The following is a 93,692-nucleotide window of genomic DNA, read 5'->3' on the forward strand; positions in this document are numbered from 1 at the left end:
GCGGTTAGTGTTGGTTTTTTGTGTAGGAGCTTGAAATCATAACACTTTCAGCCGCTTCTTCCTTCCTTACGCTACCTTCTCATGAGAAATCCGGGTTAGCCATTTCCACCTTGCTGGATGGCACCCTCTGGGAGCTGAAACAGGCCTGGTCCGTTGCCGATCCCGGTGAGCCCCACGTAAACCGATTTGAGCAGTCAGAACTCTGGCACGATATCACCGGTGATGTTTTACCGGGTTCGGATTTCGTCACTGAAACCATCCGTTTGCCTTACGACTCGCCCATGGCACTGAATCGAGAATTGAAACTGTTAGGGGCTGGTTTCAAGGGTGATAGACGGAGAAAATCAATGACCTCTCCTGGTCGATATAAGACTATGTGCAGGGCTTATCCAGGATCTGAAATTGACGGTTATTTTGCTAGTTACGTGGCAGGTTGGGCCTACTGGCAACGCTAGGTTTTCAGGTCTGAATAACTGGTGATTTGGGCTGAGGGGGAAGAAGCGCTTTCCGGGACTGTTGAGGGCCATGGACGGCCCGAAACAAGCGCACATGGATGTGCTCGTAGCGTGTCCCGGAAAGCGCTTCTTCCTCCTCAGCTTGCACCGAAAGTAAAACTCTAAAGGTCTATCCCCAAAAATGGCCAAAAAAAGCTATTTCGTAACAGGTACCGACACCGGCGTCGGCAAAACCATGGTTTCCGCCGCCATACTCGAGGCCGCCAAAGCCCAGGGTAAACGCACCCTCGCCATGAAGCCGATTGCCTCCGGCTGCGACCAGACCCCCCAAGGCCTCCGCAACGAAGACGCCCTGATGCTCCAGCAGGCCATCACCGAAAAACTCTCCTACGACCAGATCAACCCCATCGCCCTCGAGCCCGCCATCGCCCCTCACGTGGCTGCCCAGCAAGCGGGCAAAACAGTTACCGCCCAGCGCCTTATCGGCTTCTGTCGTGGCCTCCAGATCCAGCCCGCCGACCTGCTTCTGGTAGAAGGCGCCGGCGGCTGGCGGGTCCCCCTGAACGACCGGGAAACCTACGCCGCCATGCCCCGGGAACTGGGCATGCCCGTCATCCTCGTTGTCGCCCTCAAACTAGGCTGCATCAACCACGCCTTATTGACCGCCGAAGCCATACGCTCGGATGGATTGAACGTTGCCGGCTGGGTTGCCAACCGGGTCGAAAGCGAGCCCATGGACTGCGAACAGGAAACTTTAAACTACCTGACCACCCATCTCGGCACCCCCTGCCTGGGCGTTCTGCCTTGGCTCGAACAGCCCGAGCCTGCCGCCCTGGCGCGCTACCTCAATATCAGCCCACTGTTCGACGCCTGAACCGATCTCTTCGTGTGCCGGCTGCCTCCAGAGCGGCCGGCACCTTCGTTCTCGCATCAGCCTGAAACACGCTCCGATACCCTCTCCCCGCCAACCGGGCAGGGTGATTTTCCTGTGCCCGAATGGCTGGCCACCCCACACAAATTTTCTATCCGGCTATTGACAATTCTGTGCCAGTAAACGTATGTTTCAAACAAGTGTTTAATTAAGGCCGCAGCGCGTGCCGTTGTGGTGTCTGAGCAAACCAAGGCCAAAGGCTGTTAACCCTGTTTCAGCTGAGACCGAGAACCGAGGTGGATTCCATGCCTGAATACAAAGCGCCCCTGCGTGACATCAAATTTGTTATGAACGAGCTGCTGGACAGCGAGCAGCACTACGCCAGTCTGGAAGGTGCCGAAGACGCCACTCCCGATATGGTGGACGCCATTATCCAGGAAGGTGCAAAGTTCTGTGAGCAGGTACTGTCTCCGCTGAACCAGGTGGGTGACCGGGAAGGATGCACCTGGAGCGAAGACGGTGTGAAGACACCGACCGGGTTCAAGGAAGCTTACCAGCAGTACGTCGAGGGTGGCTGGCCGTCCATGACCGCCGATCCTAACTACGGTGGCCAGGGCCTGCCGCATTCACTCGGCCTGGTCATGAGCGAAATGGTCGGTACCTCCAACTGGTCCTGGGGCATGTACCCGGGCCTGAGCCACGGCGCGACCAACACCATCGAAGCCCACGGCACCGAAGAACAGAAGCAGACCTATCTGACCAAGCTGATCAGCGGCGAGTGGACCGGCACCATGTGCCTGACCGAGCCGCACTGTGGTTCGGACCTGGGTACCCTGCGTAGTAAGGCCGAGCCCAACGCCGACGGCACCTACAGCATCACCGGTACCAAGATCTTCATCTCCGCCGGCGAGCACGACATGGCCGAGAACATCGTCCACATCGTTCTGGCCCGCCTGCCGGGTGCTCCGGAAGGTACCAAGGGTATCTCCCTGTTCATCGTGCCCAAGCAGCTGCCGAACGAAGACGGTTCTGCCGGTGAGCGTAACGCGGTTTCCTGTGGCTCCCTCGAGCACAAGATGGGTATCCACGGCAACGCCACCTGCGTCATGAACTTCGATGGCGCCAAGGGCTGGCTGATCGGGCCGGAGAACAAGGGCCTGAACTGCATGTTCACTTTCATGAACACTGCTCGTATCGGTACCGCCATCCAGGGCCTTGGAGCCGCCGAGCTGGGCTTCCAGGGTTCGCTGGCGTACGCCAAGGAACGTCTGGCCATGCGTTCACTGAGTGGCCCGAAGAATCCGGAAGGCATCGCCGATCCAATCATCGTGCATCCGGACGTACGCCGTATGCTGCTGACCCAGAAGGTCGTGGCCGAAGGTGCCCGCGCCCTGATTTACCTGGCCGGCCAGCAAGTGGACGTGGTCCACAGCGGCAAGACCGAGGAAGAGCGCAAGCAGGCGGACGCACTGCTGGGCTTCCTGACTCCGATCGCCAAGGCGTTCCTGACCGAGATCGGTTACGAGTCCGCCAACCTGGGTATGCAGGTATTCGGCGGCCACGGTTTCATCTCCGAGTGGGGCATGGAGCAGAACGTGCGTGACTCCCGCATCGGCATGATCTACGAAGGTACCACCGGTATCCAGGCGCTGGATCTGCTGGGCCGCAAGGTCTTGATGACCCAGGGCGAATCCCTCAAGGGCTTCACCAAGCTGGTACACGTGTTCTGCAAGGAGAACGCGGACAACGAGCAGCTGAAGGAATTCATCGAGCCGCTGGCAGCGATCAACAAGGAGTGGGGCGAGCTGACCACCAAGGTTGGCATGGCCGCCATGAAGAACCGCGAGGAAGTGGGTGCGGCCTCCGTGGACTACCTGATGTACTCCGGCTACGCCGTATTCGCCTACCTGTGGGCCCGTATGGCCAAGGTGGCCCTGGACAAGATGGTTGAGGGTACCACCGAGGAAATGTTCTACAACGCCAAGGTCCAGACCGCACGCTTCTACTTCAAGCGCATGCTGCCGCGGACCAAGGCGCACGCTGAAACCATGCTGGCCGGCGCGGATACGCTGCTGGACATGCCGGAAGAAGCTTTCGCCATCTGAGGCGGGCTCCGGTAGTGATCTGAAACAGAAAGCCCGTGCTCCCCGGAGGCGGGCTTTTTTCATGTGTTCTGACCGGGTTTCGGTTAAAATACCGGCCCATAACAAAATGACTTTCAGCGGACACATAGCCGAGCAGGCGTCGAGGTTCCGGGCAAGGCCCTCCTGCACCCTGCAAAGACTGACTAGAATTTTTGGAGAGTTTTAAATGGCTGATTATCAGGCACCGTTACGTGACATTCGCTTCGTGCTGAATGAAGTATTTGATGCGCCTGCTCTCTGGGCGTCCCTGCCCAAGGTGGCCGAAAACGTGGACCCGGAAACTGCAGATGCCATCCTCGAGGAGGCCGGCAAGATCGCCGGGGGTGTCCTGGCCCCCCTGAACCGCGAGGCGGACGAGCAGGGCAGCAAGTGGGATAACGGCGAAGTGACCGCGCCGGACGGCTTCAAGGAAGCTTACCAGACCATCGTGGAAGGTGGCTGGAACGGCCTGGGTGGCAACCCGGAATTCGGCGGCATGGGCATGCCCAAGACCCTGGTGGCCCAGTTCGAGGAAATGATGCAGGGCGCCAACATGGCGTTCGGTCTGGCCCCGATGCTGACCGCCGGTGCCTGCCTGGCCCTGGACGCCCACGGCAGCCAGGAGCTGAAAGAGAAATACCTGCCCAACATGTACTCGGGCGTCTGGTCCGGTGCCATGGACCTGACCGAGCCGCACGCCGGTACCGACCTGGGTATCATCCGTACCAAGGCCGAGCCGAACGACGACGGCTCTTTCAATGTCACCGGCACCAAGATCTTTATCACCTGGGGTGAGCACGACATGGCGGAGAATATCATCCACCTCGTGCTGGCCAAGCTCCCGGATGCGCCGAAGGGCCCGAAGGGAATTTCCCTGTTCCTGGTGCCCAAGTTCCTGGTGAACGAGGATGGTTCCCTGGGTGAGCGTAACAGCTTCAGCTGTGGTTCCATCGAGAAGAAGATGGGCATCAAGGGCTCTGCCACCTGCGTCATGAACTTTGACGGCGCCAAGGGCTGGCTCGTGGGTGAAGAGAACAAGGGCCTGGCCGCCATGTTCACCATGATGAACTACGAGCGTCTGGGCGTGGGCATCCAGGGCATCGGCGCCGCCGAAGCATCTCTGCAGAATGCCCGCGAGTACGCCCTGGACCGTATTCAGAGCCGTGCCCCGAGCGGTGCCCAGCAGCCTGAAAAAGCCGCTGACCCGATCATCGTGCATCCCGACGTGCGCCGCATGCTGCTGACCATGAAGGGCTATGTTGAAGGTGGCCGTGCCTTCTCCACCTACGTGGCCCAGTGGCTGGATATCTCCAAGTATGCGGACGACGACGAGCGTCGCAAGCATGCCGAAGGTATGGTGGCGCTGCTCACTCCGGTGGCCAAGGCATTCCTGACGGATCGGGGTCTCGAGGCCTGTATTCTGGGTCAGCAGGTATTTGGCGGCCACGGTTTCGTCCGTGAGTGGGGCCAGGAACAGCTGGTCCGGGACTGCCGGATTACCCAGATTTATGAAGGCACCAACGGCATTCAGGCACTGGATCTGATGGGCCGCAAGGTAGTTGGTAGCCAGGGCAAGCTGTACGAACTGTTCGCCCAGGACGTCGCCAATTTCCTGGAGGAAAATGCCGACAACGAGCACCTGCACCCGTTCATTGAACCGCTGGCCGCTGCGGTGGAGCGTCTGGATGACGTCACCGAGCATGTGCTTGGCCAGGCCGGTAACTCACCGGATGCCGTCGGTGCCGCCTCGGTGGATTACCTGGACCTGTTCGGTCTGACCGCCCTGGGCTTCATGTGGGCGAAAATCGTCAAGGCAGCTGCGCCACAGGCAGACAGTGATACGTCCGGCTTCTATTCTGGCAAGGTGAAGACGGCACGCTTCTACTTTGACCGTCTGTTGCCGAAGACCGTCTCCCTGGCGGAGAGCATCCGCAGTGGCAGCTATGCCATGATGGCATTGACCGCAGAAGAGTTCTGATCGCATATTTGGCGCATCTGAACGTGAAAAGGCAGGTCTTCGGACCTGCCTTTTCTTTTTCCGGTTCCAGGAGTTGGGGCGGCATCCCGGTCAGAGCTGTTCCATCTGCTCCGGATTGGCCACGAACGGATTTTCGTTGCCCTGGATTTCCGCGATCCGGCGATGGCGGGTCAGTTCGGTGTCATCCGGTGGGTCCGACCGGTTCCACCCCTTGAAAACCGAGGTGGCCCCCAGCCAGGGCAGATCATAGGTGGTAACCATGTAGGCCATGGTCCGGGCCACATCGCCCTTCACCCGCTCCGGTGGCTCGAAAAACTGGGCGCTGGCCAGGATGCCACACTCGTCGGGCTTGGCAACCTCGCCAATGTTATCGTAGCGGACGTTGCGCCGCTGCATCTCGATCCGGCTGCGAACCGGGACCATGTTGTGCAGGTCCGAGGCGATCTGGCGGTAGCGGTTGTCCTGGTTGCACTGTCGTGAGGTCCCGCAGGAAAGCGCGCTGCGGATATCCGCCAGGGGATACACATAGCCATCCGTCAGCAGGAAGCCCTTGCTGGAAAAGGGCGTATTGCAGAAAAAGGATTGCCCGCCATCGGCATAGAGCTTGCCCCAGAATTCGTCCTTGATGACTGTGTCCGGGTCACTGAACCGGGTGTTCTGGCCGATAACGGCGGTGGTGGCGATCAGCAGGAGGAAGGCGGCGGAAAGGATCGGAAATTTTTTCATACGCCATTTATACCTCGCAGTGTCTGGAAGCACCCTGTCCCTTCAGGCCTGTCACCGGGGACAGTCTGAGGTCTCAAAGTCTGACGCTTCGTTCACTTGTACCGTGAAGTATGGCACAAAGACCCTCATCGCGAGGGTCTTCGGGGCAGGAACCTGCGACCTTGTGGTGGGTCGCGCTCCTTTTACTTGAGCTTTTTGCGGATATTCTGGTAGCCGGTCTTCAGGTCTTCGCCGAGTTTTTGCGCAGTCTGACGGGCTTCCTGGCTGGCTTCCCCGGTATCGTGCAGGACCTGGTCAACCTTGTTGCGGAACCGGTCCCAGTCCTGCTCCAGGTCATCCCATTCGTCCTTGACGTCTTCGCGAGCCAGATGGAGCTGAACCCGGGCTTCGTCCCGGTACTGTTTCACTTTTTCCGACAGTTTCTTGAGTTCTTCTTGAACACTCATTTCAGGCACCTCCTTGGTTAGATGGTGGGATAACAATGCGCCTGAACCGGAAAAACTGTCAAGTACGGGAGTGGCCTGAATATGAACGGATTTCAGCGGGTTGACTCAGGTCACGATTTTGCGGCGAGAAGTGCGGACATATCCCGCAGGTAATGCCAGGGGGAGAGATCATCGAAGCCCTTGGCTGCGCGGTCGATCTGGCTGCACAGGCGGGTGGCCTGTTGTAGCTGGCCAGGGCTCAGGCGGCGGGCGGCACGCTCGAGCACCCGGGCGCGCTGGGGCTGGAATACGCCCCGCTTCTTCAGGAAGGCGGTGGGGTTTTCGCCCTGACCCGCGGCTGCCCGTAGCTCGGCTACCAGGTTCAGATCCCGGTTGAGCACGGCCAGCAGGCCCAGCGGATTCTCGCCTTCCTGTTGCAGCACCCCGATCATTTTTCCGGCATGGGGCGCTCTGCCTGCGAGCAGCTCCAGCACCAGTTCAAAACCGTTGAAGCGGGAGCTGTCCTGGACCGCCTGCTCGATAGTTTCCTCGTCGATGGTGTTGCCGTTGGTCAGCAGCGCCAGTCGGTCCAGCTCCTGGCTCGCGGCCAGCAGGTTGCCCTCCAGCCGTTCCGCAAGCATGGCCAGAGAACCCCGGGTCAGGTGCAGACCCTGACGGTTGGCACGCTGCTGTAGCCAGCCTTCGAACTTGTCGGCATCCACCGGCCAGACCGGGACGTGAACGCCCTTGCCCTGCAGCTCCTTGTACCATTTACGCCGGGTCTCGGCGGCATCGAGGCGGGTGCTGATCAGTAGCAGGATGATGTCTTCGGGAGGCTGCTGGAGCACCTGTTCCAGTACCGGGCGGCCATCGCCGAGTTTGCCCGTGGGCAGGTGGATCTCGATCCGTCGCTTCTCGGCGAACAGGGACATGGCATTGAACTCGTCCGCAACCGTACTCCAGTTCAGCTGATGGTCGGCGTGAAAGGTCAGGCGGTCATGGAAACCCGCTTCCCGCGCCGCCTTGCGGATCTGGTCGCAGCATTCCTGTACCAGCAGGGGCTCGTCACCGGAAACCAGGTATACCGGAGCCAGGCCTTTCTTGAGCAGTTGGGGGAGCTGGGCCGGTTGGGTCTTCATGGCTGATCGGCGTTGGGTTCTGCCGGTGGGTTGTTGGCCCGGTAGTCCTCGCGGATTGCCTGGATCCGCGTTTCGGTCATCGGTGCCAGGCGGAACAGGATCTGCTGGGCCAGCCGGTCGTTCATGCGCTGTTCCAGCTCGTCCTGTTCCCGTTGCTTGGCCAGGATATTGGTTTCATCGTACCGGTAGCTCTCCCGGACACTCAGCTCGGTGTCCGCAATCAGCGGAACCCGGTCGTCGGTGATCAGCTCGATGCGCACGGCTTGGGTCAGGGTATATTCGGCGGCAGCCGCCCGGACGGTGATGGCCGAGGCGCGACGATCCTGGGAGAAGGACTTCAGGTCCAGGACATAGGCTGCATTGTTTGCTTCTGTGGTCTCGATCCCGCCCAGTTCCAGTTGCTCTTTCAATGACAGACACAGGGTGTCCGGGATCTGTGAACCGCATTTCACGGCCAGCGGCTGCAGTGCCGCCGGCACCGGCGAGGTGCCCCGCAGCTGAAAACCGCACCCGGCCAGCACGGCGGCCAGCGCGAGTGCAGTAGCCCGAACAGCCGCGGTTTTCAGAGCAGGGCGGAATGCCATATCAGTTGGCCACCACATTCACCAGTTTGCCGGGGACCACGATGACCTTGCGGACGGTCTTGCCCTCGGTAAAGCGCATGACGTTCTCGTTCTCCAGCGCCAGCTTTTCCAGATCCGCCTTGGCAATATCCGCCGGAACGTCTTCCTTGGCCCGGACCTTGCCGTTGACCTGCAGCACCACCTGGATCTGACTGCGAACCATCGCCTTCTCATCCGCTTCCGGCCAGGACGCCTGGACCACCGGCTCCTCGTGACCGAGGCTCTGCCAGAGCTGGTGGCAGATGTGCGGAACGATCGGAGAGAGGACCAGAACCGCAGTGTCCAGGGCTTCCTGGCGAACCGCGCGGCTCTGGGGCTCGTCATCACCCAGTTTGCCGACTTCGTTCAGCAACTCCATCACGGCAGCGATGGCGGTGTTGAAGGTCAGACGGCGACTGATGTCGTCACTGACCTTGGAAATGGTTTCGTGGGTCTTGCGGCGCAGGTCTTTCTGGGCGTCGTTCAATGCTGCCACGTCCACAGCCGGAGCCGGGCCACCGGCGGTGTGCTCGTTCACCATCCGCCACAGGCGCTTCAGGAACCGGTGGGCACCCTCGACGCCGCTGTCGGACCACTCCAGGGACTGCTCCGGCGGGGCTGCGAACATCATGAACAGGCGCACGGTGTCGGCGCCAAATTCGTCGATGATGGCCTGTGGGTCGATGCCGTTGTTCTTGGACTTGGACATCTTGGTGACGCCACCGATCTCCACCGGCTCACCGTCGGAAGCCAGAACCGCCCGGACCACCTGGCCCTTGCTGTCCCGCTCGACCGTGACATCCGCCGGATTGAACCAGGTCTTGCCCCCGTTCTCGTCGTTACGATAGTAAGTCTCGGCCAGCACCATGCCCTGGGTCAGCAGTCGCTTGAACGGCTCGGAGCTGTTCACCAGGCCCACATCCCGCAGCAGCTTGTGGAAGAAGCGGGCATACAGAAGGTGCAGGATGGCGTGCTCGATACCACCGATGTACTGGTCCACCGGCAGCCAGTAGTTGGCGGCGGCCGGGTCCAGCATGCCCTTGTCGTAGTTGGGGCTGCAGAACCGGGCGTAATACCAGGACGACTCCATGAAAGTGTCGAAGGTGTCGGTTTCCAGGGTCGCCGGCTGACCGTTGTATTCAGTCTTGCACCATTCCGGATCGGCCTTGATCGGGGACTGGACACCGTCCATTTCCACGTCTTCCGGCAGGCGAACCGGCAGGCGGTCATCGGGCACCGGCATTTCGGTACCGTCTTCCAGGGTCATCATCGGAATCGGCGCGCCCCAGTAACGCTGACGGGAGACGCCCCAGTCACGCAGGCGGTAGTTGACGGTGCGCTTGCCGATGCCATTGTCTTCCAGGTACTTCGCGATCTCGTCGAAGGCTTCCTCGCTGGTCAGGCCGCTGTACTTGCCGGAAGAAACCAGAGTGCCCTTCTCGGTGAACGCCTTCTCCTGAACGTCGATTTCACGACCGTCCAGCGCGGCAATCACCTGCTTGATCGGCAGGCGGTATTTCAGGGCAAACTCGTGATCCCGCTCGTCATGACCCGGTACCGCCATCAGGGCGCCGGTGCCGTAATCCATCAGTACGAAGTTGGCGATCCAGACCGGGATCTCTTCCTGGGTCAGCGGGTGGATGGCTTTGAAGCCGGTATCGATGCCTTTCTTCTCCATGGTGGCCAGCTCGGCCTCGGCCACCTTGCTGTTGCGGCACTCATCCACGAACCCGGCGACATCACGGTGACGCTCCGCCGACTCTTTCGCCAGCGGATGCTCGGCGGCAACGGCCATGTAACTCACGCCCATCAGGGTGTCCGGGCGGGTGGTGTAGACGGTCAGGCCTTCATCACGATCCTTCAGAGGGAAGGTCAGCTCGGTACCCTCGGACTTGCCGATCCAGTTCCGCTGCATGGTCTTGACCTGCTCGGGCCAGCCTTCCATGTCTTCCAGATCGTTCAGCAGTTCCTCGGCATAATCGGTAATGCGGATGAACCACTGGGGAATCTTCTTCTGCTCCACCAGCGCACCGGAGCGCCAGCCCCGGCCGTCAACCACCTGCTCGTTGGCCAGCACGGTCTGGTCCACCGGGTCCCAGTTCACGGTGGACATCTTCTTGTACACCAGGCCCTTTTCATACAGACGGGCAAAGAACCACTGCTCCCAGCGGTAATAGTCGGGATCACAGGTGGCCAGCTCCCGGCTCCAGTCATACCCGAAGCCCAGCTGCTTGAGCTGCTTTTTCATGTAGTCAATATTGGAACGGGTCCACTTGGCCGGCGCGGTCTTGTTGGCAATGGCGGCGTTCTCGGCGGGCAGACCGAAAGCATCCCAGCCCATGGGCTGCATGACGTTCTTGCCCTGCATGCGCTGGTAGCGGGAAATCACGTCGCCGATGGTGTAGTTGCGGACGTGGCCCATGTGCAGCTTGCCGCTGGGGTAGGGAAACATGGAGAGGCAGTAGTACTTGGGTTTGCCCGGCTCTTCCGTCACCTTGAAGGTTTCGTTCTTCTCCCAGAATTCGCGGGCGGTCTGTTCTACTTCACGTGGGTTATATTGCTCGTCCATTCCTGCCATTACCAAAATTACCCTGTGTTCAGATAGAGGTTCGAAGGGGCCGAACATTCTAACGCACACGGGGCTTAACAGGTAGTCTGCCAATTTTCCTTTCCTGTGCCAGACTTGTAGTTATGGTGAAGGTCGCTGGGTGGTACGGCTTCCCAGGACACGCCGTGAATACGTCCCTGTAGGCTTGAGTGCAGCATCCATGCTGCACACAGTCCTGGGAAGCCGTACCACCCAGCGCCCCGGACCTCAGCAGTGAATTCATGGAGGCTTGAACGCACGCAGAGAGTTCGGGAGTCAGGGTATGGAGGGCCTCTGCGGGACTGTGCGCAGCAGGGAAGCTGCGCTCAAGCGTACATGGATGTATTTACAGCGTGTCCCGCAGAGGCCCTCCATACCCTGGCTCTTGCACCGAAACCCGAAAAAAGGAGCCGACATGACAGAACCAGAACGCAACCACCTATCAGGCAAGGCCCTCGAGGTCTACGACCGGATGCTCGAGCGGGTGCAGACCCGCATGAAGGAACTCCAGGAAACGTCTCTGGACACCCTGGAGGAGGAAATCCAGAAAGCCGTCGAATTCGAGTACGAGCTGGAAGAAATGACCCGGGAAGAAGCCGACCTGCTGGGCGCCTACCTGGAACGGGATCTGAAACACCTTATGCACTTCGTGGACGAGACCGGCGAAGGGCTCAAGGAGTGGTTGCAGCTGGACATCTCACTGCTGGAGCACCAGTTGGCAGACAGCCTGCTGTCAGTGGCCGACCAGACCCGAGTCGAAACCCTGGAGCTGAACCAGAAACTCGAGAACGATGACGCCGGCCACTACATCTCCGGCGAGGTGGCCACCGCGGGTATGTTCCGGTGCCTGAACTGTAACCACATGCGCTGCCTGACGGCGACCAGTCACCTGGAGCCTTGTGAGGCGTGTGGCTCGCATTACTATGAGCGGGTGACCAGCCGCTGGCCGCGCAAGACGGAGTAGGGGCGCCAGGACGGGATCAGAAGAACGTAACTCAGGGGTCTGATTAACTCAGGGGTCTGATGAAAACCTTCATCTGACCCCATCTTGATTTCCAACTCGGGGTCAGAAGAACAAGTTCTTCAGACCCCTGTGCCACGTCCAACTCAGGGGTCTGATGAAAACTTTCATCTGACCCCATGTTGATTTCCAACTCGGGGTCAGAAGAACAAGTTCTTCAGACCCCTGTGCCGCGGCGCCAACTTCAGGTCCAGCCCCACCTTCACCCGGCACTCCGGGGAATCACCCTTTCCCGCACAAACACAATCAGAATCGCCGCCAGCGTCAACACCGGCCAGGACCCCGTCTGCATATACGGCGTACTCCCGCTCGCAGTAAACGCCTCGCCGGTCAGCGTTGCCCGCTCAAACTGCGGGATCCGCTCGGTGATCTGGCCCTTCTCGTTGATGATCGCTGTCACCCCGTTGTTGGTGCCACGGAGCATGTAGCGGCCGGTTTCGAGGGCGCGCATACGGGCGATCTGCAGATGCTGCAGGGGGCCGATGGAATCGCCGAACCAGCCGTCGTTGCTGATGGTCAGCAGCAGGCCGGCGCTGCGGCTGTTGAAGGCTACGAAATCCGGGTAGGCCACTTCGTAGCAGATAAACGGCATCACGTTGATGCCGTTGGCCTTGAGCGGCTCCTGCCACTCCGGGCCCTTGCTGAAGCTGCTCATGGGCAGGTCGAAGAAGCCGATCAGGCCACGGAGCACACTCTGCAGCGGCACGTATTCGCCAAAGGGCACCAGCTTCTGCTTGTGGTACATGCCACCACCGTTGCCGATGGCCATGATGCTGTTGTGGTAGGTGAAGTCCTCGATCCGGTCGCTGAAGCCATACCAGGGAATGCCGGTGATCAGGGTGCTGTTTTCTCCGAGCTGTTCGTCAATATGCTCGATGATCTTGCCCGCCTGGTCCTGGGTGATCGGGATTGCGGTTTCCGGCCATAGAATCAGGTCGGTGTCCCAGTGGTCCTCGGTCAGGGTCAGGTAGGTGACAATCTGGTCCCGGAGGAAGTCCGGGTCCCACTTCACCTGTTGGGGAATATTGCCCTGCATGGCGGCGAAGGTGGTGGGCTGGTCGCTGATCTCGGTCCACTCGATCCGGTTCATGGCCGGAGCAACGATCCAGGGAATCAGGGCAAGGCCCAGTACCGCTCCGGATGCTATCCGACGCTGACGCAGGAACAGCCAGCCAGCGGCATAGGCGGCTACGCCGGTGACCGTCACCCAGAAGGTAACCCCGTGCACGCCGGTCAGAGGCGCCAGCCCGGCGAGGGGGCCATCGGTGTGGGCGGTGCCGAGGTACAGCCAGGGAAAACCGGTCAGCAGCCAGCCGCGCAGCCAGTCGCCGAGGATCCAGATAGCGGGGAACAGGATCAGCCGGCGTACCGCGCTCTCTTTGGCCAGCTTGCCCCAGAACCAGAACGCCAGGGCGTGGAACAGCGCCAGACCCATGACAAACAGCACGGTCAGCAGGATGGCGATCGGAATGGAGGTGTTACCGTGCTCACTGATGCTGATGTAAACCCAGCTGGCACCGGTGGCGAACAGCCCGAGACCGGTAAACCAGCCGGCCCGGAACAGTTGGCCGGGGGCGGCAGGAATAGTCACCAGGAGAATCAGGAATACCGACACCGGCCCCAACCACCACAGATTGAAGGGTGCGAAGGTCAGGGTCTGGAGGGCACCCGCAACAATGAGGGTGAGGGCGCCCAGCCAGGGAATGCCGTTCAGCGGGGTACTCAGGGTGGTGCGGGTGGTGTTACTGCTCACTTCGGGTTACCTGCAACAGACGAATGACACGGTTATCGGCGTTGGCAATAGTAAACTGCAAACCACCGAATTCAACCGTTTCACCGCGTCTGGGCAGGTGACCGAATTCTTTGAGAACCACGCCACCGATGGTATCGAACTCTTCCTCGTCCAGTTCGGTCTGGAAGAATTCGTTGAAATCGTCCACCGGCGTGACCGCCTTGACCGCAAAGGAGCCATCGCCCCGGGCCTTGATGTTGGTCTCCTCGTCGAAGTCGTGTTCGTCCTCGATTTCGCCAACAATCTGCTCCAGCACGTCCTCGATGGTGATCAGGCCGGCGGTGCCGCCGTACTCGTCCACCACGATGGCCATGTGGTTGCGGTTTTCCTTGAATTCCTTGAGCAGCTGGTTCAGGCGCTTGCTCTCGGGCACGAAATTGGGCGGGCGCAGGATCTCGCGGATGCGGTTCCAGTTCAGTTCGTTGTTCATGGCCAGAGGTAGCAGGTCCTTGGCCAACAGAATGCCGATCACATCATCCTGGCTGTCGCCGATGACCGGAAAACGGCTGTGGGCAGAAGAAATGATTTCCCCGAGGAATTCCTTTGGCTCCTGGGAGGCTTTCACGGTGACCATCTGGGAGCGGGGAATCATGATTTCATCGACCCGCATGTCGATCACCTGCATGGCACCTTCGATGATGCTCATGGCATCGACATCGATGATGTTCTGGGACTCCGCGTCCCGCAGGATTTCCAGCACGTCCTCGACGGACTCAGGCCCGCTGGAGAAGGCCTGTGATATACGCTCCAGCCAGGACTTGCTGCCCTGACTGCGACTCGACTGATCGTCGCTCATGAGTCTTGTTCCGTTTCCTCTGCTTCGTAGGGGTTATCGTATCCGAGCTGTTTCAGCAGCCGGATCTCGAGGCCTTCCATAACCTCGGCATCTTCATCTTCGATATGATCGTAGCCCTGCAGGTGCAACATGCCGTGCACCACCATATGGGCCCAGTGTGCTTCGATCGTTTTATGCTGTTCGCCGGCCTCTTTTTCAACAACCGGCGCACAAATAACGAGATCTCCCGCCAATGGGACCGTTATACCCGCTGGCGGCTCAAATGGGAAGGACAATACATTGGTCGGTTTGTCCTTGCCGCGGTACTCGTGATTGAGCTCCTGGCTCTCGAGAGCACCGACAATACGGATCGTCACCTCGGACGGATGCTCGCCCAGCCAGGCCGCCTGTGCCCATTTCTGGAACAGGGCTTCATCGGGCACGCCCTCGCCGTCATACACGTTCTGGAAATCAACCGTCAGCTCGCTCACTGGCCCGTGGCACTCCCGTCATCAAAGGAATCGTAAGCCTCGACAATCCGCTGCACCAGCGGGTGGCGGACCACATCTTTGGCATCAAAGCGGGTAAAGCCGATACCGGACACCTTGCTCAGCACATTGGCGGCATGGATCAGCCCGGAGTTCTGCCCGCGGGGCAGGTCCACCTGGGTAGTGTCGCCGGTGATTACTGCGGTTGAGCCGAATCCGATCCGGGTCAGGAACATCTTCATCTGCTCCCGGGTGGTGTTCTGGCTCTCGTCCAGGATGATGAAAGAATTGTTCAGGGTCCGGCCGCGCATGAAGGCCAGCGGCGCAATCTCGATCACGCTCTTCTCGATCAGCCGGGTGACCTGGTCAAAGCCGAGCATCTCGTAGAGGGCGTCGTACAGTGGACGCAGGTACGGATCCACCTTCTGAGCCAGGTCCCCGGGCAGGAAACCCAGCTTCTCGCCGGCCTCGACGGCCGGGCGGACCAGCAGGATGCGCTTCACCTGCTCATCCTTCAGCGCCTCCACCGCACAGGCCACCGCCAGCCAGGTCTTGCCGGTCCCGGCCGGACCGATGCCGAAGTTGATATCGTGGGTGCGGATATTATGCACATACTTCTGCTGGTTCCGGCCCCGGGGCTTGGCGGTCAGCTTGGGGGTCTTGATGACCGTGACCTGGCCTTCGTCATACGGCACGTCATCAGGGAGGCGCTCGATGCCGGTTTCCCGGATGAACAGGTGCACGGTATCCGGCGGGATATCGTCGGTGGCCTCGGTTTCCCGGTACAGATGGCGGATCACTTCCACCGCCGCGGCGACGTGTTCGGTCTCGCCCTCGACGCGGAAATGATGGCCCCGGCGACCGACTTTTACCTCAAGGCGTTTCTCGATCATCTTGAGGTTTTCATCGAACTGGCCGCACAGGGTGGTCAGACGGCGCTGGTCTACCGGGTGCAGGTCGAATTGTCTGGTGTCGTGTGTGTTCAATCTTGCTCCGTTTTTACTCCCCTGGGTTCCTGGGGAGTCAGCTGTTCAGAATTTTGGAGTAGGGCCCCGCTCCCCGGCCGATCTTATTATTTGCAGGCCCGTTGGTTTAAAAACAAGTGGCAGCCTTTTGGAGGCCGGTTTGAAGTTGGGGTCAGATGAAAGCTTTCATCTGACCCCTGTGCAATAACGGACCCCTGAAGAACTCAGCTCCGAATATGACTCGCATGCAGCTGTGCGGCCTGCGGAGAGTGGTGAGTACCCCCTCCCAAAAATGTTGAAGGCCATGGATGGCCTGAAACAAGCGCACATGGACGTGCTCGTAGCGGTTTTTGGGAGGGGGTACTCACCACTCGCCAAGCTACAATCCCGAGACGAATACGATCCCAGCTTTAATGCAACTCCGAGTTCAAGGGCACACCCCGCAGCGAATTGGGATAAGCCTCCACAATCTCCACGTCAATAAAATTCCCGACCACTTCCGGATTCTCATGCCGGAAGTTCACAATCCGGTTGTTTTCTGTGCGCCCCGCATACTCCCCGGGATCCTTCTTGGACAGGCCGGTCACCAGGATCCGCTGGGTGGTGCCCACCATCTTGCGGCTGATGTCCATCGCCTGCTGGTTGATCCGCTGCTGCAGGATCGCCAGGCGCTCTTTCTTCACTTCCATGGGCGTCTCATCCGGCAGGTCAGAGGCCGGGGTGCCCGGACGGGCGCTGTAGACGAAGCTGAAGGACACATCGAAGCCGATGTCGTTGATCAGTTTCATGGTGTCCTCGAAATCCTTGTCGGTCTCGCCCGGGAAGCCGACGATGAAGTCGGAGGAGAAACTGATGTCCGGGCGGATCTTGCGCAGGCGGCGGAGCTTGGATTTGTACTCCAGAGCCGTGTGGCCACGCTTCATGGCAGCCAGGATGCGGTCGGAGCCGCTCTGGACCGGCAGGTGCAGGTGGCTGACCAGCTCCGGGACTTTCTCGTAGACGTCGATCAGGGCATCCGAGAATTCCACCGGGTGTGAGGTGGTGTAACGGATGCGGTCGATGCCGTCGATGGTGGCGATCAGTTCGATCAGCTCGGCCAGGTCCATGACGTCGCCATCGTGGGTCTCGCCGCGGTAGGCATTGACGTTCTGGCCCAGCAGGTTCACTTCCCGCACGCCCTGGCCAGCCAGGTGTGCGACCTCGGCGATCACGTCATCCGCCGGACGGCTGACCTCTTCGCCGCGGGTGTAGGGCACGACGCAGAAGGTGCAGTACTTGCTACAGCCTTCCATGATGGATACGAAGGCGGACGGGCCGTCGGCCCCCGGCTCGGGCAGGTTGTCGAATTTCTCGATTTCCGGGAAGCTGACGTCCACCACGCCAACGCCGTTACCTTTCATGCGCACTTCGCTGATCATGTCTGGCAGGCGGTGCAGGGTCTGGGGACCGAACACCATGTCGACGTAGGGCGCGCGGTCGATGATGGCCTGGCCTTCCTGGCTGGCGACGCAGCCGCCGACGCCGATAATCAGTTCGGGCTTTTTGCTCTTGAGGCTTTTCCAGCGGCCAAGCTGGTGGAACACTTTCTCCTGGGCCTTCTCGCGGATGGAGCAGGTGTTCAGCAGCAGGATGTCGGCGTCGTCCGGGCTGTCGGTCACTTCGACCGCTTCGCCGGTTTTGAGCAGGTCTGCCATGCGGGCGGAGTCGTACTCGTTCATCTGGCAGCCGTGGGTTTTGATGTACAGCTTTTTGGCCATGGTTCTCACGTGATCTGGTGGATGTCGCGCCGGGACTGGTGGTTTTCGCGGGGCGCTAGCAAAAAGGAACTGCGTATTATAACGGGGTGATTATTCTTCAACCACCATTGTCTCGGCTTGTCGCTAGTTTTGGTGTGGTATTATTCCCGGCTTGCATAGCTTCGGTGGAGGGAGCGCTTGGGGGACGGCTTTCCAAAACACGCTCCTTCGGCACGTCCCTGTGACGCTTGAGCTCCGCCATCCATGGCTCCGCACAGTTTTGGAAAGCCGTCCCCCAAGCACTCCCCATGCCTCGGAGTTTTCCCGGCCGGATATCTTTGCGCGATCTCCGGCAAGCTGACTCAGACAAACTGAACAAACATGACTCCTGAACGCCTCGCCCGAATCAAACAAACCCTCGACACCCGCCAACCGGATCTCCGGGTACTGACCGATCAGGTCCACAAACCGCGGAACTTGTCGGCGATCATCCGTTCCTGTGACGCGTTTGGCCTGGCCAACATGCACGTGGTCTGGCCTAAGGAAGGCTTCCGGGCATTTCGGAAGACAGCCGGCGGTAGTTACAACTGGGTGACCACCCATACCCATCCGACCATGGACGATGCCGTGGCGGCCCTGAAAGCGCAGGGGCACAAGCTGTATGCGGCTCAGCTATCCGACCGGGCGGTGGATTTCCGGGAGGTGGATTACACGGTGCCGTGTACGGTGATCATGGGTAACGAGGTGGATGGGGTGAGTTCATCCGCCGCGGATCAGGCGGATGAGCATATTGTGATTCCGATGATGGGGATGGTGGAGTCCCTGAACGTGTCTTCGGCCTGCGCCATTATCCTCTCCGAGGCCCAGCGGCAGCGGAAGCTGGCGGGGATGTTCGAGCAGCGGCGGTTGCCGGATGAGGAGTACAACCGCCTGCTGTTCTGCTGGTGCCAGCCCACCGTGAAGCGCTACTGCGACGACCGGAAGCTGCCGTACCCGCCGATTGATCCGGAAACCGGGGAGCTGGTTGACGGGGTAGGGTGGATGAAGGAAGTGCGCAAGCAGCGGCACCCGCACCTGGCGTAACGTCGGGTCTGATGCGACTCAGGGGTCTGATGAAAGCCTTCATCTGACCCCATTTTCAAACCAGACCCCACCGCTAAAACCAGAGCCCGCCGCTAAAAAGGGGTCTGAAGAAAGCGTTCTTCAGACCCCGACCTAACTGCCAAAGCTGCGATACGACTCCGGGGTCTGATGAAAGCTTTCATCTGACCCCATTTTCAAGTTCATACTCCACCGCTAAAAAGGGGTCAGAAGAAAGTGTTCTTCAGACCCCATGTTCACGTTCACCGCCACCTTCACTCCTCCCGAGCCTCCAGATACCGCTGCAACTGCTCCCGCAACGCCTTCGGCAGCCGCGTAATGGTCAGCGCATCCTTGTCCCGGTCGTAATAGACCGCCTGGTTAACCAGGTCCGAGGAAAACGACACACTCATCCCACCACCAGACCCGGCAATACGCACCAGTTTCTTCACCTTACGATGGTCCGGATGCAACACCCCGGTTTCCGGCACTTCAGCATTCTGGCTGGCGAATTCCTTGAATCGCTGGGGCTCGTTCTCATCCAGATACCCGGACAGGGCCTCGATCTCCACCGGTTCGCCCAGGGCGTGCTGTTCCTTGCAGAATTCGTAGGCGCGGGAGCGGACTTCGCCCGCCTTCTCCGGCTCGGAGGTTTTGGCGAAGGCTTCCACGGCGTCGAGGAAGGTCATGGTTTCCTTTTCCACGTCCACGTTGTTGGTGAAGCCGCACAACCGGATGAACAGTTCTCCGGGCTCGCCGGTGCCGCGGCCGTGGACGAGGGTGAGGTAGTTTTCACTGCCGTTTTCGCCCAGCCAGTCATCCAGTTCGATGCGAACGGCCAGGTTCAGGCGTGACAGGCTGAGCACGTCGGTGGCGTCCAGAACCTGGTTGCCGTCAAAGCGCATGGCGCTGTCAGTCTCAAGGATCAGCAGGTAGACCACCTCGGCGTCGGCCAGGGCTTCGTGGACGATCATCAGGTGGCCGTCGAACTCTTCCTGGCAGCCGGTGAGCAGCTCCTGCCACTGGCCGAACAGGCGGTCGGTCATGGCGCCGAAGCTCTGTTTGTCTTCCCGGTAATCCTTGAGCCAGCTGCTGAACGGGCACTCGCCCAGGTCTTCGGAGAAGCGGCCGTACTTTTTACCCGGTTTGCTGTTGAACAGGCGCTTCATCTGTTTGTGCAGGGCCTCGTAATCGCCACCGGGTTCCTGCAGGGCCTCGCCGCTGTTGAGGCGCGCGGGCTGCCCCGGCTGGTACTGGCTGGCAAAGGCGGTGCGTAGGTGTTTGATGGCCATGCGTGTTGTTCCCCGGTTGATGAACGACAAAGCCCCGAGGGCGGTACGCGCTCGGGGCTCTGCATTGTAGCAACTTGATGGAGGAAGCGGTGAGGGTGGTGTGAACTTGGGGTCAGAAGAAGGTTTTCTTCAGACCCCTGAGGGGGCCAGACCCCCGGGACTGCCACCTGGAGCTTGCGGTGAAGTCGGGGTCAGATGAACGCTTTCATCTGACCCCTGTTTAGATCCGCTTACTCCGAACCAGGCCCTGTACCAACTCACTGACCGCCCCCGGAATCTCCTCCGCGGAGTCCGCGCTCACCGCCGCATTGGCAATATCAGTCCCCAGGTTCACGGCAATCGCAACCAGCCCGTGGGCGGTTAGCAACTGCGCCGTCCGGCGGCGCTCGTCGGTGTCTCCGGCATTCTCTTCGCTGAGTACCACGGCCGTCTTACCCTGGTCGAACAGGGCGCGCTCGACCGCCAGGGCCAGCGCCGGTGCCTGCTTGCCGTTGCAGGCAATAATGACAGGCTTCTGGGCCAGGCGACGCTCCCGTTCTTCCGCGGTCACCGGATCCAGGGATTCGGCACCGTCTGCGAGGCCGGCAATCATGCCCGCTCCGACAGTCACGTTGGTCAGGCGGTCGACAACGATGAAGCTGCCGGTGGCATGGTTGCGCTGGTAGGCATCGAAGGCAATCGGCTGGTTCAGGGTCAGTTCGCACAGACCGATCTCATTCAGCGCCAGCTGGCTCGGGCTGGCCTGTTGCTCCAGGGTGTTCACGTCGGTCTGGTGGTGGATCTTCTTGACCGTCCCGGAGGTGAACGTTGGGCCGAGCTTGATGTCATACAGGCGCCCGGTTTCCAGCGGCGCGTCGGTCATCCACACGATGTTGGCATTGAACCGATTGGCCACTTCCGGCTCGTATTCCACCTGCACCAGCATGTCGCCCCGGCTGACGTCGATCTCGTCTTCCAGGGTCAGGGTGACGGCCTGGTCGATATAGGCCTCCTCGAGCTTGCCATCGAAGGTCACAATCTCCTTTACCTTGCTCGTACGCCTGGACGGCAGGGCCATGACCTTGTCGCCCGGGCGGATAACGCCGGAGGCGATGGTGCCGCAGAAGCCCCGGAAATCGAGGTCTGGGCGGTTGACGTACTGGACCGGGAAGCGGAAATGCTCCAGGTTCTTGTCCCGGGAGACTTCGACGGTTTCCAGGATTTCCATCAGGGGCTGGCCGGTGAACCAGGGCGTGTTCTCGCTCTTGTTCACCACGTTGTCGCCTTCCAGGGCGGAAATCGGTACGAAACGGATGTCCTTCAGTCCCAGTTTGGCGGCAAAGGCCAGGTAGTTGTCCTTGATTTCGTTGAACCGCTCCTCACTGAAATCCACCAGGTCCATCTTGTTCACCGCCACGACGATGTGCCGGATGCCGAGCAGGGAGGCGATGTAGGAATGCCGACGGGTCTGGGTAAGTACCCCGTAGCGGGCGTCGATCATCAGGATCGCCAGTTGCGCGGTGGACGCACCGGTGGCCATGTTGCGGGTGTACTGCTCATGGCCCGGGGTGTCGGCGATGATGAACTTGCGCTTATCGGTGGAGAAATAGCGATAGGCGACATCAATGGTGATGCCCTGTTCCCGCTCGGCCTGCAGGCCGTCCACCAGCAGGGCAAGGTCCAGTTTTTCGCCGGTTGTGCCCATCTTCGCGCTGTCGCTCTTCAGGCTGGCCATGTGATCTTCGTAGATCATCTTGGTGTCGTGCAGCAGGCGCCCGATCAGGGTACTCTTGCCGTCATCGACGCTGCCGCAGGTGAGCAGGCGCAGCAGTTCCTTGTTTTCGTGCTGTTTCAGATAGGCCTGGATGTCTTCGGCGATAAGATCTGAGGTGTGAGACATGCTTGGAACCCTTTTGGGTAAAGTCGGGGTCAGATGAAAACGTTCATCTGACCCCATTTTCATTTCAACTCCGGGATCTGAAGAACTCGTTCTTCTGACCCCATCTTCATGGCTGCAACTCGGAGTCCGGCGCTAACTCGGGGTCAGAAGAACCAGTTCTTCAGACCCCTGGGGTCGGATCAGGCGCTAAGTCTGTGTCAGATGAAGGCTTTCATCTGACCCCATGTTCAACTCCTAGAAGTAGCCTTCCCGCTTCTTCTGCTCCATCGACCCGGCGGAGTCATGGTCGATGACCCGGCCCTGGCGCTCGGAACTGGTGGCCAGCAGCATCTCCTGGATGATCTCCGGCAGGGTGTCTGCTTCGGATTCAATGGCGCCGGTCAGCGGGTAGCAGCCGAGGGTGCGGAAGCGCACCGATTTCATCATCGGCTCTTCACCTTCCTTCAGGGGCATGCGGTCGTCGTCCACCATGATCAGCGTGCCGTCGCGTTCCACCACCGGCCGCTTGGCGGCGTAATACAGGGGTACGATCTCGATGTTCTCCAGGTAGATGTACTGCCAGATATCCAGCTCGGTCCAGTTGGAGAGCGGGAATACACGGATGCTTTCGCCCTTGTTGATCTTGCCGTTGTAGATGTTCCACAGCTCGGGACGCTGGTTCTTTGGGTCCCAGCGGTGATGTTCATCCCGGAAAGAATACACCCGCTCCTTGGCACGGGATTTCTCCTCATCCCGGCGGGCACCACCGAACGCGGCATCGAACTTGTACTTGTCCAGGGCCTGCTTCAGGGACTGGGTCTTCATCACATCGGTGTGCTTGGCGCTGCCGTGGGTGAACGGGCCGATGCCCTGCTTCACACCTTCCTCGTTGATGTGCACGATCAGGTCGAGGCCATACTCCTTCACCTTGCGATCCCGGAACTCGATCATGTCCCGGAATTTCCAGGTGGTGTCCACGTGCATCAGGGGGAAGGGGGGCTTGCCCGGATAGAACGCCTTGCGGGCCAGGTGCAGCATCACGGCGGAGTCTTTCCCGATCGAGTAGAGCATCACCGGGTTATCAAACTCGGCGGCCACTTCCCGGATAATGTGGATGCTTTCCGCTTCCAGCTGTTTCAGGTGCGTGAGGTTATATGTGGTCATGATCATCCATTGCCGACGCAGGGCATAGGTGGCTGTGCAGTTACGTTCTGCAACTATAACAAGCCGGCAATGGCATAAAAAGAAGTGCAACTAGAATATCAAGCTATAAAAATATAGCGTTCATCCGTGCCTTGCGTGGTCCGGAATGGTGCCCTCAAGCCTCTGCAGGCTTGCGGCTGTCGGCCAGGAGTTTCGAGACGTAGCGGTCCAGGTAGTCGAAACCGTTACCTTCGAATTCGGCGAACTGGATGCCGAGATGGAATTCATCCCGCGCAATCCGGCGCATGTTGACGATGCTGCCTTCGGCAATCACGGAAACCGGTTGGGTGGGCAATACAGGTACGGCGAACCGGGTTTTTACCGGAATCCAGTGTCCCGGAGCGGGCACTTTCCGGTCGGGTATGAGCTGCTTTACGGTTTCTTCAGTGCAGGAAATCATCACGCCGCTGCGGGAGAGGTTGGCGACCGAGCAGGTGAGGCATTCACCATCAGGTTTTTCAATGGTGATATCCGTAGAGACATCAACGCGCTGCTGGTTGCGCAGGTTGGGTTTTGCGGCTGTTGTTTTCATTCTTACTCTTCTGGCCTGATTGGTCTTAAAAGAGGCTGCCTTTCCCATAAAATCCTTCCAGAAAAAACACTTAAGCGCTCAAGATTCTATGTGTTTAAAATGTGAACAGCAAGACGCCTGGCGCAAATCTTGACAGATTTGTGAAATCGTTCTGCGCTCGACGTCAAAATTCTGGCACCGGATCCGTAGATTCCACCGGCCCGGCTGCAGTCCGGCGCTGTCGTGGGGTAAACTACGCGCTTTCATTCATTGCAGGGGCGATATACCGCTCCGGGAATTCCTGTAGACGCTATGACCGACAAAACTGAAACAGCCGCTGCCGGCGGCAAAGTAGGCTTCATCAGCCTTGGTTGCCCGAAAGCCCTGGTGGACTCCGAGCGCATCCTGACCCAGCTTCGCCTGGACGGCTACGATGTGGTGCCCACCTACGACGATGCCGATATTGTCGTCGTCAACACCTGCGGCTTCATCGACGCGGCCAAGCAGGAATCCCTGGACGCCATCGGCGAGGCCATCAACGAAAACGGCAAGGTCATCGTCACCGGCTGCATGGGTGTGGAAGCGGACAAGATCCGCGAAACCCACCCCGGCGTGCTGGCCGTGTCCGGCCCCCATGCCTACGAAGAAGTCGTCGGCGCCGTCCACCAGTACGTGCCCCCGAAGAAAGAACACGACCCCTTCGTGGAGCTGGTTCCGCCCCAGGGCATCAAGCTGACTCCGCGGCATTATGCCTACCTGAAGATTTCCGAAGGCTGTAACCATCGGTGCACCTTCTGCATCATCCCGTCCATGCGCGGCGACCTGGTCAGCCGCCCGATCGGTGACGTGATGGACGAAGCCAAGCGCCTGGTGGATGCCGGCGTCAAGGAGTTGTTGGTCATCTCCCAGGACACCTCCGCCTACGGCGTGGATATCAAGTACCGCACCGGCTTCTGGCAGGGCCGCCCGCTCAAGACCAAAATGCAGGCCCTGTGCGAAGCCCTGGGTGAGCTGGGCGTCTGGGTACGCCTGCACTACGTTTACCCCTACCCGCACGTCGACGACATCATCCCGCTGATGGCCGAAGGCAAAATCCTGCCGTACCTGGACATCCCGTTCCAGCACGCCAGCCCGAAAGTCCTCAAGGCCATGAAACGTCCGGCCCACGACAGCAAGACTCTGGAGCGCATCAGGAAGTGGCGGGAAATCTGCCCGGAACTGACCATCCGCTCCACCTTCATCGTCGGCTTCCCGGGCGAAACCGAGGAAGACTTCCAGTACCTGCTGGACTGGCTGGACGAAGCCCAGCTCGACCGCGTGGGCGCGTTCACCTACAGTCCGGTGGAAGGTGCCAAAGCCAACGAGCTGGAAGGTGCGGTCCCGGAGGAAGTAAAGGAAGAGCGTCTGGCCCGTTTCATGGCCAAGCAGGCCGAGATTTCAGCAGCGAGGCTGCAGGCCAAGATCGGCAAGACCATCGACGTTCTCATCGACGAAGTGGACGAGGAAGGTGCCATCGGTCGTTCCAAGGCGGATGCGCCGGAGATTGACGGCATGGTTTACCTCAACGGCGAAACCGACCTGGTTCCTGGTCAAATCGTTCAGGCCGTTGTCGAGCATGCTGATGAGCACGATCTGTGGGGTCGGCTTGTTTGATTGGTTTTGACTTGGGCTCCTAGCCTTTCGGGCTGGGAGTTCACGCACGGGTGGGGACGGCTTTCCAAAACACGCTCCTTGCGGCACGTCCCTGTGACGCTTGGGCTCCGCCATCCATGGCTCCGCACAGTTTTGGAAAGCCGTCCCCACCCGCGCTGATCTGGGCGACGGGCATAGTCAGGCCGGCAGTGTCAGAAATATTCGCGATTGTCCGGGGCCTTGGCAGGAGGCTTCTCCCAAAAATGTTGAAGGCCAGGGATGGCCTGAAACAAGCGCACATGGACGTGCTCGTAGCGGTTTTTGGGAGAAGCCTCTTGCCAAGGCCTCCCCCCAAACCAAAAGGCTAGGGCCGCAACAAAAAGCCACGACCCAGAGCCAACGGTTTACCCCCCAAGCTTCTTAACAAGAATCTCGTTAAAGAGCTTCGGGTTCCCCTGGCCTTTGGAAGCCTTCATCAGGGGCCCCATAAAGCCACCAAGCATCTTCTTGCGCTTCTTGGGATCTTCCTCATTCTGGTATTGCGCCACTTGATCCGGCATGCCCGCCAGAACCTCGTCTACCATGGCCTCCAGGGCACCGGTGTCAGACACCTGCTTCAGGCCCTTGGCATCGATGATGGCATCCACATTGTCATTCTCGCCGGTCCACAGCGCCTCGAACACCTTCTTGGCGCCGGCAGACGACACCGTGTTATCGGCAATGCGCACCACCAGATCGCCCAGCTGCGCGCCGGTGATCGGTGATTCGGCCACGGACTTATCCTCGGCCTTCAGACGGGCAGAAAACTCGCCCTGGATCCAGTTGGCCGCCAGTTTTGCGTCCTTACCATGTGCAGCAGCTTCCTCGAAGAACGCAGCCAGCTTCGCGTCACCGGAGAGCAGGCCGGCGTCGTAGTCGTTCAGACCATACTGTTCCTTGAAGCGGGCCTTGCGGGCGTCCGGCAGTTCCGGCAGGCGGCTGCGGGCGTCTTCGATGAAGTCGTCGTCAATGACCACCGGCAGCAGGTCCGGGCAGGGGAAGTAACGGTAGTCGTTGGCTTCCTCCTTGGTCCGCATGGAGCGTGACTCGTCCCGGTCACCGTTGTACAGGCGGGTTTCCTGGATGATGCGGCCGCCGTCTTCCAGGATGTCCATCTGCCGCTCCACTTCGTGGGCGATGGCCTGTTCCATGAACCGGAAGGAGTTCAGGTTCTTGGTTTCGGTCCGGGTGCCGAGCTGGTCCGAGCCCTTGGGCTTCAGGGAGATGTTGACGTCGAACCGCATGGAGCCCTGGGACATGTCGCCGTCACAGATGCCCAGTGAGGTCACAAGGCTGTGCAGCTTTTTCGCGAATGCCACCGCTTCCTCGGCGCTGTTCATGTCCGGTTCGGTGACCACCTCGATCAGCGGAGTGCCGGCCCGGTTCAGGTCGATGCCGGACATGCCGTGGTAGTCCTCGTGCAGGGACTTGCCGGCGTCCTCTTCCAAGTGGGCGTGGTGGATGCGCACACGCTTGGTCTCACCGTTCGCCAGATCGACGTCGACGTAACCCGGGCCAACAATCGGCTGCTCCAGCTGGGTGGTCTGGTAGCCCTTGGGCAGATCCGGGTAGAAGTAGTTCTTCCGCTCGAACATGGAGCGGCGGCCGATTTCGGCGTTCACGGCCAGACCGAACATCACCGCATAGCGGAAGGCGTTCTCGTTCGGTACCGGCAGGGTGCCCGGCATAGCCAGGTCAACGGCGTTGGCCTGGGTGTTGGGCTCGGCACCGTAAGCGGTGCTGGAGCCGGAAAAGATCTTGGTCTTGGTGGCGAGCTGAACGTGAATTTCCAGCCCGATCACGATATCCCACTGCATGTGTTCGTCTCCTCTCTCGGGCTTATTTCGGTTCACGCTGGTGCCAGTCGGTCACCTGCTGGAACTGGTGGGCGGCATTCAGCAGCCGGGCCTCGGCGAAGTAGTCGCCGATAATCTGCAGGCCAACCGGCAAGCCGTCGACAAACCCGGCCGGCACCGACATGGCCGGCAGGCCCGCGAGGTTGATCGCGATGGTGAAAATGTCCTCCAGGTACATGGTCACCGGATCGTTCGTCTTTTCACCCTGGATGAAGGCTGGAGACGGGGAGGTGGGGCTCATCAGCACATCCACTTCCTTGAAGGCATTGGCGAAATCCTGCTGGATCAGCCGCCGTACCTTCTGGGCCTTCAGGTAATAGGCATCGTAGTAACCGTGGGAGAGGGCATAGGTGCCCACCAGGATCCGCCGCTTCACCTCCGCCCCGAAACCTTCGGCGCGGGTGCGGGTATACATATCCATCAGATCCTTCGGGTCCTCGCAGCGATAGCCGTAACGAACACCGTCAAACCGGGACAGGTTGGCCGAAGCCTCCGCCGGCGCGATCACATAATAAGCCGCAATCGCCAGCTTCGCGTTCGGCAGGGACACTTCCTTCACCGTCGCGCCCAGCTTCTCGTATTCCTTCACCGCATTACGAACCTGCTCTTCCATGGCCGGAGACAGCTGATCCGTGAAGTACTCCTTCGGCAGACCGATCTTCAGGCCTTTCAACGGTTCGTTCAGGGTCGCAGTGTAATCGGGCACCTCGCGATCGATGGACGTGGAATCCTTCGGATCAAACCCCGCCATAACGTTCAGCATCAGCGCATTATCTTCTGCGCTCCTGGCGATAGTACCGCCCTGATCCAGGGACGAGGCAAAGGCAATCATGCCGTACCGGGACACCCGACCATAGGTCGGCTTCAGGCCCGTCACGCCACACAGCGCCGCCGGCTGACGAATCGAACCGCCGGTATCAGTTGCCGTAGCCGCCGGCACCAGACGCGCCGCGACCGCTGCCGCCGAGCCGCCGGACGAACCACCCGGTACCCGCTTCTGCCCGGAAGACAGGCCCCACGGGTTGGTCACCGCACCAAAATAGCTGGACTCGTTGGACGAGCCCATGGCGAACTCGTCCATATTGGTCTTACCCAGACACACCGCACCCGCTTGCCGGAACCGCGCCGTCACCGTCGCATCGTACGGCGGCACGAAATTCTCCAGCATCTTCGAGCCACAGGTGGTGCGAACCCCGTTGGTGCAGAAAATATCCTTGTGGGCAAAAGGCACCCCGGTCCAGGCCGTCGCCTTGCCAGCCGCCCGCATCTCGTCAGCGGCCTTGGCCTCGGCCAGCGCCTGCTCTTCGGTGATGGTAATAAAGCTGTTGTACTTGCCGTCCTCCTGTTTCAGACGGTCCAGGAACTGCCGGGTCAGCTCCACACTGGAAATCTTGCCACTCTCCAGCTCGCGGGAAAGCTCTGCTACAGACTTGTTATGCATGATGAATCCTGAAATCGCTGGTCGTCAGATAGTCCGATGATTGGTTCCCGTCCGGGCTCACTCAATAACCTTCGGAACCAGATACAGACCGTCCTCGGTCGCCGGCGCGATCGCCTGGAACGCTTCCCGCTGATTCGTCTCGGTCACCTCATCCGGCCGCAACCGCTGGACCGCATCGAGTGGGTGTGCCATCGGTTCCACGGAATCGGTATCCGCGGCACTCAGCTGATCCACCAGATCCAGGATATTACCCAGATCCTTCTCCAGCGCCGAAACCTGCTCGTCGTCCACTTTGATGCGGGCGAGCACGGCAACTTTTTCAATGTCCTCGCGGGAAATGCTCACATTGCCTCCCAGATAAATGAAAACAATTTAATAAAATTGAGTGGTGTGATGCGGCCACCCGGTAACCGGGGGGCGCTTGGGGCAGGGCTTCCCAAAACTGTTGAGGGCCATGGACGGCCCGAAACAAGCGCACATGGACGTGCTCGTAGCGTGTTTTGGGAAGCCCTGCCCCAAGTGCCCCTGCACCGAAACCCGAATACCTGCACCCAAGCCAAAAGAGTAAGCCCGATATGGTAACAGATTCGAACAATCGCGGGAGGGCCTGAAACAATTCGGAAAATGTGACAATGGTAAGGCTGGGGCCCCGATGGCGCCTTGCCTGAGTAGGTGCTCACTGCTAAAGTTGCCGCATTCTTTTCGCAACCGCAACTCTCAGGTTGAAACTACACGAATGTTGATCAAAAGACTCCGAGGCATCTTCTCCAGCGACCTGTCCATCGACCTGGGCACCGCGAACACCCTTATATATGTGCGAGAGCGGGGTATCGTCCTGAACGAGCCATCCGTGGTTGCCATCCGCACGAGTGGTTCCCAGAAAATGGTCGCCGCCGTCGGCTCCGAAGCCAAGCGCATGCTCGGCCGTACACCGGGCAACATCACCGCCATACGCCCCATGAAAGATGGTGTGATCGCCGACTTCGTCGTCACCGAAAAAATGCTCCAGCACTTCATCCACAAAGTGCACGAGAACAGCTTCATCACCCCGAGCCCGCGAGTGCTCGTGTGTGTGCCCAGCAAATCCACCCAGGTGGAACGCAAGGCCATCCGTGAATCCGCACTCGGCGCCGGTGCCCGGGAAGTATTCCTGATCGAAGAGCCCATGGCCGCCGCCATCGGTGCCGGCCTGCCGGTCGAAGAAGCCAGTGGCTCCATGATTGTTGATATCGGCGGTGGCACCACCGAAATCGCCATTATTTCTCTCAACGGCATCGTCTACGCCGAATCCGTACGGGTCGGTGGTGACAAGTTCGACGAAGCCATCGTCACCTACGTGCGCCGCAACTACGGCAGCCTGATCGGTGACTCCACCGCCGAGCGCATCAAACACGAGATCGGCTGTGCCTACGAAGGCCTGGAAGTCCGCGAGATCGACGTGCGCGGCCGCAACCTGGCCGAAGGCGTACCCCGGGCCTTCACCCTGAACAGCGAAGAGATCCTCGACGCGCTGCAGGAATCTTTGGCCCAGATCGTTCAGACCGTCAAAAGCGCCCTGGAGCAGTCACCGCCTGAACTGGCCTCCGACATCGCCGAGCGCGGCATTGTGCTGACCGGTGGTGGTGCCCTGCTGCGCGGCCTGGACAAACTCATCAGTGAAGAGACCGGTCTGCCGGTGATCATCGCCGAAGACCCGCTGACCTGCGTCGCCCGCGGTGGCGGTAAGGCACTGGAAGTCATTGATCGCGGTGGCATCGGAATGTTCTCCCAGGAGGGCTAAGCCCGTGGGGAGGACTGGCCATTAAAACCATCTTTGTCCAGGGCCCCGTACCGGGGTTCAGACTCTTCCTGATCATACTGGTATCGGCAGCGTTAATCGTTGCCGATGCTCGTTTTGACAAGCTCTCATCGGTGCGCAGTACCATTGCCACCGGTCTTGCCCCCGTGTACTGGCTGGGCAACGCCCCCTACGAATTCAGCGACTGGTTTTCCGGTCTTTTCGTGTCTAAAGAAGACCTTCAGCAGGAAAACGAAGACCTTCGCGCCCGCCTGCTTATCCTCGAGCGCCGCGCCCTCAAGTACGCGGCACTGGCCTCTGAAAATAACGAGCTGCGCCGGTTGATGAACTCCTCTGAAGTGCTGGACGACCGCGTCATTGTCGGCGAGGTGGTCGGCGTCTCGCCCGATCCCTTCTCCCATGAAGTCATCATCAACAAGGGCCTGAGTGATGGCGTCAGTCCGGGTCAGGCGATCCTCGATGCCCACGGCCTGATGGGCCAAGTGGTGCAGGCCAGTCAGATCACCTCCAGGGTGTTGCTGGTTTCGGACAGCAGCCACGCCGTGCCGGTGGAAGTGGTCCGCAACGGCCTGAGGGCAGTCCTGCTCGGCACCGGCGATCCCGATGCGCTGGAACTGGTGCATGTACCGGACACCGCCGATATCCGCGAAGGCGACCTGCTGGTCAGTTCCGGACTTGGTGGCCGCTTCCCCCGGGGTTATCCGGTGGCAGAGGTGTCACGAATCAACAAGGAGCCTGGCGAGCCCTTTGTGTCCATCCAGGCCACGCCCAAGGCTGAGCTGAACCAGAGTCGCCTGGTGCTGGCGGTATTCCCGCCCGAGACCGGGGAGCCGGAAGAAACCGCCGGCCAGGCTCCTGAATCCGGGGAGGACAGCTGATGTTGTCGGTAATCAGTTATCCGATCTTCGTGCTTTCCGCGGTACTGGCTCTGGTGCTCAGCATCTCCCTGTTTCCGGTGGGCTGGTTCGAGTTCCGTCCCGAGTGGCTGGGTCTGGTAGTGTTTTATTGGACCTTCCGGGCGCCCGCCCAGTTCGGCATTCTCCTGGCCTGGTTCCTGGGCCTGCTGCTGGATGTGCTGGAGGCGACGCCCCTGGGCGTGAATGCCCTGGCTATGGGCCTGATTGCTTTCCTGGTGCTGACCATCCACCAGCGCCTGCGCATGTACCCCATGCCCCAGCAATGTCTGATGGTGTTCCTGCTGCTGGGTATCAACCAGATGCTGGTGCATTTCATCAAACAGCTGCTCGGGGCCGAAGGGGATGCCGGGTTCGGTTACCTCTGGCCGGCTGCGACCAGTGCCCTGATCTGGCCGGTGGTCTGTGTACTCCTTGATAACATCAACCGGAAACTGGGTTAGCGATGTCGCACCTGATTCTTGCCTCCGCCTCACCGCGCCGGGCGGAACTGCTGAAACAGATTGGACTGGACTTCACAACCCGGCCGGCTGATGTGGACGAAACCCCGGAACCGGCCGAGTCGGCCGAAGCCTACGTCGAGCGCCTGGCCCGGGAAAAAGCCCTGGCGGTGGCCGCCGACTACCCGGAGGCACTGGTGGTCGGTTCCGATACGTCGGTCGTCCTCAACGGCGAGATCCTGGGTAAGCCGGTGAACCGGACCGATGCCTGCGCCACCCTGGCGCGGCTCTCGGGCGAGGTTCATCAGGTGATGACCGCGGTGGCGCTGGCACACCGCGGGCAATGTCGGTCCTGCCTGGTGGTCACCGACGTGCAGTTCCGGAAACTTGGCGGGGACGAGATCAACGCCTATGTTGCCAGTGGAGAGCCCATGGATAAGGCCGGAAGTTATGGAATCCAGGGTCTTGGTGGTATTTTTGTGAAGGAACTCAGGGGAAGTTACAGCGCCGTGGTTGGACTGCCGTTGCAGCAGACCGCCGAACTTCTGGCTCAGGCCGGCTTCCCGGTATGGACGAACTGGCCAAGCAGTCTGGAGAGCCAAGAATGAGTGAAGAAATCCTGATCAACGTTACGCCGGTGGAAACCCGGGTCGCCCTGGTGGAAAACGGCATGTTGCAGGAGGCCTACATCGAGCGCACCAGCCGCAAGGGCATCGTGGGCAACATCTACAAGGGCAAGGTTGTCCGCGTGCTGCCGGGCATGGAGGCCGCGTTCGTCGATATTGGCCTGGAGCGCGCCGCCTTTATCCACGCCTCGGACGTGATCACCGGCCAGTCCGGGGCCGAGGAACTGACCGATGGTCCCAAAACCGTCCCGGATATCCGCACCTTGCTGCGGGAAGGTCAGTCCCTGGTAGTGCAGGTGACCAAGGATCCCATTGGCACCAAGGGCGCCCGCCTCACCACACAATTGTCGATACCGTCCCGATACCTGGTGTTCATGCCGGGGGTCAGTCACATCGGCATCTCCCAGCGCATCGAGGATGACAACGAGCGGGAGCGTCTCAAGACCCTGCTAGAGGAAGCCTCTGCAGAAAGCTCCGATGTGACGGGCGGCTACATCATCCGGACCGCCGCCGAGGCCGCCCCGGCCGAGGACCTGATCGGTGACATGAAGTACCTGCACCGGCTCAGCCATTCCATCCAGGAGCGCATCGCCAAGGTGCAGGCCCCGGCGGTGGTGTACCAGGATCTGCCGCTGTTCATCCGTACCATCCGCGACCTGGTGCGACCCCAGACCGAGAAGGTCCGGATCGACAGCCGGGAGAGCTATCAGCGGGTGATGGAGTTCGTCCAGGAATTTGTCACCGAGTTCGCCGACATGGTGGAGTACTATCCCGGCGAACGTCCGATCTTCGATCTGTACTCGGTGGAGGATGAGATCCAGAAGGCCCTGAGCCGCAAGGTTCAGCTGAAATCGGGCGGTTACGTCATCATCGACCAGACCGAGGCGATGACTACCATCGACATCAACACCGGCGCGTTCGTGGGCCACCGGAACCTGGAAGAAACCATCTTCAAGACCAATCTGGAAGCGGCCCGGGCTATCAGCCGTCAGCTGCGGCTGCGTAACCTCGGTGGCATCATCATCATCGACTTCATCGATATGGAGGATTCCGAGCACCAGCGCCAGGTCCACCGCATGCTGGAGAAGATGCTGGAACGGGACCACGCCAAGACCAAGATCACCGGTGTGTCGGAACTGGGTCTGGTGGAAATGACCCGCAAACGCACCACCGAGAGCCTGGGCCAGGTTTTGTGCGAACCCTGCCCGGTGTGTGACGGCCGGGGCTTCCTGAAAACGGCCGAGACGGTGTGTTACGAGATCTTCCGGGAAATCCTCCGGGTCAACCGGGCCTACGATGCCGAGAGTTACCTGGTAATGGCCGCCCAGAAAGTGGTGGACCGGTTGCTGGACGAAGAGTCCGACAACGTGGCCGACCTTGAGACATTCATTGCCAAGACCATCCGCTTCCAGGTGGAGCCTTTCTACAGCCAGGAGCAGTACGATGTTGTGTTGCTCTGACGCCCGCGCAGGTTGCCGGCCCGGGGAGTAACGGAATCCATGTCCTCAGGCGATCACGGGCCGCGGTTACCGGACCTGCCCCCCGAAAGTCGGCCGGTACGCCTCGCTGCACGGCTCTCGAGCCTGGTGTGGTGGTCCCTGTTGGCGGTGCTTTTGCTGTTCGCTCTGTACGCGGGCATTGGTCGGCAACTGACCCAGAATATTGACAGCTTCCGGGACGACCTGGAAAGCGAGCTCTCTGCACGCACCGGCAAACAGGTGGAGATCGGTGGTCTCGATGCCCGCTGGAACTGGCTGGATCCTACCTTGCTGGCGCGGAATATCGACATCATCGAGCCCGGCACGGGGGACTACGTGGTTCGCCTGCAACACTTCCGGATCCGCCTCGATTTCCTCGCTTCCCTGTTCCGATTCCGGGTAGTTTTCGAAGCCTTCGAGGCTGATGGTCTGGAGCTGACTCTCAATCAGACCCCTGATGGCGAGGTAGGAGTCGAGGGAGCGGAATTGCCTGCGCCTGCCCGGAACCAGTTCCAGGAGTGGCTTGAGCTGGCGGGGCGCTGGCTGTCCGATCCCTACGTCAAACTCACCCGTGTCAATCTGGCGATCCGTGACAACCAGGGCCAGCTGCGCCATCTCGAGATCCCCCAGCTGGATCTGGTCTACCGCCGCGGGCTGTTCCGGGCTTCCGGGCGCGCTATGCAACCTGGCACCACCCAGCAGCTGGCCAGTTTCAGCCTGGTCGGGCGGCACTTCTTCCGTGGCGACTTTACCGGCCAGCTGTACCTGGACGTGGATTCCGGCCGGCTGTTCGATGGCCTGATCGACGAGTATCAATGGCGAACCCTGAGGGTGGAGGGATTCGATCTGGGCGGGCAGGTGTGGCTGACCTTCCGGAATGGCCTGCTACAGCAGGCAAACGGGTCGGTACGGACACCCTATCTGCAGCTTGGCGTGGGTAGCGAATCCCTTGCGCCGATCGAGAATATCAGTGCCCGTTTTGGCTGGCGCCGGGCCGAAAGCGGCAACACCGCTGTGGTTTCACGGGGGGAGATCCATCTGCAGGAACTCCAGTGGACCTGGAATGACGTTACCGTCCCGCCCTTCAGTGTACGGCTGATGCCCCGGGAGGATGGGGATGTCGAAGTGGTGGCGGATGCGCTGCCCCTCGGGCCCCTGCGTCGCTTGCTTGCGGTCCTGCCCCTACTGCCGGAGCGAGCGGGTCGTGCGCTCCGGAACTATCGTCCTGCAGGTTATCTGGATCGGGTGCATCTGAGGCTGCCCGCCCGTGACCTGACGGAATTCGAGCTCACCGGTCTGCTTCGTGACGTCCGGGTCCAGGCCCACGGCGGCGCTCCGGGCGCCTCCGGTCTGAATGGCAGGATCTCCCTGCGCCGCAATTCCGGCCTGGTAGAACTGGCACCCTCCGGAGAGCCGGTTAGCCTCGGCTTCCCCCGGCTGTTCCGGGACGACTGGACGTTCCGGGAAGTGCAGGGGTCGGTCGCCTGGCTGCTGGACGGCCCCGTCACCCGGGTGTATTCCGATAACATCCGGATGCGCTACGGCGATAGCACCAGCCTGACCGGTGCCTTTGATCTGCGCATGGACCGTGAGGGTGAGGACAACCTCGGTCTGCGTATTGGTGTCGAGGATGGACGAGCCGGGATGCTGGCGGATTTCGTGCCGGCAAAGGTTGTAAATCCCGGCCTGTATGAATGGCTGACCACAGCGATCACCGAGGCCCGGATCACCGAGGGGGTCTACTATGGCCACGGCCAGATCGGTCGCGATGCGCCCCGGGGGTCGTTCGTGTCGTCCATGTGGTACACGTTCGAGGACGCGACGGTCCGTTACGACGAACGCTGGCCGGAAGTGACGTCGGCGCGGGGCAGGGTCGATATCCAGGATGGCAATACGGACGTCAAGCTGGAATCTGGCCGGACCGGCGGCCTGGAACTCCATCCAAGCCGGGTGAAGGTGATTCCTGGCGATGAAGGTGCAAGGCTTTATGTCGATGCGGCGGCACGTGTACCCGGGGATGCCGTACCCTTCTGGATGGATAACAGCCCGTTGGGCGAGATGGCAGGCTCCGAGGCCCGGAGCCTGGAATACGGAGGCGACTACGCCCTGGACCTTGAACTGGAGCTGCCCCTGGGCGAGGGCGGGGAACCGGTGGTTCAGGCCCGTGTCCAGACCTCTAACGGCTCGGTGCGCTATCCCGGTGCCAATCTGAGCTGGACCGAACTCTCAGGGGGTCTCACCTATCATACCGTCGATGGCTTCTCGGGCGGCCCCATCCAGGCCCGGTTCTTCGGTGACCCGGTTGCGGTCAGCCTCAGTGTGGGCTCGGACGGAGAGGGCCTTGCCATTCGCCAGGAGGGGCAGCTCACGGTGCCGGACGTGTTTCGCCAGGCCGGGCTGGAGACTGACAGCGGTTTCGGTCTCAACGGTACTCTGGATTATTCCGCTGCGTTGACGGTCGGGGCCGATACCACCTCCGGTATCCAGGTACGTTCCAATCTCGAGGGGCTTGCGGTGGACTGGCCGGAACCACTGGCCAAGAGCGCCGAAGAACAGGCGCCGCTGGAGGCGACCATCTACCCTCAGGCTGAACAGGGGCTCCGGATCGCGGGCAGCTGGGAGAACCGGATGGGCTTTGAGTTTCTCTGGCAAGACACCGGTTTCGACCTGACCCTCGGCCACCTTTACCTGGGATCCCATACCCTCAGGAATATCACGATCAATGCGTTGCAGCTGGATGATCGCTGGGTAGTGAGCACCCGCTCCGAGCGCGCGGTGGGCCGGGTCGTACTTCCGGACAGCGACGAGCCGGTCAAGGCCGATTTTGAGGTGCTGAGACTGGTCCGCGACGATGAGAAACGGGAAGCCCAGCCTGAATTGCTGACCCTCGAGGAACAGCTGGAGGCCTTCCGGGCGCTGGATATGGGCAGCTGGCCGGACATCGATGTCAGCATCGCCGACCTTCAGCTCAATGGCGAGAGCCTGGGAACCTGGGAGTTTCTTTTGCGCCCGGAGCCGTTCCAGCTCAAGGTCAACGACATCGAGGGCCGCCTGAACTCCCTGACCCTTTTGGGGGAGATGACCTGGAGCATCGCTGCTGATCGGGAAGTCAGCCGCTTTGCCGGCTCGGTCACAGGCGGTGCCCTGACCGACCTGAACCAATTGTTCGGCACTGAGATTCCCCTGGAAAACCAGCAGACCAATATCGAGCTGGATCTGGACTGGCCCGGGCGACCGGATGATTTCTCCATGCGGGAGGTCAGCGGAACCGTAAGCCTGCGGCTCGATGACGGGATCATCCTGGAGCAGAACAGCACCGCCCAGGTGTTCCGGGTCTTCAACTTGCTGAACGCCGATACCCTCTGGCGACGACTGCAACTGGATTTCTCGGATCTTTACGAGCGCGGCGTGGCTTTCGACGCCATTTCCGGCAAGGCCCGGATCACCAACGGCCTGGTGACCATGAATCCCGAGTTGCAGATTGTCGGCCCTTCCGGCGCGTTCAAGCTCAGCGGTACTACGGACCTGTCCGAGGAAACCCTGGACATGCGACTGGTAGTGGTGCTGCCTCTCACCCAGAACCTGCCGCTGGCGGCCCTGCTGATGGGGGCTGGAGCGCCGATCGGCGGCGCGCTGTTCGTGCTGGACAAGGTTCTGGGCGACCCGTTGAGTAAACTGACCAGCGCCACCTATAGTGTTACCGGGACCTGGGATAATCCCGAGGTCGACCTGCGCCGGGTCTTCGACACCGGCGAATAGTGCGAGCGGAGAAGGATTTTATGACCACACAGGCGAAACAGCGGGTAGCCGCGATCCAGATGGTGAGTACCCGGGACATCGAGGCGAATCTGCAGGAAGCGGAACGATTGCTGGCCGAAGCCGCCCGGCAGGGGGCGAAAGTCGCGGTGTTGCCGGAGAACTTCGCGGTGCTGTCCACCGCCGATATGATCGACTGCGGACGCACGGAGGCTGGCGACACGCCGGTGATTCGGGATTTCCTGTCAGCCCAGACCCGGAAGCTCGGGATCTGGATTGTCGGTGGCTCCCTGCCGCTGGCACAGAGACCGGATGGTACCGATATCGAGGACCGGGTGAGGGCCACCTGCCTGGTGTATGACGACCAGGGCCAGGAAGTGGGCCGTTACGACAAGATTCATCTCTTTGATGCCAAAGTGGACGACGCCCACGGCCAGTATCGGGAATCGGACACCTTCGAGCCCGGGGAGCAGGTGCTGACCGTGGATACACCGGTGGGCAAGCTCGGGATGGCCATCTGCTACGACCTGCGCTTCCCGGAGCTGTTCCGGCTCCTGCGGGAGCAGGGTGCCGACTGGGTGTGCCTGCCAAGCGCCTTCACCTGGCAGACCGGCGATGCTCACTGGCACGCCCTGAACCGTGCCCGGGCCATCGAGAACCAGGTCTGGGTCATCGCCCCCGGCCAGGGCGGCCAGAACAGCGAACGCCGCCGCACCTACGGCCACACCCTCATCTGCGACCCCTGGGGCAAGATCACCGCCGAGCGTGAAGAAGATGGCCCCGGCGTGATTACCGCCGAGCTGGACATGGAGCGGCTGAAACAGGTGAGGGCGAACATGCCGGTGTGGGAGCACCGGAGGCTGGTTTAACGCAGGGGACTAGCTCAGGGGTCTGATGAACTCGTTCATCTGACCCCATTTTGGCATCTAACCCCGACTCAGGGGTCTGATGAAAACCTTCATCTGACCCCATGTTCAGGCCAAACTCCCGGATCTCATTTTACCTCAGGGGTCTGATGAACTTGTTCATCTGACCCCATGTTCAGGTCAAACTCCGTGATCACATCTGAAAACGGGGTCAGAAGAAAGCGTTCTTCAGACCCCTGGGGGGGGGGATGGCCCCACCTTCTTTCTATTCAACCTCGTCAATACACTCCCGCAAATATCGAAACAGCTTCTTCGCCTGCCCGGTATTCTTCTCCTTCTCGGCATCCCGCTTCGCATTCCGCGCCAGGTTGCGCAGGTGCTGGATATCCGCCGACGGGCAGTAGTCAATAAACTCGCCCACCGCCGAATCCCCCTCGGCCACCATCCGGTCGCGCCAGCGCTCGGCCAGGTGGTGACGGCGGGTATGCTCGGCGCTGCCGGAATCGAAGGCATCCAGGCCGCGCTCGATGGCTTCCGGGTCTTCCTCGTTACGCATAACCTTGCCGATGTAATGCAGGTGCCGCCGGCGTGCCTCATGTTTGCGAATTCGCCGGGATTCAACGATGGCCGCTTTCAGGGTATCGCTGATGGGCAGGCTGTTGAGCTGGTCGTCGCTCAGATCCAGCATGCGCTTGCCCACTTCCTGCAGGGCATGCATCTCCCGCTTGATCTGGGATTTGCTGGGACCGAGGTCTTCCTGGAATTCGTCGTCTTCGTGATCAGTCATAGTTGCTACCTAAAGCCTAAGTCGGGGTCAGATGAAGGCTTTCATCAGACCCCATAATCGCGCCAAACTCAGGGGTCTGCGTCCAACTCAGGGGTCTGATGAACTTGTTCATCTGACCCCATGTTCAGTTGCAACCCTCACGCATAAAAAATCGTCGCCAACCCCAGAAACGCCATAAACCCCACCACGTCCGTCACCGTGGTCAGAATCACGCTCCCGGCCAGCGCCGGATCAATGTTCCTCGACTTGAGAAACAGCGGCAACATGGTGCCAACAAACGCTGCCGCCACAAGGTTGATGACCAGGGCGGCGGCGATAATGGCACCAATCAGCAGGTCCTGGAACCAGGCGGCGGCCGCGGTGGCCACCACCAGCGCCCAGAAGAGGCCATTGAGCGCGCCCACAAAGAATTCCCGGTTCAGCAGCCATCGCACGTTGGCGCCGCTGATCTGGCCCACGGCCATGCCGCGGATCACCAGGGTGAGGGTCTGGCTGCCGGCAATGCCGCCCATACTGGCGACGATCGGCATCAGTACCGCCAGGGCAACCACCTTGCTGATCGTGGCCTCGAACAGGCCGATCACCGCCGAGGCGATAAACGCGGTGACCAGGTTGATCCCCAGCCACACAGCGCGGCGGCGGGTGGTTTTCCAGACCGGGGCGAAGGTGTCTTCATCCTCGTCCAGACCGGCCATGCTCATCAGGGAGTGGTCGGCGTCTTCCCGGATAACGTCGACCACGTCATCGATGGTGATACGGCCGAGCAGCCGGCCTTCCTCGTTGACCACCGGCGCCGAGATCAGGTCGTAGCGTTCGAACAGGGTCGCTACCTTGGTGTCGGAAAGGGTCACCGGAATGGGTTCGACCTCGGTATCCATGACTTCCCGCACGGTCGATGCCGGGTTGGATACCAGGATCCGGGTAATGGGCAGTACCCCGATGAAATCGTCCCGCCGGCTGACCACGATCAGGCTGTCGGTCATGGGTGGCAGGTTGCGGTGCCGGCGCAGGTAACGGAGTACAACGTCGATGCTGATGTCCGGGCGCACCGTGATGGTGTCCGTGTTCATCAGACCGCCGGCGGTGTCCTCCGGATAGGACAGCACTTCCTCGACCCGCAGCCGGTCCTGCTCGTCCATGGTGTCCAGGACTTCCTGGATCACCGTGTCCGGCAATTGCTGCAGCAAGTCGGCAAGGTCGTCCGACTCGAAATCCTCGATGATGTCCGCCAGTTCCTGGGCGTTCAGCTGGCTCAGGAAGTAACTACGGATGTCATCGCTGAGGTACTGGAGGACTTCACCCTCCAGGTCCTTCTCCACCAGGTTCCAGAGCAGGGCACGCTGGCGGGGCGGGGAGGATTCCAGCAGGTGGGCGATATCGCTGGGGCTCAGGCCGCCATTGAGGATGCGGGCAACCTGCTTGAGGGCGCCACTATCGAGCGCCTCACTCAGTGAGCGCAAACGCTGCTTGGCCTGGCTTTTTTCCAGAATATCGGTCATGAATCACCTGCTCGCTGAAAACGCCTTTATTATAGCGGAGTTAGGCGTTACAGGTGAGTGAAACGGGGGTTAAAACCTCTGGGGTCATTCCCCTTCGCCGAAATAATCATCAATCAATGCCACCAGCGCCCGAATGGCCTCTTCTTCATCCCGCCCCTCGGCAATCAGTTCCACCTCGGTGCCCTGACTGGCGGCGAGCATCATCACCTGCATGATGTTCTTGGCATCCACCTCGCGGCCGTTGCGGGCGATCCGGACCTGGCTGTCGAACTCGGAGGCCGTGGCCACCAGTTTGGCGGTGGCGCGGGCGTGCAGGCCGAGCTTGTTGATAATAGTGATGGGGCGGCGGATCATGGTGATTCAGGCCTCTCCCCGGGCTTGCAGGTGGGGCAGCTCGGTGTGGCGCACCTGCACGTTGTTGTAGTGTTCGCGGAAATGCTTGCCCAGCTGCTCGCAGATGTACACGGAGCGGTGCTGACCGCCGGTGCAACCGATGGAGATGGTCATGTAGCTGCGGTTGCTTTCGGCGAAGCCGGGTAGCCAGGTGTCCAGGAACGCAATCAGGTCATCGACCATCTTGCGGCTGGCCGGCTCCCGCTCCAGAAAATCGATCACCGGCTGGTCGGTACCCACATACTTGCGCAGGCTGGTGTCCCAGTATGGGTTGGGCAGGCAACGGACATCGAACACGTAATCGGAATCCAGCGGTACCCCGTGCTTGAAGCCGAAGGACTGGAACAGCAGGGCCAGTTCCTGTTCCTTGCGGCCTACCACCCGTTGCTTGACCTGATCCCGCAGCTCGTACATCGACATGCCGGTGGTGTTGATGTAGAGATCCGCGAGCTTGGACAGCGGCTCGAGCAGTTTCTTCTCGCTGGTGATGGCTTCGCGGAGGGAGGTCTTGTCATCGCTCAGCGGGTGCTTGCGGCGGGTGGCGTGGAAGCGCTGCAGCAGCGACTGCTCATCCGCGTCCAGGAAGATAATCTCCACCGTGATACCGGTTTCCTGGAGCTGGCTGTAGATATCCTCGAAGTTGGCGAGTTCGCCGGACAGGTTCCGGGCATCGATGCTCACCGCCATCTTGTTCAGCCGGCCCGGGGTTGCCTGGGCGGCCGCTTCCCGGGTCAGCGGAAACAGCAACCCGATGGGCAGGTTGTCGATACAGTAGAAACCCAGGTCTTCCAGTACGTGCAGCGCGGTACTCTTGCCTGAGCCTGACCTGCCACTCACGATGATCAACTTCATGGCCAGTTTGCCTCCGGTACAGTTGGGGTCAGCCGCTGGCGGCTGTCATGCGCTCGTACAGCGCCCGGGCATCCTCGCACTCGCGGAGCCGGTTACAGAAGGACCGCTCGTTGAATTTCTCGGCCAGCTGGCTCAGCAGCTCCAGGTGTTCGCTGGTGGCCTCTTTCGGCACGATCAGCGCGAAGACCAGGTCCACCGGCTGGTTGTCGATGGCATCGAACTCGACGCTTTCCTCCAGCGTCATCAACACACCGATCACCCGGTCGAGGCCTTCCAGCCGGCAGTGGGGGATGGCAATCCCCTGGCCGATGCCGGTACTGCCAAGCCGTTCCCGCGCAATCAGGTTGTTGAAAATCTGGGTATCGCTGAGGGTTTCGTCTTGCTGGTGGATCTTTTCAGCGATGAACTCCAGAACCCGTTTCTTGCTTGATGCCGGCACCCTGCAGAGGGTCAGCTCCGGTACAAGGATGTTGTCTATGGTCAGGGATGTGTCGCTCATGGATCGACTGCATTTCCGTAAAAAAAAGGCTGCGACACCCGAAGTGCCGCAGCGCCATTGGATTACCGCATGGAGGCGGACTGTTAACGTTGTCCGTTACCGTGCATCCGGTCTACGTTCTTTTCCTTGTGCTTGAGGACCTGGCGATCCAGCTTGTCGATCAGGGCATCGATCGCTGCATACATGTCCTCGTTCTCGGCCTTTGCATGAATTTCACCACCACCCGCGACATGCAGAGTCCCCTCCGCAATCTGGCGCACCTTCTCGACCTCCAGGGTAACCTGACAATTGGAGATGTGGTCAAAGTGGCGCTCCAGCTTATCGAACTTCTCGGTGACATAATCCTTGAGGGAGGGAGTCAGTTCTACGTGATGGCCTGAAATATTGAGTTGCATAGGCGTCTCCTGTTGTTACACCAGTCGTTTGCGTTCATTGGAAGGCGGAATATGCATCGCCTCCCGGTACTTGGCCACGGTGCGTCTTGCCACCTTGATGCCCTGTTCTCCTAGCATGGCTGCAATTTTACTGTCACTCAATGGCTTTTTGGGAGTTTCCGCGGCAATCAGTTTCCTGATCATCGCGCGAATGGCCGTTGAGGAACATTCACCCCCTTCATCCGTGCTGACATGGCTGGAGAAAAAGTACTTCAGCTCAAAAATGCCCCGGGGCGTGTGCATGTATTTCTGCGTGGTCACCCGGGAAATGGTGGATTCGTGCATGTCCACCGCCTGGGCAATATCGGACAGGATCAGTGGCTTCATCGCCTCTTCACCCTGGTCCAGGAAGCCCTGCTGGTGCTCCACGATGCGGGTGGCCACCTTCAGCAGGGTTTCGTTCCGGCTCTGCAGGCTCTTGATGAACCATTTGGCTTCCTGGAGCTGGTCGCGCAGATACGTGTTGTCCGCGCTGCTGTCCGCACGCCTTATAAGAGAAGCATAGCTCGCATTGACGCGGATGCGGGGGGCAATTTCCGGATTCAGTTCCACCCGCCACCGGCCATGGTGTTTGCTGACAATCACATCGGGGATGACGTAGTCCGGCTCGCCGTGGTCGATCACATCGCCCGGCCGGGGGTTCAGCCCGGTGATCAGCGCAAGAACTTCCCGCAGCTGATCTTCCTTCAGGCGGCTTCTTCGCAGCAGTTGGGCGTAGTCGCGGTTACCCAGGAGATTGATGTAGTGGGTAATCACCAGCCGGGCCTGAGACAGCCAGGGGGTATCCGCTGGCAGCTGGTTGAGCTGGATCAGCAGGCATTCCTGCAGATCCCGCGCAAACACGCCGGCCGGGTCCAGATGCTGGAGCCGGTGCAATACCGCTTCCACTTCGTCCAGTTCCAGCGGGTCCTCGTCGGCGTCGTCCTGCAGGCCGGCATGGATCTCCTCCATCGGGCTGGTCAGGTAGCCCCGGTCATCCACCGCATCGAGCAGGGCATGGGCGATGGCCCGGTCCCGCTCACTCATGGGGGTCAGGTTGATCTGCCATTCGAGGTGATCGTGCAGGGTTTCCGTGGGCGAGTTGCGGGTCTCGAAGTCCTGTTCGTTATCGTCGTCGTTGCGGGCCGAGGAGGCCGGGGCGGACTGATAGATGTCATCCCAGGCAGTGTCGACCGGCAGGTCGTCGGGGATGTTATCGGGGACCTCGTTCTCGCTGGTCCATTCCGGGCCGGCGTCGTCCCAGTCGTCACTGCTCTCGGCACTGGCGGCGGAATCCCGCTCGTGGTCGTCCCGGTTTTCGGTGTTGTCCGCCGGCGCTTCGGCGTTGTCGTCGTCCTCGGAGGTTTCCAGCATCGGGTTGGAATCGAGGGCCTGCTGGATTTCCTGTTGCAGATCGAGAGTGGAGAGCTGCAGAAGCCGGATCGCCTGTTGCAGCTGGGGCGTCATGGTCAGGCTCTGACCCAGCTTTAACTGTAATGAAGCTTTCATCACCATACGTTCAGGATCCGTTACTCGTCACGCTCTATTGCCTTGGCTTCAGAGAAAAAATGCTTTGTATGCTAGCTGGTTGCCGTAGCAAGCAAGTTCTTTGCCGAGTTTACTGGAAACGGGGGCCAGATTGAACATGAAAGGTGGCGGGGATGTGAAAATGGGCTCCCACCAAGGGATCTTGACTCCGGGGTTTTGGCTCCGGGGTTGTGACTCAGGGGTCGGATGAAATCTTTCATCTGACCCCAACCTGGACCCTGGCCTCGTGCTCAAGTCTAACTCGGGGTCAGATGAAAGATTTCATCAGACCCCTGGAGGGGGGCATGCCCCTCAGAGCCGGAATTCATTCCCCAGGTACACCTCTTTCACCTGCTGATTCGCCAGAATTTCCTCGGAGCTGCCGGAGGCGATGATATGGCCGCCGGAGACGATGTAGGCGTTCTCGCAGATATCCAGTGTCTCCCGCACGTTGTGATCGGTGATCAGCACTCCGATGCCCTTGTCACGCAGGTGGCGGATGATGTGCTTGATGTCGCTCACCGAGATCGGGTCGACGCCGGCGAAGGGTTCGTCGAGCAGGATGAAGGCGGGTTCCATGGCCAGGGCCCGGGCGATTTCCACGCGCCGGCGCTCGCCGCCGGACAACGCCATGCCGACGCTGTCGCGGATGTGGGTGATGTGGAACTCTTCCAGCAGCTCCTCGAGCTTGGCATCCCGCTCGGCGCGACTCAGCGCCGACCGGGTTTCCAGGATCGCCATGATGTTGTCGCGCACGGTCAGTTTGCGGAACACCGAGGCTTCCTGGGGCAGGTAGCCGATGCCCTTGCGGGCGCGCCCGTGCATGGGCAGCGGCGTGATGTCCTGGCCATCGATGGTGATGCGGCCGCGATCGGCCGGCACCAGGCCCACAATCATGTAGAAGCAGGTGGTCTTGCCGGCGCCGTTGGGGCCGAGCAGGCCGACGATTTCGCCACTCTGGATTTCCAGGGAAACGTCGATCACCACCTTTTTCTGTTTGTAGCTCTTTGCCAGATTACTGGCTCTCAGTACTGCCATCGGATCCCTGTCTGGTGCTGCGGGGCTGGATAATCATTTCAACCCGGCCAGTGCCGGATCCCGTGTCCTGTCCGCCCTCGGCGGTGACCACTCGTTGAACCGTGTCGTAATGGATCAGGTCGCCGCGGAACAGGTTGCCACCCTGCTCAATCACCGCCTCCCGCTCAAGAGTCAGTTGCCGGTCGCTGGCGGACCAGGTGATGTTGAGGGCGCGGGCGTCGGTCTCGCCCTCTCCGTCACGGCTCGGCTGGGTGTAGTGGGCCGGAGTGCCGGCGGCTTCAATCCGGCTCAGGCCTTCGGCGCTGCGGTACAGTACGACCCGTTCGGCCGTCAGCCGGGTTTTGCCCTGGGTCAGGACCACGTCGCCGGTGTAGGTGGCCACGCCCTTGTTGTCATCCAGTCGGGCGCTGTCGGCGTTGACGGTGATCGGCTGGTCCGAATCCAGTTCAAAGGCCAGGGCAGGGCCGCTGATCAATAGCGCCACCAGGGCGGCCAGCAAGCCGGACGGGTGTTTATTGAACCGTTTCATAACGTCCTTCCACGTCGGAGTTGAGCTCCACAATTCGGTCATTGATCCAGGCCTTCATGCCTGTAGCACGGGTGACGCCGATACGGTCGGTGATCTCCACCGGAGCGTCGGTGTAAATAATGTTCTGATCGTTGTCCAGCGTCAGCTTCGAGGTGGTCAGGGTTGCCTCGCGCTCGCCAACCTGACGAATGATACGCACGTTGTCGGTCAGGTACAGCAGATTCTCGTTCTGCAGCAGGCTGCCGTTATTCGCCTCGATTGTCCAGGGCTCGGTCCCCGGTTCGCCGAAAAGGCGGGCAGTGGGTGACACCATGGTGGCCATGTTGCCTTCTTCGAACTGCTCGATCCGGGGGCTGGTGAAGTGCACTTTCAGGTTGCCGTTCTGGTCATAGGATGTGTAGGCGCCGTCGACCACAAAGCCGTCGGGCTCGGCCGGGCCACGCAGGGCGGCGGCTTCGGGGTCCGGCGCGGGCGGTTCGTCGCTGCGCCAGAGCAGGAACAGCGCAGCGGCCACCAGGGCAACCACGGCAAGCGCCCGCACCAGTGGGCGTTCGGTGAACTGCTGCAGGAATTCCACCGGGCTGTTCATCCGGCCGGCTCCAGGTAAGGTGCCAGTGCCGCGTCCAGTTTGTTCTGGGCGGTCAGGATAAGATCGCAGGCCTCCCTTACGGCGCCCTCTCCACCTGAGACGCTGGTACAGTAGTGCGCCTGCTGGCGCACCAGCCAGTAGCCGTTGGGTACGGTGATGCCCAGCCCGGCAAAGTTCAGTGCCGGTAGGTCGGGCAGGTCGTCGCCCATGTAGGCGATTTCTTCCGGGGCGATGTCCATGGTGCGGACCAGTTCCTGCAGCGCCACTTTCTTGTCTTCCCGGCCCTGCATCAGATGCGGGATGCCCAGGTCGCCCATTCGCTTTTCGGTCAGCGGTGAGCGCCGGCCGGTGATCACCGCGACAGTGATGCCGGTGGCCATCAACTGCTTCAGCCCCAGGCCGTCCAGGATGTTGAAACCTTTGAGCTCGTCCCCGTTGGCGCTGAAATAGAGTTTGCCATCGCTCATGATGCCGTCCACGTCCAGCGCAATGAGGCGGATACGGGCCGCCCTGGCGAGCAGCTCATCGGACCAACGGGACGTCAGCGGGCTGGTCAGATCGGCCATCAGATCACTCCCGCCCGCAGCAGGTCGTGCATGTTGATGGCGCCGACCAGCGTACCTTTTTCGTCAGTGACCGGCAGGGCGTTGATCTTCATCTCTTCCATGATGTTCAGGGCCTCGGCTGCCAGGTGGTCGGCGGCGATGGTTTTGCCGTGGCGGGTCATCACTTCCTCGATGGCGGTGTTGTGGATGTCCACAGACCGGTCCAGGGTGCGGCGCAGATCACCGTCGGTAAAGATGCCGGTGAGGTCGCCTTTGGCGTCCACCACCGTGGTCATGCCCAGGCCCTTGCGTGAAATTTCCAGCAGGGCACCACTGAGGGTGGTGCCTTCGGTGACGACCGGAATCTGCTCGCCGGTATGCATGATGTCGGACACCTTGAGCAGCAGGCGCCGGCCCAGGCTGCCACCGGGGTGGGAGAAAGCGAAATCCTCGGCGCTGAAGCTGCGGGCTTCCAGCAGGGCCACCGCCAAGGCATCTCCCATCACCAGGGTTGCCGTCGTACTGGACGTAGGGGCCAGTCCGAGCGGGCAGGCCTCGGCGTCGACACGGACATCCAGGTTGGCGACCGCTTCCCGTGCCAATACCGAGTCCGGGTTGCCGGTCATGCTGATCAGCGGTGCCCCCATGCGTTTGATCAGCGGCAGGATGGTGACCACCTCACTGGTGTTGCCGCTGTTGGAGATGGCAATGACGACATCCTGGCTGGTGATCATGCCCAGGTCGCCATGGCTCGCTTCGCCGGGGTGGACAAAGAAAGAAGGCGTGCCGGTGCTGGCCAGGGTAGCCGCGATCTTGTTGCCGATATGACCGGATTTGCCCATACCGGTTACCACGACCCGGCCCTTGCAGGCCATGATGGTCTCGCAGGCACGGAGGAAGTGGTGGTCAATGCGGCCTTCGAGGGCTTCGATGGCATCTCGCTCGATGCGAATGGCGCGTAGGGCGGAGGTCCGGAAATCGTGGCTGGTCTGTTCGGTCATCGGGCTCTGGCCTGGCTTGTATCGGGGGATTTCGGCAAAACGCGTTGAAAGTGGCGCAAGTATATCATTTTCAGTAAATCCGGTGATGACCATCAGGACATTTTACCGGTCAGACGTTGAGGTTAGGCGCCGCATCGCATAATGTAGCTCCTCCTCGAAAGGGACAGATTATGGGTTCGACTGCATACATATCTCTGAAGGACGTCGTGTTTTCCCGATCCGGCCGGCGGATCTTCGATGGCATCACTCTGGATATTCCCAGGGGCAAGATCACCGCGATCATGGGCCCCAGCGGCACCGGAAAGACCACGCTGCTGCGGCTGATCGGTGGCCAGCTGCGCCCGGACAGTGGCAGCGTCCAGGTGGATGGGCATGAGGTGCCGCGTCTCAAGCGCAAGGCCCTTTATACGCTGCGCGAGAAAATGGGGATGCTGTTCCAGAGTGGCGCCCTGTTTACCGATCTGAGCGTCTTCGAGAACGTGGCTTTCCCGTTGCGGGTGCACACCAAACTGCCCGAAGACATGATCCATGACATCGTGCTGATGAAACTCGAGGCCGTTGGCCTGAGGGGTGCGCGCCATCTGATGCCTTCGGAGCTTTCCGGCGGCATGACCCGGCGGGTCGCGCTCGCCCGGAGCATTGCCCTGGACCCGGAGCTGATCATGTACGACGAGCCTTTCGCCGGCCAGGACCCCATTGCCATGGGCGTTCTGGTGAAGCTGATCCGGGATCTCAACAGTTCCATGGGGCTGACCAGTGTGCTGGTATCCCACGATGTGCCCGAGTCTCTGAGTATCTGTCATTACGCCTGTATTATTGCCGACGGCAAGGTGATTGGTGCGGGCACCCCGGAAGAGCTGAAGGCGCACCCGTCGGACCAGGTCCAGCAGTTCCTGCAGGGGCAGCCCGACGGTCCGGTGCCGTTCCACTACCCCGCGAAGGATGCCGGTCAGGATTACGGGCTGGGAGGACATACCTGATGCTCGACCGTATTGCGTCACTGGGCCGGCTGGGCCTTGATATTGTTGCTTCCCTGGGCCGCTCGGGCCGCTTTCTGGCCGGGGTGCTGAGCGGAGTTCCGCGCCCGGTCACGGGGTTTCCGCTGCTGGTACGCCAGATTTACGCGGTCGGGGTGCTGTCCCTGGCCATCGTGGTGGTCTCCGGCCTGTTTATCGGCATGGTGCTCGGGCTGCAGGGGTACACCATCCTTTCCGATTACGGCTCGGAATCCGCCATTGGCCAGATGATTGCGCTGACCCTGGTGCGCGAGCTCGGGCCGGTGGTGACGGCGCTGCTGTTCGCCGGTCGGGCCGGGTCGGCCCTGACCGCCGAGATTGGCCTGATGAAGGCCACCGAGCAGCTCTCCAGCATGGAGATGATGGGCGTTGACCCCCTGCGCAGGGTGGTCGCACCGAGGCTCTGGGCCGGATTTATCGCCATGCCCGTGCTCGCCGTTATCTTTTCCGTGGTCGGTATCTGGGGCGGCATGCTGGTTGGCGTAGAATGGCTGGGCGTGTTCGAAGGATCGTTCTGGGGCAACATGCAGTCCTCCGTCGACTTCCTGGATGATGTGATGAACGGCGTGATCAAGAGCGTCGTGTTCGGCTTTGTCTGCGCCTGGATTGCGGTTTTCCAGGGTTATGACTGTGTGCCCACCTCTGCCGGGATCAGTTCCGCCACCACCAAGACGGTGGTGTACTCGTCCCTGGCCGTCCTGGGGCTGGATTTTGTGCTAACCGCCGTGATGTTCGGCGATTTCTGAGATTGATCAACGGGAGCCGGTAATGGCACAGAGAACCACTGAAATCATTGTTGGCCTGTTCATGATTGCGGGCCTGGCGGCATTGCTGGTGCTGGCGCTTCAGGTCAGCGGGCTGTCCCCCAAGGCCGCCGAGCGCACCTATACCCTGTACGCCAATTTCAACGATACCGGGGGGCTGACGCCCCGGGGCAAGGTGTCCATGGCGGGGGTGACGGTTGGCAGTATCGAATCCATTTCCCTCGACAAGGAAACCTTCCAGGCCCGGGTGAAAATGTCGATCCATGCCGAGGTGGACAACATTCCCGCCGACAGTTCCGCAGTAATACGTACATCCGGACTGCTTGGTGAGCAGTACATTGATATATCAATCGGTGCGGATATGGAATCGCTCCAGCCGGGCGATACGTTCTATTCCACCCAGTCGGCCATGAACCTTGAGCGGCTGATCAGTAACTTTGCTTCCGGCAAATGAATGCCGGAGCGCTTACCAAACAGAGATAGCGGGAGATCCTGATGGTTGCTTTGACCCAACGACTTTTCCTGGCGTTGGCCCTGGTGGTTGCAACGGTTGCCCAGGCGCAGGCGGGGCAGGCCGAAGAGTTGCGCGAATACGTGGACGTGAACACCCAGAAGCTGGTGGAGAAACTCAATGCGGAGCGCGGCCTCTACGAGAAGGATCCCGAGGCTTTCTATCAGAGCATGGACGAGGCCCTGACTGATTTCGTGGATTTCCGTCGCATTGCGGCCCGCGTTATGGGGCGTTATGCCCGCCAGACTACCCCTGAGCAGCGCGACGAATTTGTCGAGAAATTCAAACGCAGCCTGTTTGACAGCTACGCGAAGGCTCTGGTCGATGCTGAGGACTTTCAGATCAACGTCCAGGACGCCACCATTTTGCCGCGCAACGAGGATCGGGCCTCCGTGGAGCTGGAAGTCATCAGCTCATCCGGCAACCGCTACCCCGTGGTCTACTCGATGTACCGGAACGACCAGGGTCGGTGGCTGATGGAAAACGTGATTGTTGAGGGTGTGAACATCGGCCTGGCCTTCCGCGACCGTTTCAGTCAGGAAATGGAACAGAATCGGGGCCAGATCCAGGCTGTGATCGACGGCTGGAGCGATGCCGCCAAGGCAATTGATCTGGAAGGGGATGCGGACAAATCATGAGTCCCTCCGCACCACGCGCCGAGCTCCGGGATGGTGAAATGATCGTGACCGGTGAGGTGGACGCCTCGTCGGTCATCGGGCTTCGCCAGCAGGGGGAGCAGCTGATCTCCGGTATCAACGACGGCCTCGTGGTCGATGTCTCCGGTCTTGAAACCGCCCACAGTGTGGTTCTCTCCATGATGCTTTGCTGGGAGCGGCTTGCCAGGAAACAGGGCATCGACCTGAGTTTTCGTGGCATCAATGGCCGCCTGGCCTCACTGGCATCACTGAGTAATCTGAGTGCCCAGCTGACCCGCGCCGACTAATTGGTTACAATCTCGCCCCTGATTTTTCCAAAACACCCGAGGATAGTTTATGGACGCCGCCGAAGTCACAAAACTGGTCGAAGAAGCCTTGCCCGGATGCGAGGTTCAGGTCCAGGTTGATGGTACCCATTACATGGTCGTCGTGGTGGGTGACGTATTTGAAGGCCTGCCGACCATCAAGCGGCAGCAAATGATCAACAAGGCGCTGTTCCAGCACATTATGGACGGCACCATCCACGCCCTGCATCCGCGTGCCTTTACTCCCGCAGAATGGGCCGAGCGCCAGGGCTGATACGCCCGCCAGACACAGGAATTTTATTGTGGACAAACTTCTGATTCGCGGGCGCAACCCCCTCGATGGCGAAATTCGTATTTCCGGTGCCAAGAACGCGGCACTGCCAATCCTCGCTGCCACCCTGCTGGCGGACGAGCCGGTCACCGTGGGCAACCTGCCGCACCTGCACGACATCACCACCATGATCGAGCTTCTCGGCCGTATGGGTGTTGAGGTGATCATTGATGAGAAGATGAGCGTGGAAATCCACGCTAATACCATCAAGCACACCCACGCGCCCTACGAGCTGGTCAAGACCATGCGTGCGTCGATCCTGGTGCTGGGGCCGCTGGTGGCTCACTTCGGCGAGGCCGAGGTGTCCCTGCCCGGTGGTTGTGCCATCGGTAGCCGTCCGGTCAACCTGCATATCCACGGCCTCGAGCTGATGGGTGCGGATATCAAGGTCGAGAACGGCTACATCAAGGCCAAGACCAATGGCCGCCTGAAGGGTGCCCACATATTCCTGGATACCGTGACCGTAACCGGTACCGAGAACCTGATGATGGCTGCGGCCCTGGCCGACGGCAAGACCATCCTTGAAAACGCCGCCCGCGAGCCGGAAGTGGTCGACCTGGCCGAGTGTCTGATTGCCATGGGCGCGGACATCAAGGGTCACGGCACCGCCACCATCGAGATCAACGGTGTGGAGCGCCTGCACGGCTGCCACTACGACGTGCTGCCGGATCGCATCGAAACCGGTACTTTTCTGGTAGCGGCCGCCGCCACCGGTGGGCGGGTAAAACTGAAGGACACCCGGGAAGATCTGCTGGAAGCGGTCCTGCTGAAGCTGGAAGAGGCGGGTGCCCACATCGAGACCGGCCCGGACTGGATCGAGCTGGACATGAAGGGTAAGCGGCCGAAAGCGGTGAGCCTGCGCACGGCGCCGTACCCGGCGTTTCCCACCGACATGCAGGCCCAGTTCGCCGCCATGAATGCGGTGGCGGAAGGCACCGGCACCATCGTGGAGACGGTGTTCGAGAACCGCTTCATGCACCTGCAGGAACTCGGCCGCATGGGCGCGGACATCACCCTGGAAGGCAACGCCGCCATCATCAAGGGTGTCGAGCATCTGACCGGAGCCCCGGTGATGGCGACCGACCTGCGAGCCTCGGCCAGCCTCGTGATCGCCGGCCTGGTGGCCGATGGCGATACCATCGTCGACCGCATCTACCACATCGATCGCGGCTACGAGTGTATTGAAGAGAAACTGCAGCTGCTGGGCGCGAGCATCCGCCGCCTGCCGGCCTAACAGACACAGACGGGAAACCGGAAGGACGCATGACAGATTCCATCACCATCGCCTTGTCGAAGGGACGAATCCTCGAAGAAACCCTGCCGCTGCTGGCGGAAGCCGGCATCGAGCTGGTGGACGACGTGAAGAAGTCCCGCAAGCTGGTGTTTCCGACCACCGATCCGGATGTTCGCGTACTGATCATCCGCGCCACCGACGTGCCGACCTATGTCCAGTACGGCGGTGCGGACCTGGGTGTCACCGGCAAGGATGTGCTGATGGAGCACGGCGCGGAAGGCCTGTACGAGCCCCTGGACCTGAACATCTCCCGCTGCCGCCTGATGACCGCCGGCCCGAAGGGCCAGACGCCCCCGAACGGCCGCATCAAGGTCGCCACCAAGTTCGTCAACCTGGCTCGAAGGTACTATTCCGCCCAGGGTCGCCAGGCCGATATCATCAAGCTCTACGGCGCAATGGAACTGGCCCCGATCCTCGGCCTGGCCGATGAGATCGTCGATATCGTGGATACCGGCAATACCCTGAAAGCCAACGGCCTCGAAGCTCGAGACCTGATTGAAAACATCAGCAGCCGGTTGGTGGTGAATCGGGCGTCCATGAAGATGAAACATGGGCGGATTAACCCCATAATTGAGAAAATGGCCGCAGCTGTAGAGAAGCGCCGCGAGAAAAAGTAGGGGTCAGATGAAAGCGTTCATCTGACCCCGGTAGTTCACCCCAGGGGTCTGAAGAAAACCTTCTTCTGACCCCGAGGTACCGACAAAAAGCTAGGGGTCTGAAGAAAGCTTTCTTCTGACCCCGGTAATTCCGTCACCACAGCAAAACCAAAGCAATGTCCTCCTGAAGCAGGAAAGATGAAATGACCGACGTAACCATCAAACGACTGAACGCCTCCCAAAGCGACTTCGACAGCGCACTGGCCAAACTCCTGGCCTGGGACGACAGCGTGGATCATCAGGTGAATGAGTCGGTGCGTCACATCCTGCACGAAGTCAAAACCCGCGGAGATCAGGCGGTTCTCGAATTCACCGAGAAGTTCGACCGCCTGGCAGTCGGCTCGGTAGCCGAACTGGAAATGGGCAAGGATCGACTCCAGAAAAGCCTGGACGCCATCCCCCAGGACCAGCGCGAGGCTTTGGAAAAGGCAGCTGAACGGATCCGCGATTACCACGAACGCCAGGACCAGAAATCCTGGCAATACCAGGACCGGGACGGCACTATCCTCGGCCAGAAGGTAACCCCACTGGACCGCGCCGGACTCTACGTGCCCGGTGGCAAGGCAGCCTATCCGTCCTCGGTGCTGATGAATGCCATCCCGGCAAAAGTGGCCGGCGTCAGCGAAGTGATCATGGTGGTCCCCACGCCAGACGGCGTAGTCAACGACATGGTCCTGGCCGCCGCCGCCATTGCCGGCGTAGACCGGGTCTTCACTGTCGGCGGAGCCCAGGCAGTCGGCGCACTGGCTTACGGAACGGAAACTATTCCTTCGGTCGACAAGATCGTGGGCCCGGGCAACATCTTCGTGGCTACGGCCAAGCGGGAGGTGTTCGGCGTCGTCGGCATCGACATGATCGCGGGGCCGTCCGAAATCCTGGTCATCTCCGACGGCAAGACCGATCCGGACTGGATTGCCATGGACCTGTTCTCCCAGGCCGAGCACGACGAACAGGCCCAGAGCATCCTGATCAGCCCGGATTCGGAATTCCTGGATGCCGTGGAGGCCAGCATCAACAAACTGCTGCCGACCATGGAGCGGGCCGACATCATCCGCACCTCCATGGCCGACCGCGCCGCTCTGATTCAGGTGGCAGACCTCAAGGAAGCGGCTGACGTGTCCAACCGGATCGCCCCGGAACACCTCGAGCTGTCCGTCGAAGACCCACAAGCCATGCTGGACGACATCCGCCACGCCGGCGCCATCTTCATGGGTCGATACACCGCCGAAGCCCTGGGCGACTACTGCGCCGGCCCGAACCACGTGCTGCCCACCAGCGGCACCGCACGGTTCTCCTCGCCACTGGGCGTATACGACTTCCAGAAGCGCTCGTCCATCATCGGCTTCAGCGCCGATGGCGCCGATCGCATGGGCCGAGTAGCCTCCGTCCTGGCAAGAGGCGAAGGCCTAACCGCCCACGCCCGCTCGGCGGAGTACCGTATCAAGGATTAACCGAGGTCAGATGGACCTCCCGGGTCTGAACTCAGGGGTCTGATGAAAACCTTCATCTGACCCCATGTTCAAACCAAACTCCGGGGTCTGAAGAACGCCTTCTCCTGACCCCATTTTCACGAAGTTTGCAGGCAGGTGGGCAAGGCTCCGCCCGGGAATGTAGAGGGCCACGGATGGCCCGAAACAAGCGCACAGGGATGTGCTTGTAGCGGTTCCCGGGCGGAGCCTTGCCCACCTGCCGTCAACTCGGAGTCAAGAATGAGCAAATTCTGGAGCCCCCTGGTAAACGACCTGGTCCCCTACGTCCCGGGCGAACAGCCAAAGATGGCAAACCTGGTCAAGCTCAACACCAACGAAAACCCCTTCGGCCCGTCACCGAAGGTCATCGAAGCCATCCAGGCCGAACTGAACGACAACCTCCGCCTCTACCCGGACCCGGAAGGCGAAGCCCTGCGCCAGACCATCGCGGACTATCACAAGGTCCAGCCGGAGCAGGTATTCCTGGGCAACGGCTCCGACGAAGTACTGGCCCACATCTTCTACGCCCTGTTCCAGCACGGCGAACCGATCCTGTTCCCGGACGTGACCTACAGCTTCTACCCGGTTTACTGTGGCCTCTATAACATAGAGGGCAAGCCGGTACCGCTGACCGAGAGCTTCGAGATCAACCCGGAGGACTACCGGCAGCCCAACGGCGGCGTCATCTTCCCGAATCCGAATGCCCCCACTGGCCGCTACCTGCCACTGGAACAAGTAGAAGCGGTCGTCCAGGCCAACCCGGATCGCGTGGTCGTGGTCGACGAAGCCTACGTGGACTTTGGCGGCGAGAGCGCCATCACCCTCGTGGACAAGTATCCGAACCTGCTCGTCAGCCAGACCCTCTCCAAGGCCCGTTCCCTGGCAGGCTTGCGTGTCGGTCTCGCCATTGGCCACAAGGATCTGATCGAAGCCCTCAATCGCGTCAAGAACAGCTTCAACAGTTACCCCCTGGACCGACTGGCCCTGGCCGGTGCGAAAGCGGCTTATGAAGACGAAGCCTGGTTCCGGAAGTGCTGCGATGGTGTCATCACTGAGCGGGAGCGTGTGACCGAAGCTCTGGAAGGCTTGGGCTTTGAAGTTCTGCCCTCCAAAGCCAATTTCGTCTTCGCCCGCCACAAGGAACAATCCGGCGAAGCGCTGGCCAAAGGCCTTAGAGAGCAGGGCATTATCGTCCGGCACTTCAATAAGCCCCGAATTAGTGACTTCTTGCGTATCACAATTGGAACATCCGAGCAGAATGATGCCTTGATCAAGGGGCTTCAGTCTCTCTAGCCTTCCTGGTATGCGGGTAGCGCAGGGCAGGACTGACGCTCCGGGAACCGCTACGAGCACCCCTCCGGGGTCCAGCCAGCAATCACAGATTGCTGTCGCTCAGCGGCATATGAAGCTTCGCTTCATGGGCATTTGCTTCGCCCATGTGCGCTTGTTTCAGGCCATCCATGGCCTTCAACATTCCCGGAGCGTCAGTCCTGCCCCGCGCACTCAGAATCCGGGGGTATAGTCTTCCCGAATCGAATTGAGGTAATACCAGTCCGATACCAAACTGGCACAGTCTTCAGGAGCAGCCCATGGCAAATAGAAACGAGATTCTTGGCAAAATCAACGAATGGCTCCAACCCGAAAACTTCCAGGACTACAGCCCGAACGGCCTCCAGGTCGAGGGCAAGGACGAAATCAACACCATCGTCACCGGCGTAACCGCATCGAAGGCATTGATCGAAGCCGCCATCGATGCCAACGCCGACATGATCCTCGTCCACCATGGCTACTTCTGGAAAGGCGAGGACCAGCGCATCCGTGGCATGAAGCGCGAGCGCCTGAAGCAGCTGCTGGACCACGACATCAACCTGGTCGCCTACCACCTCCCGCTGGACGACCATCCGGAGTATGGCAACAACCGCCAACTGGCCGACGTCCTCGACATTAAGAACCCGCGCCCGCTGGGCGGCCTGGTCTGGGAAGGTGAACTGCAAGAACCGATGACCCCGGAACAATTCGGCCTGCACATCGCCAGAAAGCTCCACCGCGAGCCGCTATGGGTGGGTGAGGGAAAACATGAGATCAAGCGGGTAGGCTGGTGCACCGGCGCTGCGCAGGGCTTCATCAACATTGCCCTGGATGCCGGTTTGGACGCCTATATCAGTGGGGAAATATCTGAGCCGACGACTCATACTGCGCGGGAGTGTGGTATCCATTATTTTGCCGCTGGTCACCATGCCACTGAGCGTTACGGTGTGCAGGCACTTGGGAAGGCGTTGGAAAAGGAATTTGGTGTAAAACACCAGTTCATCGATTGCGATAACCCGGTGTGATTTGAACGTGGAGTCATGAAAATGGGGTCAGAAGAAGGCTTTCTTCAGACCCCGGTGCTTGCGCCAGTCTGCTTCGAAAAACCAAACCACCAAGGGAAATGGTTTTCCCCGGAGTCAAAATCTTCCCCTGGGGTCAGATGAAAGCTTTCATCTGACCCCAACTTCATCCGATGAAGCGAATAGCAACCAAGTCGGATTGAGCGGGTGGGGCTATGGCTCCCAAAACTGTGCGGAGCCAAGGATGGCGGAGCTCAAGCGCCACAGGGATGTGCCGCAAGGAGCGGGTTTTGGGAGCCATAGCCCCACCCGCTCAACAAAACTCCGAACTCACAGTCTTCGAATAAAAAAGTAACTTCAAGCCTCAGAAGAAGCCTTCCGCTCCTTATCCAACCCGAAGTCCTCAGCCAGCGTCCCCTTAGCCTCCGGATCCTTCTTCGGCGCATAATCCCGCGGTGGCTCGGCCGGCGCGTCCTCGCGGACTTCCTCGAGGCGCTTCTTGGAAGTCTCCTGCTGAAGCTCCTCCATCCAGTCCTCATCATTGCACAGACGATTCGCGCCCCGGGCCATGTGCTGATTCACATCCCGGTAGGCATCATTGAACCGCCGAAGCAAATGGGCTGACTCCATGAAGTGCTCATTTACCTGAGCCTGGTAACGAGTAAACTCGCTCCGCAGCTCATCAATCTGCTGCTCTGCACGGCGCTGCCGAAGAGTCTGTCCCTGACCGGAGCGGCCAACCAATACCCCGATGACAATGCCAACAACCAATGCGGCAATCGCTGCCAGAATCAGGTTCGTCATATGCTGTGTCGTCCTTTTAGCTAGAAATGAGCCAAGCCCTCAACGCAGTATAACGTGCCGGGGCGCTCCCCGCCCACGGTTACTGCCTGCAACAAACGTCGTATTGCCCCTGCGGCCGCTGCGAATGGCGAAAAATCCCGAAATAAGCGACAATACCGCGCCCAAATTCATGTCCAACTTCCGGGAATACCTCGATGACAGCAGCGATGTCCTCCGAAACCAGTGCGAACCTGACTCCTTGGCAGCGGTACCTGAAGGATCTTGAACGCCCGGATTTTCACAAGGACCCGGCCCAGGAAGATGCGGTAAAGCGCCTGCAGGCACTGTACGACAAACTGGTCGAGGCTGAAAGTGAACGCAACAAGGCCATGGCCAAGCTTCGCCGCAAACTCAAGAAGGGCAGGGAAGAGCCGATCAAGGGTCTGTATTTCTGGGGTGGTGTCGGCCGCGGCAAGACCTACCTGATGGACACTTTTTTCGAGTCCCTGCCATTCGATCGCAAGATGCGGGTCCATTTTCACCGCTTCATGCAGCGGGTGCATAACGAACTCAAGGCCCTCAAAGGCGAGAAAAACCCTCTGGAACAGGTGTCGAAGAAGTTTGCCGACGAAACCCGGGTTATCTGCTTCGATGAATTTTTCGTTTCCGACATCGGCGATGCCATGATCCTCGCCACCCTGATGGACGGCCTGTTCAGCCGGGGCGTGACCCTGGTGTGTACCTCCAACATCGTCCCGGATGGCCTTTACAAGGATGGCCTGCAGCGCCAGCGCTTCCTGCCGGCCATCGAACTGGTGAAGAAACACACCGACGTCGTCAATGTCGACGGCGGTGTCGATTATCGCCTCCGGACCCTGGAACAGGCGGAACTCTATCACTGCCCGCTGGACGATCAGGCCGACATCAGCCTGCGCGAAAGCTTCGACCGCCTTGCGGTGGAGGCCGGCAAGCACAGCAAAACCATGGAAATCAACGGCCGCAAGATCCCGGCCCAGGCCCACGCCGACGACGTGGTGTGGTTCGACTTCGTCGACGTCTGCGATGGCCCGCGCTCCCAGAACGACTACATCGAAATGGCCCGCCAGTTTCACGCCATCATCGTCAGCAACGTGCCCGTCCTCGGAGGCGACAAAGACGACCAGGCCCGCCGCTTCATCAACATGATCGACGAGTTCTACGACCGCAACGTCAAAGTCATCATCTCCGCGGCAGCGCCCATAACTGAACTCTACGCCGGCGGCCGCCTCAGCTTCGAATTCGAACGCACCGAATCCCGGCTGCTGGAGATGCAGTCCCACGAATATCTGGAGGCGCCGCACAAGCCCTGAGCCGGGGAAGGGGTCTGAAGAACTTCGTTCTTCTGACCCCATCCTAGAACCTGCCCCCCGAGCCAAACCACGAACACGGGGTCAGAAGAAAGCTTTCTTCAGACCCCACTTTAAAGCCCAACTTTGGGGTCTGATCTCAACTCAGGGGTCTGAAGAACTTCGTTCTTCTGACCCCATGTTCAACCAACCCCCAAATCAAAAAATTAAAAAAGGGGTCAGATGAAGGCTTTCATCAGACCCCAACCTAAATGAAACCGAGAGGTCCAACACCAATGAGCAACGACAACGTAGTAATAGTAAGCGGCGTCCGCACCCCCATGGGCGGCTTCATGGGCAGCCTGGCGGACGTCTCCGCCCCGGAACTCGGCGCACTCACAATCGCCGAAGCCGTCAAGCGCGCGGGCCTGCAGCCCGCGGACGTGCAGGAAGTCATCATGGGCAATGTTCTGCCCGCCGGCCTCAAACAGGGTCCGGCCCGTCAGGCGATGCGTCTGGCCGGTCTTCCGGACAACACCGGTGCCACCACCATCAACAAACTCTGCGGCTCCGGCATGAAAGCCGCGATGTTCGCCCACGACCTGATCAAGGCCGGCAGCAACGACATCATGGTCGCCGGCGGCATGGAGAGCATGTCCAACGCGCCCTACGTGCTTCTGGGTGCCCGCAAAGGCTACCGCATGGGCCCCGGCCAGGCACCGCAAGACCACATGTTCCTGGATGGCCTCGAAGACGCCGAGACCGGTCGACTGATGGGTGCCTTCGCCCAGGACATGGCGGACAAGAAAGGCTACACCCGCGAGGAGATGGATGAGTACGCCATCCAATCCCTGATCCGCGCGAAGAAAGCCATCGAAGCAGGCCTGCTGAAAGAGGAAATCATCCCGGTGACCGTCAAGACCCGCAAAGGCGAGGTCGTCGTCGAGGATGACGAGCAGCCCCACAACGCCAACATCGATAAGATCCCGAGCCTGCGCCCGGCGTTCAAGAAAGATGGCACGGTAACCGCCGCCAACTCCTCTTCCATCTCCGACGGCGCCTCCGCACTGCTGCTGATGCGTGAATCCGAGGCCGAGAAGCGCGGCCTCAAGCCGCTGGCCCGGATTGTCGCCCACAGCACCCAGTCCCAGCACCCGTCCGAGTTCACCTGCGCACCGGTAGGGGCAATCGAGACCCTGTTCGCCAAAACCGGTTGGAGCAAGGAAGACGTCGACCTGTTCGAAATCAACGAAGCCTTCGCCATGGTCGCCATGATGCCAATCAAGGAACTGGGCCTGGATCCGGAAAAGGTCAACATCCACGGCGGCGCCTGCGCCCAGGGCCACCCCGTAGGCTCCACCGGCTCCCGCCTGCTGGTCACCCTGATGCACTCGCTCAAGCACTACGGCAAGAAAAAAGGCATTGCCGCCCTCTGCATCGGCGGCGGCGAAGCCACCGCCATGGCCATTGAAATGCTCTGAGGCAAACTCCGGGAGATGGTTCCAGAACGGGGTCAGATGAAGGTTTTCATCAGACCCCAGTGCCGAACTCCGGGGGACAGCCTCCTCCTCAGGGGTCTGAAGAACTTGTTCTTCTGACCCCATGTTCACTTAAACTCTGGCTTGTGCTCTAACTCGGGGTCAGATGAAAGCGTTCATCAGACCCCTGTGCCGAACTCCGGGGTCTGAAGAAAACCTTCTTCTGACCCCATCTTCACTTCCCACCTGAGCCCGACCTGAACTCGGGGTCAGATGAAGGCCTTCATCAGACCCCGGTGCCCAGACCCCATCACAAAAAACCTCCCCTCCAACCCCTTCCTGTTGGTTGCAACCAAATTTCTTGTCTATAGTGATTCACAGTGCGAAGTAACCGGGCGGCCGGCGAGGTGTGATAGCAAAATCATACTTTTGACTGATCAAAGCCCCGAACAGCGTTAGCTATAGTGCCAACATCACGAGCACTGTGCATGAAGCCTCCAATACATCGTGAACACCAATAATCAGAGCAGCGACTCAGAACAACAATGGAGTAGCCTTCCAATGACAAGAAAAACTCATCAATGGCAGCGTTGGACCAAACTACCGCTGGCCGTGGCGATTGCTGCCGGTGCCGCCGGCCAGGCGTCCGCCTATTCGTTCTATATGGGAGACGTGGAAGCCCAGTTCAATACGACGCTGTCAGCTGGTGTTGGATGGCGGGTCGAGGATCGGGACAAGCGACTGATCGCGCAGGGTAACCTGGGTCCCGAGTATGCCCCCGGCGGTGAACTGGAGAACATCGGTGCCTCCACCAACAACTACGATGACGGCAACCTGAACTTCGAGAGCGGCGATACCTACTCCAAGATTGTCAAAGGCAACAGTGAGCTGTTCCTGGATTACGCAGTGGATAGCGATACCCTGACCCGCGTCGGTGGCTTCGTTCGTGGCCGTTACTGGTACGATTTCGAACTCAAGGACGAAAGCCGCGCCGTGGACTACGTTGGCCAGCAGCGTGAACTGAACCCGGAAGCCAAGGACAACGCCTCAGGCGGTGAATTCCTGGATGCCTACGTCTTCTCCGACTGGTATTTCGGCAATGTGCCGGTGAGCTTGCGCTACGGCAAACAGGTGTTGAGCTGGGGTGAGAGTACTTTCATCCAGGGCGGTATCAACACCATCAACCCGGTAGATGTGCCGGCTTTCCGGGCGCCGGGTTCCCAGCTGAAAGACGCGTTGCTGCCGGTTGAAATGTTCTACGCTTCCGCCGGTGTCACCCAGAACATTACCTTTGAAACCTTCGTCCAGACTGACTGGGAACCAGTGCGTCCGGATGATTGCGGTACGTTCTTCTCTACCAACGATTTCGCTGCCGATGGCTGTGGCCCGGTACTGTTGGCCGGTCAGCTGCCGGATTCCCAGGCATACGCCCAGGGTTTCATCGCGCCCCGTGTAGGTGATCGGGAGGCTGACGAGAAAGATCAGTTTGGCGTCGCCATGCGGTGGTACGTTCCAGCTCTGAACGATTCCGAACTCGGCTTCTACTACATCAAGTACAACAGCCGTTTGCCGTATGTCAGTGGTGTCGTAAATGACCCTGATAACGGTGTGAGCTTCCCGTCCTACTACATTGAGTACCCGGAGAACATCGATCTCTACGGCATCAGCATCAACACCACCACCCCGGGTGGCTGGTCTTTGGGCGCTGAATATAGCTTCCGAGAGAACTTGCCGCTGCAGTGGAACGCATTTGAGCTAATCTATGGTGGTTTGCAGCTCGATGATGCCGATGGAAACCCGGTTAGTCTTCTCGAACAACAACGTCTCGAAGAGGCAGGCCCTGGAGCGGACCTGTCTGGTACTGACGTCTCTGGTTGGGATCGCTTCAAGGTCTCACAGGCCCAGTTCACGTTGATCAAGTTCTTCGATCAGGTCATGGGTGCAAGTCGTCTGTCCTTCATTACCGAGTTTGGCGCGACCTACGTCCATGACCTCCCAGACTATGACGAGGCGCAATACGGCCGCTCTGGTACGTTTGGTATTGGCACAAGGCCGAGTGGTGGTTGTGAGGCGCTGAACCTGAACGACAACTACTGCAACACTGAGGGCTTCACCACCGATTTCTCCTGGGGTTACCGCGCCCGCTTCGTGTGGGACTACCCGAACGCGATCGCCGGTATCAACCTGTCTCCGCAGCTGGCCTGGAGCCACGACGTGCAGGGCTACAGCCCGCAGCCGGGTGGCGCCTTCAACGAGGGTAGCAAGGCCATCGGCCTGTCCCTGCAGGCGGTGTACCAGAACAAGATCACCGGTGAGGTCGGTTACACAAACTTTTTCGGCGGGAAGCCGTATAACGAGTTGACTGACCGAGATTTCGTGAGCGCGAGCGTTTCGTACTCCTTCTGATCCGGAAACAATTCGTCTGACGAGGAAACCTAAATGAGACTGAACAAGAAACTACTGACCACGGGTATCCTGGCTGCCAGTCTGTCTGCCGGCCAGGCCTGGGGTGCGGTTTCTGCGGCGGAGGCGGCCAAGCTGGGTGACTCCCTGACACCAATGGGCGCCGAAAAAGCTGGTAATGGTGGAGCCATTCCTGCCTGGGACGGTGGTCTGACAACCCCGCCTGCGGACTATAAGGGTGACGGGATCTATGTAAACCCGTTCCCGAACGAGAAGCCCAAGTTCGTAATTGACCAGAGCAACGTGGACCAGTACGTCGACAACCTGTCGCCTGGCCAGGTCGCGATGATCAAGAAATACGACGACTACTTCATGCCCGTGTACGAGACTCACCGTACCGCAGCCTATCCTGATCATGTCATGGAGCAGACTGTCGAGAATGCCACCAAGACTGAGCTGATCAAGGATGGCAACGGCCTGGGCAACTACCAGAGTGCAACGCCGTTCCCGATCCCGCAGAACGGTCTGGAAGTGATCTGGAACCACATCACCCGCTATCGTGGCGGTTCCGTCCAGCGTAACGTTGGCCAGGTCACTCCGACCGCCGACGGTGACTTCTCCGTCGTGCGTTTCGAAGACGAACTGACCTGGAGAACCTACCTTGAAGACTACGAGCCGGGCGACGACCCGAACGTACTCTTCTACTTCCGTCAGGCTATCACCGCGCCTGCGCGCCTGGCCGGTAACGTGCTGCTGGTCCATGAAACCATCGACCAGGTCGCTGAGCCCCGCCGTGCGTGGATCTACAACGCCGGTCAGCGTCGGGTCCGTCGTGCACCGCAGGTAGCCTACGATGGTCCGGGTACTGCAGCCGACGGTATGCGTACCTCTGACAACTTCGACATGTTTAACGGTGCCCCGGACAAATACAACTGGGAGCTGGTGGGCAAGAAGGAAATGTATATCCCGTACAACTCCTACGAGCTGATGGACCCGGACCTGACCTATGACCAGATCGTCAAGGCCGGTCACATCAACCAGGACTTCACCCGCTACGAACTGCACCGGGTATGGCATGTGCGCGCAACCCTGAAAGAAGGCGAGCGCCACATCTACGCCCAGCGTGACTTCTTCATCGACGAAGACAGCTGGCAAGCGTCCGTCATCGACCACTACGACGGTCGTGGCGAACTCTGGCGCGTAGCCGAAGCCCATGCGGTCCAGTTCTACGATCAGGTTGTACCCTGGTATGCCATCGAAACCCTGTACGATCTCCTCTCCGGTCGCTACCTGGCCCTCGGCCTGACCAACGAGGAAGAGAACCCGTACACCTTCGGCATCGACCGCCGCTCCCGAGACTACACCCCGGCCGCCCTGCGCCGCGCGGGTACCCGTTAAAGGGAAATTGGCACAGGGGTCTGATAAACCCCAGGGGTCTGATGAACTGGTTCATCTGACCCCATTTTCACTCTAACCCGGGGTCTGAAGAACCTGTTCTTCTGACCCCAGTGCCCACACCCCAGGGGTCTGATGAAAGCCTTCATCTGACCCCATCTTCACTTCAACTCGGAGTCGGCTACACCCCAGGGGTCTGATGAAATCCTTTTCATCTGACCCCATCTTTAACCTAACTCGGGGTCAGAAGAACAAGTTCTTCAGACCCCAGTGCCTCCCCCCCAAGCCCCAAATCTTTGCAGCCCAACCCCCCTTTGGTTTAACCTTCCTCTCATACTAAAGGCGCACCCCAAGCAGGTGGCCACTCAAAAGTCATTGGATTCTTCCAATTGCGGCACAGGACGTATCGCCGTCCGGCCGGTTGTCAGCGGGGCAGTGTGTGAAACCATTCAGTGACGGCAAGGCCGCCAACGACGAATTTCAGTCTGCCAATAACGGCCTTCAGCGTGGGGAGCTGGTGCGCGATCTTCTTCGCCAGCGCGTCCGGGTACCATCGATGCCGAGCGATATGCTTCCTCGGCCGGTTGTCAATGAGTGGATAAACCAGGCCATATCACCCAGCCATGCGGTGCTTGTCGAAGCACCCAGCGGGTACGGTAAATCCCATTCTGTTCTGAGCGCCCTGAGTAGCCGCTATGCCAGTGACAATGAACTCCGCTGGGTCTCACTGACGCCGCAGGATAACGCACCCACCCGATTCCTGACCCTGCTTTCCATGGCCTTTGACATGCCCGAAGCGCTGGAAAGCGCGTTGCAGGGCGGCGCCGGTTTTTCCGATGCCCTGGCCATGATGCTCGTGGCCCATGCCCGCCAGTCGGATGGTGCCATGCAGGTACTGGTGCTGGATAACCTGCACAGCCTGAGTAATCCCGCGGTGACGCCATTGCTGCAGCAATTGACCAAAGACCTGCCGGCCAACCTGTGTGCCGTGCTGATTTCCCGCCGTGGTCTGCCGTTTGAAACCCACGCGCTGGAGCTGGAAAACCGGTTCACCCGTCTTGGAAGCTCAGTTTTCGAGTTTTCCCGCCCCGAGACCTTTGAGTTCTTCAGCCAGGAACTGGCCGCCAACAAACTGACCAGCGTGGCGGTGGACAACCTTTACGATCTCACCGAAGGCTGGGCGACTCCTTTGGCCCTCTATCGCCGCGAGGTACAGCGTGAGCTGGAACGCAAACCGATTCAGGAAAGCGCGAGCGTAGAGCGTTTCCTCAAAGACTCCGTCCTGGGCGGACTGACACCGGGCCAGGTCCGCTCGGTTCGCGCCATCGCCGAACTCGAGCTCTGCTCCGATGAACTGCTGCTGGCACTACAGTCGGCGCTGCCCGAGGTAGCCTTGTTGCCCTCCCAGGTCTTTGAGCAGGGCCTGCCGATCCGCCCCATGCCAGGTCGCGGCCGTTGGTACCGCCTGAACCCGTTGATGCAGGAATGGCTGCGCACCTCCCCGATGACCGGGTACGAAGCCCGGATGACGATCGCCAGTCGCTGGTTCGGCGAGCGCGAACAGTTTCCGGAGGCGCTGCGGTATGCCCTGTTGGCGGGCAACGGCGACGAGGTGATCCGGATTGCCTCTGAAGGCTCCGAAGCCTTGTTGCTGGGCCAGGACACCGCCTCACTGCTTCGGTTACGCAAAAGCCTGCCGGTAACCCTGCTCGAGCGCAGCGCCCGCCTGCGGATCGTGTACAGCTGGGTCCACGCCATCGGCGGCCAGTTCAAGCAGGCGAGGGCGCTGCTGGATGATCTCTCTGAGGAGGATCGGGAAGAACACAATGCCCGCATTGCCGCGCTCCAGGCCTTTATCCTGCGGGGTGAGGGCAAAGTTCAGCCGGCCCTGGAAATGGCCGATCAGGCCCTGGCTGAGGGCGATCTGTCGCCTCAGGGCCAGCTGGTCACCCAGATCGTGCGTTCCAGCGCCCTGTGCGCGGCCGGGAACTTTGCCGAAGCCCGGGAGGCCAACCGCGCCGCCGCGCGCCTGGCCAGAGAAGCGGGCGATTCCGGCTCCGAAGCCCTGGCGGTGTATTCGCATGCCCGCATCGAGTTGGGCAAGGGCGCGCTTCGCCATGCCGAGCAGCTGCTGCGCACCGGTCTGGATACCGCCATGCAGGAATTGGCAAGGCCAGCCCGGATCGGGGAAACCCGCCTGCAACTGAACCTGGTGCTGGTGCTGTGGCATCAGGGCCGGATCGCCGAGGCCGATCGCCTGTTGGTACTCTGTGGCCGGCACGCCGAGCAGACCCGAGACCTGGGCCTGCTGCTGGCCATGGCGATCCGCGTACTCATTTGCCGGTCAGAGAACCGCCTGGAAGACGCCTTCGTCTGGATCGGCCGCGCCGAACGGACCATGCATGCCTGGCAGGTGGATGAATCCCTGTTTGTGCCGGTTCTGGAAGCTTTGAAAGCAACGTGCTGGCTGGCCCAGAACCAGATCGAGAGCGCCGTCCAGGCCCTCCAGAAACTCCAGCCCTACCGGGATGGCGGCTGCGTACCCGAGCTGTTCCCCATGATGCCCGGCCTGCTCGACTGCCTGCAGGTCCGCTTAGACCTGGCGAGAGGCGACGGCATCCGCGCCCGGGAAACCCTCCACGGCATCCGCGAGCGCTACGGCAAGGCCATCCCCTGGGGCGTCGAACTGCACATCCGTCTGCTGGAGGCCGTATTGCTGAATGAAGAGAAAGGCCTGGTCCCGGCGCGCAAGGTGCTGGCAACGGTAGTCGAAGAAGCGGCGACGGAACACTTCATCAGCCCCTTCACCGAACTGCGCGGGGAGCTTCAGGAACTGATGGAGAAAAGCTACGGCCAGCTGGAAGACAGCAAGTTCAAGGACAATCTCGGCAATCTCTTCGGCATCAAAGCCTCCACGGCAGGCGCCGAAACCCTCGCCGAACCCATCAGCGACCGGGAACAGGCCGTCCTTGAACTCATCGCCAAAGGCCTCTCCAACCAGGAAATCGCCGACAAGCTGCATATCTCCCTGCACACTGTGAAAACCCATGCCAGGCGGATCAATGCGAAGTTGGAGGTGAAGTCCAGGACCCAGGCGATTGTGAGGGCAAGGGAGCTGGGGCTGCTTTGAGAGGTGAGCCTACCCCAGGGGTCTGAAGAATTTCTTTCTTCTGACCCCGAGTTTCATGTCCAAGTTGGGGTCAGATGAACAAGTTCATCAGACCCCTGAGTAACACCCCAGGGGTCTGAAGAAGTCCCTTCTTCTGACCCCGAGTTAACGGTCTAAAATGGGGTCAGATGAACAAGTTCATCAGACCCCTGAGTAACGCCCCAGGGGTCTGAAGAAGTTCCTTCTTCTGACCCCGAGTTAGCGGTCTAAAATGGGGTCAGATGAACAAGTTCATCAGACCCCTGAGTTATCCCCAGGGGTCTGAAGAAAACCTTCTTCTGACCCCAACTTAGCGCCAGGCACCCTCACTCCCCCTTCAACTCCCCAATCCGGGCATCCTTCTCCGCCCAAATCTGACTAACCCACCGCTGAAACGCCACCCGCGTCTCCCGGTCGTTCTCGTAATCCATGCCCAGGAACTGCTTCGGCACTTCCCGCACCCTGACATCAATCACAATGCGCCGGATCCGCCCACACAGGTAATCCCAGAACCCCTTGCGCCCATCGGGATACACAATGGTCACATCCAGCATGGTATGAATCATCTCCCCCATGGCCCCGAACACAAACGCGGTCCCCCCAGCCCGGGGCTTGAGCAGGTGTTTGTAGGGCGAGTTCTGCCGCTCGTGCTTTTCCGGAGTAAACCGGGTGCCTTCCATGAAGTTGAAGATGGTCACCGGCGTATAGCGGAACTTCTCACACGCAGCCTGGGTGGCGGCGATGTCCTTGCCTTTTAGTTCCGGGCGTTTGGCAATTTGCTCTTTGGTATGGCGATGCATGAACGGAAAATCCAGCGCCCACCAGGCGATGCCGAGCAGGGGCACCCAGATCAGCTGTTTCTTCAGGAAGAACTTGAGCAGGGGAATGCGGCTGTTGAGCACGTACTGGATGGCAGGAATATCGGCCCAGCTCTGGTGGTTGCAGGTGACAAAATACCAGTGCTCACGGCTCAGGTTCTTCACCCCGCGCACATCCCACTCCACCTTGTGCAGCACGTCCATCAGCAGGTTGTTGAACCCGATCCACACCCAGGCAATGTTGTTGAGCACCACGGTGCAGGCCTTGCGCACCGGCGTCACCGGAATAATCAGCTTGATCAGTGCGAACAGTAGCAGGAAGGGGAACAGGATCAGGGTATTCAACAAAATCGACAAGGCCGCCAAAGTCCCCTTCAGCGGCGCAGGCAGAAAATCAAGCATTCCGTGTGTTCTCTGGTTTTTTGCGGGTTAGCAGTGTCTGTCAGCCTTCGGCGGCGGTTCCGGTGTCAGCAGTACGGCCCGGGAGTAGCCGGCTCTCGGCGTCGGTGGAGGCCAGTTGCTGCAGGTCTGACGGTGCCCGATCTGTTACGGCATCCCGGAAATCCTCATCGTAGAAGCCCAGGTTGTTGTAATGGATCATCGACCGGATCTCTTGTACGTATTCTTCGCCCCGTTCGGAATAGCCAAGCAGGCCTTCCGCCATTTCGAGGCCGGACAGGGGATTCTCGGAGCGACGGTCCTGCAGCCGGACGTCCCGCAGGGTTTGATAGGTTTCATGCCGGTTCAGGTTCTGGATATACGCCCGCACCGAGCGATAGGGCGAGGCAAACTTGGCCACCTCATGACTCGCCCCCTCGACCCGGTTCTTCGGCACCAGTCCGCAACCCTTGGAGAAGCACCACTGACCGAACAGGTTGTTGCCCTGGCGGGCAAAACGGGACGTGCCCCAGGCGGATTCGTTGGCAGCCTGGGCCAATACCAGAGAAGGAGGAATCACATCCAGGCGTTTTTTAAGGAGCTTGAACTGCTCAGGGCTACCGGTGGCAGCATCGATCCTGAGGCGTTCGGCCTGGTCATTGAGCCATCGCTTTTCGCTCGAAGTCAGCTCGGTTTTCTGCTCCAGCCGCAGCAGATAACTCCGCTCCAGCAGGATCCGGGAGTTGGCCAGCACAATGCGCGGATACAGAAACGAGAAGAACGCCGCCTTTTTCTCGGTGGTATCCCGGTAGGTCGAGAAGTCCGGCAGCGGATCGTCGGCCCACTCGGGCAGGGCCGGCAGTTCACCAAGCGCAACTTCGGAGCCGTCATGGTTTCTGTCACCAAAGCTTCCGGGCGGAATATAGAAACCACCGCCAATTGCAAAGGCAATCATCGGAATAAGGAACAGCAGTGCCCGGCGACCAGCAGTCATAGAACCTCTCGTCAAAATGGATATGGCAACGATTATAACAGTTTATACGCGCGGGGCTCTGGCCGGGATTTCCGAACCCCGCAGTGGTCTCAGCGAATCCGCGTCGCCAGCAGCAGCCCGACGGCCTCGGAGCCGGTACCCGTGCGGTTGAGTCTGAGATACAGCTGGGAGTGATCGTTCGTGTAGAAGCCGTCCAGTACCAGGTTGCCACTGGTGAAGGAGACGGTGCCGGGACTGGTCTGGGCGTAGGCAAATGTGGCATCCACGATCATTTCTGCCGGCGTGCTCACCTCGTTGACGTTCACGGTATTGACCACTGAGATCGCCTCGCCACTCAAGGTGGCGGTGGCACCGTTGATCACCAGCTCGGCGTTGTCAAAGTGGCGCAGTTCGTTGCTGCCGCCGGAGATCCCCATGGAAACGCCCTGAATCCGGTACCGGCCAGTCTCGGGCGCAGTAGAGGAAGCCTGCTCGGCGGCCACCAGCAAACCATCCCCGAGCGGGCTGTCGTCCAGATTGAACGCCAGGAAGGAGCCATCGGGTGTGCTCGCTCCCACGCCAACGTCAGGTTTCTCCTCGTTTCCGGATGCAGTCGAGATGTCCAGACTCAACCGGCCGATATCCCGCGTACCGGTACTGAGGATCGAAGCCCGGGAACTGATCAGCCAGCTGTTCCCAGCCGTCGCAGCCGGTGCGCGGGAAACCGCTCCCGAGTTATCCCGGCTCACGGTGGTACCCTCCAGCGCCTGGGTCACATTGCCAACGGCATCGATCGCCCAGGTGCCAAGGCCGTTTTCCAGCTCCAGCGGTGTGGTGTCCTCGGCAAACCGCGAGGCCAGATACACCACGTTATAACTCCGGTTATCCAACACATCCGCATCAAACTCCGCCTCCCCGGCCGGCCGCAGCAGGTTCAGCTCCAGCGCCGACAGGTAATGGTTCTCCAGCACCGGCCCCCGTTTCAGAGTCTCGCCATCAGGTTCCAGCTCGATCGCCTTGCCGGCACTGAAATAGCCGCCCACCACCCGGTCCGGCCCCACCGATTCGTCGGCAGGCGGACTGGTGTAGGCATCCAGGTAGTAGGGATTGCGGGTCCAGCCGATAATCCGGGCGCTGTCCCGGCCGGTGATGCTCTGGTACAGGGCCCGGCCCGCCAGCAGGCGGGTATCGCCCAGCAAGGTGGCCGCCCCGGGGGAAGAAGAGTGGGTGTTCTGCTCCCAGAATTCCGAGCCGCGCAGGAAAAACTCGTTGCCCTCGGAATGCAGCAACACCTCCCGGTCATAGGGAATGTCCGTGGCCAGCGAGGTCACCTTGATGTTGAAGGCATCGAAACTGGTCAGTGTCAGCGCCGGATAGACATAACCCACGCCGTTGTTGTCCTCCAGGCGTTCCTCATAAGCCGTTCGCACCCCCCAGAGCCCGGTGCCGCTGATGCTGGGTTCGGCAAAGCTCTGGCCGAGCTCCACCCCCAGAAACACCGAATTGTAATCGGCGGAACTGGCGCTGATCTTGCCCGAGGAGCTTTCGTCCAGCAGGGCATAGTCACCCATGGCGGCCACATAACGGGCAAAATCCGCCCGCCCTTGCAGCAGCGACAGCGCCCCTGGCACATCCAGATTGTCCGGGATATCGATCTCGAAGTCGTGCACCTGGTCAGCCAGGGTGGACCAGACATACTTGTTCAGGCACAACTCGCCCCCGGCATCATTCACACAGTCCTTGATGGTGTCCAGCTCCCCCGGGGTGTAGCTGGCCAGGGTATTGCGCACCAGGTACTCGGAGAACGGATTGATCTTCACATCCCGGTCCGAGTCCGCGGCGAAGGCCCGCATCCGGGCATTGCCGTAGGTGGCCTCGATCACCACATCCGGTGCCAGCGGCTGGCCGTCAGGAAAGGCGATAATGGTAAAGCCTTCGGCATCCTCCCGGGTGGTTACGTCCACGCTGCCCAGGTTCTGCAGGGAGGTATTGGTGGTGTACACGCTCAGGGTTTCCGGATGCACGATTCTGAGGTTGCGCCGGGTCACCTCCGCATCCGGGGCCACAGCGCCCGGCACTTCCATCGTGATCCGTACCTCATTCGCCTCCAGATCACCGGCATTGCTGGAATCCCCGGTACTGCCGGAACTGAAATCGTCCAACGGGTTTTTCGCAGTGGCAAAATCGTTGGTCTGGGCGCGTGCGCCGTCGATGGCGTCCTCGCCGCTGCCACAGCCGGCCAGCAACAGGGCAGACAGGGAAATCCAGAGTCCGTGCTTGAAAGGCATGTCTGACAATCCGTGCAGAGGTTTCAGGTTGTCAGTCTAGCAGCGGTGAAGAGGGGAAATCGTGAGGGAAGACACGAAACAGGCGCCCGGTAGATCGGGCGCCCGAGAGGGTACAGCCGATCAGTAGTAGATCTTGATACCCGCCATTACACCTTCATCCAGGTTCACGTCGCCACGGAAGGGCGCGTCCAGATCGGTGTTCAGGTAACGGTAACCGGCGAATACCTCGGCGTTGCGGATTACCCGGTAGCTGCCGCGCAGCTCGACACTGGTCATGTCCTCGGAATCACCGAAGGCCAGGATATCCGGGGCGTAGTGCAGGCCACCGGTGAAGGACAGGCCCGGCACCCGGGGTACGTTTACCGTGGCGAAACCACCGATGCCGATGGCACCGCCATCCAGACTGTCATCATCCCAGCCGATGCCGCGCACGCCAATGCCAGCGGTGGTGGGCAGGTTGCCAAGGGCAGTGCGGCCCTGAGCGTGGAAGTCCACATTCATGATGTGGCGGCTGCCCTCGTGGTAGGTGTAGCCCGCGCCCAGCTGGGTATCGTTGTTGACACCGAAGAAGTTGACCTGGCCCTTCACGGAATCGTTGGTCAGGCTCAGATCCACATCGCCTGCGAAGGCCGGTGCAGCGGCCAGGGTCAGTGCCATCAGGGAAACTCTTGAGATTCTCATTCTTCTACCTTCTTGCTGTCGGTTAATTGGTACGCATCCGATAAAGAATCTTCATCTTCAGCCGGCACCCGGTATTCCTCGTTGGCCCAGGCGCCCAGATCAATCAGTTTGCAGCGCTCCGAGCAGAATGGCCGGTACCGGTTATCTTCTGACCATTCTACGGATTGCTTGCAGGTAGGGCATTGCACAAACATGGCGACTTTTTCAGATTGGTGACGAAATAGCCGGCGGCCAATTCTCAGGTGGCCGCCGATGCGGTGCAGTATTGTTCCAGCACTGCACGCAGCATTTCAATATTGACAGGCTTGGCGACAAAAGAATCCATGCCGGCCCGGCGGCAGCGTTCCTCGTCTTCCTCCATGGCGCTGGCGGTCAGGGCCACCACCGGCACGTGGGGGCGGTTGTGGGCTTTTTCCCATTCCCGCAGGCGGCGAGTGGCCTCGAAACCATCCACCCGGGGCATCACGCAATCCATGAACACCAGATCGAACGGGTGCCACTGCCACAGGCTGGCCGCGGCCTCGCCATCGTTGGCGGTCATCACATCGCAGCCGAGTTTTTCCAGCAGCCGGCGGGTGAGGGTGCGGTTGACCGGGTTGTCCTCCACCAGCAACACCTTCATGCGACCACAGGGCAGTTCCCGGCGCTTGGAAGTATCGGTGACCGCCTGCAGGGAGAACCGGGTGAGGAACCGGCGCTCGTCCTTCTCCGCATCCGTGAACAATTGATTGAGAATGGGCATCAGGCAGGATTCCCGCAGGGACTTGCTCAGAAACGCATCGGCCCCAGCCTGGCGGAAATGCTCAGCATCGCCCCTTTGCGGATTCGAGGAGAGAATCAGCAGGCGCATATCGGCCCACGTGGGGTTGCTGCGGATCTGCCGGCACAGCAGGTCACTGTCCATATCCGGCACAAAGCCATCGAGGATGATGGCGTCGAACGATTGCTGGCTGTCCGAGGCCTGGCGCAGGGAGGTCAGCGCCTCGCCGGCGGATTTCACTGCCTCGATCTGCACCTCGTAACGGGACAGCATCTCCAGGGTGATCTTGCGGGACAGCTCGTAGGAATCCACCACCAGAATATGCTTGCCTTTGACCTTACGGGTGTCCGGCCGCACCCGGGTGGCACTTTCCGGCGCCACCGGCAGGGTCAGTTCCACCCAGAAGGTGGAACCCTCGCCGGGCCGGCTTTCCAGGTCCAGGGAGCCGTCCATCAGGTTCACCAGCTGGCGGCAGATAGTCAGGCCCAGACCGGCTCCTGGTAACTGTCGCTGGAACTGCTGGCCCAGCTGAACGTAGGGCTCGTACACCAGCGGGATATCCTCGGGGTTGATGCCCACGCCGGTATCTTCCACCGCCAGGCGCAGTCGAGCCTTGTCATCCCGGCGGCCCAGCACCTCGATGCTGATCAGCACATGGCCGGAATCGGTGAACTTGATGGCGTTGGAGACCAGGTTGAGCAGGATCTGCCGGATGCGCACAGGATCGCCCTTCAGGGCCCAGGGCAGGTTCTCATCAATGCGCAGCTCCAGCGCCAGCCCCTTCTCCCGGGCCCGGCTGCCGAGCATATGCACCAGATCGTTCAGGGTTTCACGTAGATCGAACGGAATCTCATCCAGCACCAGCTTGCCGGCTTCCATACTGGAGATGTCCAGCAGGTCATTGATGATGGCGGACAGACTCTGGGAGGCATTGAGCAGGGTGCTCACGTATTCCCGCTGTTCCTGATCCAGGGGCGTATCCGTCAGCAGGTTGGCATAACCCAGTACCGACTGGAGCGGAATGCGCAGCTCATGGCTGACGTTGGCGAGGAACTGGTTCTTGGCGTGGTTGGCACGAATGGCTTCATCCCGTTCCCCCTGGGACTGGATCGTGGTCTGCCGGAGCGAGCGGGTGTCCTCGAGGATCTGCAGCCGCATCTTGTTCAGGGCCTGCTCCAGCTCCGACAGCTCATCCGGCGATTTCGGCGGCTTGCGGCGCAGCTGTAGCGGATCCACCAGGGCATCCAGGTTCAGCTGGGCGGCATAATCGGCCATGGCTTCCAGGTGTCGGGACAGGGTGGCCCGCACAATCAGCAGCAGGCCGAAGGTGCCGAGCATCACCACTATGGTCACCGACAGCAGCGTCAGCAGGCCGGTTTTCCAGAGTTCATCGTGGATCTGCTGAACCGAAGACACCACCGTGAGGCTGCCCACCTCCTGCGGCGGCTGGAAACTGGAGCGGTCAAAAATCAGGGGGATGGTCTGGGAAATCACCTTGCCGTCAGGATGGGTGCCGGTAGTGAATTCCTCACCCGTGGTGGTGGTCACCCGGGCAAACTGGATCGCCGGCACCGCCTTCATGTCATCCAGACTGTTGGCCACCTCACTGAAATTCATCAGCCAGAGGTTGTTGCTCATGCTCCCGGCGACCAGCTCGGCGGCTTTCTGCTGGGTACTGATCAGATCATTCTTGCGGCGCTCAAACTCGCCGATCATCTGCACGCCGGTGGCGGCCAGGGAAAGTACCAGGCTGAACAGCAGTACATACACCAGCAGACGCGCTGCCAGCGGCCGAACGCCAAATCGCTTGAAAATCCGGTATGGGTGCAAGATTGCGACTTCCCTGTGTCGACTACAAATCAATCAACGAAGTTTAACAGACAGTTAGCACTTCGACACGCTTCTCGCCGCCCTCTGTTACAAACCGGAACCTTACGTTCACATCGTACAGATGTGCCCCGTAAACCCGTTCCTCATCCCGCCCCCGCCGGAACGACGGCCGGGGATCGTAACTCACCACATCCTCGATCAACGCCCGGAAATCCGGATAGTCCTCCGGGGGCAGGGCAGCCAGCTGCTGCTCCGCCTCCGGCAAAAACACCACCTCCAACCGCTCCGTCGGCGGCGAATCCGCCCACCCCAGACCCGCCTCCGGCACCGAATCCGCAAACGGCAGATACGGCTTGATATCCAGAATCGGCGTCCCCTCAATCAGATCATGATTACTGATCCGCAAAACCAACCGCCCATCCCGCCGCGCCAGCCCCTCATTCCGAACCACCGACAACCCCAGACTGTTCGGCCGAAACGGCGACCGACTGGCAAACACCCCCATCTTCTTATTTCCCCCCAGGCGAGGCGGCCGAACCACCGGCTTCCACTCAGCGCGCACCGCCTCGTGAAACTGGAAAATCAGCCAGAGGTGGGAGGCTGTTTCGAGACCGCGGAAGGCATCTTCACGGTCGTAGGGGGGCTGGATGACCATTTCGGCATGGGCATGGCGGGTCAGCCCCGGCTGCCGAGGCACCCCGAACTTGTCCTGGAAGCAGGACTTGGTGATAGCAATAGGGGTCAGATGAAAGCTTTCATCTGACCCCAACTTCACGCCGGCTTCCGGGGTCCCGGCAATGCCGGGGTCTGAAGAACTAGTTCTTCTGACCCCACTTTCAGATTTATCTCCCAAACTCTGCTCCACCCCAGGGGTCTGAAGAATTTATTCTTCTGACCCCAAGTTAAATTTCCAAGTTGGGGTCAGATGAACAAGTTCATCAGACCCCTGAGTTAGCCAGACCCCACCCCAGGGGTCTGAAGAATTTATTCTTCTGACCCCGAGTTAGCGGTCCAAGATGGGGTCAGATGAAAGCTTTCATCAGACCCCTGAGCCAACCAGACCCCAACTTCACGATCAACCATCACCGCCGATCAATAGTCCCAGCAAAATACATCTCAACCCGCAAAACCACCGAAGCCCGATCCTTAAAACTCGCCTCCCGCGGAAACTCCAGCGCCGGAATCACCTCCGCAAACAACCAGTCACTATGCAACCGGTACCGCCAGGTCAGATCCATAAACGCCGACGTCGTCCGCCACCCGGGCTTGCTCTCTCCAAGCACTCCAATCCGCGGAACCAACGTCGACCGATTATCCAGCGCCTTCCGAACACTAAAAATCTGTGCCGCCAGGAACTTCTCATCCTGATGCACCCATTCCAGCTCGGAAGACGACTGAAACCGCCAGTCATCCCCCACATACCGACTGGCCCCGAACCACGTCCGGGAACCCCAGCCCTCCTGGTGGTAGTAATAGACCCGCTGCTGCAGACTCCCTGCCCAGTCCTCATCCAGCTGCCAGCCCTTGCCGGCGGTCACCCGCCAGAACGCATCCGGCGGAAACCGTAGCCGCCCACCAATATCGGTAGAAAGATTAATCGCATCCCCAACCTGAGTCAGGTACCGCAGCGCACCAGTTGTCTCCGTCTCCGTCCGCTCCGGCTCTGTTAATTGCCGGTCCCGCTGCCGCTCCTCAAGCGGAATCAGCTCCTCACTCTCACTCTCGATAACAATCCGCAACTTGCGCTTGGCAGTTGGAATATCCAGCCGGAACCGCGCCTCCGGCTCAAACTGCGCCACGTCGCTGTACTCGGATTCGGTCGCAAACCCCAGCCGAAGATAACTCTCATTATTCGGCAAAGCCTGGGTAGAACCCGATAAGGTCCGGTCCGCCCAGGCCCCCAGAGACTGCATCCGGGGCCCCTGAATCCGCTCCTGCCGCAACACCCAGTTGGTAAAGGACAGCCAATAGCTCTCCTCGGGCTCCGCCCAATACTCCTCCGGAGAAAATGTGTAGAACGAGGGGCCTAGCTGCCCGGGCGCCAGAATCTCGGAAATGGAACGCTGATGCACCTCAAACACCGGCTCCGCAGCGCGTCCGGGGAGAGAAACCAGAAACAGAAGTGATAGAAACCCTGCCGGGTAACAACGGCGCAAACAGTCAGCCAAAATCCACCAGGAACTTCTCGTGCAACTCACGAACCTGACGCTCCACATCATCCAACGGCCGGTCATTATCAATAATAGCGTCAGCTTTCTCCAGCCGCCTCTCCCGAGGCATCTGAGCCGCAATAATCCGCTCCACCTGATCCCGCTCATTGGCATCCCGAGCCATCGTCCGCTCAATCTGCGTCTCTACCGGCACATCCACAACAATGACCTTACTGACCAGGTTATGCTGATCGGTTTCAAGCAACAACGGCGAAACCAGCAACACATAGGGCAGGGCATAGTTCTCGGGCTTAAGCTGGCGGATGAGTTCCTCCCGAATCATCGGGTGGAGCAGGCTTTCAAGCCACGTGCGTTCGTCTGGGTTGGCAAACACAATTTGCCGAAGTTGGGCACGGTCCAGGGTCCCTTCATCGGTAAGGATGTCCTCCCCAAAGTGCTCAGCAATCTTGGCAAGCCCAGTGGTACCGGGCTCAACCACTTCCCGCGCAACATCATCGGCGTCCACCCAGTGAACTCCAAGCTCCCCAAAAAACCGCACCACAGTGGACTTCCCAGAGCCAATCCCCCCCGTGAGCCCAACAATGGCAGGGGTCTGATGAAAAGCCTCCGGCTTTCCATCTGACCCCATCTTCACACTATCACCCATGCTCAAACCCCAAGATAAGTAAACCAAGCCCTCTGAATAGCATCCCCAAACCACAAACAAAGCACCCCAGCCGCCGCCAAATAAGGTCCAAACGGAATCGGCACCTCCCTTCCATGCTTCCGGAACACCATCAAACTAATCCCAACAACAGCCCCAACCACGGAAGACAGCAAAATCACCGCCGGCAACAACTGCCACCCAAGCCACGCCCCAAGCGCCGCAAGCAGCTTGAAATCCCCATGCCCCATGCCTTCCTTGCCGGTCACAATCTTGAACAACCAGTAAACCGACCAGAGCGAAAGATAACCAACTACCGCCCCCCAGAACGCACTGGTAAAGTCCGTCAAAATCCCAAAGAAGTTCAATACCAACCCAAGCCAAAGCAACGGCAACGTGATGCTATCCGGCAACAACTGCGTATCAAAATCAATCACCGTCAACGCCACCAGCGCCCACACCAGCAACAACGCCCAAAGCGCCGCTTCAGTCGGCCCCAGCAGGTAAACCGTCAACACTGAAAACAGCCCCGTCACCGCCTCGATGATCGGATAACGCGGAGATATCCGGGTTTTACACGAAGCACACTTGCCCCCCAGCACCAGATAGCTGATCACGGGAATATTCTCCCAGGCCCGGATCTTGTGGCCACAGGAAGGGCACGTGGAAGCCGGCTTGGACAGGGTGACCGGCTCTTCCTTCTTCCGCTGCTTCTCCGGAATCTCCAGAAACTCCTCGCACTGACAACGCCAGTCCTGATGCATCATCTTGGGCAGACGCAGGATGACTACATTCAGAAAGCTACCAATGCAGAGGGAAACGAAAGTGACGGTGAGGTAAAGGAGCCAGGGGGTGTTGAGATAAACGTCGAAGAACTGCATTAAGAGCCTTGATTGAGCTTAGGAGGAGAGGGAAGGGTTAAGTCGGGGTCAGATGAAAGCTTTCATCTGACCCCATATTTATTCGTCGTGAGGTTAAACAACCTGACCCATCTGGAAGATCGGTAGATACATGGCAATAATCAAGCCACCAACAAGCACGCCAAGAACCGCCATAATCATCGGCTCCATCAGAGCAGTCAGGTTGTCTACCATGTCGTCAACAACACCCTCGTAGTGCTCAGCAACCTTTCTCAACATATCGTCCAGGTTTCCGGACTCCTCACCGATGGCCGTCAGCTGAACAGCCATCACGGGGAAGATGTCCTGCTGGCGCATAGATGCCTGTAATTGGGTACCACTGGACACATCGTTCTTAATCCTAAGGATCGCATCACGATACACCGCATTGCCCGTTGCTCCGGCAACCGAATCAAGTGCATCCACGAGAGGCACGCCTGCAGCAAATGTAGTAGAAAGCACCCGACCGAACTTAGCCACAGCCGATTTGTCGAGGATCTCCCCAACAATGGGGAGTTTCAGTGTGTATTTGTCTATTAGGTCGGAGAACTTCTGTGATCGTCTTTTCGACTCCCGGAACAGAAAAATGGCCGCTACAAGCCCGAGCAATACGATGAACCACCATTGCTGCATCCATTCCGATATTTCAATAACAAACTGTGTGAATACAGGCAGGTCTGCACCAAACCCCTGGAACAGGCTTTCAAACTGAGGCACCACTTTGACCAGAAGAATGGCTGTAACAACGATCGCGACCACGATAACTGCGATCGGGTAGGTCATCGCTTTCTTCACTTTTTTCTTGAGCGTTTCGGTCTTCTCCATGTAAGTCGCGATTCGATCAAGCATTTGCTCAAGCGCACCGGCCCTCTCGCCAGAATCGACCAGATTGCAGTAAAGATCATCGAAATGTTTGGGATGCTTCCGAAGCGCGCCAGCAAAGCTTGTACCGGAGGAGATATCATTTCGAATGGAAATAACCAGTTCCTGGAGCCCTTTGTTCTCGAGGCCATCAGCCACAATATCGAAGCTTTGTACCAGGGGAACACCTGCCTTCATCATCGTTGCAAGCTGTCGAGTAAGCATCGCGATATCGAAGGGTGTGATCTTCTTGCTTCCACCGAAAAGAGGCTTGGGTTTCTTCTTCACCTTATCCGGGATGATCCCCTGCTTCCGGAGTTGGGCTTTGACCAGAGCCAGGCTTGGGCCTGTAACTTCGCCCTTGGATTTCTGTCCTTTCCGGTCCTTACCTTCCCATATATAAGATTCCAGCTTTTGCGCTTTTTCTGCCATGCTTAATCCTTCGTCACGCGGTTGGCTTCTTCAAGGCTGGTCACGCCCTGAATCACCTTCAGGAGTGCTGAGTCTCGGAGATTTCTGAAACCTTCCGCTTGAGCCTGTTTTGCAATTTGAATTGAGCTGGCTTCTTCCATAATCATATTCGCCAGCTCGTCGGTAATCTTGACCACCTCGTAGATACCGACTCGGCCTTTGTATCCTCCATTGCATTTATCACAGCCCTTGGGGCGGTACAATGTGAAGCCTGTATCAATTTGTTCCTGTGTGAACCCTTCCTTCAAAAGCACATCTTTCGGGATGTCTGATGGTTGCTTGCAGCTGTTGCACAAACGGCGTCCCAGTCGCTGGGCAATTATCAGGCTGACAGAGGTGGCGATGTTAAAGGCGGGCACGCCCATGTTCATCATACGGGTGAGCGTTTCAGCGGCACTGTTGGTATGCAACGTGGAAAGTACCAAGTGGCCCGTTTGTGCAGCCTTAATGGCGATTTCTGCGGTCTCCAAGTCTCGAATCTCGCCCACCATGATGACGTCGGGATCTTGCCGGAGAAAGGCGCGTAGCGCCTCGGCAAAGCCGAGACCAACTTTATTGTTAACGTTGACTTGGTTAATACCCTCGAGGTTAATCTCAGCAGGATCTTCCGCTGTGGAAATGTTCCTTTCAGCAGTATTGAGGATGTTGAGACCGGTATAGAGGGACACCGTTTTACCAGATCCTGTCGGTCCTGTTACGAGAATCATGCCTTGAGGTTGTTCAAGTGTCTCAAGGTACATCTGCTTCTGATCTTCTTCGTAACCCAATACATCGATGCCAAGCTTCGCCTGGCTCGGATCCAGAATCCGCAAAACAATCTTCTCGCCCCACAGAGTGGGGAGAGTGTTGACACGGAAGTCGATGGCTTTGGTCTTGGACAGCTTCATCTTGATACGGCCGTCCTGAGGAACTCTGCGCTCGGAAATATCCAGCTGAGCCATGATTTTGACCCGCGCGGATATCTTCGGAGCAAGTTTGATTGAAGGACGAGACACTTCCTTCAATATTCCATCTGTTCGGTAGCGGACACGGTAAACTTTCTCATAAGGTTCAAAATGAATATCTGAAGCGCCCCCGCGAATGGCATCCAGAAGCATCTTATTGACGTATTTGACGATAGGCGCATCGTCGATGTCAGACGCGGATACCGCATCCTTGTCCTCGTCCTGGTCGCCACCCTCTGTTTCTACGCCCTCAAGGTCAGCATCCTCGAGATCGCCCATCGTCGTATCTTGGGACTCAAGATACTTGTCTATCGCACCCCTTAACTTGGCATCATCCACAAGAATGGCGTCAGTGCTCAGCCCAGTGTTGAACTTGATTTCATCCAAGGCCTGGATGTTGGTCGGATCGGAAACTGCAATGAAAAGTCGATTGCCTCGCTTGTAGAGCGGCAGGGCGTTGTGTTTTCGGATCAGCTTCTCGTCAACTGCCTTCTCTGGCAACATTTCTGGCAGGAATGCATCGAGATCGAGTACTGACATCCCGAATTCCATCGCGGCCGAAAAAGCCAGCTTTGCACTATTGGCCAACTCGTTCTGAGTAAGGTAAGTGATCAGAGGAATCCGGTTCTGCGAAGCCTGTAGGAAGGCTTCCTTCGCAGTTGCCTCATCAAGAAGCCCATCTTCGACAAACCGCCGGGCCAAGCCTGTCAGCGTTACATTTCGGTTGCTACTCGCCATAAGTGCTCTGAAAAGATTGTGATAAGTCGCTGAATCGTAAATTCATGAAAAAAGAGTTTAGATGTCTGGAAGGGCTTTGGAAAGCATCACCGTTCTCAGTCTGACACAAGAACCTTCTAGGGGCTGATAGTTGGGGATAGCACAGAGGGCTGATGACAACCTTCATCTGACCCCAAATTTAATTTTACCCTTAGCTTGAAAGCTGACAAAAAAGGTCACCTCCTGACGCTCAAAGGCATGGAAATCCTCTCAAATTTCAATGCGACGCACTTCACATAATGTTATAACTAACTGAAAATTCGTTGCTTTTAACATTGTCTTGCAATTGGCACGATGCCTGCTTGATATCGGGTACGCTCAATGCGGTAACGGGGCAAGGCTCCACCGCCCCGGAGCTTAAAACGAAAAACCGACAACCCTAGAGGTAATTAACATGCAAAAAATGAAGAACGGTCAGGCTGGTTTTACTCTTATCGAACTGATGATCGTTGTTGCGATCATTGGTATTCTGGCTGCTGTTGCGATCCCAGCCTATCAGGATTATACAATCCGCGCTAAAGTGGCTGAGCCGATTAACGCTGCTGCTGCAGCGAAGTCGTCCATTTATGAAGCGTATGCATCTGCTGGCTCAATGCCCGGAGTTGATAGTGATTTGGTCAACGAAATCGAAGCTAATCTGGCAGCTTTGCCAACAATTCAATCGGCTGCAGCAACAGCGGTCGGCACAGATGGTCTCCGGATTGTTATGGTGACAGAAGATTTGGGCGGATCTACTGGTACAGATGCTACTAATGATATCGGATTCGAATATACCGGTGCAGACACAGGGTTAGTTACTACCTGCGGCACTGGTTCTGGTACAACTCTCGAGGAAAAGTACCTTCCGCAGAGCTGTAGGAATGCTAGCTAAAAGATAAGCTTGATAAGTGTAATGTGCGCTACGTTTTAGAGTGCTATCTTTTAAAGACCCAAATTCGGAAGGATTTGGGTCTTTATTTTTATCAAAGAATATTCTGCCTTCAGGCTTTTGGTTAGTTAATATTTCTGTTGTTTTTTCGAGATCTGAGTTTATCTTTAATCATGAATGATTTTAAAACGACAGGGATTAAGCTAATGGACAAGGTTTCTGACTTTGTTTTTTTAGCTATAACTTTTGTAGTGTTTGTGGTCGTCCTGTACGCAGACTTCGTGTTCATGCCTCTCGGAAATTATGCAACGCAACGTCTTATTCTTACTCATAGTCTAGGTGTTTTCGTTGTCTTTTCATTTGGTTTTCTTGGTTGGCGTCATGGCTGGGGGTTGTATGCAAAACTCTGGCCGGCATGGTTAATATCGGCTTTCCTTTTATTAAATGCGGTTGTGTTCTCTAATTCTCGCTTTAGTGCAGTCGAGCCAGGTATGTATACGGCTTTCTTCCTGGGTTTTGCATTGCTAGGATTTTTATCGAAGAGTCTCGGCCGGACATATTATTGGGTTGTGATATATTGCTATGTTGCGGTTGCGATGACGGCATTATATGGCGCCGTTTCAATTATAATTTATCTGTTTTCAGTCATAGATGGCTTAGCATCTCTCTCTGCTGGCATACCATGGGGGTTTACAAATGTTCGTTACTGGAGTCATGTTGCTACTTGGCTTATTCCGATAATCCCTCTAGCGGTCTTAATAGGGCCATTTAGAGATAATATGCTTTGGCGTAGTTTGGTTGTTTTCAGTTCTGCAAGCTGGTGGTGGATAATACTTCTTTCAGAAGCTCGGGGAAGTTTTGTGAGCGTCGTATTTGGTGTATTGCTTTCAGCGATTTTAATTGGTCGTCCCGCCATACTCTGGTTTCGAGTTTCTCTTTTTTGCTTGGTGATTGGAATATTAATGTGGCTTTTGTTGTCCGTGGTTATCCCTTCATTATTGATTGGTGAGCAACTTATACCATCTATAAGCAGCAGTACTTCCGGCCGAATTCCTTTATTTGTCGAAGCGTGGTCTATGAGCCTTGTCAATTTTCCATTTGGACTAGGGCCACAATCATGGCTAACACATGATATTTTGCGAAAAGAATACTTTCAGTCAGCTAAATTTGGTCATCCTCATAATATGTATTTGATGTGGGCTGCGGAGTATGGATGGCTTTTTATATGTTTGCTTTTGCTTTTTGTCGTTCAAAGTATTTGGTTATTTTGCAACCGGAGAATTGAGGTGCGAGACCTTAATAAACCGTGTGAGCATGCTTACTTATTGGCTGCGTTTACGGCAGCAGTATCCGCCGGGCTGTTGCATGGGGGTGTCTCCGCCGTTTTTATGGCGCCTGGTTCCATGCTAATCGGTATTTTTATACTCGGTCTTTTCCATGCATTGATTATTCCGGAAATAGTGGCATCTCCATCATCGCCTTCAAAAAATAGGTTTTTTTTCACGTTTTTTGTTTTTTTGGTTGTGAGTGCGATATGCATTTATTGGTTGGTTAAAATCTGGGAGTACCACGCGGCCATGACAAAGGATTTAGACTTCTATCGAGATAATATACAAGCTGAGACCTTTCCACGGTTTTGGTCTCACGGTAACTTTCCACGTCATCCCGATCTCATGCCTTAAACATTATCCCTGAATCAGTGATTTGGTCATGCAAGATACACGTCAGGCCATCGTCTCCAACAATAGGCCGTTCTCAGGCGACGACGTTGGGCTGAGGGATACATGGGCGCCAGTCAGTGTCAACCCCGTGGAGCCCAGCAGATTGTATCCCGGTTTGGCAAAAGCCATGGCCAGATTGTTGGTGTCGAATTTGCCACATGACAGGCGTTCCAGATTGGGATCGGCTTTCAACTGGCTGTGGACGGCGCGCTGGTGGTGTGATCGCCTATAGCGAGACGCACTGCTTGTCGTAGGCTACATTGATAGAAAAGGGCGCTATCTAGCCTATGAGGCTGCCCTTCGACCACAAACAAATCTGGCCATCGGTATTATTGGTGCGCTCCGTGACTTCATCGATTCGGCGCCACCTGGATCGTTCTAAATCGTTTCTTACAGAACTGATTCCATCTTGCTGCCATGATTCCGGGAGCTAGGCTTTCTGAGCCGGAGCCTTATCCGCTCAGGCCGGAGGATCCTGATTACCGGGGTTCCACTTGATCATGAAGTAGCACTATTTTGCTCCCCGCAGGAAGTCGGGGCTTTCACATATACAGTGGGGCTTACTCCTCCTAACCTACACGAGGACTGACTGTTAATCCACGATTGTGGAGCGTAGAGATCGGTGAGGAGGGGCCATTCCATTGCTTATAGGTTGTTGCGGGCAATATGCACACTGTTTTGTCGCAATAACATGAGCGTGTCCGGTAGTACCCAAGTCCAGTTTACTAATCGTTAAAAAGTACTGAGGAGTGGAATGCTCGTCAAGCGCGATTATATTTCTCAATAGCTTGGATTCTGCTTTTACAGGCTCCAGGTTTAGAGTACGTTTCCAAGCTCTCCAGTCGTGAAGTCACGGATTCGAGTAAAAAATGGATGCTTAAACCTCAACCTCCTCAAACAACTCCGGCACCTCAGCATCCCACCCAAACTTCTCAGCAATCCTCTTCCGCATCACATCACTAGCCACCATCTCCCCATGGGTGACATAAACCTTTTCCGGTTTCAGTGACCCTTGCTCCAGCCATTCCAGAATCTCGTTATAGTCGCCATGTGCCGAGAGCGAATCGAGGTTAAAGACGTCAGCCTTAACCGGCCAATACTCCCCATGAATCTTCACCGATTCTGCGCCATTCACCAAAGCATCCCCTCGGGTCCCGGGTGCCTGGAATCCCGCAAACACAATGCTGTTCCGAGGATTAGGCAGTAACGTCTTAAGGTGGTGCAGAACCCGTCCACCACTGGCCATACCACTGGCCGAAATAATAATGCAGGGATACCGCACAGAATCCAACTCAATGGATTGCTCCACCGTCTTAACAAACTCGGTCTTATCGTCAATCAGCTCACACTGACTGGCGTTGAGTTTATGCTCCTTATGGTGCTTGCAGAAGATCTCGGTAGCCTTAATGGCCATCGGGCTGTTGAGGTAAACGGGTAATTTCGGAATCCGCTTCTCGCTCATTAGCTTGTGCACTACATAAAGCAGCATCTGTGCCCGGCCCACCGCAAAGGCCGGTACCAGCACGATTCCACCACGCCCGGCAGTGCGGGTAATGATTTCTTCCAGCTCTGTCTCCGGATCTACTTCACCGTGAGCGCGATCCCCATAGGTGGATTCGCACACCAGTACATCTGCCTTCTTGAGAGGTTCTGGTGGGCGCATGATGAGATCGTGTTGCCGGCCTACGTCGCCGCTGAATACGACGGTACGGTCATGGCCCTTGTGGTGCACGTGAACGCAAGAGGAGCCGAGGATATGTCCGGCTGGGGTGAAGGTGACTTCAAAACCTTTCATCGGTTCGAAAGGCTCATGATAGTGCAGGGACTCGAAATGTTTGAGCGCTTCCCAGGCATCCTTCTCGGTAAACAAGGGCTCGGGATGTTCGTGTTTGGAGAACTTTTTGCGATAGGCGTATTTGGCATCCTCTTCCTGCAGGAAGCCAGCATCCGGCAGCAACACCTTGCACAGCTCGTGAGTCGCCTTGGTGCAATAAATCTTGCCTTTAAAACCATTCTTGACCAGCGCTGGCAAATAGCCAGAGTGGTCGATGTGCGCGTGGGTCAGAACCACAGCCTCAACTGTGGACGGATCCACCGGAAACTTCGCCCAGTTCCGCCGGCGCAGGGTTTTTACGCCCTGGTACATCCCGCAGTCCACCAGCATGCGGTGTTTCTCATCCGAGAGCAGGTAGCGGGAGCCGGTGACGGTGCCTGTGCCGCCGAGGAATCGAAGTTTCATGTTGGCGTCCTTGTGTTTGGTAAAACTCGGGTTCGGGGTCAGAAGAACGCTTTCTTCTGACCCCTTTTTCAATAGTGATACTATGGCGTAAAAATGGGGTCAGATGAAGGTTTTGATCAGACCCCAGTTTGTGTCAGGTCAAGGAGGACCACGTTAATGCATTGCCAACGTTTTGGGTTGGACGTACACATTACTCGCCATGCCCGCGAGCGCATGGTTCAGAGATGGGTGAGCGACGCAGAACTCGCGAAGCTCCTGGAAACAGGCGAATTACGGTACAAAGATGAGCAACGGCTATGGGTGGCCAAGGCATTTAAAGGCCGGTGTGATAACCTTATCTGTATCGCAGTTACACTCGAAGACAGGCTGGTCGTAAAGACGGTGATGCATCACTTTAGTTGGGAGGTTGAGGGATGAGAACAACCTATGACGAGGCAGATGATATTCTGGTACTGCACCTTTCAGAAAAGTCCATCGTGAAAGAGGTTTCCCAGGACTGGAATACGCATGTCAGCTATGCGGATGATGGCACGATTGTGGAAATTGTTATTCTGGAGGCTTCCAAGCAGGGGGCTTGGCCTTTGCTATGTAGCCATGCGGCTTAGCAGGCCCGTTGTTGAAAATGGGGTCAGATGAACGAGTTCATCAGACCCCGGAGTTAAAGTCGGGGTCTGAAGAAAGCCTTCTTCTGACCCCATGTTCACGTTCACCCCCCAGGGACGCCCCCATGCATTACAGCTCCATTCTCCCCGATGTCCTCAAAATCGCCGACGAAGCCAGCGAGAAAGTCCTCCACATCTACGAATCCGACTTCAAGGTTCGCTACAAGGAAGACAATTCGCCGATCACCGCTGCCGATGAAGCCGCCCACGACATCATCTACAAGGGCCTGCGCAACATCAGCCGGGATATCCCGATTCTTTCGGAAGAGGGCAAAAGCATTCCCTGGGAAGAGCGCAAACACTGGCGTCGTTTCTGGCTCATCGACCCCATTGATGGCACCAAGGACTTCACCCAGCGTAATGGCGAGTTTACCGTCAACATCGCCATGATCGAGGATGGTCAGCCAGTGATGGGTGTTGTCACCGCCCCAGCACTCAAAACTGCCTACTGGGGCATCGTAGGCGAGGGCGCACATATGCGCGATCGCACCGGCAAGATTCTCCGTATTCGTGTTGCAGAGCCGAAAGATACCAAACGCGTGGTGGCCAGCAAGAACCACATGAACGATGAAACCCTTGCCTTCATTGCAAAACTCGGCGATCACGAACTCGTCCAGGCCGGCAGCTCGCTCAAGTTCTGCCGCATCGCCGAAGGGCATGCCGACATCTACCCGCGCATGGGGCCGACGAGCGAGTGGGATACGGCGGCGGCGCATGCGATTTTGGTAGCGGCCGGGGGGCAGGTGCAGACGTTGGAAGGAGAGCCGTTGCGGTATGGGAAAGAGGATATTCTGAATCCCTGGTTCGTGGCGGCCGGTAGTTGGTATTTTTAATTCAGGGGTCTTGCTCAGGGGGCTGATGAATTCATTCATCTGACCCCAGTTTTGCGTCCGACCCCAAGTTAAAGTCTAGAATGGGGTCAGAAGAAGGTTTTCTTCAGACCCCTGTGCAATCCTCGACCCCATTGAGTAACACTCAACCAAACGGATTTGAAATGACCTGGTACGCCATCCAACACAAACCCGCCCAGGGCGATCGCGCCCTTCAACACCTCCAGAACCAGGACATTCCCTGTTTCTACCCCAAAATCGAGGTGGAAAAAATCAAGGCCGGCAAGCGCAGCAAGAAGCTGGAACCGCTGTTCCCCGGCTACCTCTTCGTCAATCTCGAACAAACCGACCCCGTCTGGGCCAAGCTCCGCTCCACCCGCGGCGTGATTCGCGTGGTTGGTTTTGCTAACAAGCCCGCGGCGATCGAAGATGATGTCATTGATCACATCAAAGATAGTCTGCACAAGGTTGCAGAAAAGGGGGGAATTAAAGCCGGTGAACCGGTGGAGCTGGATGATGGGCCGTTCAAGGGCATCAGCGCCATCTTTCAGGCTTATGATGGTGAGGAGAGAGCGATTGTCCTGATTAATTTCATGCAAAAACAGCAAATGGTAAAGGTTCCAGTTTCCGCTCTCAGAAAGTAAAGCTTCTCTTCGCGCTTGGGTGACCATCCACATGTTGGCATACGCGCTTTCGTGGATTTAAAGTATCGTATAACCTATAAAATACTATAAATTTATTTCTTGAAGAGATGTTTGAGACGGGAGAGAATCTCATGCCGGAGATGAAGTCCTCCGAGGTTATAGGAGCACATTTTTCCACCAGAAATTGGTCGGGAGCGGACGGTTGGGGGCTGGAGGATAAGAAGCGCCAAATCTATGAAAATCGAAACGCCACCTATCCTGTCCGCCACACAGTTCGTTCTATCTGCGAAGATTTCCATGCTGCTTCCCACAGTAAGGTGGCTGAACAGGTAGCGCGGGATCTGGCCAATGGTCACCGAATAATGATCGTGGGAGCCGCAACCGGCGATGTGCTGCTCGGAGTCGCTACATTCCTCTCTGCCGTGATGGGGATTGCCCGCGCAGTAAAGAGGACGCGGGATGTAACGACGACTCGGTTGGGCTCTCTGGGGGAATGGAGTGGTAGTGAAAATATCCTACCGCTTTTGATGGATGAGAAACTGATGGCAAAGGGAGAAATGTCGGAATGCGCAGAAAAGGTTAAGGCTTTTTCTCCTCACTCCATTATTTTCCTGAACCCGCCTTTTGCGCTGCGTGACAACGAACTGTTCACTGCCGAGTTGGTGAAGTCTTGCAAGATTATGGAGGTATCAAACAGGAGGCAAGCCTCTATACTGGCTGCAAGTGACGCTTCATTAGATCTCTCCTCATGTGGAGAGAGTAGTTGGGGCGAGGCTCCCGTACCCCTTTGCTTGTTAATCCACCTTCTCACTTTTCAGATCCGGGAAGAGACCATCAATATCGTTAGCACGCATCCCAGGGCTCAGGCGCTGATGATGCAGTTGGGGTCGCTGAAGCTTGAGGTTGGAGCTACGCTCGCGGGATTTTCAGCCATTTTTGGCGATTCGCTTCTCACTGATCGGTGTAGGGTGATGGCAAGCTTCGCCTTGGATCAGCTGAACAGAGGCTGGTCGTTACCTCCAAGAACGGCGCATTCCCGTGAACTAATGAGTTTTGGACTGAGAGCACTGTTGGCACAGGGTGACATTAAAGCACCGGTGACCTGCAAAGATCTGAGGATGCAGCTCAAACCCCTTTTAGACACCATGGTTGCTCATGGAGAATGGCATTCGCTTCTTGAGTGTCTTCTGACCTCATCCATTATCAAAGCATCGGATAAGAGTGCGCGCGCTGCCTACTTGGTGTCGTGTTCTGAGGATGCTCATTATTCCCCGAAATGGGAGCTCCATCCTGGAGGCCAGGAGAGCAACATGGATGTTGCTCAAAGTGCCACATCTCACCGGATATCCTCCATTAACCATTCCGATGGCATGCTCTCCCCGGATCAAAGGGTTTATGGACTTGCCCACTGGCTCGAGAAGCAGCCCTGGGGCAGTGATTTTCCGGAGCCGGAATTCGAGCAGGAGTTCATAGTGAGGGAGCGGTCAGTCGTTGCCGAAACCCACCAACAGTTTATCGTAGTTGATTTTGGTCAACCCACTGATTTAGAGCGCTGGTCAAACAGGTTCGCCCTCGTCTGGAAAGAAAGCATAGGTAATGGCATGGGGCCAATCAAGGAAGGGGCCGTTGTCCGGGTCCGTTATAAACTGCAGGTGAATCGGGCAGTGCATGACAGCGAAGTTTTCGGTCTCGTGACCGAGCTCGTTCCGGCGGAAAGTTAGCTTATGCCGAACGGATGGATCGCAGTTGCGGTTACTGTGACTTTTGTCGTTCTGGGGTTCTATAGCCTTTGCCTGGGAAAGAAAGCGAGGCTTCAGGCATTGAGGATTCGGGAACTCAATGAAAAGCTCCAGAACGCAAAAATAAAGGAGGTCCCAGAACAATCAGATCCAGAGGCCAGTCCACTTGGCATCGCTGATGTGCCTGCGTTGACTCTTGGAAAGGGTGACGACGAGGTTCAATCCCCCCCACGCGATGCAACTACCTTGAACCTCATCGCCGAGGCCCTAACGGAAAATCAACTTGAAGACGCCATTAGGAGCCTTCTAGCGTTATACAAGGACCACCTGCCTCCAGGACAAGAGCTGGTGCTTTTTCGATACAGCGAAGCTAAGCAGTCGCTGCAACGGTTAGGAGCCACCAATGCAGCGCTTGGCGAAGCCAGGTTTCTTCGAAACTTACCGGTCAGATTCGGTTCCAGTGTCACAGCGACGTCAGTCATATCCAGGAAAGAGAAGACTGTGTCGCTTGAGACTCCCTGTGGTGCTATCTCTGATGATTTGCGTCGTCAGTTAATTTTAAAGGGGTACCGAGCGTGGCGAACAGTTCCGATAGTTGGTATGGATAATTCGCTTATAGGCACGGTGGACGTTGTGAGCAGAAATAACCTGGAGTCTGATCAGCCGCCCCTGACTATCCCTCTAAATCTTTTCACTGCTGTTTTTGAACGCCATAAGACCATTGACGAACTGAACCGCAGGCTGCGCTTTGAAAGCTTCCTGAGTGAGATCAACCACCAGTTGGCTCATTCTGTGGGTATCAATGAGTCAAAACCCTGGTACGACGTTATGCTCAAACTTTCGCAGTTTTTGTCGACCGAACGGGGCGAGCTGGAGATTCTGAGGCGCTCAGATGACAAAGAGATCTTCGAGAGCGTTTATGGAAATTGTAGGGCTGGTCGAGAGTTGCTCCCAGATGTGTTAAGCGCAGGGTTCATCGAGAAACTGCTCGGTAGCGTCGAGGGTATAATCAGTGTGCCCGAAGCTGCCCTGTATCAAGAGGAAGCTGATTCGAAGCCAGAGTTGAGGGTGTTCCCGCTTCCTTTAGCGGCGGAAGCTACACCGGCAACCGGAGAGGCTTATCTGTATCCCTTGCGCACGGGGGATTTCCTGGAAGGCGTAATCATCTTCAGGCCCCTAAGGCCATTTGTGAGGGAGTCTTTTCTGGTACTGGTTGCGGTTATGCCGACAATTGCCGCTGCAATGGGCCGAGTCAGGCTGGTCCGTGAGCTCAATCGCAAAGCTTCCTATGACCAGCTTACGGGATTGCTCAATCGAACCCGGACTGAAGAGTCCCTGGTTTACGAAATACAGAGAAGCGAAAGGTACGGGAATGCACTCGCGGTGATCTTGTTTGATATCGATAAATTCAAGCTCATCAATGACACTTTCGGTCATGATATTGGCGATCAGGTGCTTGGGAGGATTGGAGAGCAGTTGAGCCATGCCACCCGTTCTTCCGACATTGTTGGTCGCTGGGGGGGAGAAGAGTTTCTGTTGGTCCTGCCAGAGACCTCGCTCTCTGGAGCCCGGCAAGTGGCAGAGATGATCCGATCCGAGGTAGAGGCGAGCGATTATGGCCTGTCTAAGCCTGTGACCGTCAGTCTGGGCTGTGCTGATTTTCAGTCAGGGGATTTGGTGGAGGCATTGGTCAAGCGCGCGGATGTTGCGCTCTATCAGGCTAAGGAGAGTGGAAGAAACTGCGTTGTGTGCTTCGGGGATCACCTGTGATGGCCAGGGTGGCTGGCGCTTTTGGGTGGGCTCCCGAGGATCAGTCTTTACTACCCTCAAGAGTTTCGGGTGGCTGGAATCGAATGTTTGTGTGGGGAGGGATGACATTGACCTCCTCCTCAAGGATCGACTCTAGCCTGAAAACCGTTATGAACTTTGCAGTACCGAAGGTGGTGGTTGCATCGTAAGCGATGGCGTTCAGGTATCTGTACGGTTCCAGCTCCACAAGTCGATCAAGCAGATCCATCCTCAGAGACGGCTTTCGGGGAAAGTCCTCCTCGGGCAATCCCTCCTGAGCCAGCCACCGATTCCAATGGTGGTTGATGTCATCCAGCACCTCCCGCTTGGCCCGGAGTGGCAAATTGAGAAACCTGCAATGCCGGAAACTATCCAGTGTTTGTTTGTTGGCTATCCAGTCTCCTATTTCTATCTTGACATCCGCAAAGCACACACCGACTTCATCATGGGCGCTTTTCCTGACTGCTGCTCCAATCAGGCTGCCTGGCCCCTTGTGTCCATAGAGAAGGGTCACACCTTTGCGTGGTAGCTTCAGGCCTTCTTTTTGGAAGTAGCAGGGTTTGCTAATGGTGTAGGTCGTTGGTTGGTTGTCATCCTCGAAAAAAAAGGGTATACGGATTTAATGGTTGATGGGGCACCTTCACCCCATCAATCTGATACCACCCTCAGATGGTTGATAGATCGACTCCGTAGTTGAG

General features: G+C 58.7%; 81 protein-coding genes. 37 read left to right on the plus strand and 44 right to left on the minus strand.

The annotated features are described in order from the left end of the window. The first annotated feature begins 636 nt into the window (after window positions 1-636). The 3 genes from bioD (at window position 637) to DET50_RS13535 (ending at window position 5,427) form a co-directional block, all read left to right on the plus strand. On the plus strand, window positions 637-1,329 hold the full coding sequence (gene bioD / locus DET50_RS13525; RefSeq protein WP_113863372.1) for a dethiobiotin synthase: 693 nt from the start codon (window positions 637-639) through the stop codon (window positions 1,327-1,329). A 302-nt stretch (window positions 1,330-1,631) separates the two neighbouring features. Beyond that, window positions 1,632-3,431 (plus strand): acyl-CoA dehydrogenase C-terminal domain-containing protein, encoded by a 1,800-nt coding sequence (locus DET50_RS13530; RefSeq protein ID WP_113863373.1) that lies wholly within the window; start codon window positions 1,632-1,634, stop codon window positions 3,429-3,431. 205 nt (window positions 3,432-3,636) lie between these two features. Then, the gene (locus DET50_RS13535; RefSeq protein WP_113863374.1) at window positions 3,637-5,427 is read left to right on the plus strand and encodes an acyl-CoA dehydrogenase C-terminal domain-containing protein; all 1,791 of its coding nucleotides are present in this window, start codon (window positions 3,637-3,639) and stop codon (window positions 5,425-5,427) included. 90 nt (window positions 5,428-5,517) lie between these two features. On the opposite strand, the gene DET50_RS13540 is transcribed toward DET50_RS13535, so the two are convergent. The 5 genes from DET50_RS13540 to leuS form a co-directional block, all read right to left on the minus strand. Next, a complete protein-coding gene (locus DET50_RS13540) occupies window positions 5,518-6,153 on the minus strand; it encodes an endonuclease (RefSeq protein ID WP_113863375.1) in 636 nt (211 codons plus the stop codon). Between the two features lie 182 nt (window positions 6,154-6,335). Next, window positions 6,336-6,599, minus strand: coding sequence for a hypothetical protein (locus DET50_RS13545; RefSeq protein WP_113863376.1), 264 nt, complete (start codon window positions 6,597-6,599; stop codon window positions 6,336-6,338). Between the two features lie 110 nt (window positions 6,600-6,709). Beyond that, entirely contained in the window at window positions 6,710-7,717 is a 1,008-nt protein-coding gene (gene holA / locus DET50_RS13550) for a DNA polymerase III subunit delta (protein WP_113863377.1), read from the minus strand. Continuing rightward, window positions 7,714-8,301 (minus strand): LPS-assembly lipoprotein LptE, encoded by a 588-nt coding sequence (locus DET50_RS13555; RefSeq protein ID WP_113863378.1) that lies wholly within the window; start codon window positions 8,299-8,301, stop codon window positions 7,714-7,716. Before DET50_RS13555 ends, holA begins: the two co-directional genes overlap by 4 nt. Window position 8,302: 1 nt before the next feature. Next, window positions 8,303-10,888: a leucine--tRNA ligase gene (leuS, locus tag DET50_RS13560; RefSeq protein ID WP_113863445.1), complete on the minus strand. Its 2,586-nt coding sequence runs from the start codon at window positions 10,886-10,888 to the stop codon at window positions 8,303-8,305. A 433-nt stretch (window positions 10,889-11,321) separates the two neighbouring features. Here leuS and DET50_RS13565 point away from each other — a divergent pair, with 433 nt between their 5' ends. Continuing rightward, window positions 11,322-11,870 (plus strand): zinc ribbon-containing protein, encoded by a 549-nt coding sequence (locus tag DET50_RS13565; protein WP_092001037.1) that lies wholly within the window; start codon window positions 11,322-11,324, stop codon window positions 11,868-11,870. Window positions 11,871-12,129: 259 nt separating this feature from the next. Here the strand turns inward: DET50_RS13565 and lnt are convergent, their stop codons facing one another. From lnt to miaB, 5 genes are all read right to left on the minus strand, one after another. Beyond that, window positions 12,130-13,680, minus strand: coding sequence for an apolipoprotein N-acyltransferase (gene lnt, locus DET50_RS13570; protein WP_113863379.1), 1,551 nt, complete (start codon window positions 13,678-13,680; stop codon window positions 12,130-12,132). After that, window positions 13,670-14,515 carry an HlyC/CorC family transporter gene (locus DET50_RS13575; protein ID WP_113863380.1) on the minus strand — a complete coding sequence of 282 codons (846 nt, stop codon included), beginning with the start codon at window positions 14,513-14,515 and terminating at the stop codon, window positions 13,670-13,672. The genes lnt and DET50_RS13575 overlap by 11 nt, the downstream gene beginning before the upstream one ends. Then, entirely contained in the window at window positions 14,512-14,985 is a 474-nt protein-coding gene (gene ybeY / locus DET50_RS13580) for an rRNA maturation RNase YbeY (RefSeq protein WP_113863381.1), read from the minus strand. Before ybeY ends, DET50_RS13575 begins: the two co-directional genes overlap by 4 nt. Further along, on the minus strand, window positions 14,982-15,968 hold the full coding sequence (locus DET50_RS13585; RefSeq protein WP_113863382.1) for a PhoH family protein: 987 nt from the start codon (window positions 15,966-15,968) through the stop codon (window positions 14,982-14,984). Before DET50_RS13585 ends, ybeY begins: the two co-directional genes overlap by 4 nt. A 389-nt stretch (window positions 15,969-16,357) precedes the next feature. Beyond that, the gene (gene miaB, locus DET50_RS13590) at window positions 16,358-17,704 is read right to left on the minus strand and encodes a tRNA (N6-isopentenyl adenosine(37)-C2)-methylthiotransferase MiaB (RefSeq protein ID WP_113863383.1); all 1,347 of its coding nucleotides are present in this window, start codon (window positions 17,702-17,704) and stop codon (window positions 16,358-16,360) included. 360 nt (window positions 17,705-18,064) lie between these two features. Between miaB and trmH the strand changes: the two genes are divergently transcribed. Beyond that, entirely contained in the window at window positions 18,065-18,766 is a 702-nt protein-coding gene (trmH, locus tag DET50_RS13595) for a tRNA (guanosine(18)-2'-O)-methyltransferase TrmH (RefSeq protein WP_113863384.1), read from the plus strand. Between the two features lie 272 nt (window positions 18,767-19,038). On the opposite strand, the gene DET50_RS13600 is transcribed toward trmH, so the two are convergent. The 4 genes from DET50_RS13600 to DET50_RS13615 form a co-directional block, all read right to left on the minus strand. Continuing rightward, window positions 19,039-20,055 carry a nucleoid-associated protein gene (locus DET50_RS13600; RefSeq protein WP_113863385.1) on the minus strand — a complete coding sequence of 339 codons (1,017 nt, stop codon included), beginning with the start codon at window positions 20,053-20,055 and terminating at the stop codon, window positions 19,039-19,041. A gap of 220 nt (window positions 20,056-20,275) precedes the next feature. Then, complete coding sequence (gene cysN / locus DET50_RS13605) at window positions 20,276-21,934, minus strand: sulfate adenylyltransferase subunit CysN (RefSeq protein ID WP_113863386.1); 1,659 nt, start codon at window positions 21,932-21,934, stop codon at window positions 20,276-20,278. Window positions 21,935-22,168: 234 nt separating this feature from the next. Then, window positions 22,169-23,083 carry a sulfate adenylyltransferase subunit CysD gene (cysD, locus tag DET50_RS13610; protein ID WP_404932745.1) on the minus strand — a complete coding sequence of 305 codons (915 nt, stop codon included), beginning with the start codon at window positions 23,081-23,083 and terminating at the stop codon, window positions 22,169-22,171. 148 nt (window positions 23,084-23,231) lie between these two features. Then, window positions 23,232-23,648, minus strand: coding sequence for a PilZ domain-containing protein (locus DET50_RS13615; protein WP_113863388.1), 417 nt, complete (start codon window positions 23,646-23,648; stop codon window positions 23,232-23,234). A 291-nt stretch (window positions 23,649-23,939) separates the two neighbouring features. Here DET50_RS13615 and rimO point away from each other — a divergent pair, with 291 nt between their 5' ends. Continuing rightward, window positions 23,940-25,280, plus strand: coding sequence for a 30S ribosomal protein S12 methylthiotransferase RimO (gene rimO / locus DET50_RS13620; RefSeq protein WP_113863389.1), 1,341 nt, complete (start codon window positions 23,940-23,942; stop codon window positions 25,278-25,280). Between the two features lie 383 nt (window positions 25,281-25,663). Here the strand turns inward: rimO and gatB are convergent, their stop codons facing one another. From gatB to gatC, 3 genes are read right to left on the minus strand one after another with little or no spacing between them, the layout of a single operon-like run. Next, window positions 25,664-27,115, minus strand: a complete 1,452-nt coding sequence (gatB, locus tag DET50_RS13625; RefSeq protein WP_113863390.1) for an Asp-tRNA(Asn)/Glu-tRNA(Gln) amidotransferase subunit GatB — start codon at window positions 27,113-27,115, stop codon at window positions 25,664-25,666. 22 nt (window positions 27,116-27,137) lie between these two features. After that, window positions 27,138-28,595: an Asp-tRNA(Asn)/Glu-tRNA(Gln) amidotransferase subunit GatA gene (gene gatA, locus DET50_RS13630; RefSeq protein ID WP_113863391.1), complete on the minus strand. Its 1,458-nt coding sequence runs from the start codon at window positions 28,593-28,595 to the stop codon at window positions 27,138-27,140. Between the two features lie 57 nt (window positions 28,596-28,652). Continuing rightward, window positions 28,653-28,940: an Asp-tRNA(Asn)/Glu-tRNA(Gln) amidotransferase subunit GatC gene (gatC, locus tag DET50_RS13635; RefSeq protein ID WP_092000994.1), complete on the minus strand. Its 288-nt coding sequence runs from the start codon at window positions 28,938-28,940 to the stop codon at window positions 28,653-28,655. 394 nt (window positions 28,941-29,334) lie between these two features. On the opposite strand from gatC, the gene DET50_RS13640 reads away from it, so the two are divergent. From DET50_RS13640 to DET50_RS13670, 7 genes are read left to right on the plus strand one after another with little or no spacing between them, the layout of a single operon-like run. Beyond that, window positions 29,335-30,375 (plus strand): rod shape-determining protein, encoded by a 1,041-nt coding sequence (locus DET50_RS13640; protein ID WP_092002175.1) that lies wholly within the window; start codon window positions 29,335-29,337, stop codon window positions 30,373-30,375. A gap of 29 nt (window positions 30,376-30,404) precedes the next feature. Then, the gene (gene mreC, locus DET50_RS13645; protein ID WP_113863392.1) at window positions 30,405-31,271 is read left to right on the plus strand and encodes a rod shape-determining protein MreC; all 867 of its coding nucleotides are present in this window, start codon (window positions 30,405-30,407) and stop codon (window positions 31,269-31,271) included. Continuing rightward, entirely contained in the window at window positions 31,271-31,750 is a 480-nt protein-coding gene (gene mreD, locus DET50_RS13650) for a rod shape-determining protein MreD (RefSeq protein ID WP_113863393.1), read from the plus strand. The genes mreC and mreD overlap by 1 nt, the downstream gene beginning before the upstream one ends. 2 nt (window positions 31,751-31,752) lie before the next feature. Continuing rightward, complete coding sequence (locus DET50_RS13655; RefSeq protein ID WP_113863394.1) at window positions 31,753-32,355, plus strand: Maf family protein; 603 nt, start codon at window positions 31,753-31,755, stop codon at window positions 32,353-32,355. Next, window positions 32,352-33,833 carry a ribonuclease G gene (gene rng / locus DET50_RS13660; RefSeq protein WP_113863395.1) on the plus strand — a complete coding sequence of 494 codons (1,482 nt, stop codon included), beginning with the start codon at window positions 32,352-32,354 and terminating at the stop codon, window positions 33,831-33,833. Before DET50_RS13655 ends, rng begins: the two co-directional genes overlap by 4 nt. Window positions 33,834-33,872: 39 nt before the next feature. Continuing rightward, the gene (locus DET50_RS13665) at window positions 33,873-37,610 is read left to right on the plus strand and encodes a YhdP family phospholipid transporter (protein WP_113863396.1); all 3,738 of its coding nucleotides are present in this window, start codon (window positions 33,873-33,875) and stop codon (window positions 37,608-37,610) included. A gap of 20 nt (window positions 37,611-37,630) precedes the next feature. Beyond that, a complete protein-coding gene (locus DET50_RS13670) occupies window positions 37,631-38,476 on the plus strand; it encodes a carbon-nitrogen hydrolase family protein (protein ID WP_113863397.1) in 846 nt (281 codons plus the stop codon). Between the two features lie 262 nt (window positions 38,477-38,738). On the opposite strand, the gene yjgA is transcribed toward DET50_RS13670, so the two are convergent. The 12 genes from yjgA to DET50_RS13730 form a co-directional block, all read right to left on the minus strand. After that, window positions 38,739-39,260, minus strand: coding sequence for a ribosome biogenesis factor YjgA (yjgA, locus tag DET50_RS13675; RefSeq protein ID WP_113863398.1), 522 nt, complete (start codon window positions 39,258-39,260; stop codon window positions 38,739-38,741). Window positions 39,261-39,397: 137 nt separating this feature from the next. Continuing rightward, window positions 39,398-40,759: a magnesium transporter gene (gene mgtE, locus DET50_RS13680; protein ID WP_113863399.1), complete on the minus strand. Its 1,362-nt coding sequence runs from the start codon at window positions 40,757-40,759 to the stop codon at window positions 39,398-39,400. 84 nt (window positions 40,760-40,843) lie between these two features. After that, window positions 40,844-41,113, minus strand: coding sequence for an HPr family phosphocarrier protein (locus DET50_RS13685; RefSeq protein ID WP_113863400.1), 270 nt, complete (start codon window positions 41,111-41,113; stop codon window positions 40,844-40,846). A 6-nt stretch (window positions 41,114-41,119) separates the two neighbouring features. Further along, window positions 41,120-42,004: an RNase adapter RapZ gene (gene rapZ / locus DET50_RS13690; RefSeq protein WP_113863401.1), complete on the minus strand. Its 885-nt coding sequence runs from the start codon at window positions 42,002-42,004 to the stop codon at window positions 41,120-41,122. 28 nt (window positions 42,005-42,032) lie between these two features. Next, window positions 42,033-42,503 carry a PTS IIA-like nitrogen regulatory protein PtsN gene (ptsN, locus tag DET50_RS13695; RefSeq protein WP_113863402.1) on the minus strand — a complete coding sequence of 157 codons (471 nt, stop codon included), beginning with the start codon at window positions 42,501-42,503 and terminating at the stop codon, window positions 42,033-42,035. Window positions 42,504-42,586: 83 nt separating this feature from the next. Continuing rightward, the gene (hpf, locus tag DET50_RS13700; RefSeq protein WP_113863403.1) at window positions 42,587-42,898 is read right to left on the minus strand and encodes a ribosome hibernation promoting factor; all 312 of its coding nucleotides are present in this window, start codon (window positions 42,896-42,898) and stop codon (window positions 42,587-42,589) included. A 15-nt stretch (window positions 42,899-42,913) separates the two neighbouring features. Continuing rightward, window positions 42,914-44,425 carry an RNA polymerase factor sigma-54 gene (locus DET50_RS13705; protein ID WP_113863446.1) on the minus strand — a complete coding sequence of 504 codons (1,512 nt, stop codon included), beginning with the start codon at window positions 44,423-44,425 and terminating at the stop codon, window positions 42,914-42,916. Window positions 44,426-44,755: 330 nt separating this feature from the next. Continuing rightward, window positions 44,756-45,481: an LPS export ABC transporter ATP-binding protein gene (gene lptB, locus DET50_RS13710; RefSeq protein WP_113863404.1), complete on the minus strand. Its 726-nt coding sequence runs from the start codon at window positions 45,479-45,481 to the stop codon at window positions 44,756-44,758. Beyond that, window positions 45,459-46,010: a lipopolysaccharide transport periplasmic protein LptA gene (gene lptA / locus DET50_RS13715; RefSeq protein WP_113863405.1), complete on the minus strand. Its 552-nt coding sequence runs from the start codon at window positions 46,008-46,010 to the stop codon at window positions 45,459-45,461. The genes lptB and lptA overlap by 23 nt, the downstream gene beginning before the upstream one ends. Next, entirely contained in the window at window positions 45,994-46,599 is a 606-nt protein-coding gene (gene lptC / locus DET50_RS13720) for an LPS export ABC transporter periplasmic protein LptC (protein ID WP_113863406.1), read from the minus strand. The genes lptA and lptC overlap by 17 nt, the downstream gene beginning before the upstream one ends. Then, window positions 46,596-47,165, minus strand: coding sequence for a 3-deoxy-manno-octulosonate-8-phosphatase KdsC (gene kdsC, locus DET50_RS13725; protein ID WP_113863407.1), 570 nt, complete (start codon window positions 47,163-47,165; stop codon window positions 46,596-46,598). The genes lptC and kdsC overlap by 4 nt, the downstream gene beginning before the upstream one ends. Continuing rightward, window positions 47,165-48,145 (minus strand): KpsF/GutQ family sugar-phosphate isomerase, encoded by a 981-nt coding sequence (locus DET50_RS13730; protein ID WP_113863408.1) that lies wholly within the window; start codon window positions 48,143-48,145, stop codon window positions 47,165-47,167. Before DET50_RS13730 ends, kdsC begins: the two co-directional genes overlap by 1 nt. 167 nt (window positions 48,146-48,312) lie before the next feature. On the opposite strand from DET50_RS13730, the gene DET50_RS13735 reads away from it, so the two are divergent. From DET50_RS13735 to DET50_RS13785, 11 genes are all read left to right on the plus strand, one after another. Then, window positions 48,313-49,125, plus strand: coding sequence for an ATP-binding cassette domain-containing protein (locus tag DET50_RS13735; protein ID WP_404932746.1), 813 nt, complete (start codon window positions 48,313-48,315; stop codon window positions 49,123-49,125). Further along, a complete protein-coding gene (gene mlaE / locus DET50_RS13740; protein ID WP_113863410.1) occupies window positions 49,125-49,907 on the plus strand; it encodes a lipid asymmetry maintenance ABC transporter permease subunit MlaE in 783 nt (260 codons plus the stop codon). Before DET50_RS13735 ends, mlaE begins: the two co-directional genes overlap by 1 nt. Before the next feature lie 22 nt (window positions 49,908-49,929). Further along, entirely contained in the window at window positions 49,930-50,379 is a 450-nt protein-coding gene (mlaD, locus tag DET50_RS13745; protein WP_113863411.1) for an outer membrane lipid asymmetry maintenance protein MlaD, read from the plus strand. A gap of 41 nt (window positions 50,380-50,420) precedes the next feature. Next, window positions 50,421-51,074, plus strand: a complete 654-nt coding sequence (locus DET50_RS13750) for an MlaC/ttg2D family ABC transporter substrate-binding protein (protein WP_113863412.1) — start codon at window positions 50,421-50,423, stop codon at window positions 51,072-51,074. Continuing rightward, on the plus strand, window positions 51,071-51,379 hold the full coding sequence (locus DET50_RS13755) for an STAS domain-containing protein (RefSeq protein ID WP_113863413.1): 309 nt from the start codon (window positions 51,071-51,073) through the stop codon (window positions 51,377-51,379). The genes DET50_RS13750 and DET50_RS13755 overlap by 4 nt, the downstream gene beginning before the upstream one ends. Window positions 51,380-51,428: 49 nt before the next feature. Further along, the gene (locus DET50_RS13760; RefSeq protein WP_113863414.1) at window positions 51,429-51,671 is read left to right on the plus strand and encodes a BolA family protein; all 243 of its coding nucleotides are present in this window, start codon (window positions 51,429-51,431) and stop codon (window positions 51,669-51,671) included. Between the two features lie 28 nt (window positions 51,672-51,699). Beyond that, a complete protein-coding gene (gene murA / locus DET50_RS13765) occupies window positions 51,700-52,962 on the plus strand; it encodes a UDP-N-acetylglucosamine 1-carboxyvinyltransferase (RefSeq protein WP_113863415.1) in 1,263 nt (420 codons plus the stop codon). A gap of 29 nt (window positions 52,963-52,991) precedes the next feature. Further along, window positions 52,992-53,639 carry an ATP phosphoribosyltransferase gene (hisG, locus tag DET50_RS13770; RefSeq protein WP_113863416.1) on the plus strand — a complete coding sequence of 216 codons (648 nt, stop codon included), beginning with the start codon at window positions 52,992-52,994 and terminating at the stop codon, window positions 53,637-53,639. A gap of 182 nt (window positions 53,640-53,821) precedes the next feature. Then, entirely contained in the window at window positions 53,822-55,129 is a 1,308-nt protein-coding gene (hisD, locus tag DET50_RS13775; RefSeq protein ID WP_113863417.1) for a histidinol dehydrogenase, read from the plus strand. A 258-nt stretch (window positions 55,130-55,387) separates the two neighbouring features. Further along, on the plus strand, window positions 55,388-56,440 hold the full coding sequence (gene hisC / locus DET50_RS13780; RefSeq protein WP_113863418.1) for a histidinol-phosphate transaminase: 1,053 nt from the start codon (window positions 55,388-55,390) through the stop codon (window positions 56,438-56,440). Between the two features lie 296 nt (window positions 56,441-56,736). After that, window positions 56,737-57,480 carry a Nif3-like dinuclear metal center hexameric protein gene (locus tag DET50_RS13785; protein ID WP_113863419.1) on the plus strand — a complete coding sequence of 248 codons (744 nt, stop codon included), beginning with the start codon at window positions 56,737-56,739 and terminating at the stop codon, window positions 57,478-57,480. Between the two features lie 354 nt (window positions 57,481-57,834). Here the strand turns inward: DET50_RS13785 and DET50_RS13790 are convergent, their stop codons facing one another. Next, on the minus strand, window positions 57,835-58,281 hold the full coding sequence (locus tag DET50_RS13790; RefSeq protein ID WP_113863420.1) for a Z-ring associated ZapG family protein: 447 nt from the start codon (window positions 58,279-58,281) through the stop codon (window positions 57,835-57,837). A gap of 230 nt (window positions 58,282-58,511) precedes the next feature. Here DET50_RS13790 and zapE point away from each other — a divergent pair, with 230 nt between their 5' ends. The 5 genes from zapE (at window position 58,512) to DET50_RS13815 (ending at window position 67,991) form a co-directional block, all read left to right on the plus strand. Then, window positions 58,512-59,609 carry a cell division protein ZapE gene (zapE, locus tag DET50_RS13795; RefSeq protein WP_258546133.1) on the plus strand — a complete coding sequence of 366 codons (1,098 nt, stop codon included), beginning with the start codon at window positions 58,512-58,514 and terminating at the stop codon, window positions 59,607-59,609. Window positions 59,610-59,881: 272 nt separating this feature from the next. Then, a complete protein-coding gene (locus tag DET50_RS13800) occupies window positions 59,882-61,066 on the plus strand; it encodes a thiolase family protein (RefSeq protein ID WP_113863422.1) in 1,185 nt (394 codons plus the stop codon). A gap of 558 nt (window positions 61,067-61,624) precedes the next feature. Continuing rightward, window positions 61,625-63,469, plus strand: coding sequence for a DUF1302 domain-containing protein (locus DET50_RS13805; protein WP_113863423.1), 1,845 nt, complete (start codon window positions 61,625-61,627; stop codon window positions 63,467-63,469). 33 nt (window positions 63,470-63,502) lie between these two features. Then, the gene (locus DET50_RS13810; RefSeq protein ID WP_113863424.1) at window positions 63,503-64,864 is read left to right on the plus strand and encodes a DUF1329 domain-containing protein; all 1,362 of its coding nucleotides are present in this window, start codon (window positions 63,503-63,505) and stop codon (window positions 64,862-64,864) included. A 436-nt stretch (window positions 64,865-65,300) separates the two neighbouring features. Then, window positions 65,301-67,991 (plus strand): LuxR C-terminal-related transcriptional regulator, encoded by a 2,691-nt coding sequence (locus tag DET50_RS13815; RefSeq protein WP_113863425.1) that lies wholly within the window; start codon window positions 65,301-65,303, stop codon window positions 67,989-67,991. Window positions 67,992-68,335: 344 nt separating this feature from the next. Here DET50_RS13815 and DET50_RS13820 read toward each other — a convergent pair whose 3' ends face one another. The 12 genes from DET50_RS13820 to pilB form a co-directional block, all read right to left on the minus strand. Beyond that, the gene (locus DET50_RS13820; protein ID WP_113863426.1) at window positions 68,336-69,229 is read right to left on the minus strand and encodes an acyltransferase; all 894 of its coding nucleotides are present in this window, start codon (window positions 69,227-69,229) and stop codon (window positions 68,336-68,338) included. A gap of 40 nt (window positions 69,230-69,269) precedes the next feature. Further along, window positions 69,270-70,199: a glucosaminidase domain-containing protein gene (locus DET50_RS13825; protein ID WP_113863427.1), complete on the minus strand. Its 930-nt coding sequence runs from the start codon at window positions 70,197-70,199 to the stop codon at window positions 69,270-69,272. An 89-nt stretch (window positions 70,200-70,288) separates the two neighbouring features. Then, a complete protein-coding gene (locus DET50_RS13830) occupies window positions 70,289-72,466 on the minus strand; it encodes a hypothetical protein (protein WP_113863428.1) in 2,178 nt (725 codons plus the stop codon). Between the two features lie 120 nt (window positions 72,467-72,586). Continuing rightward, window positions 72,587-73,147 (minus strand): YfaZ family outer membrane protein, encoded by a 561-nt coding sequence (locus DET50_RS13835; RefSeq protein WP_113863429.1) that lies wholly within the window; start codon window positions 73,145-73,147, stop codon window positions 72,587-72,589. Beyond that, the gene (yacG, locus tag DET50_RS13840) at window positions 73,144-73,341 is read right to left on the minus strand and encodes a DNA gyrase inhibitor YacG (RefSeq protein WP_092000867.1); all 198 of its coding nucleotides are present in this window, start codon (window positions 73,339-73,341) and stop codon (window positions 73,144-73,146) included. The genes DET50_RS13835 and yacG overlap by 4 nt, the downstream gene beginning before the upstream one ends. 44 nt (window positions 73,342-73,385) lie before the next feature. Next, a complete protein-coding gene (locus tag DET50_RS13845) occupies window positions 73,386-75,623 on the minus strand; it encodes a response regulator (protein WP_404932747.1) in 2,238 nt (745 codons plus the stop codon). A 157-nt stretch (window positions 75,624-75,780) separates the two neighbouring features. Then, complete coding sequence (tsaA, locus tag DET50_RS13850; RefSeq protein ID WP_113863430.1) at window positions 75,781-76,512, minus strand: tRNA (N6-threonylcarbamoyladenosine(37)-N6)-methyltransferase TrmO; 732 nt, start codon at window positions 76,510-76,512, stop codon at window positions 75,781-75,783. Between the two features lie 307 nt (window positions 76,513-76,819). Next, window positions 76,820-77,905 (minus strand): hypothetical protein, encoded by a 1,086-nt coding sequence (locus tag DET50_RS13855; protein ID WP_113863431.1) that lies wholly within the window; start codon window positions 77,903-77,905, stop codon window positions 76,820-76,822. Continuing rightward, entirely contained in the window at window positions 77,898-78,536 is a 639-nt protein-coding gene (gene coaE / locus DET50_RS13860; RefSeq protein WP_113863448.1) for a dephospho-CoA kinase, read from the minus strand. Before coaE ends, DET50_RS13855 begins: the two co-directional genes overlap by 8 nt. Window positions 78,537-78,556: 20 nt before the next feature. Continuing rightward, window positions 78,557-79,432 carry a prepilin peptidase gene (locus tag DET50_RS13865; RefSeq protein ID WP_113863432.1) on the minus strand — a complete coding sequence of 292 codons (876 nt, stop codon included), beginning with the start codon at window positions 79,430-79,432 and terminating at the stop codon, window positions 78,557-78,559. Between the two features lie 93 nt (window positions 79,433-79,525). Beyond that, window positions 79,526-80,743 (minus strand): type II secretion system F family protein, encoded by a 1,218-nt coding sequence (locus tag DET50_RS13870; protein ID WP_113863433.1) that lies wholly within the window; start codon window positions 80,741-80,743, stop codon window positions 79,526-79,528. Window positions 80,744-80,745: 2 nt separating this feature from the next. Further along, window positions 80,746-82,464, minus strand: a complete 1,719-nt coding sequence (gene pilB, locus DET50_RS13875; RefSeq protein ID WP_113863434.1) for a type IV-A pilus assembly ATPase PilB — start codon at window positions 82,462-82,464, stop codon at window positions 80,746-80,748. 433 nt (window positions 82,465-82,897) lie between these two features. Here pilB and DET50_RS13880 point away from each other — a divergent pair, with 433 nt between their 5' ends. Beyond that, complete coding sequence (locus DET50_RS13880; protein ID WP_113863435.1) at window positions 82,898-83,374, plus strand: pilin; 477 nt, start codon at window positions 82,898-82,900, stop codon at window positions 83,372-83,374. 170 nt (window positions 83,375-83,544) lie between these two features. After that, entirely contained in the window at window positions 83,545-85,053 is a 1,509-nt protein-coding gene (locus tag DET50_RS13885; protein WP_113863436.1) for an O-antigen ligase family protein, read from the plus strand. A gap of 916 nt (window positions 85,054-85,969) precedes the next feature. On the opposite strand, the gene DET50_RS13890 is transcribed toward DET50_RS13885, so the two are convergent. Further along, window positions 85,970-87,331 carry an MBL fold metallo-hydrolase gene (locus tag DET50_RS13890; protein WP_113863437.1) on the minus strand — a complete coding sequence of 454 codons (1,362 nt, stop codon included), beginning with the start codon at window positions 87,329-87,331 and terminating at the stop codon, window positions 85,970-85,972. Between the two features lie 156 nt (window positions 87,332-87,487). Between DET50_RS13890 and DET50_RS19790 the strand changes: the two genes are divergently transcribed. The 6 genes from DET50_RS19790 to DET50_RS13920 all read left to right on the plus strand — a co-directional run bounded on the left by DET50_RS19790 (window position 87,488) and on the right by DET50_RS13920 (window position 92,976). Beyond that, the gene (locus DET50_RS19790) at window positions 87,488-87,748 is read left to right on the plus strand and encodes a DUF4258 domain-containing protein (protein ID WP_113863438.1); all 261 of its coding nucleotides are present in this window, start codon (window positions 87,488-87,490) and stop codon (window positions 87,746-87,748) included. After that, window positions 87,745-87,936, plus strand: a complete 192-nt coding sequence (locus DET50_RS13900) for a DUF2283 domain-containing protein (RefSeq protein ID WP_113863439.1) — start codon at window positions 87,745-87,747, stop codon at window positions 87,934-87,936. Before DET50_RS19790 ends, DET50_RS13900 begins: the two co-directional genes overlap by 4 nt. A gap of 122 nt (window positions 87,937-88,058) precedes the next feature. Further along, window positions 88,059-88,826, plus strand: coding sequence for a 3'(2'),5'-bisphosphate nucleotidase CysQ (gene cysQ / locus DET50_RS13905; protein ID WP_113863440.1), 768 nt, complete (start codon window positions 88,059-88,061; stop codon window positions 88,824-88,826). 161 nt (window positions 88,827-88,987) lie between these two features. After that, window positions 88,988-89,467, plus strand: a complete 480-nt coding sequence (rfaH, locus tag DET50_RS13910) for a transcription/translation regulatory transformer protein RfaH (RefSeq protein WP_113863441.1) — start codon at window positions 88,988-88,990, stop codon at window positions 89,465-89,467. Between the two features lie 131 nt (window positions 89,468-89,598). Next, a complete protein-coding gene (locus tag DET50_RS13915; RefSeq protein WP_113863442.1) occupies window positions 89,599-91,188 on the plus strand; it encodes a hypothetical protein in 1,590 nt (529 codons plus the stop codon). A 3-nt stretch (window positions 91,189-91,191) separates the two neighbouring features. Beyond that, window positions 91,192-92,976 carry a GGDEF domain-containing protein gene (locus DET50_RS13920; protein ID WP_113863443.1) on the plus strand — a complete coding sequence of 595 codons (1,785 nt, stop codon included), beginning with the start codon at window positions 91,192-91,194 and terminating at the stop codon, window positions 92,974-92,976. A 40-nt stretch (window positions 92,977-93,016) separates the two neighbouring features. On the opposite strand, the gene DET50_RS13925 is transcribed toward DET50_RS13920, so the two are convergent. Further along, window positions 93,017-93,508, minus strand: coding sequence for a hypothetical protein (locus DET50_RS13925; RefSeq protein WP_258546132.1), 492 nt, complete (start codon window positions 93,506-93,508; stop codon window positions 93,017-93,019). Window positions 93,509-93,692: the final 184 nt, after the last annotated feature.

This window comes from Marinobacter pelagius (assembly GCF_003315345.1).
In the GTDB taxonomy this organism is placed as follows: Bacteria; Pseudomonadota; Gammaproteobacteria; order Pseudomonadales; family Oleiphilaceae; genus Marinobacter; species Marinobacter pelagius_A.

Excerpts from the sequence above, each read along its gene's own strand:
- bioD (WP_113863372.1), top strand. The coding sequence starts at position 637 with ATGGCCAAAAAAAGCTATTTCGTAACAGGTACCGACACCGGCGTCGGC.
- DET50_RS13530 (WP_113863373.1), top strand. The coding sequence starts at position 1,632 with ATGCCTGAATACAAAGCGCCCCTGCGTGACATCAAATTTGTTATGAAC.
- DET50_RS13535 (WP_113863374.1), top strand. The coding sequence starts at position 3,637 with ATGGCTGATTATCAGGCACCGTTACGTGACATTCGCTTCGTGCTGAAT.
- DET50_RS13540 (WP_113863375.1), bottom strand. The coding sequence starts at position 6,153 with ATGAAAAAATTTCCGATCCTTTCCGCCGCCTTCCTCCTGCTGATCGCC.
- DET50_RS13545 (WP_113863376.1), bottom strand. The coding sequence starts at position 6,599 with ATGAGTGTTCAAGAAGAACTCAAGAAACTGTCGGAAAAAGTGAAACAG.
- holA (WP_113863377.1), bottom strand. The coding sequence starts at position 7,717 with ATGAAGACCCAACCGGCCCAGCTCCCCCAACTGCTCAAGAAAGGCCTG.
- DET50_RS13555 (WP_113863378.1), bottom strand. The coding sequence starts at position 8,301 with ATGGCATTCCGCCCTGCTCTGAAAACCGCGGCTGTTCGGGCTACTGCA.
- leuS (WP_113863445.1), bottom strand. The coding sequence starts at position 10,888 with ATGGACGAGCAATATAACCCACGTGAAGTAGAACAGACCGCCCGCGAA.
- DET50_RS13565 (WP_092001037.1), top strand. The coding sequence starts at position 11,322 with ATGACAGAACCAGAACGCAACCACCTATCAGGCAAGGCCCTCGAGGTC.
- DET50_RS13575 (WP_113863380.1), bottom strand. The coding sequence starts at position 14,515 with ATGAGCGACGATCAGTCGAGTCGCAGTCAGGGCAGCAAGTCCTGGCTG.
- miaB (WP_113863383.1), bottom strand. The coding sequence starts at position 17,704 with ATGGCCAAAAAGCTGTACATCAAAACCCACGGCTGCCAGATGAACGAG.
- trmH (WP_113863384.1), top strand. The coding sequence starts at position 18,065 with ATGACTCCTGAACGCCTCGCCCGAATCAAACAAACCCTCGACACCCGC.
- DET50_RS13600 (WP_113863385.1), bottom strand. The coding sequence starts at position 20,055 with ATGGCCATCAAACACCTACGCACCGCCTTTGCCAGCCAGTACCAGCCG.
- cysN (WP_113863386.1), bottom strand. The coding sequence starts at position 21,934 with ATGTCTCACACCTCAGATCTTATCGCCGAAGACATCCAGGCCTATCTG.
- cysD (WP_404932745.1), bottom strand. The coding sequence starts at position 23,083 with ATGATCATGACCACATATAACCTCACGCACCTGAAACAGCTGGAAGCG.
- DET50_RS13615 (WP_113863388.1), bottom strand. The coding sequence starts at position 23,648 with ATGAAAACAACAGCCGCAAAACCCAACCTGCGCAACCAGCAGCGCGTT.
- rimO (WP_113863389.1), top strand. The coding sequence starts at position 23,940 with ATGACCGACAAAACTGAAACAGCCGCTGCCGGCGGCAAAGTAGGCTTC.
- gatB (WP_113863390.1), bottom strand. The coding sequence starts at position 27,115 with ATGCAGTGGGATATCGTGATCGGGCTGGAAATTCACGTTCAGCTCGCC.
- gatA (WP_113863391.1), bottom strand. The coding sequence starts at position 28,595 with ATGCATAACAAGTCTGTAGCAGAGCTTTCCCGCGAGCTGGAGAGTGGC.
- mreD (WP_113863393.1), top strand. The coding sequence starts at position 31,271 with ATGTTGTCGGTAATCAGTTATCCGATCTTCGTGCTTTCCGCGGTACTG.
- DET50_RS13655 (WP_113863394.1), top strand. The coding sequence starts at position 31,753 with ATGTCGCACCTGATTCTTGCCTCCGCCTCACCGCGCCGGGCGGAACTG.
- rng (WP_113863395.1), top strand. The coding sequence starts at position 32,352 with ATGAGTGAAGAAATCCTGATCAACGTTACGCCGGTGGAAACCCGGGTC.
- DET50_RS13665 (WP_113863396.1), top strand. The coding sequence starts at position 33,873 with ATGTCCTCAGGCGATCACGGGCCGCGGTTACCGGACCTGCCCCCCGAA.
- DET50_RS13670 (WP_113863397.1), top strand. The coding sequence starts at position 37,631 with ATGACCACACAGGCGAAACAGCGGGTAGCCGCGATCCAGATGGTGAGT.
- yjgA (WP_113863398.1), bottom strand. The coding sequence starts at position 39,260 with ATGACTGATCACGAAGACGACGAATTCCAGGAAGACCTCGGTCCCAGC.
- mgtE (WP_113863399.1), bottom strand. The coding sequence starts at position 40,759 with ATGACCGATATTCTGGAAAAAAGCCAGGCCAAGCAGCGTTTGCGCTCA.
- DET50_RS13685 (WP_113863400.1), bottom strand. The coding sequence starts at position 41,113 with ATGATCCGCCGCCCCATCACTATTATCAACAAGCTCGGCCTGCACGCC.
- rapZ (WP_113863401.1), bottom strand. The coding sequence starts at position 42,004 with ATGAAGTTGATCATCGTGAGTGGCAGGTCAGGCTCAGGCAAGAGTACC.
- ptsN (WP_113863402.1), bottom strand. The coding sequence starts at position 42,503 with ATGAGCGACACATCCCTGACCATAGACAACATCCTTGTACCGGAGCTG.
- hpf (WP_113863403.1), bottom strand. The coding sequence starts at position 42,898 with ATGCAACTCAATATTTCAGGCCATCACGTAGAACTGACTCCCTCCCTC.
- DET50_RS13705 (WP_113863446.1), bottom strand. The coding sequence starts at position 44,425 with ATGAAAGCTTCATTACAGTTAAAGCTGGGTCAGAGCCTGACCATGACG.
- lptB (WP_113863404.1), bottom strand. The coding sequence starts at position 45,481 with ATGGCAGTACTGAGAGCCAGTAATCTGGCAAAGAGCTACAAACAGAAA.
- lptA (WP_113863405.1), bottom strand. The coding sequence starts at position 46,010 with ATGAAACGGTTCAATAAACACCCGTCCGGCTTGCTGGCCGCCCTGGTG.
- lptC (WP_113863406.1), bottom strand. The coding sequence starts at position 46,599 with ATGAACAGCCCGGTGGAATTCCTGCAGCAGTTCACCGAACGCCCACTG.
- kdsC (WP_113863407.1), bottom strand. The coding sequence starts at position 47,165 with ATGGCCGATCTGACCAGCCCGCTGACGTCCCGTTGGTCCGATGAGCTG.
- DET50_RS13730 (WP_113863408.1), bottom strand. The coding sequence starts at position 48,145 with ATGACCGAACAGACCAGCCACGATTTCCGGACCTCCGCCCTACGCGCC.
- mlaE (WP_113863410.1), top strand. The coding sequence starts at position 49,125 with ATGCTCGACCGTATTGCGTCACTGGGCCGGCTGGGCCTTGATATTGTT.
- mlaD (WP_113863411.1), top strand. The coding sequence starts at position 49,930 with ATGGCACAGAGAACCACTGAAATCATTGTTGGCCTGTTCATGATTGCG.
- DET50_RS13750 (WP_113863412.1), top strand. The coding sequence starts at position 50,421 with ATGGTTGCTTTGACCCAACGACTTTTCCTGGCGTTGGCCCTGGTGGTT.
- DET50_RS13755 (WP_113863413.1), top strand. The coding sequence starts at position 51,071 with ATGAGTCCCTCCGCACCACGCGCCGAGCTCCGGGATGGTGAAATGATC.
- DET50_RS13760 (WP_113863414.1), top strand. The coding sequence starts at position 51,429 with ATGGACGCCGCCGAAGTCACAAAACTGGTCGAAGAAGCCTTGCCCGGA.
- hisG (WP_113863416.1), top strand. The coding sequence starts at position 52,992 with ATGACAGATTCCATCACCATCGCCTTGTCGAAGGGACGAATCCTCGAA.
- hisD (WP_113863417.1), top strand. The coding sequence starts at position 53,822 with ATGACCGACGTAACCATCAAACGACTGAACGCCTCCCAAAGCGACTTC.
- hisC (WP_113863418.1), top strand. The coding sequence starts at position 55,388 with ATGAGCAAATTCTGGAGCCCCCTGGTAAACGACCTGGTCCCCTACGTC.
- DET50_RS13785 (WP_113863419.1), top strand. The coding sequence starts at position 56,737 with ATGGCAAATAGAAACGAGATTCTTGGCAAAATCAACGAATGGCTCCAA.
- DET50_RS13790 (WP_113863420.1), bottom strand. The coding sequence starts at position 58,281 with ATGACGAACCTGATTCTGGCAGCGATTGCCGCATTGGTTGTTGGCATT.
- DET50_RS13800 (WP_113863422.1), top strand. The coding sequence starts at position 59,882 with ATGAGCAACGACAACGTAGTAATAGTAAGCGGCGTCCGCACCCCCATG.
- DET50_RS13805 (WP_113863423.1), top strand. The coding sequence starts at position 61,625 with ATGACAAGAAAAACTCATCAATGGCAGCGTTGGACCAAACTACCGCTG.
- DET50_RS13810 (WP_113863424.1), top strand. The coding sequence starts at position 63,503 with ATGAGACTGAACAAGAAACTACTGACCACGGGTATCCTGGCTGCCAGT.
- DET50_RS13820 (WP_113863426.1), bottom strand. The coding sequence starts at position 69,229 with ATGCTTGATTTTCTGCCTGCGCCGCTGAAGGGGACTTTGGCGGCCTTG.
- DET50_RS13825 (WP_113863427.1), bottom strand. The coding sequence starts at position 70,199 with ATGACTGCTGGTCGCCGGGCACTGCTGTTCCTTATTCCGATGATTGCC.
- DET50_RS13830 (WP_113863428.1), bottom strand. The coding sequence starts at position 72,466 with ATGCCTTTCAAGCACGGACTCTGGATTTCCCTGTCTGCCCTGTTGCTG.
- DET50_RS13835 (WP_113863429.1), bottom strand. The coding sequence starts at position 73,147 with ATGAGAATCTCAAGAGTTTCCCTGATGGCACTGACCCTGGCCGCTGCA.
- yacG (WP_092000867.1), bottom strand. The coding sequence starts at position 73,341 with ATGTTTGTGCAATGCCCTACCTGCAAGCAATCCGTAGAATGGTCAGAA.
- DET50_RS13845 (WP_404932747.1), bottom strand. The coding sequence starts at position 75,623 with ATGATCGGCGAGTTTGAGCGCCGCAAGAATGATCTGATCAGTACCCAG.
- coaE (WP_113863448.1), bottom strand. The coding sequence starts at position 78,536 with ATGGGGTCAGATGGAAAGCCGGAGGCTTTTCATCAGACCCCTGCCATT.
- DET50_RS13865 (WP_113863432.1), bottom strand. The coding sequence starts at position 79,432 with ATGCAGTTCTTCGACGTTTATCTCAACACCCCCTGGCTCCTTTACCTC.
- DET50_RS13870 (WP_113863433.1), bottom strand. The coding sequence starts at position 80,743 with ATGGCAGAAAAAGCGCAAAAGCTGGAATCTTATATATGGGAAGGTAAG.
- pilB (WP_113863434.1), bottom strand. The coding sequence starts at position 82,464 with ATGGCGAGTAGCAACCGAAATGTAACGCTGACAGGCTTGGCCCGGCGG.
- DET50_RS13880 (WP_113863435.1), top strand. The coding sequence starts at position 82,898 with ATGCAAAAAATGAAGAACGGTCAGGCTGGTTTTACTCTTATCGAACTG.
- DET50_RS13885 (WP_113863436.1), top strand. The coding sequence starts at position 83,545 with ATGAATGATTTTAAAACGACAGGGATTAAGCTAATGGACAAGGTTTCT.
- DET50_RS13890 (WP_113863437.1), bottom strand. The coding sequence starts at position 87,331 with ATGAAACTTCGATTCCTCGGCGGCACAGGCACCGTCACCGGCTCCCGC.
- DET50_RS19790 (WP_113863438.1), top strand. The coding sequence starts at position 87,488 with ATGCATTGCCAACGTTTTGGGTTGGACGTACACATTACTCGCCATGCC.
- DET50_RS13900 (WP_113863439.1), top strand. The coding sequence starts at position 87,745 with ATGAGAACAACCTATGACGAGGCAGATGATATTCTGGTACTGCACCTT.
- cysQ (WP_113863440.1), top strand. The coding sequence starts at position 88,059 with ATGCATTACAGCTCCATTCTCCCCGATGTCCTCAAAATCGCCGACGAA.
- rfaH (WP_113863441.1), top strand. The coding sequence starts at position 88,988 with ATGACCTGGTACGCCATCCAACACAAACCCGCCCAGGGCGATCGCGCC.
- DET50_RS13915 (WP_113863442.1), top strand. The coding sequence starts at position 89,599 with ATGCCGGAGATGAAGTCCTCCGAGGTTATAGGAGCACATTTTTCCACC.
- DET50_RS13920 (WP_113863443.1), top strand. The coding sequence starts at position 91,192 with ATGCCGAACGGATGGATCGCAGTTGCGGTTACTGTGACTTTTGTCGTT.